Below are 115343 nucleotides of genomic sequence, written 5' to 3'. Positions count from 1 at the left end.
ATGCATCAAGGTTGACAGGGAGGAGCGGCCGGATGTCGACCAGATCTATATGAGCGCGGTGCAACTCATTAGCGGTCGTGGTGGCTGGCCTTTGAATTGTATCTGCCTGCCCGATCAGCGGCCTATTTATGCCGGTACCTATTTCAGAAAAAACGACTGGACAAGCCTGCTTTTTAACCTGGCAGACTACTACAAGCAAAAACCCGAAGAAGCCCTTGAATACGCCACACGCCTTACAGATGGTATCCGCAAATATGAGTCGATACCTTTTGTAACGTCGCAGCCGGGGTATAAAAAGGAAGATGTGGCGGCCATTGTCGGCAATTGGAAAAAATACTTCGACCGGACCGAAGGTGGTATGGGCACCGCCCCCAAATTCCCGATGCCCAATAACTGGCACTTCCTGATCAGGTATGCGCATTTAATGCAGGATGAGGAAATTGGCGGCTTAGCTAAACTTACCTTACAAAAAATGGCCGAGGGCGGTATCTATGACCATTTAGGTGGCGGCTTTGCACGATATGCTGTTGACGGCCTTTGGCATGTGCCGCACTTTGAAAAGATGCTGTATGACAATGGGCAGCTAGCTAGCCTTTATGCCGAGGCTTACACCTGGCAACCGAGTGCCTTGTATAAGCAAATAGTGGATGAAATTATTGGGTTTGCGGCTCGTGAACTGTTATCGCCCGAGGGCGGATTTTATTCGGCCCTGGATGCGGACAGCGAAGGCGTGGAGGGTAAGTTCTATACCTTCGACAAAGAAGAAATACAAAAGGTTCTGGGCATTGAAGCTGAATTGTTTTGTATCTACTACCACATTACCGACGAAGGCAACTGGGAAGAGGAGCAAACTAATATTTTGTTTAAACGAGGGCATGATAATGATCTGGCCGAGGCTATCGGAATTTCTGTCGATGAAATGTTGGAGAGCGTTACGGCATCCCGCAAAAAATTATTTGAGGCACGTACCAGGCGTACACCGCCGGGACTGGATAACAAGATCCTGGCTTCATGGAATGGGTTGATGTTAAAAGGTTTGTGCGATGCGTATCGAGCCTTTAATGAGCAAAAATATCTTGATCTGGCCTTAAAGAATGCCGGATTTATCGTCGACAACCTGTTGAACCGGGGGCGGATCATCCGGGTTTATAAAGATCCGGCTAATCTGGAGCAGGGCGGCAAAGAGGCTTTTCTGGATGATTATGCCAATGTTATTGATGCCTTTATTGCTTTGTACGAAGTGACTTTTGACGAGCAATGGCTCGGTCATGCTGTGCAACTGGCAGACAACGCTATTGATCATTATTTCGACGATGTGAGCGGTATGTTTTATTTTACCGCGGATGATGACGAACTGTTAATTGCCCGTAAATCTGAGATCATGGACGGCGTCATTCCGTCATCAAACTCTGTAATGGCGCGCAACCTGCATAAGCTGGGGTTGTTATTTGATAATCAACACTATACTGAAATTGCCGGACAGCAACTGCGCAATATTATGCCGCATATGGCTAAATATGGCTCGGCTTACTCAAACTGGTGCATGCTGTTACTCGATGAGGTTTTCGGTACAGCTGAGGTGGCAATAGTTGGAGATAATTCAGAGGTGCTACGCATCGAAATGGAAAAAAATTATATCCCGAATAAAATTATCTTGGGCGGTACAAAAGGAAGTTTACCTTTGTTACGCGATAAGTTTACCGGCAAAACGCAAATATTTGTATGCAAGGATAAAACTTGCGGATTACCTGCCGCGACTATTGCTGATGCCTTAAAACAAATTGAGGCCTGAAACCTTAAGAAATAAATAAACAAAGCACTCATGGGTGCAATTACTGACAAATAAATCCGAAAAATGAAAATTGAACCACAACATGTAGTGTCGCTTACTTATGATCTGTACGTTGACCAGGCCGATGGCACTGAATCTTTGGTAGAAAGCGCCACAGAAGAACAACCATTAACCTTTTTGTTTGGCGTGGGCCAGATGCTGCCGAAGTTTGAAGAAAACCTGAGCACACTGTCAACCAATGATACTTATGACTTTAAATTAACCGCCGAAGATGCATACGGCGAACACGATGAAGAAGCAGTAGCTAACCTGCCTATTGACATGTTCCAGGGTGAAGATTTGCCGCAGGTAGGTGCAATATTGCCATTGCAGGATAACCAGGGCAACCATTTTCAGGGTCAGGTGGTTTCAGTTGCTGAGGATTCAGTGATTGTTGACCTGAACCACCCAATGGCGGGGCAGCCTTTGCACTTTAAAGGCAAGATCATTAACGTTCGTCCGGCAACAGCCGAAGAACTGGCACACGGCCATGCACATGGTCCGGACGGCCATCATCACCACTAAGAAATAATCATCTTGATAAATCAAGCCCCTGCCATTTGCAGGGGCTTTGTTATTATGTGCCAATCCTGACAGTGGGAGAGATCTATTACGCGCTTTGTCAGCCTGTGTGTTGATTTCTACCCTGGGCCGAAACGACACATGGGTGTACAGTTTCATTTGATCCCTGCAATATTTATTTCGCCATCGTCATCTGGTTGGCAAAGCACCTCAACACGCGATGAAACCGGTTCGCCGTTAAAGCTTGCCGGTATAAAAATCTTGTCGCTTTCGGGCAATTCATCAGTATTGACCATATAAGTTGCCGATTGACCGGTGGACCTGGATAAAAGCTCAACTGTACAGTCGGCCATGCGGCCCATAGGACTAACTAATATTTTCAAAATAACTACATAATCGTTGGGATTAAGGCCGCGCAGGTCGTGGATTTTTCGCATCAGCTTCAGGTAGGCTAAATAGCCAAAAAACCGCCCGCCGAGTTTAATAGGTGGAGTAACCTTGTCCTTGCCGGTTATAACATAATCTACCCGGTAGCGGAAATTTACATGATCTGTTTCGGGGGCCTCAAAAAGCAACTTGCTATTGTCATAATCATATTGCTGCATCTCTTTACCCTCGCGGTTGTAAAAATACCAAATGCCTACTCGTTTGCCATTTTTGTACTGGCCATTGGCAATAGTTTTTTTGCCATTATAAGCTGTGTAGCTCCCATTCCTGATTTCTACATCGTTGCTGTCAATGCCAGCTTTATAACGTTCGTATACATCGTCAATGATATAGTTTTTCTTTTGGACGGTTTGTGCAAGGCAGGTATGTAAACAGAAAAAGCAGAGTATTAAGGTTAAGAGGTTCTTCACGGTTTATAAATTTAAGGCAATTTATATTTTAAGAAATATGCGCGCAAGTAAATGTTTTATATTGCAGTATAATTAAAAAACATGATTGATACCTCAGCTTTTAAACCCGTGAGTTTTTCTGAAACTACGATTACCGAATTAATGATCCCATCGTACTCAAATTTTGGCGGAAAGATACATGGAGGGATCCTGCTTTCGTTGATGGATAAGGTGGCCTACGTCTGTGCTGCCAAACACGCCGGAAACTATTGCGTAACTGCTTCTATTGATACGGTAGATTTTTTACAGCCGGTAGAGGTAGGCGAGTTGGTATCGCTGATGGCATCCGTTAATTATGTAGGTAATACTTCATTAGTAGTAGGCATCCGGGTGATATCTGAAAATGTAAAGACCAATGTTATCAAACATACCAACACCAGCTACTTTACTATGGTGGCTAAGGACGATGATAACAAGCCGGCCCAGATACCAGGCCTGATCCTTGAAAACGGGAACCAGGTGCGCCGTTTTATCGAAGCCAAGCGACGTAAAGAAATTAAACAAAACTATAAGAAAGAGGTGGATCATATTACAGTACCCGATGGAATTGCAGACTGTAAAGAATTATTAATTGGTGAACGTGTAATTTTAACTAAAAATTAACGTTAGTAATTTATATGTGTATTTGTATTAAATAAAAGTTCAGAACCGGGTTTTTGTTATATATTACACTGAAATTACAAACCTGATTAATTAATATCTTCAAAATTTTAAATGGCATTTTTAAACAATGTGCTGGAACCACCTGCTTACGGATGGACGGACAAAAATGGTGATCTGGCAAAGCCCACTAAAAAACAACTCTTCAACGAATTTTTTTCACGATTAAACGTATTTAAAGACAAAAAAAACTGGCTCTCTTTTATGAGCTGGATGATGATTGTGGTGCTTGCGCCAACACTGCTTATTTTCATTTTTAAATACTTCTCTATAAAGCTTCTCATCGTAGCTTTTGTATATAGTATGATTATTATGGGTACTCATGGTACTATCTGGCATCACAGGTATTGTACCCATGGCGCCTACAAATTCAGCAATGGCTTTTGGCGTTTTATAACGCAAAACCTGACATTGAAAATTATCCCGGAAGAGATTTACGCGGTTTCGCATCACGTTCACCATGCACTCTCTGATAAGCCCGGCGACCCATACAACGCCTCGGGCGGTTTCCTGTATTGTTTTCTGGCAGATGTAAATCATCAGCCTATAGCCCGCGACTTAAATGAAAAAGATTACAACAGATGCGTGAGGTTAATGCAGCACACCGGCGTTAAAACAAATACCTATACACAGTATCAAAAATGGGGTACATTGGCCAATCCGTTTTATGCCTTAACCGGCGTAGCTTTAAACTGGGGATTTTGGTTTTTAACTTGTTACCTGATCGGTGGTTTCGGGCTGGGCTGTGCGATATTTGGTGCTGCAGGTTTTTGGGCCGTAGGCGTGCGTACTTTTAACTATGAAGGCCATGGTAAAGGCGAAGATAAGCGCCGGGACGGTATTGACTTTAACCGCGAGGATATGTCTGTGAACCAGGTGTGGCCGGGCATAGTTGCCGGCGAATGGCACAATAATCACCATTTGTATCCAAATAGTGCACGCTCGGGTTTTAAACCCTGGCAGGTAGACGGCGCCTGGTATTACATTAAATTTATGAGCTTTATAGGTGGCGTGAGTTCATATCGCGATAACAAAGCAGAGTTTTATGCCGATTATTATGAGCCACACAAGGCAAGTAAAACTACCAGTCTGCATGAAGGGGTTATCGCTTTTGAAGCATTAGAAAAAGATTTGCTGCCGAAGGCGGTTTAACAGCTACTTTACAACCAACTAATTGGCCCGGCACATAAATGCCGGGCCAATTTAGTTTAAACAGTTTGGCAACGGCCTATTTGGTTTTATAGGAGGTAGCTTTTATGAAAATACAATCGATTGCGTAATATCTTTATAGCATTAGGATTTTTACCGATAAAGTTATTATGTTTGGTAAACCTGTGATAAGCGGCCCTATGTGCTGCTGTTTATAACGGCAACCATTAATACAAGACCAATAGATTAAACACTATAAACTAATAACCAATTTGTTAAGCAGCGGGCATTTATCCGGTGGGTAACAAATTAATATACCAACAGATTACAATGAAATTAAGATTAGGAATGATAGGCGGCGGGCAAGGTGCGTTCATCGGTGCCGTACACCGTATAGCAGCCCGTATTGACGGCGATTATGAACTGGTATGCGGCGCATTTAGCAGCAACGCCGAAAAATCAAAAGCCAGCGGGCTTGCGCTTGGTTTATCGCCCGAAAGATCATATGCTTCGTACGAAGAACTGATCGAAAAAGAAAAACAATTGCCAGAAGATCAGCGTGTACAGGTGATCAGCATCGTAACACCAAACCACATGCACTTTGGGCCAACCAAAATGGCTTTAGAAAACGGTTTTCACGTCGTGCTGGATAAGCCAATGACCTTTTCATTAGCCGAAGCCAAAGAGCTGGAAAAGGTAGTAAGATCAAGCGGAAAACTATTTTGTCTGACTCATACTTATACCGGCTACCCAATGGTAAAAGAAGCTAAACAATTAATCAAAGCCGGCAAGATTGGTAAAGTGCGTAAAGTGTATGTAGAGTATCCACAAGGCTGGTTAGCTACACCTTTAGAAAGTGAAGACAACAAGCAGGCCTCATGGCGCACAGACCCCGGTAAAAGCGGCATAGCCGGAGCTATGGGCGATATTGGTACCCACGCTTTCAACCTGATGGAATATGTTACAGGCTTGGAGGTTACCCAACTTTGCGCCGATATTAATATTGTTGTTGAAGGTCGTAAACTGGATGACGACGGCGGGGTATTGATCAAATTAAACAACGGGGCCAGTGCAGTTTTAACTGCTACCCAGATAGCCGCAGGCGAAGAAAATAATATCAAGATAAGAGTGTATGGCGAAACCGGCAGCCTGGAGTGGCAGCAATGGGATGCCAATACATTAATTGTTAAACCCATTAATAAACCATGGGAGATATGGCGTGCAGGATCGGGTTATTTAAGCTCATACGCAGCGCATAACAGCCGCACACCGGGCGGCCACCCCGAAGGTTATCTGGAAGCTTTCGCTAACCTGTATCACAACTTTGCACTTTGTGTTAAAGCGCAGATGGAAGGTACACAGCCAGGCCCTGAAGCCCAGGATTACCCTGGTATTGCAGATGGCGTGAGAGGTATGGCTTTCATTGAAAATGTAATTGAGTCTGGCAAATCGGACGTAAAGTGGACTAAATTCAACGTATAATATTATGAAAACAATTAAAGGCCCCGCTATATTTTTAGCGCAGTTTTTAGGCGACACAGCGCCGTTTAATACTTTGGATGCGATCTGTCAATGGTCGGCAGGCTTAGGCTTTAAAGGTATACAGATCCCAAGTTGGGCAACCAGTTATTTTGACTTACAAAAAGCAGCAGAAAGTAAAACTTATGCCGATGAGATAAAAGGCCTGGTTAACAGCCACGGGCTGGAAATCACCGAATTATCAACCCACCTGCAAGGCCAACTGGTTGCCGTTAACCCGGCTTATGACGAGCTTTTTGATGCTTTTGCCCCGGCCGAGGTACATAAAAACCCGAAAGCACGCCAGGAGTGGGCCGTACAGCAGTTAAAATATGCTGCAAAGGCGTCGCAAAACCTGGGTTTAAATGCGCACGCTACCTTTAGCGGTGCTTTGTTGTGGCCGATGGTATATCCGTGGCCTCAGCGCCCTGCAGGTGTTGTCGAAACCGGTTTTAAAGAATTGGCCAAACGCTGGTTGCCCATACTGGATACTTTCGATGAGAATGGTGTTGATGTTTGTTATGAGATTCACCCCGGCGAGGACCTGCATGATGGTATCAGCTACGAAATGTTCCTGAAAGAAGTAAATAATCACAAACGGGCTAATTTACTGTATGATCCGTCGCACTTTGTTTTACAGTGTTTAGATTATTTAGAGTATATTGATATTTACCACGAGCGTATCAAGGCTTTCCACGTTAAGGATGCCGAGTTTAATCCAACCGGTCGTCAGGGGGTTTATGGCGGCTACAAGAACTGGGTTGAGCGGGCGGGACGTTTCCGTTCATTGGGTGATGGTCAGGTAGATTTCAAATCCGTATTTAGTAAAATGGCGCAGTACGACTTCCCGGGATGGGCCGTAATGGAGTGGGAGTGCGCCCTGAAACATCCGGAAGACGGAGCCAAAGAAGGCGCTGTATTCATCAAAGATCATATCATCCGCGTAACCGAAAAAACCTTTGACGATTTTGCATCATCAGGATCAGATGAAGCGTTTAACCGAAAATTACTGGGTATCGACTGATGGTGAATAGGTTATTGGTTAAGTTTTGTTAATACCTTGTGTTGATAAAAATAAACCACTCACGCCTTCAACTTAATTAACCAAATACTATATTTAACCAAACCAATTATAAACTTAAACAAAAACATAATGCAAATTAATCGTGAACAACTATTCAGGGCAAGCTGCTTGTCGCTGTTAGTTACCTCATTATCATTTGGTATCCGCGCCGGTATATTAAACAAGCTGGGCGTTGACTTCCAACTGGACAAAGCACAACTGGGTTCTATCACCGCGACGGCGTTCTGGGGTTTCCCACTGGCAGTAGTTTTCGGCGGTTTTATTGTTGATGTCATTGGCATGAAACGCCTGTTAGTACTAGCCTTTTTGTTCCATTTGGCCGGTATCCTGTTAACCATTTTTGCTCAAGGTTTCTGGACACTTTATATTTCAACTTTACTGGTGGGTTTAGCTAATGGTACGGTTGAAGCAGCTTGTAACCCGCTGGTTACGTCGCTGTATACTGATAATAAAACTACTAAGCTGAATCACTTCCACTTATGGTTCCCTGGCGGTATCGTGATCGGTACATTAATTGTATTATTATTCAATAAAATTGGCCTGGGCTGGCAAGTTCAGGTGGGTGTTATGTTAATCCCTACCTTGATCTACGGCTACCTGTTCTCAAGACTGGATTTTCCGGTTACAGAGCGTGTTGCATCTGGTGTTAGCACCGGCGATATGTACAAAGCGATATTAAACCCGCTTTTCATCTTTATGTTCATCTGTATGTTCGGTACTGCTATTACCGAGCTATTCACCGGCCAATGGATAGACGTCTTGCTGAAAAACGTTACCGATAATGCACTCTTAATCCTGACCTTAGATACAGGTGTAATGGTTATTGGACGTGGGTTTGCTAAACCTGTATTAAAGAAAATCAGTCCTCAAGCCCTATTGCTGATATCAGCAATTTTAGGTGCTATAGGTATTTACCTGTTGGGTACACTGACTGGTAATGCAGTGTTCTTTGCGGCTATCATTTTCGGTATGGGTGTGTGTTTCTTTTGGCCAACCATGTTGGGCTTTGTAAATACCAATATGCCTGAAACCGGTGCATTGGGGTTAAACCTAATGGGTGGCGCAGGTATGTTTGCCGTATCTATTTACACCATGTTTATGGGTTCATACTATGATAGAGTTGTTGCCGAAGCTCATGGCAATGGCGCTTTTGCCGGTCAGCAAATATTACATACTACTTTGATTATACCTTGTGTGTTGGTAGTAGCCTTTATTGGCCTCAATATTTACATGAAAGGCAGAGCCAAAAAATCAGCTGCTGCTGTGCAGGTATAAGCCGATATTCAATTAAAATATTAAGCGATGGGTTTTAAACTCATCGCTTTTTTTGTGTCTGTAAGATAAATCATCAGCAGATATTGCTAATTTTAGCCAAACTAATTACAAACATTACAAATGACAACAAGAAGAGCGTTCTTAGCACAGGCAGGCCTGCTATCAGCAGCGGGTATCATCGCGCCAAAATTACTTTCGGCAAAGCCTGTTAAAAATGTGGGCCTGCAACTATACAGCCTGCGCGACCAATTACCAAAAGATGTAAAAGGCGTTATAGCTAAAGTTGCTGAAGCCGGATATAAAGAAGTTGAGCCTTTTGGCTACAGCAAAAGGGCCGGTTTTTGGGGGCTGGACCCAAAAGCATTCAACGACCTGTTGAAAACTAACGGACTGAGCACACCAAGCGGCCACTACGATATGAACCAGTTTTTTGGCTCGGGTAAAACAGAAAACCTGGAAAGCTATATCGAGGCTGCTCATGCTACCGGTCAAAGTCACATTATCGTACCATCAATAAACGGCGAGTTCATCAAAACGGTTGATGAGTTTAAAAAAGTTGCTGATCAGTTGAACAAAGCCGGCGAAATTTGCAAAAAAGAAGGATTAAAATTAGGCTACCATAATCATAATTTTGAGTGGAGACCCGTAGATGGTACAACTTTTTATGATACCATTATTGATAATACCGACCCTAAAGTAGTGACTATGGAAATGGATATCTACTGGGTAGTGCGCTCAGGTAAAGATCCGTTGGAATTATTCGCCAAGCATCCCGGTCGTTATGAGTTTGTACACATTAAGGATATGGACAAAACCCACAACAACCTGAATACCGAAATTGGTAGTGGTACCATTGATTTTGTGAAGATATTGGCAAAAGCTAAACAAGGCGGCGTAAAACACTTTATTGTTGAGCAGGAAAACTATATCAATATCGATCCTTATGTGAGCATAGCGCAAAGTGCAAAGTATATTAAGGATAAAGTAAGTATTTAACACTCACTTGTCATTGCGAGGAGTGAAACGACGTGGCAATCGCACGCTGCAAAGTTCGCGATTGCCACGCTACGCTCGCAATGACATTTTATGGCTACGCCATGATCCAGATCACCAATCTCCAGAAAACCTTTAACCGCGGCAAAGCCAACCAGGTAAATGCAGTTAACGGCATTGATCTGAACATTAACAGCGGAGAGTTTGTCGTTATCTTGGGATCAAACGGCTCGGGTAAAAGTACGCTGCTTAATTTGATATCAGGCAGCATTATTCCCTCGGCAGGTACCATTAACATTGACGGCCATGATGTGACCAAACTGGCCGACTATCGGCGCAGCAAATGGATTGCCCGTGTTTTCCAGAACCCCATGAGCGGTACAGCGTCCGAATTAAGTATTCTGGATAATTTCCGGTTGGCAGCCATCCGCACCAAAACTAAAGGACTAAACATTGGTGTCACCGAGGCTTTTAGGCGCAATGTGAAAGAAAAGATAGCCATGCTTGGCATGGGCCTCGAAAATAAAATAGAGCAGCCTATTGGCACTTTATCAGGCGGACAACGCCAGGCCTTGACATTGCTGATGAGTGTGATGGACGAATGTAAGATCCTGCTGCTCGACGAACCCACCGCAGCGCTCGATCCCAAATCGGCCGAAATTGTCATTAACATCGCAGATAAACTCACCACTGAGTTCAGGCTGACCACAATTCTAATCACCCATAACCTTAAGGATGCCTACAATTACGGAACCCGCGTTATCCAAATGGGCCAGGGGCAGATATTGAAAGATATTGACTTCGAACATAAAAAGAAACTGAAGCAGACCGATCTGTTTGAGTGGTTCGGGTAAGCTGGTTGGTTAGTTCACTTGTTCATGAGTTCATTGGTGTTTTCTTGACCGACTGTCAACCCGAACTTGTTTCGGCATTCATGTACCAGGTTTTGCAATAAGCCCTCCTGATGGGATCCTGAAACGAGTTCAGGACGATATTGAGGTGGCCCCCACATTTTTGGCAAACTTATTGCAAAGGGCTAAGTACTTATGAAAAACAACAATTTCCAGAATATATTTGATGCGTACCAACTGGTTTGTGGTGCAAAGATCAAAGGCAAACAGCAAGATGAAATTTTCGAGCTCGGCGAGTACGATGCAAATAAAAGAGGCTATACTATATATCCCATTGACAATGGCGTACGCTATGAAGATTTTGCTATGGTAGTAGCCGAAAAGGAACTTAAAAACAACTTTGTGATTGAAGTGGTGAAACAGAACACGGCCATTGCCGCATAACAAAACAGCCGCTTTGCATTTGGGCAAAGCGGCTGTTTTGTTATGCGGCTTACGCTGTTACTTTTTATAGCTGATTTTGTAAATGGTGCCTTTGTTATCATCAGTAACATAAACAGAACCGTCGGGGCCTTGAGCCAGGCCGCATGGCCGGTGTTGGGCTGCGCCCGATGCTTTCTGCTCGGCAGTACCCGCAAATCCATCTGCAAATACTTCCCATTTGCCGTCGGGCTTGCCGTTTTTAAACGGTTGGAAAACTACAAAATAACCGTTTTGTGGCAGTGGTGCACGGTTCCATGAGCCATGAAAGGCTATGAAAGCTCCGTTCTTATAGCGCGCAGGGAACTGGTCGCCGGTGTAAAATAATAAACCATCGGGTGCAAAGTGGCCGGGATACGCTGCAACCGGGTTGATATATTTTGGGTCGGCGGCTTTTTCTCCATCGCCGCCATATTCAGGGCCCATCATATTTTTATGTTTTTGCCAGTCATAGTATACATAAGGCCAGCCCGCATTGTCGCCCTTCTTTAAAGCAAACATACACTCGGCCGGTAGCTCGGCAGACTGTTGTGCGGTATATAGCTTAGGGTAAAGGTCATGCAAGGCATCGCGGCCGTGCTGCATTACAAATAGCTGATTGTCTTGTTGGTTCCAGGCCATGCCGACTACGTTTCGTAAACCCCAGGCGTAGTGCGCTTCTTTGCTGTAGGTTTGATTTGGTTTGTCGGCCCTAAATTGCCAGATGCCTGCTGTTGAATCAAGGATGGGACAACCTGTATGTTTTTTATCGTACTCCTCACAAATGTTGCTTGGAGCACCAATGTTTACATACACATTGCCATCATTATCTAAGGTAAGTGCTTTAGGTTGATGGTGGTTTATATCTACCAATCCGCGTACAATGGTTTCGGGTCTATTTGGGTCGGTAACCTGGTTATTAGCATCAAGCTTATAGCGGAAAACAGAATTTTTAGAAGAAGCATAAAGGTAGCCGTCTTTAATGGCAATGCCGGTACCGCCATAATCGCCGAAACTGGTTTTAACAGTGGCCTTATCATTCTCTTCGTGCAAAACAAGGATGCCTTTGCTTTTACGGGTGCTTGCCATATGTATATAGATGTCATGCTGCGGAGTTACCACCAGATGGCGTGCACTACCCAAATCATCGGCTATTATGGTAGCACTAAAACCGGCAGGTAGGGTAAGGCCGGCACCAGCAGGTTTCGGATCGTTTTTTAATGCATTGAGGGTTACAAAGCCACCAATTGCCGCCAGCGGCAGTAGCAGTGATAGTATTTTCTTGCTTTTCATAATCTGTATGGTTGTTTGTCAAATTTAGTACAATAAATTTTATGCCCGAAACCAAATAAAATAGTAGCTAAGGTTTTACAACACCTGAGTTTTTGTTAAGGCGAAATTATATATTGAATTAGATGTTTATTTCAAAATAAAATTCTTACTATTTGTTTGTATTCAAATTTAATAAATAGATGCGGATTAAACCTTGATGAGTTTCTATCGTCCTAATGGTATAAAATTTAATAAAATGAAAAAGATAGCTTTAGTATCAGCAATAGCATTAAGCGGTTTACTTTACACCAGCGCAAATGCACAAATATTACAAATAGGGTTAAACTTAGGTGGTCATCGCCCAATGGTGGAAGCTTCATTAGCCACCCCGAATGTAGCGGTAGCTTACAGCAATGCAGACGACTATTATTACCTCCCCGATGTGGATGCTTACTATAGTGTACCTGAAAAGGTTTACTATTACAACGACGGTGTCAACTGGGTTCCGGCCGCATACCTGCCTGGTGAATATCGTAGCTACGACTGGAGAAATGCCCGCCACTATGAAGTACGTGCACGTCGCCCGTTCTTAAATGCCGGTGTTTACCGCGAACGTTACAATGGCCGCGCTTACGACTGGAAACGTTATAACGATAGGTCTGATAACCGGTATAACGACCACAGGGATTTTAGCAATCGCAACAATAACCGAGCCGAAGAGCCTCGTTTTGTAAGACCATATAATCAGCCTCGTGGCGTTGAACATGCCGATAACCGTAACTGGAATAACCGGAACAGTAATAGAGGGAATGATAACAGTAACAGAGGTAATGATAACAGAAACGACAACCACAGTCGAAATAATAATCAACGGGGCGATCGCTTTGTCGATAACCACAATCAAGGTGGACAACGTGGATTTGGCAAATATTAACAATTATTTCTCCATCATATATTAATGAAAAAGCCACCTTTGGGTGGCTTTTTTTGTCTAAGTACCGGATGACGTGGGGAAATCAATACCTACTCGCCTCCGTCAACAAATCTGTTGCCGCCTGATCCAAGTTTAAACGTACAGCCGCAGTGATATCTTCCAATTGCTTTAATGATGTAGCACTGGCAATAGGAGCAGTTATGCCTTTATGCGCAATAACCCAGGCAATGGCAACAGCAGCTGGCGTCGTTTGGTATTTTGAGGCAACCTGCTCCAACGCATCGAGTATCTTGAAGCCACGGTCATTCAGATACTTTTTAACTCCGCCGCCGCGGGCACTTTTTGACAAGTCGGCCTCTGAACGGTATTTACCGGATAAGAACCCGCTGGCAAGCGAGTAGAAGGTGATCACGCCAAGATTATTATTTAAACATATCGACTCGTACTCGTTTTCATATTCTTGACGATCATAAAGATTATACTCAGGCTGTAAGGTTTCATAACGGGCAAAACCATTCGCTTGGCTTACTTTTAAAGCTTCCTGTAATCGTGCAGCGCTAAAGTTTGATGCCCCGATAGCGCGAACCTTTCCTTGTTTGATCAGGTCGGTAAAGGTTGACAACGTTTCTTCTAAGGATATGTTAGGGTCGTCTTCGTGCGATTGATATAAGTCGATGTAATCGGTTTTTAATCGCGTTAGCGAATCTTCGACAGCCTGGGTGATGTAGGCTTTTGACAATCCTTTTTTATTCTCGCCCATAGGTTTTCCAACTTTTGTTGCGATGATCACCCTGTCGCGTTTGCCAGATTGTTTTAACCAGTTACCGATGATTGTTTCAGACTCGCCGCCTTTGTTGCCCGGTTTCCATTTGGAATAAACGTCTGCCGTATCGATGAATTCCAGTCCTGAATCTACATAGGCATCCAGTATCCCGAATGACTGTTTTTCATCAACAGTCCATCCAAAAACATTGCCACCAAAACAAAATGGACTAACGTTGATGCCTGATTTTCCTAATGCTCTTTTTTCCATACGGTAGCTTAAAAATTAAGCGTGCAATTTCGGTATTTGTTCTACCATTTCATCTACCCAGCCAAAAAGATAGGGCTCTGTACCTGCTACTTTTTGCCAGGTACCATCCTGATCAAGTGCAATGATGAGGTGAAGTGTATCGTCTATCGAGTCGAACTGGTAAGCTTTTTCATAACCACCAAACGTGGTTGGTCTGATCATCCCGGTAACCGGCCCCTCTGTGCCTGTTAAGCTTGCTTTAAATTGTTGTTCCATGTTGATATAAACAGCCGAAGGCAGCGAGTGTTTTGTTATAGCCGGTTTAGGTTTAGAGAAATCAATGTTTATCTTTATCCGCAATGGAGCTTATCAAACCCGACTCAAAGATTCTTGTCGATATTGTACGTACACGCATGCCTTTTGGTAAATATAAAGGCACGCTGATAAGCGATCTGCCGGTATATTATCTGGAGTGGCTGAAAAACAAGGGTTTTCCGCCGGGCAAAATGGGTATGATGCTGTCCAGCGTTTATGAGATAAAGGCTAACGGATTGAACAGTATTCTCATCATGGTTAAGAACGCTTTAAATATGGGGCAAATTAAGGGCTAAATCATCAGCCTTTTACCAACTTAGGGCTTGACTTGCGTTTAATATTTTTTATCTTCATTCGGAATTAGTGACCGACACCTATCTTATCAATGAAGTATTTATTTAGCCTCATTCTTTTTTTCTTTCAGTTCGGCGCTTTTGCGCAAGCCACTTATACCATTGGCGGTACGGTTATTGAGGCTACCGGCGCAAAAATTCAGTCGGCTACCGTGTTTATCGCGGGCACTCAAAACATTACCGCTACCGACGAACAAGGGAATTTTGTTTTTAGAAATCTGTTGCCCGGCAACTATCAGCTGGTTGTTAATATGATGGGTTATAATTCTCATAAGCAGAGTGTTACTATAAAGAGTCGTTCAGAAACGCTCAATATTATAATCACTGGTAAAAAAAATGCTTTGAACGAGGTTGTTGTCGGTGCAAAAAAACAACTACCAAAAGATCTCAAAAGATTTACCAGATTTTTTCTGGGCTACATGCGCGACCCTCAATTATGTAGGATAGTTAACCCCGGATTGATTAATTTTAGTCATACAGATACTACGCTAACGGCGACAACCGATGATTTTCTGATCATTGAAAATGAAATTTTAGGATACCGCGTAAAATATCTTCTAAAAAGCTTCTTTTGCAAGCCAAACGGATTTTACTTTTTTGATGGTGATTATACATTTGAACCTTTGGTGGGGACTGCCAAACAACAGCGAATATGGAACAAAAACAGAAAAACAGCCTATGAAGGTTCGGCAATGCACTTTTTAAGAGCATTGTATGCAGGTACTACACGTAAAGAAGGCTTTTTAGTATATAGATCAACAACAGACGACGCCTTAATTTTAGAACGCAACCCTTCTGACCCGCAACAATTTGTGACACGTAAGGACAGTAATTCTATTAGTGTAAATATTAAGCCGATGGTACTTGTGGTTCAGAATAAAGAAAAGGCTGCACAATTGGATGTAATAAGTAACAAAGAACCCAAAAAATATATTATGGGGATTGGTCTGCCTCAAAGGTATACACTTTTTAAACTTAAAGCTGAAGTCGACAGTCGGGGTAGTATAACCGGCCGCGACACTTATTTAGATTTCGGTTATTGGGGAGTATTCGGCGTCGCCAATCTATTACCGTTTGAATATAAACCAGAATAAACATCAATCTGCTTTTATGAAAAATATCGTTGCCTTATTCGCATTTATATTAATCCACGTAAATATATATGCCCAAGCAACTTACACCATTAGTGGCACTGTAAAAAACAACAAGGGCGAGCTGCTGCAGGCGGCAACCGTGTTTATTGCAGGTTCTGAAAAAGCTGTGGCTACTGATACTGAAGGCTATTTTAAATTTGTTAACCTGGCACCCGGTACTTACCAGTTGGTGGTTAATATGCTGGGTTATGCCCCGGCAAAGCGAAATGTGATCTTAAAAGATGCCCCTGAAACAGTGATGTTGAGTTTAGCGCCAAAGGAGATCATGCTTAATGAGGTTAATATCGGCGATAAATCGCAGCGCAAAAAATATATTAAAACCTTTACCGATGCTTTTATGGGCGAGTCTTCCAACGTCAAATATTGCAAGATATTGAACCCGGAATTGCTGGAGTTTTCCACCGCCAGGGGTGTCTTGAAAGCTACCACGCCCGATTTCCTGGTCATTGAAAATGGTGCCCTTGGCTATCGTATCAAATATCTGCTCAAAACATTTTCATATGAGGCTGCCAGAAATATAACCTTGTATGACGGCGATTACAGCTTTGAGCAAATGAACGGAACAACCGAGCAACAGCAAAAATGGGAGAAGAAAAGGCTTGAAGCTTATGAGGGTTCGTTAATGCATTACCTGCGTTCGTTGTATGCAGGTACCACACGACAGGAGGGCTTTTTGCTTTATAAGATATTGAATGCTACCTTTCCGATGTATATCGAATCGATCCCCATCACTCCTGAGCAGATCATTGACAGGGCTGAAAAGGATCTGATCACCTTTAAATATAGTTATCGTTTTTATATTTTGTATGATAAAAAGAAGGCCTCCAAACCCGACCCGACCCACGCGAGCCAGGATAGGGTAAGCGATCTGGATAACAACGGTTCTATTTTTAAAACCGATGCCCGGGTAGACAGCCGCGGTAGTTTCACTAACTATGAAACTCTGCTGATACAGGGCTTCTGGGGGCGTAAACGTGTGGCCGACCAATTGCCCTGGGAGTACATGCCGCCAAAAGCGGCCGTCAATAAAAATTAATAAAAATTTCTTTCATGCTGAGAAACGAAGCATCTGCCAGTTATCTAAAAGCGCAGATCCTTCGCTACCGCTCAGGATGACAATAGTGACGATTGAGTGTGGTTGCCGGTTTAGCCGGTAGTTACGGTATTCAATGGTTTTATCAACCAATTTACAGCTTCGTAAACCAGCCCTTTTTCCAGAACACAATAACCTGTATAATACCTATCAGTACCATGCCGCCCAAAGTGTAAATATAACCATGTGGCGAGTAAAGCTCAGGCATATTGTCAGGCATTACTTTGTTAGTCGCCGGATCAATGCGTGCGAAGTTCATTCCGTAAATACCGGCCACAAACGTAAGCGGTATAAATATTACCGAGATAATGGTGAGCACTTTCATGATCTCGTTCATGCGGTTACTTACCATGGACAGGTACAAGTCAATAACACTGCCGGCAATTTCCTTGTAGTTTTCAATCAGGTCCATAACCTGTATGATATGGTCGTAAGCATCCTTCAGGAAAGTTTTAACCTCGGCCGTTATCAAGGGGTTCTCAGAGCGCAGAATATCATTTATCTTATCGCGCTCAGGCCACGTTATACGCCTCAGGATGATCAGCGTACGTTTAAGCTGCTGCGCGTCATACATAATGCTTTTATCGGCGTGGCTGTACAAGCGGTCTTCAATAGCATCTAACTCATCGCCAATATGGGCCAGCAAAACAAAATAGGTGTCTATAATGGTATCTGTGAGGGCATAACACAGATAGCCCGGTCCGGCAGTGCGTATAGCGCCTTTTCCGCCGGCCAGCCGCGCTTTCACCGCTTCAAAGTGCTCATCGTGTGTTTCTTCAAAACTGACGATGAGGCCTGGCTTCACAATGGCCGAGAACTGGTTGTTGCACAACTCATTGTCGGCATTGTAATAAACCTGCCGGATGACCGTAAAAAAATAACCGTCATACTCATCAAATTTGGGTCGCTGATGGGTATTCACAATATCCTCCAACACCAGCGGATTTATCTTTAAATAAGTACCGATATCCTCGATCAGTTTTTCGTCATTCAGCCCTCTTATCTGTATCCAGTGGGTGTGGTCTTTACATTTTTTAAACTGGTCAAGGATCACCTTCAGATCGTGTCCATCAGCACAAACCAGTTCTTTTTCATTATAAGAGTAAACGGTGATAATGGGTTTCAGTGCGTCATCAGCGATACTAATGGTGCCCGGGCGTTCGCCCACAATTTGGCGTCGCTTAGTTTTATACCGTACTCTTTTAATGTTACCCATTACAGATAGTTTATGGTTTGCGGCCCCTGGTTAAACAGCAGATCAACAATACTTAAATTTTTGATAAAACCATTACGCTCTTCAAAAACCTGAAAATAAGGTTTTTGTTGCATATCGTAGTCTTTTTTGGCGCTTATGGTGTCGCGCAAGTCCTTCCGTTTTGGATATTGGGCCTCGTAGGTTTCGGTATATTGTAGTTCAAGCGGCAGTTTAATGAACTTCAGGATCATCTGCAGCAAAGCTTCGTTATAGTCAAACAGGTAGGTGAAATGCTTTTGATAAAACGGCGCGAAATCGTCCTCATAATATTCAAAATAAGCTGAGCGGCGATAACAGGTTTCCAGGCTCATCCAATGCAAGCGCTGCCAGTTAAAGTCATAGCTTATTTTGACATCTTTTACCCTGGTGTGCATTTTTGATCCTTTAACCACAGGCACGGTTAATGATAACACGCCGTCCGGCGAATAGATATTGGCCCTGTTACGATAGGTTTGTTTAGGAAAATGCTCCTCGCGCTCGATCAGGATATCAGGCCTATGATGTTTAAACGCAGTGAAATATGCAACCGGCGGAAGATAAAATAGGGGCAATACAGCGCCTTTGTCAATCATATGATTATTTTTGTAGTATAAACAACCAAAAATAATGATAAATAAAGGGCTTTCAAGATTAGGAATAGTCTTTTTATACCTGATCTCGCTGTTGCCCTTCTGGCTGCTTTATATACTAGCCGATGTATTGTTTGTACTGCTTTATTACCTCGTGGGTTACCGGCGTAAAGTTACACAAGCGAATTTACGCAATGCCTTCCCCGAAAAAACAGACGTTGAACGCTCGGGCATCGAAAAGAAATACTATCGCTATTTGGCCGACCTTATCCTCGAGGCAATAAAAATGACTACGATATCGCAAAGCGAGTTACAGCGCCGGGTGGTTTGTACCAACCCCGAATTAGTGAAAAGTTATGAAGCCGCAGGTAAGAGTGTTACCGCCGTAGCCGGGCACTATTGTAACTGGGAATGGGCCGGGCTTGAATTTAGCATTCATACGCGTTTGTTTGTGATCTATAAAAGCTTAGCCAACAATATCTTCGACAAATTCTTTATCAAAACGCGAAGCCGGTTTGGTGCCGTCGTAGTACCGATGGCGCAGGCTCTGCGTTCATCCGTTGCTCATAAAAATGAATTTACGGTGTCGGTTTATGCGGGCGACCAAACACCTCCGCTTGCTACAGCGCAGTACTTTACAGATTTTTTAAATCAGCCTACAGCGGTATTTTTAGGGATTGAAAAAATTGCCCGGCTGATTGATTCCGTCGTAATATTTTATGATATGAAGCGGATAAAGCGCGGCTATTACACTTATACGGTAGTGCCACTTGTAGAAAATACAAAGGAATCTGCAGCTCATGAAATTACAGAAGCACACGTAAAATACCTGGAAATGATGATAAGACGCGAGCCGCAATACTGGATATGGTCGCACCGCAGATGGAAATTTAAGCCAGAAAACGTGAAATATAAAAAATGACCCAATATCCTAAAGTAGCTATAGTGATTTTAAACTGGAACGGTTTAACGCATCTGCGCCAGTTTTTGCCATCAGTACTTTCGTCGGTATGGCCCAACCTGGATATTATAGTGGGCGATAACGCTTCAACCGATGGCTCTGTCGAGTTTATCCGCGAAAATTATCCGACTATCCGCCTAATTCAAAATGATCAGAACTATGGCTTCACTGGTGGTTATAACCGGGTGCTGAAGCATGTCGAAGCTGATTATTATATCTTGCTAAACTCAGATGTCGAAGTGCATCCCGGCTGGATCGAGCCGGTAATAACGCTAATGGAAAGCGACCCGCTGATAGCTGTGGCTGCGCCCAAGATCAAAGCTTATAATCAAAAAAACAGCTTTGAACATGCAGGTGCTGCGGGTGGTTTTATTGATAGCTTTGGCTATCCGTTTTGCCGTGGCCGTATTGTTAACGAGATTGAAAGGGATAACGGCCAGTATGAAGAATCTGGCGAAGTATTCTGGGCGTCGGGCGCTTCCATGTTTATTAAAAAGAAATATTGGGACGAGGCCGAAGGTTTTGACGAACAGTTTTTTGCACATATGGAAGAGATCGACCTTTGCTGGCGCTTAAAAAACAGCGGGTACAAGGTAATGTACTGTGCACAGTCAGAGATCTTTCATGTGGGGGGTGGTACGCTTACCGCCGAAAATCCATTTAAAACCTACCTCAATTTCAGAAACAACTTGTTACTTATCAAAAAGAACCTGCCGTTCTGGAAAGGTCTTATTGTGATAACTGCACGGTTTTTCCTGGATTTTGCCGCACTATTGCGCTTTCTGACTGAAGGTAAACGTAAGGACGCCGGAGCAGTAAGCCGCGCACACCGTTATTTTGTTCGGCACTTGTTTGATAGTGGGAGCCATGCCTCAAGCACCCACCTGAAAAAGTATAATTCTAAATTAACCGGTATGTACCATGGCAGCATTATGTGGGCGTTCTTTATTAAGAAACTCAGAAAGTTTGCTGATCTGGAACGACGTCGGTTTTATTAATTGATGCTTTGTGTAACACGCTTTTAATTGCCGAGAAAGCCAAATTGTTTTTACTTAGCCGTCAAACTCTCAATAGCTAAGCGGTAACTATCCATGCCAAAACCGGCTATAACGCCTTTACAGCTGGCTGCCAGCATACTGTGATGCCTGAACTCCTCGCGCTTGTAAACGTTAGAGATATGTACCTCGACCACCGGGGTTTTTATAGCAGCAATAGCATCGGCAATAGCTACCGAAGTATGCGTATAGGCACCCGCGTTTAAAACAACGCCATCAAAGCCGAAACCAATTTCATGAAGTTTATTGATGATCTCGCCTTCTACATTGCTTTGATAATAAGCTATATTCAGTTCAGGGTATCGTGTTTTCAGCGTCTCCAGGTAACTTTCAAAGCTGCTGTCGCCATAAATAGATTTCTCTCTAACGCCCAGTAAGTTTAAATTTGGGCCGTTTATAATTTGTATATTCATTAGCTCAAACTTAAGTATAAAACATTAAATCTAAAATCAATTGAACTGGCCATCGGCAATAAAAGGGTTTCAGGCCTATTTAAAACTGGAGAGATCACTCTCGTCAAACTCTATCGAGGCCTATACCCGCGATATCCAGCGTCTATACGAGTTTACCGAGGTTCAGGAAGCCAAACTAAGCCCTGACAGCATTACCCTTGCCGACCTTCGCCGTTTTATTACCTGGGTAAATGAACTGGGTATGATCCCGTCATCACAAGCCCGGATTCTATCAGGGGTCAAGGCTTTTTATAAGTATATGCTGATGGAAGACTTGATCACGATCGATCCGTCAGAGCTGCTGGAATCGCCCAAAATTACGCGCAAATTGCCTGACACGCTAAGCTATGAAGATATCAATAAACTAATAGACGCTATCGATCTGTCCAAACCTGACGGCGCCCGCAATAAGGCCATTATGGAAACGCTATACGGCTGCGGCTTGCGTGTATCTGAATTAACTGAACTTAAACTTTCCAACCTGTATCTGGATATAGAATTTATTAAGGTACTGGGCAAAGGCAGCAAAGAGCGACTGGTGCCCATAGGTGGCTCTGCGATAAAAGCGCTGAAAATTTGGATAGAACAAGTGCGGGTGCATAACCCTATAAAAAAAGGGGAGGAGGATTACGTTTTTCTGAACCGCCGCGGTTCAAGGCTTAGCCGGGTTTACATTTTTATGCTGATCAAAAACCTGGCGGCACAAACCGGATTGAAAAAGACGATAAGTCCGCACACCTTTAGGCATTCTTTTGCCACTCATCTTGTTGAAGGCGGCGCAGACCTGCGCGCTGTACAGGAAATGCTGGGGCATGAAAGCATTACTACCACTGAGATTTATACGCATCTGGATAGAGAGTATTTGAAAGGCACGATTATACAGTATCATCCACGCAGTTGAATAATATCCACCCTTTGTGAATTTCCTGTCGTTGCGGGAAGGAGCGACGAAGCAACCGAGAACTATTAAAGCAAATTGTTATTTTGCAAAATGCCTAAATTTCATCTGTATTACGTTTATGTCTTAACCAATAAAGGTAATACCGTCATTTATGTTGGAGTAACCAATAATCTACAAGACCGCGTTTGACAGCATAAAAAGGGAGTCTACAACGGGTTTACAAAAACCTACGCCTGCAACAAATTGGTTTATTACGAAGAGTTTCAATTTATTCAGGATGCTATTGCACGAGAGAAGCAACTTAAAGCTGGTTCACGTCAAAAGAAAGTTGATTTAATACAATCTGAAAATCGTGATTGGTTAGATTTGACGGCGGGTTGGTATGAAGGATGGGAATAACACATATCGGCCGAGCCTCCTTGCGATTGCCGCGCTACGCTCGCAATGACAGTGATTTTCATTAATGCCTGGCAATTTTGTCATTGCGGGGAGGAACGACGAAGCAACCGCACGCGTTTAAGAAAGCAGACGAGCTTTTCTCCTTGCGATTGCCGCGCTACGCTCGCAATGACAGTGATTTTCATTAATGCCTGGCAATTTTGTCATTGCGAGGAGGAACGACGAAGCAATCGCACGCGTTTAAGAAAGCAGACGAGCTTTTCTCCTTGCGATTGCCGCGCTACGCTCGCAATGACAGTGATTTTCATTAATGGCTGGCAATTTTGTCATTGCGGGGAGGAACGACGAAGCAACCGCACGCGTTTAAGAAAGGATACGAGCTTTTCTCCTTGCGATTGCCGCGCTACGCTCGCAATGACAGTGACTTTCATTAATGCTGGCAATTTTGTCATTGCGAGGAGGAACGACGAAGCAACCGCACGCGTTTAAGAAAGCAGACGAGTTTTTCTCCTTGCGATTGCCGCGCTACGCTCGCAATGACAGTGATTTTCATTAATGCCTGGCAATTTTGTCATTGCGGGGAGGAACGACGAAGCAACCGCATGCGTTTAAGAAAGCAGACGAGTTTTTCTCCTTGCGATTGCCGCGCTACGCTCGCAATGACAAAGAGCTATCGTACCGATCTTATCATTCTATCCCTGCCGCTCAAATCCTTCCTTATTTCAACATCCTTAAATCCGCTGTCAGTTAACAGCTGTGCGGTTTCCTTACCAAAACTTTCATTGATCTCAAAAAATAATAAACCATCAGGTTCAAGCGAAGCTAATGCGAAATCAGCTATCGCTCTATAAAATAGCAACGGGTCGTCCTCAGGTACAAACAACGCCGAATGTGGCTCGAAATCTGTTACGTTACGGTGCATCCGTATTTTATCCTCAAGTGTAACGTAGGGTGGATTGGAAACGATAATGGAGTATTTTTTATCTGAAGTATAATTCAAAATATCAGCCTCAATAAAATTAACGTCTACTTCATTTAATACGGCGTTTTCTTTAGCGGTATTCAACGCGTCAACCGAAACATCCATAGCCGACACTTGTACGTTAGTTAAATTCTTTTTTAAGCTGATAGCAATACAACCGGTGCCCGTGCCGATATCCAATATGCTTGAGTTAGTATTTGGAGATGAATCTAATACCCACTGCACCAGCTCTTCGGTCTCCGGCCGGGGTATAAGGGTGGCTGGATTTACTTTGAATCTTAACCCATAAAACTCGGCGTACCCTAAAGTATATTGCAGTGGTTTACCGGTTTTTAATTGGGCAAGAATACCGTTAAGCTCATTTTGTTGGGCGAAGGTTAATTGCCTGTCACCAAACGCCTTAATATTGGCTTTGGATGTATTGATGATCTCGGTTAAAACCATTAAGCTGATAGAGGCGATCTCCCGGGTGTCATAGATGCCTGCAAGGCCCTGTTTAAACTGTGCAAAGGCGTCGTTAATGGTTTTCATCACTGCTAAGTTAGCCATTTGCCCCTTAATCTGATCGCTAATCAACTAATCGCTATCTTTACCCCATGTCGCATCATGAAAAATATATGCAGCGCTGTCTCGATCTGGCCATTTTAGGCGCAGGCAAGGTTAGCCCGAACCCAATGGTGGGCGCTGTTATTGTTCATGATGGTAAGATAATAGGTGAGGGCTATCACCAGCAATATGGACAGGCTCATGCCGAGGTGAATGCGGTAAACCAGGTGCTGGCAAACTTTGACGCCGCTGAAGAACTGTTACGCAATTCAACCATCTATGTATCGCTTGAGCCTTGTGCGCATTACGGCAAAACACCGCCCTGTGCCGATCTGATCATCAAACACCGCATTCGGCAGGTAGTGGTTGGTTGCCGCGATCCCTTTCCTGAAGTGGATGGTAAGGGGATTGAAAAGTTGAAAGCGGCAGGTATTGAGGTTACGTTGGGCGTTTTAGAAGATGAATGCCGGTTTTTAAATCGCCGCTTTTTTACTAAAGTGCTAAAGCACCGGCCGTATGTTATTTTAAAATGGGCCCAAACGCAGGATAGCTTCTTTGCTCCCGACGATAAAAGTCAGTTCTGGATAACCGGTGCAGAATCGCGAAAGCTGGTGCACCAATGGCGTGGAGAAGAAGATGCTGTTTTGGTAGGCAAAAATACCGCTGCCATTGACAATCCGCAGTTGAATGTAAGATATGGTGATGGAAGGTCGCCTAAACGTGTGGTGATTGATCGCCGGTTAGCATTGAGTCATGATTTGCACTTGTTCGACCAGTCGGTTGAGACTTTGGTTTTTAACGAAATTAAGACCGCTATTGACGGAAAGATCAAATTTATCGCTCTCGAAGATTTTGACCGCTATGTGCCACAATATATACTGTACCAGCTTTATTTGCAGGATATCCAGTCGGTGATTATTGAAGGCGGCGCACATACGCTTAATTCGTTCATCGAAGCCGGTGTCTGGGACGAGGCACGGGTATTTACCGGGCAGTCAACTTTAAAATCGGGTATAAAAGCTCCAAAAATTAACGGTATAATTGCCGGGGAGATTCCGTCAGGGACAGATCATCTGCAAATTATTTATAACCATAAGCAGCGCTAAATGCTATATATCTTATTAAGTATCTGTTGCAGCGTGGTGGTTTCCATTATGCTGAAATTAGCTAAACGCTACCATGTCGACGTGTTGCAGGCCATCACCTGGAATTATTCGACCGCTATTTTGCTAACCTGGCTTATTTTTAAACCGCATTGGATAAGCTTGCAAGTAGCACCGGTGACGACTTTGGCAGGCTTAGGGATATTGCTACCGGTGTTGTTTGTAGTGCTGGGTGCATCTGTCACTACAACTGGTATTGTACGTACCGACGTAGCGCAACGGCTGTCATTATTTATTCCGATACTGGCTTCATATTTTGTTTTTGGCGAGACATTACACGCGGTTAAAATTACGGGCATAGCTTTAGGCCTGGTTGCTATTGTATGCTCGATCCCCTGGGGAAAAAGCACTGGCGGGAAGGCAAGCAGGGGCGGCTGGTTTTACCTGCTGGTGGTGTTTATTGGTATGGGCGTAATCGATGTTTTATTTAAGCAGCTATCAGCTTTTAAAGCGGTGCCTTATACTTCGTTGCTGTTTATGGTTTTTATTCTGTCGTTTATTTGTGCACTCATTATGCTCATCATCAAAATATCGAGCGGAAAAACCAAATTCTCGTTTCCCCATATCCTGATTGGTTGGGCGTTGGGGATAGCCAACTTTGGAAATATCTTGTTTTATTTAAAAGCACATCAGGCGCTGGTAAACAAGCCCTCGACGGTGTTTACCGCCATGAACATAGGCGTTATTGTAATGGGTACGCTTGTGGGGCTGTTCATCTTTAAAGAGAAATTAAGTACGCTCAATAAAGTTGGTATCTTTCTGGCATTAATAGCTGTTATTGTGATCTTTAATTTTTAAACGGCCCCTTATGCTGTTTAATGATACATATAAAACTATAGATGCTGCGGCCGAAGCCATTTTTCGCGACCGGGGCAGTAAGTTCCTCGCCTTTGCGTATCCTATCCAGTCAGAAAATCAGGTTAAAGAGATCATAGCAAAGCTAAAAACAGCACATCCCAAAGCAAACCACCATTGCTGGGCTATGCGATTGACTCCCGATCGCTCAGTATTTAAACTTAATGACGACGGCGAACCATCGGGCACCGCGGGCAGGCCTATTTTAAATACTTTACTTTCCAGAGATCTTACCAATGTGCTGGTTGTCGTGGTGCGGTATTTTGGCGGTACCCTGTTAGGCGTACCGGGATTGATCAATGCTTACAAAGCCGCAACCGAAGAAGCGTTAGCCAACACACAGATCGTCGAAAAGACGGTGAATGATATTTATACCATCAGCTTTGATTACCTGCAGATGAATGACGTAATGCGCCTGATAAAGGAAGCCGATGTACAGATCATCGAACAGGAATTTGATAATGAATGTAACATCCAGGTCTCTATCCGCAAGATGCAGGTTAATATTGTGCTGGGCAAATTGGATAAACTGACCGGTGTAAAAGCTAAGTACCGCCATACCCTTTAATTTATATATACCTGTTAAAGCCGGCGGCTATAAATAATGCTCGTTTTTAAGCATTTTTTAAATAATATCTGACATCCAATTTTACTTCATAATTTACTATTGGATATTCATTATTCGATATTCAAAAAGAGGATTTTATTTTGCCGGTTTCCGGGCTTAAATACCTAATTTAGTCGGAGTATGCAATCTTTTGAAGTAGATAAAAGCGACTTCCTGCGCATTAAGGCCGCTCTCGAGGGTGATGATGCTGAATTAGAGTTAGTTCTGAAGGAGTATCATCCTTCTGAGATTGCTATTTTATTTGAAAAGCTGCAGCAGGAGGATAAAGAACGTATTATCAATATCCTGCCCGCCGACGTGGCATCGGATGTTATTGCCGAAATGGATGAGGAACATCGCCCCGGTGAACTCCTGATCAACCTCGACCCTGAGAAACGTTCGGAGATTGTAGAGGAGTTGGATTACGACGATGCGACAGACATCATTTCGCAGCTTGAAGAGCATGAGCAGCAGGAAATTCTTGAGGACTTAGACCACGAGGACGCTACCAACATCCGCGCCCTGTTAAATTACCACGAGAACACCGCAGGTGGTTTAATGAACCCCAAACTTCTGTGCGTAAACATCAACTCCAACAAAAAAGAGGCATTGGACGAGATCATCCGTCAATCAGAAGAAATGGAGGAGTTCTACACCATTTATGTGGTAGATAAAAATGATATTCTGAAGGGTGTAGTTTCTATCAAAGACATTATCAAAGCTCACGCCGATGTTAAGATCAAGAATATTTATAAAGACGCACCGATCTTCGTAAAAGCCGACCTCGACCAGGAGGAAGTAGCCAAGCTCATCTCTCAATACAACCTGACCGCCATACCGGTAGTCGACGATAACATGAAGTTACTGGGCCGCATTACGGTAGATGATATCATCGACGTAATGGAGCAGGAGAGCACCGAGGATATGTTGAAGATATCCGGTGTATCTGAGGACGAGGAACTGAGCGGTAACTGGCAGGAAGCGGTAAAGAGCCGTTTGCCCTGGTTGATTATTAACCTGGCCACCGGTTTTCTTGCCGCAGGTGTGGTAAGGCATTTCCCAAATGTGCAGGTGGCTATCCCGGCTATAGTGGCCTATATGACCATTATCAGCGGGATGGGGGGTAATGCGGCCACGCAGGCACTGGCGGTTACCGTGCGCCGTATCTCATTGAGCGATCTGACAGATAACCAGGCTTACCGTACCGTATTAAAAGAGTTTTCGGTAGGGATGATCAATGGTGCGGCTAATGGTTTGATAGTTGGAGCTTTTGCGTTTTTTTATGATGGCAGCCCGATGATGGGATTGGTTTTGTTTCTGGCGATGACTGGTAACCTGATCGTAGCCGGATTATCAGGCGCTGGTATCCCGCTGATATTAAAACGCTTGGGTATAGACCCGGCGGTGGCATCATCTATCATTATCACCACATTTACAGATTGCGCCGGGTTTTTTCTGCCGCTATGGCTGGCGACAAATCTTTTAATGCGACATTAGTGCTTATAGTAAGCTTTTATTATAAATTTGGACTTTTAAAATTGATCAAATTATGGCAGTAGTTAGACACGACTGGACTCAAGAAGAAATTTCTGAAATATATCATACCCCGCTGCTCGACCTGATTTACCGGGCGGCCAGCATTCACCGTGAGAATAAGGATTACGCAGAAGTACAGATCAGCTCACTGATCTCGATAAAAACGGGCGGCTGCCCTGAAGACTGTGCTTATTGCCCGCAGGCGGCCCGCTACAATACAGGGGTTGATGTGCATGCCATTATGCCTAAAGAAGAAGTGATTGCGGTAGCCGAAAGAGCCAAAGCTGGAGGTGCTTCACGCTTATGCATGGGCGCAGCCTGGCGCGAAGTACGCGATAACCGCGACTTTGACAAGGTGATTGATATGGTGAAAGCGGTTAACTCGCTGGATATGGAGGTTTGCTGTACTCTGGGTATGTTGACCGAGGCTCAGGCACAACGCTTAGCCGATGCCGGTTTGTATGCTTATAATCACAACCTGGATACTTCAGAGGACGACTATAAACGCATCATCACTACCCGCAGCTATGATGATCGCCTGAAAACTTTAGAGCATGTGCGCAAAGCAAAAATATCAGTTTGCAGCGGTGGTATCATCGGGTTGGGCGAAACTACTGCGGACAGGATATCGATGCTTAAAACACTTTCAAACTTGCCGCAGCACCCTGAATCAGTACCTATCAATGCGTTGGTTCCGGTTAAAGGCACGCCGTTGGCCGATCAGCCAAGAGTATCCATCTGGGATATGGTGCGCATGATTGCTACTACCCGCATCATTATGCCTAAAACAGTTGTGCGCCTATCTGCCGGCCGTACAGAAATGAGCACTGTTGAGCAGGCTTTCTGTTTCATGGCAGGTGCTAACTCCATCTTTGCAGGCGAGAAGCTGTTAACCACACCAAATCCATCATTTGATGAAGATATGGCCATGTTTGAGCTGTTGGGATTAACCCCGCGTAAAGCCTTCAAAAATGGCCGCCCTGAGATTAAAGAAATTAAAGAAATGAGTATCAATGAGGTGATATAGGCGGATCATTTATGAAACGGTTTAAGATAAATACTACCTGGGAGGAGGATGAAAAAGAGAGGAGGGAGTTTTTTGAGGGTCTTTCTTTTTCTGAACGGTTAAGGTGTTTTTATAAGCTGAAAGAGAAATTTAGCTTTGATAAGCAGGTATATCCAAAGGGGAAAATATTTAAAATCCATCATCTGACAGATGCCATTTGATATTTATGACGAGTTTATTGTTGCTTTTCTTACATCGATGCAAAAGCATCAAGTAAGATATATGCTAATAGGCGGGGTCGCGCTAAACTTTCATGGGGTAAACAGGAATACTCAAGATATGGATATTTGGTTAGCGCCAACTAATCAAAACCGGGATGTTTTTTACAAGGTTTTGTTAGATATTGGTTATACAGATGAAGAAATTCGCGATTTAAAAAGCGAAGATTTTACTAATGCTTTTAAATGCACCATTGGCGAAATGCCAGATACCATTGACTGTCTTACCGTTGTTCACCATAATATAAATTTTGATGAGGCCGAACATGTCATGATTAAACATGACATTGGCAACGGTGTTAATTTGAATGTAGTTAATATTGATTTTCTAAGACAAATGAAAGTCCTTACACATCGTCCTCAGGACTGGGCAGATGTTGTGCGTTTGGATGAGTTAAAGAAAAAATAAACCTCCCCGGCTGCCCCAAGCGCAATGTTATTAAGTTAAGAGATTTGTCATTTCGAAACGTAGTAGGAAATCTTAAACGCCTACTAATCCTAAACGCATGTACAAGATTTCTCACTCGTTCCTCGTATCGAAATGACAAGTTTTTTAGTTTATTTTCTTAACTTAATGACATTGGCCGCGAGCGTCCCGCTTGTGGCCCCACATGCCAGGTAACGGATAGACCATGTCAACGGTAGCTGCCTATCGCTTCAGAGAAGCGCCACGCTATCGCTCGCAATGACGCTTTGTTAGTTTTTTATACCTTCGCACCCAAAACCCTCCGCCAGGCAAACCTGGTCATAAAGTTAAATCCCTTCCAGCTGTTCACAAACTCAATGATGTCGTTTAGGCATCTATCGGCAAATTTTTGTTTGAAATTTTTAGACGCCAACTTATAAGCCTCATCAGGGTTTTCCAGGCCTATACGCTCGTAAATTTCACGCTTTACATACATAGTACGTACAAACAGGATATTGAATAGTATTACATAGCTGTACAATGTACGCTTGATGAAGCCCGCTTTCTCTGAATATTTCTTTAATAACGCTTTAGTATATAGAATATGCCGCCCCTCTTCAATATTATGCAGGTCGAACATCTTTTTCAGTACCGGGTAAATATCAGGTGCGCGGCGGGCATGATTTCCATAAACATCAGTTACCAATTCAACAGATACGCTGCCCATAAACAGATAATCGGCAGGCAGATATTTATTACTGAATTCGCCAAAAAACTTGTGCAGGCGGCTTTGCTTAATTGGCTTGCCGCCCAGTTTGGCAATAACCCGCGCAAACATTTCCTGATGGCGGAGTTCCTCGATCAGCTCGCGGATTAAAAACTGATGCTCGACATTGTCGGCAGACAAGGTGATCAAATGGCGCGTCATAAACACACAAAACAGGCACTCGCCCCAGGCGTATGAGGCTATTACCTGCACCAGCTCGTGCCGCCCAAGCTCAAGTTTTTGAGCAGGAGTAAGGGTTTCGTACAGATCAAGCCCTTGCAGCGATGTCAAAGCTTCGGGCAGAAAAATATCACCAGCTTCGGGCTCCAGTTGCCAGGGGATATAAGTCTCCGGCATCAAAGGGCGCTCGCGGCTGATCTTTATTAAACGCTCAATTTCCTTGATATCCATATTTAAAGATACGCGATATATCGGTTTTGCGTTGCTGCTGCTATAGTTAAACATAACCTTTTATACGGATAATGTTTAGATGTTCCATTCGCATCAATAAACCTGAAAGGAATAACTAAATTAAAAATGGATTACAAAATGCTAAAAATATTAGTATTTTTGATCTGTTATGAATGCAGACAGGATTACTGAGAAATTGAATATTTTGGCCGATGCCGCTAAGTATGATGTATCATGCGCGTCGAGCGGAAGCAAGCGTAAAAACGAGAATAAGGGCTTGGGCAATGCCAGCAATGGTATTTGTCATAGTTATACCGAGGATGGACGGTGCGTGTCTTTGCTGAAAATATTATTAACCAATTATTGTATTTATGATTGTGCCTATTGTGTGTCGCGAAAAAGCAATGATATACAACGTGCGGCTTTTACCGTGCAGGAGGTGGTCGACCTGACCATTAACTTCTATCGCCGCAATTATATCGAAGGCTTGTTCCTGAGCTCGGGTATTTTTAAGGATGCCGATTTTACCATGGAGCGACTGGTGCAGGTGGCTAAGAAACTGCGGACCGAGCATAAATTTAATGGGTATATTCATCTGAAATCCATCCCCGGTGCCAGTGACGAACTGATGCGTGAGGCCGGCTTGTATGCTGATCGCTTAAGCATTAACCTTGAAATGCCTACTGAGGCCGGACTGAAATTATTGGCTCCGGATAAGAATCGGCAGGACATGATAAATCCGATGCAGTTTTTGAAGGAAGAGATCAAGCTGCGAATGGATGAAAAGAAACTATTCAAAAAAGCACCCCTGTTTGCGCCGGCAGGGCAAAGCACCCAGGTTATCGTCGGTGCAACGCCCGAAACGGACGAGCAAGTGCTGCAATCGGCAAATTACTTTTATCAGACTTTTAATTTAAAGCGGGTATACTATTCGGGCTACGTGCCCGTACTGGCAGATAAGCGCCTGCCTGCCTTAAACAGCAGCGTCCCTATGGTACGCGAGAATCGTTTATATCAGGCCGACTGGCTGATGCGTTATTATGGCTTTGATGTAGGTGAGATCGTCAACCAGAACCAACCATTGCTAGATCTGGATATTGATCCGAAATTGAGCTGGGCTATTCGGAATATGAATGAATTTCCGATAGATATTAATAAGGCCGATTTAAAGTTGATCCTTCGTGTGCCGGGCATCGGTATGTTATCGGCACAAAAGATAGTAAGCGCGCGCAGGCACGGGCGGTTAAATTGGGATCAGCTGAAAAAAATAGGCGTTTCGGTAAACCGGGCCAGGTATTTTATTACCTGTAACAGTCCGCAGTTTGAGCGGCGCGATCTGACCGGCAATAACATCAAGCAATTTATCCTGGCCGAATCGCAAAGTAAATATCTCAAGAACAAACCTAACCAGTTAAACCTGTTTTAAAATGACTGCGCTATTTTACGACGGAACGTTTGAGGGGTTGCTTACGGCTATTTTCGAGATCTACGATCGCAAGCTATCATTGGTAAAGATATTTAAGGGCCAGCAGCAGACAGGCGAGATGTTTGGGGACACATTGAACGTAATTACCAATGAAGCTTATGCTACACGCGTTTTAAAAGGTCTGCGTAAAAAGTTATCGCCCAATGGCGTGCAGCGTTTGTATATAGCACACATGGCCGAAATGGATAATGAGGACAATAATCTGGTTGGTTATATAAGATATGCGTTCGACAGTTTGCAGAATATTGAGGATGATTATGGAAACCGTTATGTGATGCGGCTTTCTGAGATCATCCGGATGATGCGCCGCGAGAAGCACCGGATGGAAGCCTTTGTACGTTTCCGGAAACTGAAAGACGAGACTTATTACGCCGCCGTGGAGCCTGATTTTAATGTGCTGCCGCTCCTCATCAGACATTTTAGAAGCCGGTATACTGACCAAAAATGGATGATCTACGACCTGCGGCGTGATTATGGTATTTATTACGATAGGCATGATACACAGTTTATCACGCTTGACTTTGCCGCAGCAGGCAAGCCCGGCGATGTAATATCGGCCTATACCGAGGATGAAAGTATTTACCAGCATCTTTGGAAGAACTATTTCCATAGTGTAAATATCCCGGCACGCAAAAATACCAAACTACATGTGCGCCACATTCCCAAACGATATTGGAAACATTTAACCGAGAAAATTTAATCCGTATCATTTTACGCATTTTAGTTACCTGTTTATATGAAAAAATACCTGAAAATTGTGAATACATCCGATGTGGATAACATTGGTTATAACGCTGTATGTTACTGATATTTACAGCTTTAAATGTGTTGATAACTGCCATATTGATGTTAGTTACGCGTTAATAAAAACAATAAAGAAAATTTGCAAAATCTTCCTGGTATCCCGATATTGAAATCATCAAGAACGACGTACTTTGACAGCCTTACAGGAATAACAGAAATTGAATCGGGGGAGTTCTCGGACGAACTAAAGATCAAGGGAAAGCCTGAGTTATATGGAAACCGAAGCCGCGACAGCGACCGAAACAGAATATAACTAACAAGGTATTAAATGTTTGCCTGTTTTCTACGGAAAATGGTAATACTATTAATGACCTTGAAGCAATCGGTGTTAGCAAACAATGATCATATCTGTAAATCCTTTTAGAACGGAAACACGATGTATCTCGTTTGAGTTTAAAATAGATGAGTTGGAAGCCTGCAAAGGTTTGTTAATAAATCGAATGATAAGCGACATAACGATGTTAAGTCAGTATCCACAAAGAGGACGGGATTGAACAGCGTGAACATAACACGATGAGATCAGGTCGGTCACTATACACAAAACTTGATGCTTTATGCAGTACTACGGTGCAGCTTAAAGTTGAAAACGGGTAGTCAAATCGAAAGAGGCGGCACCCGTTTTTGTTTTTATCAGATTTTTGATTTGTTTAGTCGCTGCTGCCAAGACACGTCATTTCAGCATTTTGCATTAAGAACCCCTTCAATTTATTTAGCCTGGATGCCAATTTTACGCATTTGTGCGCCGCAACTTTTCTGAAAGTCGGTCTGTCATTGTTAAAAACCAACCTGTTAACAACCTTGTGCACAATAATAGTCTACAGAGCTAAAACACACTGTAATTATAATAAAACGTCTTTTTAAACCATAATTCAGTGTTGTAATCTGTTAATAACCAGTAAATTATTGTTCATAATGGGTTAATAAAAACTATATAAAATATTTGCAGGATTTCGGACACATCCTGATATTAGAATCATCAGGAACGAAGTACTTTGACAGCCTTACAGGAATAACAAAAATTGAATCGAAGGGAGGTTTTCGGACAAACTAAGATCAAGGGAAAGCCTGAGTTACATTAAACAGAAACGGCGCAAGCAACAGAAACGCAGTGTTAACTACAATAAGGCATTGACAGAAGCTGTTAATTTTTACGGAGATAGGCAGCACTGAATAATGACTTGACGCAACCACACCCGCAAGGGCACACGGCCAGGGCAAGCCGGTTAAAATACAGAAGCTTGATGCTTTATGAATAATTACGGTTACTCATAAGCATAAACGGGAGACCAGATCGAAAGACGAGGGCTCCCGTTTTTGTTTTATATGGTGTGCCAAATCACCTTCGGGTACAAATAATTTTTCGTTAGGCGTTAAATTGCATAATTTAGCATAGTATGCAAAATGACTACAAAAGGCCGGCAGCAGGGAAAAAGATATTTGTTTTAGATACTTCCGTGATCTTATATGATCACAATGCGTTCGAAAATTTCCAGGAGCACGATGTTGCTATCCCCATTCAGGTGCTGGAAGAACTGGACAATATGAAAAGCGGTAACGATACCCGCAATTTCGAGGCCCGTAGTTTTATCCGCCTCATCGACGACATCTCGCGCAAAAAGCTGATTAATAAATGGCATCCGTTAAATGGAAAGGACAAAGGCAGCTTTAAAGTAATAATTGACATCAAGAATACCGGCGTTGATGCCGAGGCGATCTTTGGATCGGATAAAGTCGATCATCGCATACTGAACGCAGCACTTGGCTTACAGGAAGAGAACCCGGATAAAAACGTGGTATTGGTATCGAAAGATATCTGCCTTCGTTTGAAAGCAAAATCGCTAAACATACATGCCGAGGATTACGAAACCGGCAAAGTTAAAAATGTTGATGAACTGTACAGTGGTGAAACTGTGGTAAGCGCCACCGACAAGCAGATCAACCAGCTCAACAAACAACGCACCTTACCAACCAACGGCTTGGAACTGAATAAGGAGACGGCAAACCATTTTTATATTCTCGAAGGAAAAAAGACAAGGGCGTCAGCCTTTTATAATAGCCAGACCGGCATATTGGAAAGGGTGAACGAGCAGCCCATATTCAATATCCAGCCCAGAAACATTGAGCAGGCTTTTGCTATACATGCACTGCTAAATCCAGACATTAAGCTGGTAACCATACAGGGTAATGCCGGCACGGGTAAAACGTTACTGGCCCTGGCTGGTGCTTTGGAGCAGCGCAAATATTACCGCCAGATATTTGTTACGCGGCCAATTGTCCCCCTTAGCAACAAAGATATTGGCTTCTTACCCGGCGATATCAAATCAAAGATAGACCCGTACATGGCGCCGATATGGGATAACCTCAAATTTATCAAAGACCAGTTTACCGATGACGAAAAGATGCAGGCTAAACTGGATGAACTCGTTGACAACGAAAAGATATCTATAGCTCCGCTGGCCTTCATTCGCGGGCGTACGCTGAGCAAGATATTTTTTATTGTAGACGAAGCCCAGAATCTTACCCCGCACGAGATCAAGACCATCATATCCCGCGCAGGCGAAAACAGTAAATTTGTTTTTACCGGCGATATTTACCAGATAGATACCCCATACCTTGATGCAGAAAGTAACGGCCTGTCTTACCTGATTGACCGTGCCAAAGGGCATCCGCTTTATGCGCACATAACCTTGCAAAAAGGGGAGCGCAGTGAGTTAGCTAATTTGGCTACCGAACTGTTATAAGGCGGCTACTTTAACACATCATCCGTAACCTTCGCAATATCTGTACTGATCTTATTAATAAAACCTAACTGTTCTTTCAGCAGATTTTCAATTACGGTGGGGGCGGTTATTTCGGCCAGTTCTGCTTTTTCTCCGGTAAATTCAACACGTGTACCACCCAGCTTTTTCGAGCTTTCGTTGAGTATGGCTATGCTTTTTTTGATCAGCTTCAGCGTTTCAGGCGTGGCTTTGTGCATGCCTTTAACCGTTATCTCTGAGGCTACCGTGGCGGTGTAAGATGAAAGGATATGATTCAGCACCACAAATTTGTGGATGTCTTTAATATTACGCTGCTTGCTTTTTGGCTCGGACGTCATGCGCTCAAACGCTGCCGACAGGTTGGCCGACTTCACAAAAACATCTTTTCGGGCCAGTTTGTATTCGGTGATGGTAATAGGATTGCCGGTTATGCTTTGGGCTATTTTGATCAGATAATTCCGGTTGCTGCATATCACATCCGCGAGGCTTTGTTTTATTTGCTCAAACTCCCAGGTCGGGAAGATGAGGTAGCTGGCAATAAAAGCAATGGTTGAGCCTATAATAGTATCCACCACGCGCTCTTCAACAATATTCAGGTGGCCGACACCAAGAAACTTAAATAAAATGAGGACATAAGGTGTGGTAAAGAGCACGCTTATCACGTAGTTTAATCGCTGAAAGCTGTAGGATCCTACCATAAATAATAGCATCAATATAAACTGCGCCTTATTATTAGGTATGAAAACTAATATCAGAATGCCGACGACACCGCCGACGATGGTGCCGGTTAAACGCTGATAATTACGCTGCTTAGACAAACTGAAGCCAGGTTTCAGAATTACGATGATAGTCAGCAATACCCAGTAACTATGATGCCCCAATGAAAAAGCTTTGGACACTGCAAAACCTATCAAACAAACTAAACTTACCCGCAGCGCATGCTTAAAAGCCGCCGAATCCAAAGTGAAATTGTCGAAGAATACATGAGGCGCAAAGTCCTGATGCGGCGCAAATTTAGAATACTCTACATCGTGGTTATTCTCAAGCAAGATTTTTGATGAGCTTGAATTATAATAATTGAAGATGTTTTCAATTTCCTTATTCAGATCACGCAAGTTGATCAGGATCTTTTTGAGTACCAGGTTGCTGGTTTCGTTAGCATCGCCTATCGCGTCTATCTTTTGTTTAAGCTTTTCCATGTCGCCGCTAAAATCAGCCAGGTTTTTGTAGCGCATATTCGAAAGTATCGCAAAACCGATATTTTCCAGCTCGTCGGCCATTTTATGGATCAGAAAGGCTATCTCGGGTAAAATACCTGTATCCTTAAACTTTTCATGGATCTGGGTATAGTCATAATGCGTGGCCATGATCTGTTCAAACATATCCACCAGGTCAACAAAAGTCAGCACCAAAATACGGCTGGCGTTGGTCGATTCGCGAGCCAATACACGGCTTTTAAACAGTAGTTCGCGCACTACATCCTGGTTCTGGCTCACATGTATTTGTTGCGATACCAGTTTATGGTAGTTCTCGTCGATATTGGTTTCAGGCAGATAGAAATCAGCTTTAATCCTCAAAAACTTTACAATGTCGGCCACATTCTCGCCCAATGCTTGCTGCGCTGCGCGATAGGGCCGGATACCAAAAAAAACCAGGCTAAACACCATGTACCAAACACCACCGGCTAAAATAGTAGCGCTATAGCTTAATACTTGCTCAGGTTTAATGGCTTGCTCCATTAATAATACCATTACCAGCAATGACCCCGTACCCACCGATGCCGCCCGGTTTCCATACACGGTAAACATCGAAAACAGGAACGAAAACAAAGTGATCTCTAATCCCAGGGTAAAGACATTTAGTCGCGCAAAGCCGGTAGTTAACGCCACAACAAATACACACAAATTGCCAATGGCCATGCCATTGCGTTTGTGTACAACAGGGCCGGGGCTGTCAGCTACGCAAACACAAAGTGCTCCTAAAGAGAGGGTCAGCCCCAGGTTAAACTCATTCAGTTGAAGGCACACTATGGTTGGAAGCAATATGCCCAGCGTTATACGCAAGCCGTCAGAAAAATACTGGCTGAAAAAGAAGGTTTTGATCTCTTTAGATTGAAGCATCGTCTAACAAATCTCGGAAAAAAAGCCTGATATATGAATTTACAAAAATTTTATCCGACACTTATTTTTGTAATCAATATTGCCGTCAATGTGTATTTTTTTTAAAAATTATATAATTTTTGACGATTTTTATTTAATTTACACCGATTTTGATCTATCCCATAGACCAAGCCACTTTTTTTACATCTTATAACATCTGATATGTCCTCTACGTTAAAACTCAGCCAAAGAGAAACCGCTTTTAATAATGAAGTTGTCACTCGCTTTGAGTTATATAACAGCTTATTTCAAACATTGCCATTTTACCAGGTAAAAGAAATAGGTATTTTGCTGCCCTTTTTTAGCTCGCATTGCGAAAAGGGAGCAATAAAGGAGGAGTCGCCGACAGAAATTATCGAGTCATTTTTTAAAAAATACGTACCGGATATTGATCATCGCGAGCAGTTGAACCGCATGTTCAGGTTTATTCAATACATTGAGCGCCAGGTTGTTTTGTTTGATGCTATTGAAGATTCATCATTCAGTAAAATAGGCCGTGCCGACGAGGTTGGCACGCTGACGGCTTTACTACAAAATGCTGCGTCAAGCGACCAGATGCGTCAAAATATCAGCGAGAAATTAAAAGATTTTTCGCTGCGCCTGGTGCTTACGGCACACCCAACCCAGTTTTATCCGGGTACGGTGCTGGGTATCATGAATGATCTGATAGAAGCGCTGAAAACCAACGATATCAATACCATCGACGTTTTATTACAACAACTGGGTAAAACGCCGTTCTTTAATAAAAAGGCGCCAACGCCGGTTGATGAAGCCGTGAGTTTGGTTTGGTTTCTGGAGAATACTTTTTACCATGCTGCCTCGGGCATACAAAGTAAACTGGAAGAAGAGTTTGGCATAGACGCTGACAGCAAACCGATATTGGAACTGGGTTTTTGGCCTGGTGGCGATCGTGACGGTAACCCTAACGTTACTACCAAGACTACTTACGATGTAGCCTGTTTGCTAAGACAGATCATCTTCCGCTGCTATTATCGCGATTTTAGGGTGTTAAAACGCCGTATCACTTTCAGAGGTATTGAAAATACCATGCAAACGCTGGAGGGGTTATTGTATGAAAATGCTTTCAACAAGCCTCAGCCCAACGCAAAAGACCTGCAGGGCGAATTGTTGGCGCTATTAGGCAGCATACACGAAACATTGATAACCAACCACAACAGCTTGTTTGTTGATATTGTTGACGACTTGATGCGCAAGGTGCGTTTATTTGGTTGTTTCTTCGCCACGCTGGATATTCGTCAGGACAGCCGCGTATTGCGTAATGTATTTAAGTATTGTGTAGATAAGGACATTGCTACAAAAATACCTGCCAATTACCAGGAGCTTGATGAGGATAATAAAATAAGCGCTATTACCTTTAATGAGCTTAACTTTGTGTGCCCTGATGACGCCGATGATCTTATTCGCGACACCATAAACACCATCAAGCTGATGAAAGACATTCAGTATACCAATGGCGAAAAAGGTTGTCAGCGTTTTATCATCAGTAACTGCCAGGAGGCTTCTGATATTCTGCAGTTGGTTGACCTGTTTTTGTGGAGTGGGTGGGAGGCTGAAAGCCTTACTGTCGACTTTATGCCATTATTTGAAATGGTGAACGACTTAAAAGTTGCGGCCGAAGTAATGGAAAAGCTATATACCCATCCTTTTTATAAAGAGCATCTGAAAAGGCGCGGCAACAGGCAAAGTATTATGCTGGGCTTCTCAGACAGCACTAAAGACGGTGGTTATTTAATGGCTAACTGGTCTATCTACAAAGCCAAAGTAGAATTGACCGCTATGGCTCGTAAATATGATATTGATCTGGCCTTCTTTGACGGCCGTGGCGGGCCACCGGCGCGTGGCGGCGGTAAAACTCATCGTTTCTATGCCTCAATGGGTAAAGAAATTGCTAATGAACATATTCAGCTAACCATACAGGGGCAAACCGTAAGCTCGCAGTATGGCTCTGTCGAGACCGCTCGTTTTAACATGGAGCAAATGATCAATGCAGGTATCACATCAGCATTAAACCCAAATAGCACCGATTCGTTGAACGATCAGCAAAAGCAACTTATTACCAGTATGGCCGATGTAAGCTATGACCTGTTTATGAACCTGCGTCAACAGCCGTTGTTTATGGAGTATCTGGAGAAATTCAGTCCGCTGAAACTATTGTCAAAGATCAACATCAGCAGCCGCCCGACTAAACGTAATGCCGATGCTCCATTAAAACTGGAAGATCTGCGTGCTATTAGCTTCGTGACCTCGTGGAGCCAGCTTAAACAAAGCATACCGGGCTTTTACGGCATGGGCACTGCCCTGGAGAAAATGAAAGAGGAGGGCCGTTGGGAAGAAGTAGTGCAGTTATATGCTACATCAGGTTTCTTTAGAACTATGGTAGATAACTGTATCATGTCTATGTCGAAGTCTGATTTCAGGGTAACTGCTTACCTGGAGAAAGACGAAAAATTCAGGTCGTTCTGGAAAAAGCTGAAAGACGAGTTTGAACTGACAAAAGAATTGTTGCTCGAACTAACCGGTACCAAAATGCTGATGGAAGATTCGCCGGTTGACCGCCGTTCTATCGGTATTCGCGAAAAGATTGTATTGCCGCTGGTTATCATGCAGCACTACGCGCTGAATCTGCGTAATCATACCACTGACAAAGAACTGTTAGAGGTTTATGATAAGCTGATTATCCGCACGGTTTACGGGATAGTAAACGCGGGACGAAATCTGGCATAACTGCCCTTATACCCCCTATATTTTAAAGCGATAGTCTTCAACCGGCTATCGCCTTTTTGTTATAGAAAACCCGCAAGTGTAGGCGCTTAACCGGGCGGTATCGTATGCCCCCTCCGTCACATCGCCTGTTCAAGCTTCCATGCTCGAATGCTCTGCTGCTCTTGTTGGTATTATCAGGCAACTATATACCGCTAGACCAGGAAAGGTGATCTATTAATTTCTGACTTTTAGATTTTATGTTGATATTGGGGGTAAACTGATATCACATGAAGAAGATAGTTTTATTATTAACCATTGCCTTGTTGTCTATTACATCCTTATTCGCCCAAGATGTAGATCCTTTTTCTAAATCCTCATGTTATGTAGAGATATATAACGGTAAAAACATACTAGGGAACGCAAGTGGATTTTTCTTTCACACAAAAACAAAGTATTACTTTATCACAAATAATCATGTTGTAGGCGGTGATTTTGCTAAGAACGAATATAAAGCCTTACATAAACACAACATTCCAGCTGATTCGGTAGCAAATCTGTTGAAAGTAAGGTTATACAACAGTAGCCTTAATTCTACTTTTTTCATAGAACTGCCCTTGCTTTCAAATAATAAAAACAATTATATGATATTCAATGATGGCAATGGTAATCCTATGGATATAGTAGCAATACCTATAATTACGGCGCTAAGCATACAGCTTAGTAATACCAGAGTTTTATCTACCAGATATATGAATTCAAATCTTTTCTTATTGCCAGCTACCGATTTATTTGTAGTAGGCTTTCCATATGATTGGGGTAAAACAAATGCTTATCCTGTCTGGAAAAAAGGAAGTATTGCAAGTGAGGCTGACAACAAAGGTTTTTGGATAGATGCCACGACACGATCTGGAATGTCGGGATCTCCTGTTTACTTTAGGTCAAATGCCTATATCGATAAGCTTGGAAATACAAAGGCTTTTAGCAGCTTGGATACTTTCTTGGTGGGGATATACAGCGCACAGAGTTATATTGCCGAGTTGGGAGTGGTTTGGAATTTATCTAGTGTGATTTCTCAACTGAATACATTAGATCAGTAAACCAATCTTTAGTTACCTATTATCACCAACAAGTACCGCCGGCTGATCATCGCTTTTTTTGGTCGGTATAAATGATTTTATAAAAAATTATACTAATAATTAATTGTTTTAAACTTGTTGATACTATATTTGTCTAAACCGATAAATAAGCCCTGATAATTTAAAATGAAAAAATTAATTGGTTGCCTGTCCGGAATAATGATTTTACTGGCGGCAGCGTCATGCGTTAACAATAAGCCGGCAAGAAATTTTAATAATATGGTAGATGAAAGTGCTGTTTCATTTGTCAAACAAGGCCTGGAGGTAAGCCAAACCGAGATTAACGCTTCGAAAATGGCTCAAACTACGTCAAAAAATGCACGGGTTATCAATTTTGCCCAAATGATGATAGCTGATCATGCCGGAGTTAATGATGATTTGCAAAAAATAGCTATAGCCAATAAAATTGCTGCAAGCGATTCTATAGGTGCTGCGCATCAGGCTGCCATAACGTCTATGGCTAATAACAGCGGTGTTAAATTTGATCAGGCCTATATACAGTTGATGATCAATGGCCATCAGGAGGCTATCAAAATATTTAATGTGGCAAAATCAGACCGTAACGAAGATGTGCAACGGTTTGCCCGGAAAACCTTGCCGGTGTTAATGATGCACCTGGATTCGGCAAATGCTATTGCGGCCTCTTTAAAATAATTTCAGTTGAAACGGCTTGGGCGGCTGCGCTTTACCAAATACCGTACGGCCGCCATATCGCCAGGAATTGTTTCTTTCCTCTTCAATTACCTTTTCAAAATTGGCATTGGGCGTAAAGTCCTGTTCAGCGCGTTGAGCTACCAGCGTCAGGCGTTTAATGGCTTCGTTTTTTTCGCCGTTACCTAATTTAGCTTTGTGAATGGCCGTTTGCAGTGTGCTTATGGTTTCGTCATAAATTTTAATAGGTACCGGGAAGGGATGCCCGTCCTTGCCTCCATGCGCAAAAGAAAACCGGGCAGGGTCTTTAAATCGCGAAGGCGTGCCATGTATTACCTCGCTTACCAAAGTAAGCGACTGTAAAGTGCGCGGGCCTAATCCCTTCAATAATAATAATTCCTCAAAATCTTGCGGGTGTTTTTCCTGCGCCAGCCACAGTACCGAGCCTAATCTTTTTAAATCTACATCCTCGGCTCTGACATCATGATGCGAAGGCATGCTTAAGTGCCTGATCTCGCGCAGCATCTTATCGGGATTTTCGGCAGCTATCTGCATCACCCCGGCACGCGAGGATGCAGCCCGGCTATCTGCCATATTTAAAATATAACCATGATTTTTTCCGTAGATGAATGTATGCGGATCATCAACAAAACTGATCAGGTTATCCGAGTGCCAGTGATAGCGGCGGGCTGTACGCGAAGTATCACTCATGCCTTGCTGCACAACGCTCCACTTACCGGTATCGCTTAAGATAAAATTGTGGGTATACAGCTGGAAACCGTCCTGTATGGCGGTATTATCAACTTTAGCGCTAAGCTTGCTGCATTTTACCAGATGATTGCCGTCGAGGCCTGTACGTTCGCTTATCCGTAGTAATTCATCAGGCGTTTGTTTAGAATACTTGCCTTTGCCTCCGCAGATAAAAATACCCAGGTCTTTGCTATGTGGATTTATAGCCCGTTTTAAAGCACCCATGACCGAGGTAGTAATGCCCGATGAATGCCAGTCCATCCCCATTACCGCACCCAGGCTCTGAAACCAAAACGGGTCGCTGATACGGCGTAATACTTCGTCCTTGCCATAGTCCATCACTATGGTCTCCACCACGGCCAATCCCAGCTTAGCCATCCGCTCTGCCAGCCATTGCGGCACATAGCCGTAATGTAAAGGCAGATCTGCACTTCCCGAACGTTTCATGCTAACAAATTTAGCAAAATTAATCAATTACAAGTGATCCAAAAAATGACAAATAAGTCATTTTTAGTGATCCAAACTGATCCATAAATTCACGACTAAAATTATAATACGCTAATGATCAACAACTTATTATTTCAGGTGATCCAACTGATCCAAATTGATACACATCTTCAGTGGATCACTTGCAACGTATTTGAATTACTTTGTCATTCTTGAGCATGGCTAAGAATCTGTGGCTTGTTAATAGCGCCGTTTGCGAAGCGCCGGATGGCAAATAGATTAGCAACCTATCACAAAAACAACTACATTAGCTAAACCAATATAACCCTTATGAATAAATTGTTACTTACTGCCTTGCTATGCGGCATTGGCGTAACTGGTTTTAGTCAATCGGCCCCCAGGCCTTATGGACCGCTGCCCAGCCCCCGCCAGTTAAAATGGCAGGAAACGGAGATGTATTGTCTGATCCATTTTGGGCCGGATACGTATACTGATAAAGAATGGGGTAATGGTGACGAAGATCCGTCGATTGTGAATCCGACCAAATTCAGCGCTATGCAGATTGTAGGAGCGGCTAAAGCCGGAGGTTTTAAGGGCATCATCGTAGTAGCCAAACACCACGATGGCTTTTGTTTATGGCCAACAAAGAGTACCGAGCACAACATTTCTAAAAGCCCATATAAAAACGGCAAAGGGGATATCCTGCGCGAATATCGCGAAGCCTGCGATAAGCTGGGCATGAAAATGGGCGTATACTGCTCGCCATGGGACCGCAATAGCGCCTTATACGGCAAACCGGAATATGTAACAGAGGTTTATCGTAAACAGTTAAAGGAATTATACAGCAACTACGGCCCGCTGTTTGAGGTTTGGCATGACGGCGCTAACGGAGGCGATGGCTACTATGGCGGCGCTAACGAAAAACGCACCATAGACCGTTCAACTTACTATGGTTGGGACGAAACCTGGGGCATAGCCCGTAAATTGCAGCCGGGCGCTATGATTTTTGGTGATGTGGGTCCGGATGTCCGCTGGGTAGGTAATGAAAGAGGCGTAGCCGGCGAGACTTGCTGGGCCACTTATACGCCGCACTCGCCCGAGCCGGGAAAAGCGCCGGGTAACGGTTTCGTGCTTGATAAAGAAGGTACCGAAGGGCATCGGGATGGTAAGTACTGGATGCCTGCCGAATGTGATGTAGCGCTGCGTCCGGGATGGTTTTATCATGCTTCGCAGGATGATAAGGTGAAATCACCGGCAACATTGTTGGATCTGTATTACAAAAGCGTAGGCAGAGGAGCCGGTTGGGATCTGGGCTTGTCGCCTAATCAACTAGGCTTATTGGCCGACAATGATGTAAAATCGCTTACCGCATTTGGCAACATATTAAAAGAAACTTTCAAAACTAACCTGGCTAAAGGCGCGACACTGACTGCCAGTAACGTCCGTGGTAAAAACAAACAAAGGTTTGGTCCGGCCAATTTGATAGATAATGACCGGTATACATATTGGGCTACTGATAATAAGGTGACAACGCCTGAGTTGGTCGTGAATCTGCATCGGCCTAAAACCTTTAATGTGGTACGCCTGCGCGAGAATATCAAGCTGGGCCAACGGATAGATGCTGTTGCTGTAGATGCGTGGGTTGATAATGCCTGGCAGGAAGTAGGTACTGCTACCAGTATAGGCGGTAATCGGCTGATCCGTTTAAAGGATGATGTGACTACGGCCAAAGTTAGACTAAGAATAACCGCCGCAGCCGCCAGCCCTGCTTTAAGCGATTTTGGGTTATTTAAAGAAGCTGCGATTAATAATTAATAAAATTGATAAAATGACATCTATAAAAAAAGCCATAGCATTAACCGCATTTACCATAACCGCCATGACTGCATTTGCCCAACATACTTTGTTTGATACCTTGTCAAAACCCAAACTGATAGCTGATCAATTTGCTTTTACCGAGGGATGTTCTGTTGATAAGAATGGGGATGTATTTTTTACTGATCAGCCCAATGATAAGATTTGGAAGTACGAGATGGAAACGGGTAAGCTTTCGGTGTTTATGGAGAAATCTGGTCGCTCAAACGGTACTTATTTTGACAAAAAGGGTAATCTGATTACTTGTGCCGATGATAAAGGCGAGCTGTGGTCAATAAGCCCGAAAGGTAAGGTTAAGGTACTCATGACCAACCTGGAAGGTAAACAACTTAATGGCCCTAATGACGTATGGCTGGACAGCAAGGGTGGTATTTATATGACCGACCCATACTACCAGCGCGACTACTGGACCCGCAAACATTCAGCGCTGGACGGTGAGCATGTGTATTATCTGCCCAAAGGGAGTAAAAGCCCAATAAAAGTAATTGGCGATATGCGTCAACCTAATGGTATCGTAGGTACACCGGATGGCAAATACCTGTATGTGTCAGATCTGGGGGCCCAAAAAACCTATCGCTATACCATCAATAAAGACGCTACTTTAAGTGATAAAACCTTGTTGTTTAACGTAGGTTCGGACGGTATGACGCTGGATGAGCTAGGCAATATCTATATCACCGGTCGAGGCGTTACGATATTTAGCCCTGATGGTAAAAAGATAGCCAACATACCTAATACCGATAAATGGACAGGCAATGTTTGCTTTGCAGGCAAGAACCGCGATATTCTGTTTATTACGGCTTCTAAAAGTATCTATACTTTAAAAATGAATGTGAGAGGAGTGGAGTGATATTTTGTTTCACTCCGTTCAGGATGACAATTGGTGTTTAAATTCATAACCCAAATACTTCTCCACATTCATACTTGACACGACCTTCCAATCAGTTATCTCTTCAATAAACTGTGGGGAAAGCAGCCCCCTGACATTGGCAGCTCCAACATAGAACTCTGCCTTAGTAGGATGCGATGGCGACACGGCATTATAGGTATACCCAAATGCCTGTTTATCTAATATGGCGCAGCTGATACCTATGCAGTCGGTTAGATGGATCAGATTTACTGGTGCTTCGCCGTTGGGGATGTTGGCCTTGCCGGCAAAAAATACACCCGGATCACGGCCAGGGCCAATCAGTCCGCCGAAGCGAATGATGGTGGTAGTAAAGGCGGATTCTGCTTTCAGTAGTCCCTCGGCCGCTAAAAGTATCCTGCCCGATTCAGCGTCCGGATTAGGAGCATCTAATTCTGTCACTTCCGCATTATGGTTGCCATATACACCGGTCGAACTGATGAGTACCACTTGTTTTATATGATGCGATTTAATGTAAGGTATAAGTCTTTCCAGATTCTGCAAATAAGCTTCACCATTCCCTGTTCGGGCACGTGGGGGGATGGCGATCCAAAGTACATCGCAATCAAAGAATTCGGTATCAATAGGTTCGTCAGTTGATAAGTTGATAAGATAAGGTTCGATACCTTGTTGCGAGAGCAGTTCCAGTTTCCCGGCCGAAGTAGTGGAGCCCTTCACTTTTGTCCATTTATTTACCAGTGCCTTAGCCAGTTCTAAACCATACCATCCGCAGCCTAAAATACTTACCGTCATACCTCAAATATCCGTCTTTTTATTTAACGGCAGAAACTTTTGGGTATTGCCGATGGTTATTTAAATATGAAGAACAAGAGAGAGATCATTACCGGAACCGCTGCTTTTGGGCTGACCAGTATTGCCGCCTTAGCGTTATATTCCAAAAATAAACCTTTGTCAACTGTACAGTATGTAGAACTGGATAAATATTTGGGCAAATGGTATGAGATAGCCGCTTTTCCGCAGCGTTTTGAACGTGGATGCAGCCATACCACCGCCGAATATACGCTTAACAACGACGGCTCTATAGCGGTTACGAATACCTGTGTTAAGGATGGCAAAATAAAAGTGGCCAAAGGCAAAGCGACGGTTACCGACACCCATACCAACGCCAAATTGGCGGTGCAGTTTCGCTGGCCGTTTACGGGTAAATACTGGATCATCGGACTGGCACATGACTACTCTTATGCGTTGGTAGGCCACCCAAACCGCAAGTATTTATGGATTTTGGGCCGGAAGCCTGATATGGATACGCAGACTTATAACTACCTGGTAACCCTGGCAGTTAACAAGGGCTTTGATGCGAGGGAATTAGTGAAAACTGAGCAGGGGTAGGCGTATTGTACTGTTTCACTAAAAAGTGAAACACTTTGAAACACTTGAAACACTTTTTGGGATTAATTCCCTGTAAATAAGGTTTTTATGAAAAACGAGTGAAACACTTTGAAACAGTAGTAAAGGTTTAGTTAAATGGACATAAGATATTGTATGACACGTATTTATGTGTTTTTTTGATGTTTTTTGAATTTTGATCTGAAACACTTTAGTGAAACGCTTTTTTCTATGATCACACGGCCACTTTGGCCGACAATTATTAATGAATTATAGTTACGTATCCGGTTACTTTGCGCGTATTACTACTTAGCCGAATAATATAGTAGTAAACGCCTGCAGGCAGTATTTTCTCCTTATAACGACCGTTCCAGGATTGTTTGTAGCCTATGCTTTGGTATATTGTCAGGCCATATCTGTCAAAAACCTGCACTTGTGCGTAGGGGTCATCGGCTAATCCTGCTATCTCCCATTTATCATTAATGCCATCGTTATTTGGAGTGAATGAATTAGGGACTATAATATCTTTAATCAGCACTTTAACCGTAACCGGCATACTGGTTTGCATACAGCCGCTTGCGTTGGTTACCACGAGTGTGTATGTTGTAGTTTGGTTGGGATGTCCAACAGGATGGGCTATATCAGTTTTGTCAAGGCCTGTAGCCGGCGACCACTGATAGGTTAACCCGGTGCCGGTCGCAGCAGCCCCCAGTGTAACACTTTCGCCCTTGTAAATTTCGTACACCGATTTCGCTAAAGTGATCTGTGGCAGATCTGTCACCACAACTGTAACCGGATTTGATTCTATCGGGGGGGCGCAATTGCCGCTTGCAGATGCCCGGCAAGCAACAATATCACCATTTTTTAAATCAGTTTTAACTAAAGTATTTCCGGTGTCTGTAACGGTTTGGCCGTTTACCAGCCATTGATAGCTGATCCCTGTAGTTTGGCCTGCAGTTGCAGTAAATGTTACTGTCGTGCCCTGGCATATGGTGTCAGGCGCTGCAATGACGGTTACAGCTGTTGGGGACGACGAAACTTGCATAATGATGTCTTTTGTCTGGATTGGTGCAGAGCATGCCGTACTGGTAAGCACCAGGCAATTGACAACATCGCCGTTATTGACCTGAGGAGCGACAAAGGTGGAGCTGTTTGACCCTACCGGCTTGCCGTTTATTTGCCACTGATAGGACGCGCCCGGTATTTGATCAGCCTTAAAAGTAACAGGTGTGTTTGGACATGTAGTTGTAACTGACGCAGCGATATTTACTGACGGAGCATCGATAATCTTCATCAAAATTTCGTCTGAGGATACCGGGGTGCTACAAGTTGAACTGCCTACCATGCACGTGACGATATTGCCATTTTTAAGATTTGTACTAACAAAAGTTGAACCGGTTGAAGGCGCGTCTACGCCATTAACCTGCCATTGGTAAGTTATACCTGTAGTTTGATTGGTGCTTACGGTAAATGTAACCGGCGTACCGGCACATACATTATTGGCCGATGCAGTAACTGTGATGGCAGGTGCGACACCGCTTACATGCATAGTAATAGGGGGGGATATAGCCGGGGCAGCACATGATAAATTGCTGATGAGTGTACACGTAACGGCATCTCCGTCCTTAAGATTCCGGGTTATGTAGCGGTTGGCATTGTTGTTTACAGAGACGCCATTAACTTGCCAGTCATAAATTGGTGTGCCCTGGCCAACGCCGGAAGCAAATGAAGTGAATAGTACCTGCTCTCCTGTGCAAATATTGGTTTTAGCTGTTATTATGTTGATAACAGGTTGTGGCGCAGGCGTTATATTAATGCTTACCGGTGCAGATATTACCCTACACCCTGGCGATTGTAAATTCCCGTCATTAGCCACCAGCAAACGATATTGATAAGCACCTGCCGAAGTTGCATTAACCGTATAAGTTATACCATTAGCAGTATTAATGTCTGCCCACGCCGGTGAAATAACGTCTAATCTGTAAACTTGCCACAGGTATGTTGTGGTGGGAAAGCAGGTGCCGACATTGGCAGCAATAGTAAGCGCCGGAGAACCCTGGCAAACCGTTGTAGCACTACCGCTTACACCCTGAATACTAACAGTAATAGGTGGCCCCATGGGCCTGAATGTAATATCATCCAAAGCAAGGCCACTACCCAAGCCCCCGGGAGCATTGTTATGCAAGCGGATAACAACACTGCTTACACCCGTGGGCAATGCAAATGTAAAACCATACTGCTGCCAGGCGGGGGTGGCGGTCTTAGGGATGTTTGAATTAAAACTGCTGATCAAGGTCCCGTCTGTTTTTTCGATGATGAAAGTAACATTTGGGTCGGCAGCCGTTGTTTTGACCATATTTAACATCCAGGCCGAAAACTGGTAGGTTGTGCCCGCACAAAGCCCGTCGATCTGTTGTACATAAAAATCACGGTTCAGCGTTGAGGCATTAACCAGCATAAATAGCCCATTGGGGTCGCCGGTATGATCTTGGGTTACAGTGTGCCAGTCGCTATAACAACCGTTAGTATTATTTACAAGGGCATAAGCTCCATCGCCGGGACAGTTGAGTGCGTAAGTGAAACCCGTAGTGCTGTTGCTTAACGGGAGCCCTGTACCGATACCACTGCCAAATGTGATGTTAACAATAGGGGCGCCCGGGCTGCCCGTGCAGGTTTGTGCCGTAACCGTGTTACTGCATAATACTACCAGCAGCACCATAGCAAGACAAAATATGCTTAATTGACGGCAATTGGTTACCATTAGTTTAAATACAGTAGGGCTGTATAATCAAATGTAATTTATAAGGGCCTAAGCGTCAAATAAAAAAGGTAAAAAAATGATTTGATTGAGCAATTGCTGCTTAGCATCCATTACCGGTTAGTCGCAAAGAAGTCATGAGTATTTTGAACTCTGGCTATTGCTGCATACTTGGGCCAGAATGACGTTTTGCGTTAGCGATGGCAGCGGATACAGGCCCTGAGCTTAAGGCCTCGCAGGCGTATGAGCGTATAGCGCGGCCCGGAGGGAACGCCGTTGATATTATCGGCGGCCAGATGACCAGAAGGCAGGAGACGCAAATATGCGTCTCTACATCAGTTTCAAATTGATATTACAAAATTCAAATGTCCATATTACCCCTCCCTCAATCCCTTAACTTACCAAGGGAAGCCCCGCTTAATAGACCATTTTTAACCGGTACATTTTCGGGAAATCCTTGCTATAAAGAATCTCCAGGGTGTCGCCTACTTTATAGGTGTTTTTAGGATCGCTTTCGTAAAAGGTTTCAAAACGGTGATTGTTAGCTGTGAAGGTACATTTTATGCGCCAGTTGATTTTATTTTGTATTCTTGATATGGTGAATTTTTCATCGGTTACAACGGCTTTTCCCCAAACCCCGTTTGCTGCGAGTTCGTTTGATTGAGCTTCATAGTGTATCGTAGCCGATACGATCATTGCCCCGATATAGACTAAAAAGCCATATAGGATAAAATAGGCCTTAAAAACCCCCTTATTTAATTTAATGATAATAACTACCAACGACGGTGCAATGAAAAGATTAATAAGACCCGGGATAACGCGGACAAAGCGACTGTCCGCATATTCAATAAAACGGGGCGTAAAGAAGGAAAATGCCAGAAGCAAAATTAACATGCACAACAGGCCCTCCTTCAAATGTCTGGATGATATTTTTCGTGGTTTAGGTTCCATATTATAAAGGTAATGTTACCAGGTATAAAAAAATTTAACAGTGTTAAATTTCATGACAAACTGATGGCAAATAATAAAAAAAGTGGATATACATTTGTACCGTTTAACGGTGTTAAATAATTTAGCGTCATAAAACATGGCAAGTAAAGATAGAATATTACGGTTAAAGGAAGAGACCCGGTGCAACATACTGGATGCTTCTCTGAAAATTGTAAAAGAGGGGGGATGGGACGCTTTAAGTATGCGTAAGATAGCTGACGAGATAGAATATACCGCGCCTATCATTTACGAGTACTTTGCTAACAAAGATGCCATTTTAATGGAGCTTACCCGTAAAGGCTTTTTATTATTGGCTAAAAAACTGGAAGAGGCGCGCAACCGGCACCGTGCACCGGCTAAACAGTTGGAAGCCATGTGGCTGGCCTATTGGGACTTTGCCTTTGCTGAACGCGAATTATACCAGGTAATGTATGGCGTTAGGGTTAGCTGTTGCGAGATGGCTAAAATATTACCTGAATCTGAAAGACCGATGGACCTGATCTGGGACGTCATAGTGGAGCTGATGCTGCCCCATGTTGGCACCGAGGAAGAGGTTTGTATTAAATACTATACCTTTTGGTCGGTTATCCATGGTTTGATCTCCATTAACATGGTAAACCGCGGTAATACTGACGAAACTAACCAGGAAGTTCTTAAAACAGCTATCACCGGCATTATCCGTTCAATAAAAGGGTAGAAAATTTTTTCACTATTAAATAACAATGTTAAAAAATCTAACACTGTTAAATTAAAATTATCAAAACGTAAAATCTACTAACAAATAAAACATCATGACAACTCAATCACATGCTTATCAATTTAACACTGTTAAAAAAATTAACAGCGTTGTTGCAATTTTGATCGCGTTGGCAGCGCTGTTATTAATCAGCAGTTGCTCAAACGCTCCGGCAGCCCAGACGGCGCCACCACCACCGGCTTTACCGGTACAAACCGTAGAAACGTCTTCAGTAACTACCTACCAGGAATATCCGGCCTCGATAGAAGGCGCGGTAAATGTTGAAATCCGTCCGCAGGTAAGCGGGGCGCTGGACCGTGTTTTTGTTGACGAAGGTGCAGCAGTATCTGCAGGCCAGCCATTATTTAAGATCAATGACCAGCCTTATCGCGCAGCTTTAAATAATGCCTTAGCCACGCTGCATGCCGCCCAAGCAGCCCTGGTTAACGCGCAATTAGAGATCGATAAACTTACGCCGCTGGTGCAAAACAAAGTAGTGTCCGACTACCAGTTGAAAACAGCAGTAGCAGCTAGCCAGATAGCAAAAGCCAATATTGAACAGGCCAAAGCAAACGTCGCGGCAGCGAAAATTAATTTAGGTTATACAACTATTACGGCTCCTGTTTCAGGATACATTGGCCGGCTGCTTAAAAAACAGGGTAGCCTGGTTTCTCCGCAGGATGCTGAAGCTTTGACGCAGCTTTCTGATGTGCATAATGTTCACGTTTATTTCTCATTGGGCGAAAAAGATTTTGTTGGCTTTAAAGAAGAATATGCAGGAGCAACCTTGAAAGACAAGTTAAATCATTTACCGGCAGTTTCTCTTTTATTGGCCGATAACAGCGAATATGCGCTTAAAGGCAAGATCGATATGATTGACGGCCAGTTTGATAAAACCACCGGGGCAATAGCAGTGCGCGCAAGCTTCGCTAATGCACAAGGTCTGCTGCGTTCTGGTAATACCGGTAAAATTCGCCTGAGCCTGAATCATACTAACGCGTTAACAGTGCCCGAATCAGCCACCGTTGAGATGCAGGACAAAATATTTGTATATGCTTTGGCCGACAGCAATAAAGTCAAGAAGGTAGCCATCACCATCGATGGTAAAAACGGCGAAAACTACATTGTAAAGGACGGCCTTAAAGCCGGCGATCAGATAGTACTGAGCGGTATGGATCACCTGCAGGAAGGCGCTAAGATCGTCCCTCAAAAAGCTGCTGAAAAAGTGGCCAAAAACTAATTTTTAAAAGAGTCAGGAATTTAGGATCAAGAATAAAGATGGGTGTCGACAGCGATTTTGTCTAAACTCTTTAGCTAAGTCCTTGATTCACTCAAAACACAACAATCATGTTCAAAATATTCATCAAAAGGCCGGTACTGGCAACTGTTATCTCCATATTATTGGTGATAGTAGGTGTACTTGGCTTAACCAAATTGCCCTTAGAACGATTTCCTGATATAGCCCCGCCGGCGGTATTGGTATCAGCTACCTATCCGGGCGCAAATGCCGAAACCATTTTACGTTCTGTAACGCCCTCGCTAGAGGAGGCCATTAACGGTGTGGAAGGCATGACCTACATGACATCAACGGCCAGTAACGATGGTACGCTGGGCATTACGGTTTACTTTAAACAAGGCACCAACCCCGACCAGGCAGCAGTGAATGTTCAAAACCGTGTATCGCAAGCATCGAGCCAGCTACCTGCCGAGGTGCTTCAATACGGTATCACTACCACCAAACAACAAAACAGCTTCATTGGTGCTATCGCGATCTATACAGAAGATCCAAAAAAATACGACCAAACCTTTGTTGCCAACTATGCGCAGATCAATATTATCCCTGAAATTAAACGTATCCCGGGCGTAGGTTCGGCCAGTATATTTGGTGGTATTAAAGATTACTCTATGCGCGTTTGGCTTAACCCAAGCCAAATGGCAGTCCACAAAATCACGCCGGCCGAAGTAATGGCCGCTATTCAGGATAAAAACCTGGAAGCTGCTCCGGGTAAACTGGGTGTGCAAAGTAAAGAAGCTTTTGAGTACGTAATTAAATACAAGGGTAAGCTTACCAAACCAGAGGACTATCAAAACATCGCAATCCGCGCCAATGCCGATGGTTCTGTATTGCACTTAAAAGATGTGGCACGTGTGGAACTGGGCACTTATTCGTATACCAGCGCCAGCCACCTTAACGGGCACGATGGTGTGATCATTGGCGTGATACAGCTGTCAGGTTCAAACGCCAACGAGATCCAGATAGCCATTGATAAGCTGTTGGAAAAAGCTTCAAAAGATTTTCCTGCCGGCATCAAATACAACCAATTCTATCGTACTAAAACCGATTTGGATGAGTCAATCAAACAGGTTGAACACACGCTGATCGAGGCATTTGTACTGGTATTTATTGTGGTATTTATCTTCCTGCAAGATTTTAGGTCAACCCTGATTCCGGCTATTGCTGTTCCGGTGGCTATTATAGGTACGTTCTTCTTTATGAACCTGTTTGGGTTCTCGGTTAACCTGTTAACACTCTTTGCGTTGGTGTTGGCGATAGGTATTGTGGTGGATGACGCCATCGTCGTCGTCGAGGCTGTGCATGCTAAGATGGAGCATAACCCCGGCCTTGGGCCGAAAGCTGCAACAACGCAGGCTATGCACGAAATTACAGGTGCTATTATTTCTATCACTTTGGTTATGGCGGCCGTATTCTTACCGGTTAGTTTCATGACTGGCTCTACCGGTATTTTCTACCGTCAGTTTGCATTAACCATGGCTATAGCCATCCTGATATCGGCTGTTAACGCATTAACGCTGAGCCCCGCATTAGCAGCTTTGTTTTTGAAGAATAAGCATGGTGACGGTCAACAAGCAACTAAGCAAAATTTTGTTGAAAAATTTTACGCGGGCTTTAACGGCGGCTTTAATTACATGACCGATAAATACATTGGCGGAGTAAGATCGCTGATCAAAAATAAATGGGTCGCTGTTTCTGGTCTGGCTGTAGTGATTGCCGTTACTGTTTTCCTGGTGCGCACAACCAAATCGGGCTTTATCCCCACAGAGGATCAGGGCTTTGTAGCCATAGCTGTGTCTACACCTTCAGGTACATCATTGGATGGTACCAACAAAGTATTTAAACAAGCCGAAGACCAGTTAAAACAAATGCCATCGGCAAGGTTTGTTACTGCGTTGTCGGGTTTTAACTTCCTTACGCAGTCAAGCAGTCCGTCAGCCGGTGTGATCTTTTTACTATTAAAGCCCGACGAGGATAGGGGCGCTGTCAAAAACATCGACGATATACAGAATATCGTAAGGGGTAAATTAGCCGGTATTCCGGGTGGCACCTTCTTCGTATTCAGTTTCCCAACCGTACCCGGCTTTAGTAACGTAGAGGCGCTTGATGTAATGCTGCAGGATAAAACAAACGGCAGCCTGGCTAAGTTTAGCGGTATTGCTAATGGCTTTATCGGTAAATTGATGCAACGTAAGGAAATTGCTTTCGCATTCACATCTTACAAAGCTGATTATCCGCAATTACAATTAGAGGTTGATGATGAAAAAGCCAGCCAATTGGGAGTAAATGTGAAAGATATACTTTCAACCATGCAGGCTTATTTTGGTACTGCGCAGGCGTCAGACTTTAACCGCTTTGGTAAATACTACCGTGTAATTGTTCAGGCTGACATTACCGACCGTACCGACCCATCGGCTATTGACCGTGTGTTTGTAAAAAACAGCAAAGGTGAGATGGTACCGATCAATACCCTGGTAAAACTGAGCCGCGTTTACGGTTCAGAAACCGCTTCACGTTATAACCTGTTCAATTCTATCGAGATCAACGCTATTCCGAAACCTGGCTTTAGCTCGGGCGATGCTATACGCGCTATACAGGAAACAGCTCAGCAAGAATTACCGCAAGGCTTTGCCTACGAGTTCTCAGGCCAAACCCGTGAGGAGATCGCTTCAGGCGGGCAATCCACTGTCGTATTCCTGATGTGTCTTATTTTTGTTTACTTCCTGCTGTCAGCACAGTATGAAAGCTACATCCTGCCATTGGCTGTGATTCTTTCTATCCCTACAGGTATCCTGGGCACGTTTGTGGTATTGGGGCTGACAGGGATCGAAAACAACATCTACGTACAGGTAGCTTTGATCATGCTCATTGGTTTGCTGGCAAAAAATGCCATTCTGATCGTTGAGTTCGCAGTACAGCGACGCAGGGCGGGTAAAACTTTAGTTGCTGCTGCCATCGAAGCCGCAAGAGCAAGGCTGCGCCCAATCATCATGACCTCGCTGGCCTTTGTATTTGGTTTGTTCCCGATGAGTATCGCAACCGGTCCGTCGGCGCAGGGTAACCATTCTATCAGTATCGGTGCGGCCGGCGGTATGGTTTCGGGGGTGATTTTGGGCTTGTTTATTATCCCGGTATTGTTCGTGATCTTCCAGAATATACAAGAGAAAATTACAGGTGTGCCTTTCGCTATCAATGAAGAAAACGAAAACGATTATCATCACAAAAATGACGTGCCGGTAGCTACCCGTGAAACTGAACTGGCTTAATTTAATACTTACAACAATGAAAAATATCAATAAATATCTTTTGTTACTTACGCTGGCACTGAGTGCCTGCGGGGTATCGAAGGATATCAAAACACCACAGGCTGCCTTGCCTGAAAACTTTAGAAATGCTGCTACCACAGACACAACCAGCATTGCTGATATCCCCTGGAAGGATTTCTTTACCGATGCCGAATTGCAAAAACTAATTGACAGCGCTATCATTAAAAATTATGATATGCAGCTGGCGGTTAAAAATATCGAAGCATCGCAGTTACTTGTAAAACAGGTTAAATGGAACTATGTCCCTGCAGTTGGGCTGAATGTTACCGCGAGCACCAGCCGCCCGTCAGACAATAGCCTGAATGGATTAAGCCTGAGTAATGCCGGTATCAGCACCAAACATATTGAAGATTACTCAGCCAATCTTTCACTGTCGTGGGAGGCCGATATCTGGGGTAAGATACATAATCAAAACAGAGCGACTTTAGCAGCTTATCTGCAAACGGCAGAAGCCAGAAAAGCTATACAAACTAATATAGTTGCATCAGTAGCTCAAGGCTATTATAACCTGCTGATGCTGGATGCACAGCTGCAAACCGCCCAAAGCAACGTAAGGCTGAATGACAGTACGCTTAATATTATTAAGCTGCAATATAATGCCGGTCAGGTTACTTTGCTGGCGGTGCAGCAGGCACAAGCCCAACAACAAGCTGCTGCCGCCTTGATCCCTCAGTTTGAACAAAATATAGCTTTGCAGGAAAACGCCTTACGTATCTTAACCGGTGAACTACCAGCCGCTATAGAGCGCACTAAAAAACTGAACGATATAAGGTTTGCCGAGAATTTACCATCGGGCCTACCTTCAGCGCTGGTGGGCCGTCGCCCTGATGTAAAAAGCAGCGAGTTGGCCCTGGCTGTTGCTAATGCTAATGTGGGCATCAATCAGGCTGAAATGTACCCGGCTTTACGTATAACTGCGCAAGGGGGTGTTAACTCTTTTAAAGCAAGTAACTGGTTTAATGTTCCGGCTTCGTTATTCGGCGTCGTATCAGGCAGTTTGATCACGCCATTGCTGGATCACAAAGTATTAAAGACTAATTATGAGGTGGCTAAGGTAAATAGAGAGAAAACGGTGATCGAGTTTAGGCAAACCGTGTTAAATGCGGTAGGCGAGGTATCTGATGCCTTAGTAAAAATTGACAAATTAAAAGAGCAACAGGACATTGCGGCAGCCAGAGTAAATACCTTACAGCAGGCTACATCAAATGCCAACCAGCTATTTAAAAACGGCTTGGCTAATTATCTGGAGGTGATCACCGCTCAAGGTAATGTGCTGCAAAGCGAGTTAGAGCTGGCCAGTATTAAAACCGAGCATTTGAAAGCGGTAGCTGAATTATACCGTTCGCTTGGTGGCGGCTGGAGATAATATCGCGTTGGCGAAAAAGTTATTAAACAATAGCGATGGGTTTCAAACCCATCGCTATTTGTCATTTTGACCACAGAAGAAATCCTATACACGAGCAATCACTTACCTGTGTATGGACCTCTTCTTACGTTGACATGACATCTGATTAATTATAACATGTAAAGAATAAGTTACGTGCAATCGATTGCTTTTTTTAAAAAAGTTTGAGGTTTTGTTTGGATTTTGAATACTTTTAGCGGTTATAATATCGTAAAGTCAAAACCAAACAATATAAACCCTTACTAATCGATGAAATTTAAGTTATTTAGTTTTTTGGGCCTTAGTTTACTGGCCGTTTTCACGACGGTAAACTTTGCCAATGCACAGGTTAAATCAAAACCGCGTATCCTGGTGTTCAAAAAAACAGCAGGCTTTCACCACGGCTCAATTCCACTGGCTGCACAAGCCATTATGAAAATGGGGCAGGAGAACGGTTTTTTAGTTGATACCACAACCGATGCCAGTAAAATTGCAGAAAGCAATCTTAAAAAGTATGCAGCGCTTGTTTTTGCCAGTACAACAGGCGATATCCTGAATCAGGCCCAACAAGCCGACCTGGAACGCTACATGCAGGCGGGCGGTAGCTTTGTTGGTATCCACGCTGCTGCAGACGCCGAGTATAACTGGCCCTGGTATGGCCGTATGGTGGGTGCCTGGTTTGCGCATCACCCGGCACAGCAAATGGCAACGTTAACCGTTGTAGACAAAAACTTCATCGCCACTAAAATGTTGCCTGCCGAGTGGAAACGCAAAGATGAGTGGTATCATTATAAAAATGTATCCCCGGATATCCATGTACTGATAAACCTGGAAGAATCGTCACTTAAGTACAATAAAAATGGCAGTGATGATGCTTTTAAAATGGGCCCGAATCACCCGATTGCCTGGTATCATACTTTTGAAAATGGTCGTGTATTCTATACCGGTTTAGGCCATACCGATGAATCATACAGCGAACCTTTGTTTTTGCAGCATTTGCTGGGCGGTATCAAATATGCTATCGGCAATAATGCGCCTTTGAATTATGCTAAGGCAAAAACTCCCCGCGTACCGGAAGAGAATCGTTTTAGCAAAGCCCAATTGGTTCAGGGCGCTTTTGACGAACCGACGGAAATGACCATTCTGCCAAACCTCGACATCTTAGTTGTACAGCGTAAAGGCGAGTTTATGTTGTATAACCACCTTACACATAAAGTAACTCAGGTGGGTAAATTAAATGTTTACTCGCACACACTTACCGAAAAAGGTAAAGGCGTTAATGCCGAAGAAGGTTTATTAGGTGTGCAGGCCGATCCCGATTTTAAAACTAACCACTTTATCTATGCTTATTACAGCCCGCTGGATACGGTTGTAAATCGTTTATCGCGCTTTGCTTTTGTGAACGGAAAAATCAATCTTAAGAGCGAAAAGATCATTCTGCAAGTAAAAACAACCCGAGAGATATGCTGCCACACCGGTGGTTCAATTGCATTTGGTAAAGATCATATCCTGTTTGTTTCGCAAGGCGATAACACAACGCCGTTTGATGAGCCAAATGCGGGCCGCGGTAAAAATCCGCCAAATTCTTATTCATATTCTCCGCTTGACGATCGTCCGGGTTTTGAGCAGTATGACGACAGAAGAGGTTCAGGTAATACTAATGACCTGCGCGGTAAGATCATGCGTTTAAAAATTCATCCTGACGGGAGCTATACTATCCCCGAAGGAAACCTGTTCCCTAAAGGGACACCAAAAACCCGCCCCGAAATTTATGTGATGGGTAACCGTAACCCTTACCGTATCTCTGTCGATAAAAAGAACGGCTTTTTGTACTGGGGCGAGGTTGGTCCGGATGCCAGCAACGATAGCCTGGCAACACATGGTCCGCGCGGTTATGACGAGGTTAACCAGGCCCGTAAAGCAGGCAACTTTGGCTACCCGTATTTTGTAGGTGATAACTATCCTTACCGCAATTATGATTACGCCACAGGTAAGGTTGGCGAGCCTTTTGATCCTAATCATGTGGTTAATACTTCGCGTAACAACACCGGTTTAACAGACCTGCCTAACGCGCAGCCTGCGTTTATCTGGTACCCGTATGCGGTATCGCCACAGTTCCCGGAGTTAGGATCTGGCGGTCGTACTGCGATGGCTGGCCCGGTTTATCATTCAGAGTATTATAAAGCTGCCGGTAAGTTGCCATCATACTATAACGATAAATTGTTTATTTACGACTTTATCCGTAACTGGATCAAGGTGGTGACCATGGACGCTGCGGGTAACCTGGTATCCATTGAGCCGTTCATGAACAGTACCAAATTCAACTCAATGATAGACATGGAGATGGGCCCTGACGGTAAACTGTATATCCTTGAATATGGTAACAGCGACGGCTGGTTCAAAAAGAACAAAGATTCTGGCATAGCCCGTGTAGATTATAACGCCGGTAACCGCGCACCGGAGATCGCCGATATTTCGGTAGATAAATCATACGGTGTTTTACCACTAAAAGTAACGCTGAAGGTTAAAGCGTCAGATCCTGAAAACGATAGGATGACTTACACCTGGAACTTTGGCAACGGCATTAAAAAAGTTACCGCTGCGCCTTGGGTAGCCTACACTTACCCAAAAGCGGGCAACTTCAAAGCATCGGTTACGGTTAAAGATTCTAAATTAAAATCGACAACCAGTAAACAGGTCGTTATCGCCGCAGGCAGTACAGACGAGCCGATCGATCCGTCATCAAAATTTGCCGCCGGTCAGACATTGGTAATGTCAATGGACTGCAAATCATGCCATAAAGCACATGAGCATGTTATTGGCCCTGCGTTTGCAGATGTGGCTAACAAGTACAAAGCTAACAGAGCTACTTACCGTCAGCTTACTGAAAAGATAAAAAATGGCGGTAACGGTGTATGGGGCGATGTGATGATGCCGGCGCACCCTGATTTAAAACCAGAAGAAGCTAAACAAATTTTGGATTGGGTATTTTCTTTAAAGAAACAATAGCTGTTTTTATCAGCGCTAAAGCCGGAGCATGATTGCTTCGGCTTTTTTGTTTTAGGATGGCAACCTCTACTTGTTAGCTTTGTTAGCTTATCGCTTTGCAACCGCTCATAGCCGCGGGGGCCTAGTTACTTTTCCTTAGATGAAAAGTAACCAAAAATCAAGTAAGGACAACCGCTTCCACCTCGCGAGGGCCATACTCCCGGCCGCGCGCCCTGACAGGCCTTTACCCGCTTTGCAGGGTAAGGCCCATGAGCGCAAAGAAGCATTTCGGATGACTTGATTTTTGGTTCTTTGTATCAAGATAAAGAACAAAGCCTTAGCGGCAATTGAGCGCTATACGAGCGATTTGGAATCGAACCATTTTCCGTATATTTTGTTATACTATAAACCAATTGTATGGAACGATTTCCGGAGTTAGAAAGCCCTCAAGTCGCGCTAATTAGTGCGGATGTTAATTCAGGTCAGGTGCTCAACGTCGATCTGGTTCCTGACCAGCAGAATGGAAGGGGAGTTTATAAGGTATTTAACAATATACAGGACGCGGTAGCTTATGCAAAAGCTGTCATTGCCGAAAAGAAAACCATTGAATGCGTCATTCAGGGTCCAGACCAGGAAACCATTCATTATATCACGCCCGAAAACGTTAAAAACTTTGGTTGATCAAGGCTAACGGTGCGTCATCGAAACTTTTCGCTAAAACCATTTTTTCTTTCCCGCTGTTAAATAACAATTAAGTACGTTGTTATGAGTCTGGAAAAATATGTAGAGAAGCGCGATTTTACCAAAACTGCCGAACCCAAAGCCGGCCGAAGCAAGGATAAAGATCATTTGATGTTTGTGATACAAAAGCACGACGCCTCGCGCTTGCATTATGATTTCAGGTTGGAGATGGACGGCGTACTTAAAAGCTGGGCCGTACCTAAAGGCCCCTCCCTTGATCCGAAGGTAAAACGCCTGGCTATGATGGTAGAAGATCACCCGTTTGACTATGCTAATTTTGAAGGCATTATTCCAAAAGGCGAGTATGGCGGGGGGACAGTGATTGTTTGGGATGAAGGTACTTATGAACCTATCGAAGAGATAAAAGGCAAAAAGGCCCAGGAAAAACATTTGCTGCAGCAGCTTGAATCAGGATCAGTAAAGATCAAGCTGCACGGCGAGAAACTCGAAGGTGAGTTTGCGCTGGTAAAGACCCATGGCATGGGAGAAAATGGCTGGCTGCTTATTAAACATAATGACGAGTTTGCGTCGACTAAAGACATCACCAAGAAAGATAAGTCTATACTGTCCGGCAAAACCATTGAAAGCATGGAAAAAACCAGCGAAAAGGTTTGGCAGCATGGGCACGAGGAGAACCTGAAAAAAGAGAAGGCGAAAAAAGAAGCCTCGTCGCCTCAGGATGGAACAGCCGATAACCTGGGTGAAGAGCAGGATGTTACTAAAGACATTGATGTAGCGGCATTGCTTAAATCGGCGCCTAAATCACCCATTCCAAAAAACATAAAACCCATGAAAGCCACTTTGGTGAACGCGCCTTTTGACGACCCCGATTGGGTTTATGAAGTGAAGTGGGACGGCTACCGCGCCGTAGCGGTGATTGACAAAAAAGGGGCTGAGCTGATATCACGAAACAATATTCCTTTCGATAAATATTATCCCATTAACCAAATTTTAAAAGACTGGCAGGTCAATGCCGTAATTGACGGCGAAATATTGGTACTGAATGACAAAGGCCTGTCGGACTTTGGTGCGCTGCAAAACTGGCGAAGCGAAGCCGATGGTAACCTGGTGTATTATGTATTCGATATTCTTTGGTATGAAGGTAAAAACCTGATGCATTTGCCGCTCGTCCAACGTCAGGCAATATTAAAAGAAGTACTGCCGGCAAATGATGACCGTGTGCGCCAAAGCAAAGTTTTCCCGGTTAAAGGGATCGAGTTTTTTGAAGCGGCCGAAAAAATTGGCTTAGAGGGCATTATCGCTAAAAAAGCCAGCAGTGTTTATACTTCAGACCTGCGCTCAAAAGAGTGGCTCAAAATTAAGGTGCAGCGCCGCCAGGAAGTGATCATTGCCGGGTTTACGCGAAATGAAGGAACCGCCAAAGCCTTTAGTGCCTTGGTTTTAGCTGTTTACAATGGTAAGAAGCTGCATTATGTAGGCAAAGTTGGTACCGGCTTTTCAGATAAATTACAAAAGGAGATGATGGCTAAATTTAAGCCGTTAATTACGGATAAGAGTCCTTTTGACGTTGAGCCTGATGTGGACAAGCCGTCGAGGTTCCGCCCACAGCGATTAGGTGCCAAGCCAACCTGGTTAAAACCCGAATTGGTTGGCGAGGTGGCTTTTGCCGAAGTCACCAGCGATGGTATTTTTCGCCAGGCATCTTTTAAAGGCTTACGCGAAGATAAAGATGCAACCGCTGTGATTTTAGAGGTGCCGAAAGATACCCAAGAAACGGTGGACGAAGCCGAAAAAGCGTCGCCCCAGGAAACAACTCATGAGGCCATTGAACCTCCGAAAGATACAGACCGCAAAACACTGCTCAATCCTAAAGACGAAACACAAGTACGCAAAATTTGTGGTCACGAGCTCAAGTTTACCCATTTAAGTAAAGTTTACTGGCCGGAGGACGGGGTAACCAAGCGCGATATGTTTAATTACTATTATCGCATAGCTGATTATATTTTGCCTTACCTGAAAGACCGGCCGATGTCGCTTAACCGTTTCCCGAATGGTATACATGGCTCGAGCTTTTATCAAAAAGATGTGAAAGGTAAAGCTCCCGACTGGGTGACTAAAACCTTCCCATACACTACCAGCGATGGCGAGCATAAAGAGTATCTGGTTGGATCAGACGAATCATACTTGTTGTGGATGGCATCTCTGGGTTGTATTGAAATGAACCCCTGGTTTAGTCGTTATAAATCGCCGGACAACCCTGATTATTGCGTGATCGACCTTGATCCTGATAAAAACACTTTTGATCAGGTAATTGAAGCAGCGCAGGAGGTGCGGAAGGTATTGGATGCGCTGGATGTTCCTTCTTATCCGAAAACATCCGGCTCGACGGGTATGCACATTTATATTCCCTTAGGGGCTAAGTACGATTATGATCAATCGCAGATGTTTGCCAGGATCATTGTCTCGCTGGTACACAAGCAAATTCCGGACTATACCAGCCTTGAGCGCATGATAGCTAAACGCGAGGGAAAAATGTATCTCGACTTTTTGCAAAATCGCCCCGGAGCTACCATTGCCGGGCCTTATTCATTACGCCCTAAGGTAGGTGCTACCGTGTCCATGCCGCTTACCTGGGACGAAGTAAAACCAGGCCTTACTATGAAGGACTTTACCATTTTTAATGCCTTTGACCGATTAAAAGAAACAGGCGATTTATTTAAAGGGGTGTTAGAAAAGGGTATAGATCTTGAGCAAACCATTAAAAAAGCTAAAAGCGTATTTGGCAGTTAGCGCGACTAGGCAGGTAACTTAAACATTTTTAGATAGTTAAATAGTGTACAATTTTTAATAAATTATTGTCGTCCAAGTTTCGTTCAGTTTGTTCACTTTAAACACCAGGGTTGTAGGAACGGAACGATTATATATTTTTAAGCTTGCGTCTATACGGGCTTTTTGCGATGTTTCCTCATCCTTACATCGCAAACTGCCAGATGCTTTATAATCATCTGACACCTAATCTATTTTTTGTGCTTAACCAGGACATTGATCGTAGTGTATTAAGTCATAGTTTTGACGAAAAGCTTTTTCGCTTATTGGTAGCGAGTATAAGCGACTATGCCATATTTATGGTTGACCCTAACGGCTATATCATGAGTTGGAACCAGGGCGCACAAAATATCCATGGCTATACCGAAGATGAGATTATAGGCCAACATTTGTCTGCCTTTTATACCAGCATTGATAACAAGACTAATGAGTGGAGTAAAAATTTAAGTATTGCGCTTAAAAATAATGTTTGCAATACACAAGGCTGGCGTGTGCGCAAAGATGGTTCGGTGTTTTGGGCCAGCGGCACTTTTACAACGATTTATAACGATACCGGGCACCTGGTAGGTTTTGCCAAAATAACCCGTGATATCACCACGCAAAAACAAAAGGACGAACAAAAAGAAGAACGTCACGCCGAGCTCGAAAAGAAGCTTGAAGAGAATACTGAACAGATCATAGCTAACGAGATCAGATTCAGAAAACTGATAGAGAACAGCCATGACGGTATTGTCCTTTTAGATAGAAATCTCAATATTAATTTCAGAAGTAAATCTGCCGCGCGGATTAATGGCTGGAGTGATGGCGAACGCGCCGGACGCGAGTTGGATGATACGGTGCATCCGCAGGATGTATTGAAAGTCAAAAAGCTTTTTAGCCAAGTACTGGCAAGCCCTGGAAAACCCATTATATCCATCTATCGTACCAAACACAAAAAAGGCCATTACATTTGGATCGAGTCGCAATTTATTAACTGGTTGAATGATGTCAATATCCAGGCAATAGTATGCAATTTCAGAGATATAACCGCCCGGATTAAAAGCGAAGAAGAGGTTAAGATTAAAAATGATCAGATTGAAAACATACTAAACAGTATTGCCGATGGATTTATAGCGCTGGACAAAAATTTTTGCTATACGTACGCCAATAAACGCATAGGCGAGATCATGCGCCGCGACCCGAAGCAGCTGATAGGCAAATATATCTGGACAGAGTTTCCAGATGTCATAGACTCAGATACCTACAGGGCTTTTAACAAGGCCGTGTCACAGAAAGAATATGTTTGTAATGAAGACTACTATGCCCCGCTAAATCTGTGGCAGGAAAACCATATTTACCCTATGCCAGATGGCGGACTAACCGTTTTTGTACGCGATATATCTGCCCGAAAAACGGCAGAGATCGAAATAAAACAGCTTAATGAGAATCTGGAAAAAAAAGTAGCCGAACGTACCGTCCAATTGGAGGCCGCCAACCAGGAACTGGAGTCATTTTCATACTCGGTATCGCACGATTTACGGGCACCATTACGTGCCATTAATGGCTATGCCATGATGCTGAAGGAAGACTTTGAGGACAAACTTAGCGCCGAAGGTAACCGGGTTATTAATACCATAATCACTAATGCCAGGCTGATGGGGCAATTGATTGATGATCTTTTAGCCTTTTCGCGTATGAGCCGCAAGGAAATGGTGGCTATGAAAGTAGATATGGATGCCCTGGTTAGGGTTTGTGCCCGCGAGGCAATTCAGCATCAGTCATCTTTACCTGAAATTATTATCCATAAACTACCCCCATGCCATGGCGATTTTAATTTGTTGCGGCAAGTACTGCTTAACCTTCTCGGCAACGCGGTAAAGTACAGTTCAAAAGCAGAGCATCCCGTCATAGAAATAGGTAGTATTAAAGATTCAGAAAAAAGAATTTATTATGTCAGGGACAATGGTGTGGGTTTCGATATGAAGTACACTAAGAAGTTGTTCGGCGTATTTCAGCGCCTGCATAGTGCGCAGGAGTTTGAGGGCACCGGCGTTGGCCTGGCCTTGGCAAAACGTATTATTACTAAACACGATGGCCACATCTGGGCCGAATCGGCACCGGGAGCTGGTGCCATATTTTATTTTAGCATACCCATCAAATTGAACAGAAATGAGTAATAACGAAATAGAAATATTACTGGTTGAGGATAATATAAATGATGCCGAACTAACTATTCGCTCGCTTAAAAAAGTTAACCTTGCCAATAACCTGGTTCATGTACAGGATGGCGAAGAAGCGCTGGATTTCATTTTCTGTGAGGGTAAATTTGCAGGTCGCAATAAACAACAACACCCAAAAGTTATCCTGCTGGATATAAAAATGCCAAAGGTAGACGGCATAGAAGTTTTACGCCAGATCAAGACCAATGAAGCAACTAAGTCAATCCCTGTTGTGGTCATGACTTCGTCGCGCGAAGAGCAGGACATCATCACCAGCTACCAATTGGGTGTAAACAGCTATGTTGTAAAACCGGTAAACTTTGAAACATTTGCGAAAGCGGTTTCTGATTTAGGGTTATACTGGTTAATTACTAACCAAGCCCCCATATAACCTTAAAAATATACCGTGGCGGACAACAAACTAAAAATATTGCACCTTGAGGATATGCCGACCGACGCCGAGTTGGTTGATATGACGCTGAAAAGGTCTGAGTTGATATTTGAAAAGATTGTGGTTGATAATAAAATAGATTTCATCACGGCTATCAATGAATATAAGCCCGATATTGTGTTGTCTGATCACTCTTTGCCCTCCTTTGATTCAATCGAAGCTTTTGAGATATTAAAGCAAAGCAAGCTGAATATTCCTTTTATACTCATTACGGCCACCATATCGGAAGAGTTTGCGGTTGAGATTATGAGAAACGGCGCAGCCGACTATGTGTTAAAAGACCGTATGCAGCGCCTGCCCAAAGCCATTGAGAATGCATTGGATAAAAACAGGTTAGATGCCGAGCGGAAAAAATATATGAACGAGGTGATAGCCAACGAGTCGCTTTTGCGCGAGGCGGAGGATATTGCTAACATAGGAAGTTTGGATATCGATATCAAAACCCAGGTGGCACAGTGGTCGCCGGGTTTGTACCATATTTTAGGGGTCAGGATTGGCGAGATCCAACCATCTTTTAGTAGTTTTTTTAACCAGGTACATGCGGATGATGCCATACGTATAAAACGGGAGATGGACGAGGCTATAGCCAATGCAGGTTATGTTAATCTTAATTTTAAGTTAAAAACATATAAGGATGACGAGATTAAACATCTGCACGCCAAACTGCTGATTGAAAGGGACAGTAAAGGTGCAGCAGTGCATATAAAAGGCTTCGCTCAGGATATCACCGAACAAAAGCTGGCTGAAGAAAAAATACAGGAAGCTTCTGAAATGCAGACAGCTATCTTAAACGCGCTACCACCAAACATCGTACTCATTAACGAAAAGGGAAAGATCATTGCCGTTAATGAATCATGGAAAAAACTGGCTTTGTTTAATAACCTGGGGATACCTAACTATGGTTTGGGCTATAGTTATCTGGCGATATCTGAAACCGCTACTGGTATAGATAAAGCTACCAGCGCTAAAATTGAAGCAGGTATCCGCGATATTATCCGGGGCAATAAAAAGGAATTTGTAATGGAATATGCGTCGCTGGGTGGCAAAGAATGGTACATGATGGTGGTAACACCCCTGGCCGACCATATGCAAAAAGGCGCTGTTGTGTTGCATACTAATATTACCGATAGAAAAGTAGCCGAAGAACTACTGCAAAAGTCGGAAGCCAACCTGCGTACGGTGTTTGAAAATCTTGATCTGGCCATCATATTGTTTGATACCGATCTGAAGGTGATATCATGTAATAGCAATGCGAGTGAAGCCATGATGCGGCATTTTAGCAAGCCTTTAAAAATTGGCAAACCCATCATCAATTATCTGCCCAAAGAGAGGCGTCGGTATGTACGCAAGGCTATTGACAAAGTAAAAGCACATAAAGTGGTTGCTTATGAATCTAATTTTGAGCTGCCCGACGGAGAGCGTGAATGGTATGATGTTAAATGGGTAGGTGTAACCGATAAGCAGAACGAAATCGTAGGCGTTATCCTGACCTTTAAAAATATAACAGAAAAGAAAAACCGCGAATCTGAGCGCGAAAGTATGACGGCCGATTTGGCACAACGTAATAAGGATTTGGAGCAGTTTACCTATATCATATCACACAACTTACGCGCGCCGGTGGCTAATATACAAGGTTTGGCATCCCTTTTAGGAGATACGGAACCCGGCAGGGCCGAAAGTAATGAAACATTGGAAGCTTTGGCGGTATCGGTAAATAATCTGGATAAAGTCATCCTTGATTTAAACCAGATATTGCAGCTTCGCAGTCAGATTAATGATCAAATAGAACTGGTTTCGCTGACTGCATTAGTTAATGAGATTAAGGAAGGTATAAGCCAAATGATAGCCAAAAACGAAGTAGTCGTCAACAGTAACTTTAACGCTATTGACGAATTGTATATCCTGAAAAGTTACTTGTACAGCATATTGCAAAACCTTGTTGTAAATAGCATTAAATATCGTAGAGATGAAGTTACCCCGGTAATAAACATTAACAGCAAAGTATCAGGCGATAAAATAATTGTATCAGTTAAAGACAATGGCAAAGGGATCGATCTGAATAAATATGGCGCGCACTTGTTTGGCCTGTATAAGCGCTTTGACTGGAGCGTAGAAGGTAAAGGGGTAGGGTTGTTTATGGTAAAGATGCAAATTGAGAGTCTCGGCGGCTCTATCAGCGTAAACAGTAAACTGAACGTTGGTACCGAATTTACTCTTGAATTCCCAAGGGTTGTGCAATCTCCAAATTAATATTTTTTATTTACGATAAATTCGTAATATGTTAAAATATGTTAATTATCTACGAATATATCGTAGATAATTAACATAATTGATTAGCTTTGTATTTACTTTATAATATACCGATCTTAAAACAAAGGCTGCCGGATTAATGGCAGCCTTTGTTTTAAGATCGGTATCGATGTAATTTATACGCCCAGATCTTTAATGATATTGTCAATCTTAGCATCTAACCCGGCATCGGTTTGTTTGTAGGCTTCTTTGCTGGCCAACTGGCCATTTACGCTACAATAAAACTTGATCTTAGGCTCAGTACCTGATGGGCGCGCAGAGATAATGCTGCCATCCTCTGTAACAAACTGCAACACGTCAGACACCGGCAGCTCGATAGGCGAGGCGGTATTCGATGTAAGATCTGTTTCAACTTGTCGCTCGTAGTCTTTTACCTTCACCACCTTTGAGCCACCCAAAGTTGCCGGCGGGTTGGTGCGGAACTTTTCCATCATCGCCTTTATCTCTTCGGCACCGGCCTTGCCTTTTTTAGTAATAGATATCAGTTTTTCTTTGTAGAAACCGTACTGCACATACATATCTATCATCGCCTCAAACAGGCTGCTGCCTTTATCTTTATAAAAAGCGGTCATTTCGGCAATAAAGGCGGCTGATACTACAGCATCTTTGTCGCGTACTAACTCACCAACAAGGTAACCATAGCTTTCTTCGCCACCGCCAATAAAGGTTTGCTTACCTTCAAATTTGGTCATCAGTTCGCCAATGTATTTAAAGCCGGTAAGGGTGTTGTAGTAAGTTACGTTTTTAGCTTTCGCGATAGCTTCTATCAGATTGCTGGTAACAATGGTTTTAACAATGTATTCTTTACCGGTAAGCTTTCCTTTTTCTTCCCAGGCAGTGAGCAGGTAATTGATCAGCAAACTGCCGGTCTGATTGCCGTTAAGCAGGATAAACTCGTTATTGTTGTTTTTCACGGCGATGCCTACGCGGTCAGCATCCGGGTCTGTTGCCAATACCAGGTCGGCGTCAATCTCAGCGGCTTGTTTAAGTGCCAGGGTTAAGGCTTCTTTTTCTTCGGGGTTTGGGTAAACCACCGTAGGGAAGTTTCCATCAGGGGTTTCTTGTTCTTTAACAACCGTTACATTTCTGAAGCCAAAGCGATATAAGGCTTGAGGCACCAAGGTAATGCCCGTACCGTGGATAGGTGAGTAAACGATGCTTAGATTTTCCTGACGTTTAATAGCATCAGGAGATACAGATAGCTCGGTGATCTTATCCAGATATTCGTGATCTATTTCTTCGCCGATTATTTCAATATTTTCTTTTACACGTTCAAATTGGATATCGTCCACACTTGATATAGCCGCTACCTCGTCCATCACTGCTTTATCATAAGGCGATACAAACTGGCCGCCATCGGCACCGTAAGCTTTGTAGCCGTTGTACTCTTTAGGGTTGTGTGATGCAGTCAGCATTACACCGCTTTTGCATTTTAAACGACGAACTGCGTAGGATAACTCCGGAGTAGGACGCAGGGCATGGAAAAAGTAAACCTGTATACCATTGGCCGAGAAAACATCAGCAGTAATATTGGCAAACACGTCAGAGTTATTGCGGCTGTCGTGTGCTATGGCAACGCTTACCTTTTCGCCCGGATAAGTTTTCTTTAAAAAGTTAGCCAAACCCTGAGTGGCCGCACCAATGGTATATCTGTTCATGCGGTTAGAGCCAACGCCCATAATGCCCCTTAAACCGCCGGTGCCAAATTCCAGATCGCGGTAAAATGAGTCGGTTAATTCGGTAGTAGCATTGGTGTCTATAAGGCGCTGTACTTCGGCTTTAGTATCTGCATCATAATTTCCGTTAATCCATGATTGTGCCTTTTTCAGAACGTTGGGATCTAATTCCTGCATATAATTGAGGTGTTGTGTGTTTAATAATTATGATAAAAATAAATGTAATGCGTTTTTGTTTTGCTTAAGATATTTTAATACACTCCGGCGTTTTAAGCAACCAAATATAGAGGTTTAATTGCAACCAAATCAACCTAAATAATAACCGAATATACTTACTGCTCTGGGTTAAATAAATGCTTGTGCTATATTTGGCCCAACCAATTAATACCTAATAATCATTTCCATGAGATCAATTATCATAGCGCTATGCCTGTGCCTGACATTTTCTGCAATAGCGCAAACCATACAACCTTTTAAACAAGGCGACAGGGTGGTGTTTGTAGGCAACAGCATAACCGACGGCGGGCGTTACCATGCCTATATCTGGCTGTATTACATGACGCATTATCCAACACGCCGCATTACTTGTTTTAATGCCGGTATTGGCGGCGATGTAATAGAGCAGATGGCCGACAGGTTCGATTACGATGTGCTTTCAAAAAAACCTACTGTGCTAACGCTTACCTGGGGCATGAACGATAGTGGTTATTTTGAATGGTACCGAAAAGACGCGCAGGAATTTATGGATAAGCGGCTGGTAAATACTTATGAGACTTATACCAAGCTGGAAAACCGTTTAAAATCGATGCCGAAGATCAGAACAATTCTGATTGGTGGCTCGCCTTACGACGAGACGACGAAGTTCTCATCAAAAAATTATTACCCGGGTAAAAGCGCCCAGTTAGCCAAAATTGTTTCTCATCAGGAAGAATCGGCTAAAAACAATCATTGGGGATTTGTTAATTTTTACCGCCCGATGGACGCCATTAATAAACGTGAACAAGCACGCGACACAGCCTTTAGTCTGACACCGAATGATAGAATCCATCCAGATAATAATGGTCACCTGGTGATGGCTTACTTTTTTTTAAAGGCGCAAGGTTTAGCAAATGATGTAGTAGCCGATGTAAGCGTTAATGCTGCTGATAAGAAAGTTGAAAAGGCAGTTAATAGTACCGTTAGTAATATTGCCTTAACTCATAATGGCATCAGCTTTACCTACCTGGCTAAATCTTTACCATACCCTCTCGACACTTTGCCCCGAGGCTGGGGTAGCCGTTTTCCGCAATCAGATGCTTTGAAGGTGGTGCCTTTTATGAAAGAGTTTAACCAGGAACTGCTGACCGTTAAAAATTTAAAGGACGGTAGGTATGATCTGGTAATTGACGGAGAACGTATGAAAAGTTTTACAGCCGCGCAGTTGTCGTCAGGCATCAATATGGCCGATATCGCTAACGCTCCACAATATCAGCAGGCCATTCAAATCCGTGAATTAAACGAAGAACGTTGGGACATTGAGCGTCGTATACGTATGTATGTTTGGGTAGAGTACGATTTTTTGAAGGGAAAAAAACTGTTACACAATGACAGCAACGCCGCATTGGACTCGGTGAAGAAATATTCAGCCAAAGATATCTTCCTGAATGCTAACAAAGATGTTTACACCCGCGCGCGCTATGTTGCGCTGCGCGATGCCTGGCAAAAAGAAATGGATGTGCTGATCAATAAAATTTATGCTATTAACAAACCTGTTGTACACAAAATCGAGCTTATACCGGTTATTGATTAGAAGCTAAAACTTAAGTTAAAGCCACCTTGGGTAAACCGAATATTTTGTGAGGATATAGGGTTAAAAGGTATTTTGATAAACGGGCCAAAACTAAATTGGCTTTTACCAAAAGTCTGCTTTTTACCTGTCGAAAAAGTATAAAAACCAATATAGCTGGCTAATTGCTCTTTGCTTTGTTCGGTGCTTTTGGCACTGGCCAGTTGAATAGCCTGGTGTGGGCTGCCTTTGCCGTCAAACTGGGTAATTGTTTGGGTTGTTGGTGTAAAGTAATGATAAGCCAGTTGATTGTTCAAAACTGCCACCGCCGATATCCCGGCGTTCACATAAAATCCGCCGCTTAGCTGATATTTAAAGTTAATTGGCAATTCAATGCCGTTAATGTCGAGGTTACTGCCTTGCAACTGTATGATAGCGTTGCCTCCGGAATTTTCGGTTTCTGCATGTAATGATGCAAAACCTAAGCCGCTACCCAGAGACAGATGATCACTGACAGGATAAAAAACTTCCAGACCCGCACCAAAACTCATTTTTTTATTGCCGACTGACGGATTGATGGCAAGCGCATATGTCAGGTTGTGGTTTGATTTCTTTTTGTCATCGGTAACACGGTTAGTCAGGCTATCATATAGACTATGGCTGCCAGGCGGAACTTTTTTAACCGGCGCATTTGCTATTAACGTTTTGGATGTGTTGTTTCTTGAGATGGCGGTAGCTGTAGAGTCAAGACTAGTCTGCGTTTGAAGCCGGTTATTGCTTCCAGAGCCGGGGTTACCATAAGTATCTGTTGTTACCAGTTCATTGTTCGCGGCTGCATTCAACTGATGTACTACATGCGCGTTAATTGTTTTTTTTGACTTAACCAATTGACGCCGAACAGAACTCATTGGCGCACGATTTTTACCGGCCGGTCGAAACACATTTTCCACGATTGCGTCTTTAGTCGGCTCGGCATCAGAAGGCTTTTGCGACACGTTAAGCTGGTTTGGATTTGTATTAACCCTGCTTACCTGTTTATGGGTACTATTGATTTCCCGTTGATTGGTATACCATACTCCGCCCAGAAATAATAATAAAAATACTGCGGCAACACCTGCATAGCGCCAAAAGACAACTATGCCACGTTTGCGCTTGCGATTACGACGGAAATCTTCCCAGGCACCTTGTTCATAAGGCTCTTGCCATTCATGTGCCGCATCCCTGATCTCGCTGAATAAATCTTTATCTTCCATAGCTGGTTTCCATTAGATGCCGATAGCAAGCCATTAATTTAATTTTTGATCGGCTAAGATATACGCGACTGCTGGATGCAGACATATTTAGCCGTTTGGCAATCTCACTATGTGAGAAGCCTTCAATTTCATATAAATTGAAAATCAGTTGTTGAATAGGCGGCAGGCAATCCAGCAAAGCAATTATATCGTTATAGGCCAACCTGTCAGGCATTTCAATAGCGATATCTTTAAATTGTTCCTTGCTCATGTCCTCTATATACAATAAGGTTTTGCGGCTTCGCAGACGATCGATGACTACGTTTGCCATAATCTTACCAATCCATCCTTTAAAAGCCTTTTCAAGTTCTTCAGGCGGTCCATCGAAAGCAAAACGATCAATCTTTTTAAAAATACGCAGGAAAGCCTCATTGACAAGCTCACGGATAACATCGCGTTCTCTGATATAACGATACGCTACGCCTGCCAGATAGCCATAAAAACACTTGTACAGTAATTCTTCGCACTTTCTGTCACTCAGTACGCATCCTTCAACAAGCTGATTTAACGGTAGTTCCTGTTTTCCCACTGGCGGTTAATTAGGTAGCATGGCCTATTCCGCCATGCTACGCTGTTGATTAATTATTGCTGTGCAGGATATGTAACTTCTGTTTTGGCAGAAGTGTCAACAATGGAAGCAGGCCTGGCAAAAGCATTTGCATGCTATATAATCTAAATCTCATGTATAGGCTCTATTTTTAATAATTTTCCATGATTTTACCGCCCGGACCTGTTGTAGTATCACTTGCAGTGTATATGCCTTTTGCCCAAATTGTATAAATATGACCTGCTTTTAGTGTAGCTGCAGTCAGCGTTGCTTTTGCCTGCGTTGCACCATGTTCTCTGATTACAAATTTGTAAGCTTTATTTCCGTCTACCGCTATAAAGCCGCTGTTTTGTTTGTAATTGCGGCCGCTAACCAAAGTAGTACCATTATCCAAACCAAGATCAAGCGACGGCGCGCCCACACTCATATTCAAAAAACGGATATTTGCCTTGCCGGTTTCCGGTTTAGCCAGGCTGTCCTCAAGAAGTACAAATTCGGCATTTTGCCATCTTCCGGTGAGAAAAAGCGAATAAAATTTACCTTGTTTCAATGTAATATCGGCAGAAACTTTTTTAGTTAAACCCTGATATGCAGATACCTGACGGTTACCTGAGTAAGCGTTCAGATAGTCGCTTTGAGCAGAATAACGCACAGAGTCATAATTCACACGATTCTGATCAACAAAAAGTGTCACCCCCGGCGCATCAGGAGAAGCAGCAATAAAAGCAAGCCCTGATATAATAGGGGCCGGCTCTTCATGTGTTTTAGTACAACTGGCGGCGGTAATTAAAACCAAGCCGGCAAATAAAATGTGTTGTAAGCGTTTAAAGTGTTTCATCGTTTTCGATTTTTTTATAATGCGGCTGGCCAGCGCGCTTTTGTTGATGAAACGATAACAAAGCTAATAACGCTACAGGTACTTTGAAATTTTTAAATGATTGTTTATTCTTATGAATTTCACTACCAATCCTGGGTCAGAGAGGTCGCCTTTTGTTTTAGCGGATAGGCCAACCATTCTGATCACGTCGCCAGGTAAAGTAATTCTGTTATTTTGGACGATGATTTTTTTGGTGATATCTATAGGTGTTTCGCCGGCGAGGTCTTGACCCCAGATTTTGTAGTCATCGGCTTTGATATTCTGGGGCAAGACTAATGTCAATGATGCATAGTCGCCAAAAATACCAATAGGGTGGTTTATGTCAGGAATGTGTTGCTCGATGGTAATTTTCTCGGTAACATATTCATGGTTAAGCCCGCGGCCGATGGTAGCTATAGCAATAGCCCCGTTAGCATAGCGCGATGACAGTACAAAAGGCCTTGCAGCATCAGTTGCTGAAACCAGTGGTAACGGTAACCCGCGACTAACCCGCGCAGGTGCAGATGCTTTCAAAGTATCGCCAACTTTAGCCGATCCCCAGGTATCGCGGTAGCCTACCGTCCATTTATCCTTTAAAAGCTGATTGTCGATTTGATAATTGTCAGAACCAATACCAAAAGGTTCGGCAATACGGTGCCAGCGTACGCCGCGTACTACTTCATCCAGGCGCAGCTTAAGATTTCGGCCAACCGGCGGAAAAACAAAATCGATAGTGCCATTTGGTAAATTACCCACAAATGGATGCCGCATAACACCGATTGCGCAACCGAGGCCTGCAGCGATATAAGGCTCATCTTCGCAGTTAATAATGCTTTTGGCATCTCCCGTTGGTTTATATTTTAAAACATGGGCAATGCGGGCAATGGTAGTGGGCTGCGCAATGATGTTTTCGACGTCATATGTCCGGTAGGCATCGCCAATACTGATAAAATGTTCGTCGGTGGCATGCTCAATAACCAGATTTGGGGCATATTGACGGCCCAGTTGAGTAAGCATTTTACGCCAGTCAGCGTTGCGGCTTTGTTTGCCCCAATCAACTTTCCAATAAGCAAAGCCTGATTCGTTGGCAGTATTCAGGCGTTCGGTCCAGTAAGTTTTAGGGTCGACGGTACCGGCTACCGGCGCTTCCTGCGCGCATATCCAGCCGCCTAAACCTTTCCAGCCCGCGGCTTTTACCGCCTGCACCAGTTTCTTCATCCGCCCGGCCGGTGTTCCTGTAAATAGCGGAAATCGAGTCGCATTAACTTCAACCATTCCAAGATATTGGTTGTCGCGCGAGTCTTCATTAACCGGAATATCCCATGAATCATCCATCACAAAGGTCATATCCTTACGGATCTTGGGATAAAAGCTAACCCAGTTTTGGAATTTGCCGTGGCCAAACATGTTTGCTCCGGTCATTTCAGCGCGCTGCGCCGGGCTTGAGAGGTAACTGCTTAAGTACCCCTGAATATTCCAGGTGCAAAAGTAGTCGCCCGCTCTTGAGGGTGTTGATGGAATAAGTGACTTCTGTTTTTGCGGGTAGACGAGAGTGTTTAAGGCTAAAAGTATAGTAACAAAAAAATATTTCATGGGATTAATGATGGTATATAGCGTTGGTGTAAGTTACAAAATGCATTATATGGTTTTACGTATCCGGATACAATACAACATATAAAATATTTGTTATACAAGCCAGTTAGTTAGGCAGTGTGCCCAATACTTATCGTCACAATTGCTTTCCTGATTTATATGTAATTAAGTTACGTGAAGTACGGGTATTAATAAAGCGACCATCCATCCGCAAACCAAATTCATATATAATTGTACTGGTTAACACTATGGAAAGATTTCAGCAAAAAGCAGTATTAGTAACAGGTAGCAGTCAGGGTATAGGTGCTGCTTGTGCCATTAAACTCGCTCAACAGGGTGCAGATCTGGTCTTGCACGGCCTTGCGCGCGACGAACGCGCCGAGGATACTTTAAAACAAATAGAAGCATTAGGGCGCCGGGTAGTTTTTTTTGAGGCCGATTTATGTCAGCCTGCTAATGCCATTAAACTCGTAAATGATGCAATTTCGGCATATGGAAAATTAGATATACTGGTGAATAATGCCGGTATGGAAAAGCGGCATAACTTCGTCGACATAACTGAAAAAGATTATGACCAGGTAATGAATACCAATTTAAAAAGTGTGTTTTTGGGTACCCAGGCATTTGTTAAACACTGTCAGCAAGCTAATAAGCCAGGTGTGGTTATCAATATGAGTTCAGTTCATGAAGAAATTGCATTTCCGCATTTTACGGTATACTGCATGAGCAAAGGTGGTTTAAGAATGCTTACCCGAAACTTAGCCACTGAGTTGGCACCATACAATATCCGCATAAACAATATTGCACCCGGTGCTATTGCTACGCCCATTAATAAAAGTTTACTCGAGAACAAGGAACAGCTTAACGAGGTATTGCAAAACATTCCTTTAAAAAAGCTCGGCAAGCCAGAAGACGTGGCCAATCTGGTAGCTTTTCTGGCCAGCGATGACGCAAGTTATATTACCGGTGCTACTTATTTGATTGATGGTGGGCTTACTCATCATTACAAAGAGCAATAGCAAATATTACCTGAAATGTGCTGTATAAATACGTGATTAAAATATGATGAATTAATAATTTTAGCTGTAAATAACTTATAACCAGTTATTTGAAATTTGCTTTTGTTGATAATGTGCGAACGGGGGATAACGAGGTAAGGTTTATTCATTACACACTCACGCTATGAAGGCACATACAGTTAAAGCATGTGCCTTCATAGGATTTAATCGCAGGCTCCGTATTTATACGGCTGCGGATACCTTATTTCTGTTACAACAACTGTAATTGTACGTATATCTAACAATCATTACAATCTGCTAAACCATCACCGTTTGTTTCTGTTATAGCTCTAGTCTGACCGGCGGGTTGCCGGTGATGAACATATATCTATAAAATTATGAAACAAATTATATATCCCGGCGAGGCGTTTCCGCTTGGTGCAACCTGGGACGGCAAAGGGGTGAACTTTGCGCTTTATGCAGAAAACGCTACCGGCGTGGAGCTTTGCTTATTTAAAGGTATTAATGACGAAACTGAATATGTCAAAATTCCGGTTACTGAACGATCCAACCTTATTTGGCATGTGTATTTACCGGATATAAAACCTGGTCAATTATATGGATATCGGGTTCATGGCCCTTATGAACCGGAGAATGGTCATCGTTTTAACCCCAATAAGCTATTAATTGACCCCTATGCCAAAGCAATCTCAGGTACTGTGGAATGGAATGATGCGCTTTTTGGTTATGAGGTGGGCCACCCCGACGCTGATTTAAGTTTTAGTAACCTGGATAGTGCTCCTTTTATTCCCAAGTCAGTTGTCATTGATCCACGTTTTGACTGGGGCGACGATAAACGCCCAAAAATACCTTATTACAATACCATAATCTATGAAACCCATGTTAAAGGATTTACTAAACTGCATTCTGATATACCGGAAAATTTACGTGGCACTTATGCCGGTTTGGCGCATCCCGCCACTATCGATTACTTAACGAAACTTGGCATTACGGCCGTCGAACTGATGCCGGTGCACTATTTTTTAAGTGACAGGCACTTGCGCGATGACGGCCGTACCAATTATTGGGGTTATAACACCATTGGCTTTTTTGCGCCTGATGCACGCTACGCCGCAGGCGACAAGATAAATGACCAGGTTACTGAATTTAAAAACATGGTTAAAGAACTTCACAAGGCAGGTATAGAAGTGATTCTCGATGTAGTTTATAATCATACCGGCGAAGGCAGTGAACTTGGACCTACACTTTCTTTCAGAGGAATTGACAATACATCTTATTACCGGTTGACTGACGATAACAAGCGTTATTATAATGACTATACCGGAACCGGCAATACACTAAATGCTAATTTACCCAATGTATTGCGCTTGATGATGGATAGTCTGCGCTATTGGATATTAGAAATGCATGTTGACGGGTTCAGATTTGATTTGGCAGCTACGCTTGCGCGCGAGCTGCATGAAGTTAACCGCTTAAGTGCCTTCTTTGATATCATACACCAGGATCCTGTTATATCGCAGGTTAAACTCATTGCCGAACCCTGGGATATAGGCGAAGGTGGCTATCAGGTAGGCAAGTTCCCGCCGGGATGGGCGGAATGGAATGGGAAATTCCGCGATGATATCCGTGACTATTGGAACGGCTCTGAAAATATGCTTGCCGATTTTGCAGGTCGTATTACAGGCAGCTCTGATCTGTACGAAGAATACCGTCGCCCGACAGCAAGTATTAATTTTGTAACTGCGCATGATGGGTTTACGCTGAATGATTTGGTGTCTTATAATGAAAAACATAATGAAGCTAATGGGGAAGATAATAACGATGGCGAAAGCCATAACCGCTCGTGGAACTGCGGTGCAGAAGGCCCTACTGATGACGCTGCAATCAACGCGCTGCGTGCCAGACAGAAACGCAACTTTTTAGCTACGCTGTTCTTATCTCAAGGTGTGCCTATGCTGGTAGCGGGTGATGAGATGGGGCGTACTCAGCAAGGCAATAATAACGCTTACTGCCAGGATAATGAAATTTCATGGCTTGATTGGGAACATCAGGATGCTGAATTACAGGAGTTCACGCGTCAGCTCATTCATTTAAGGCGTGAGCATGCGGCATTCTCCAGGAAAAGCTGGTTTAAAGGCGAGCCGGTTAAAGGTGACGGTATAGAAGACATCGCCTGGTTTTTGCCGGACGGTTCGCAAATGAATGAAGAACATTGGCATCAGAATTTTGCAAAGTCGGTTGCCGTTTTTCTGAATGGTCAGGGTTTACATGCAGTAAACTCAGAGGGAAACAAGGTTATTGATGATAATTTCTATATCATCTTCAATGCACATGACGCGCCTTTAGATTATAAACTTCCTGCAAAAAAATATTCTGCGGATTGGAAAGTGCTTATTGACACCAGCAAACCTGTTTTTAACCCAACAGATAAAATATATCAGGCCGGAGAAGTAGTACACGTTGATGGACGGTCAGTTACTTTATTACAGCATCAGTTAATAAAAAATGATACGGGCAAACATTTATAAGCGATCTATCGGCGTTAATTTTGATGATGACGGCGGTTCTGAAGTGCTGGTATGGGCGCCATTGGCCAGGTCGGTTGAGTTAAGTGTAAAAAATGGTAAAGTATTGCCCTTGAAAAAAGAGAAGCACGGATACTGGAGCCTTTTTACAGACGAATTACAACCCGGAAATTCTTATGGGTTCAGCCTGGATGGTAAGAATGCATTGCCTGATCCGGCTTCTGTTTTTCAACAAGAGGGTGTGCATGGTCTGTCTGTTGCTACTGATGTCAAAAAATTTGACTGGACGGACGGCAATTGGCAAAATCCGAATTTAAGCGACTATATAATCTACGAGCTGCACACCGGCACTTTTACCACTGACGGCACCTTTGCTGCTATTGAAAGTAAGCTGGATTACCTGGTCGAACTCGGAATAAGCGCTATTGAGCTAATGCCTGTTGCCCAGTTTCCCGGCGAACGTAACTGGGGGTATGACGGGGTCTTTCCATTTGCAGTACATAATAGCTATGGTGGCCCGGCTGCATTGAAAAAACTAGTGGATGTCTGTCATCAAAAAGGTTTGGCAGTGATATTAGATGTGGTTTATAACCATATGGGACCCGAAGGGAATTACCTGGGGCAGTATGGACCATATTTTACTGAGAAATACAAAACGCCCTGGGGAGGTGCCATTAATTTTGATGACGCCTGGTGCGATGGTGTTCGTGCTTATTTCATCGAAAACGTATTGATGTGGTTTAGAGATTTTCATATAGACGCCTTGCGCATGGATGCCGTGCACGCCATAAAAGATTTTAGCCCTAAACATATTTTACAGGAGATCAAAGAGTATGTCGATCAGTTGATGCAGGCCACAGGTCGAAGCCATTATTTGATCATAGAGTGCGACTTAAATGATAACCGGTTCATCAAACCAATAGCTGGGGGAGGATTTGGCATAGATGCACAATGGTCTGACGAGTTCCATCATGCCCTGCGTGTTACTGCCGGACAAAAGCAGGATGGTTATTATGCTGATTTTAAGGGTATAGGACATCTGACCAAAGCTTATAGTGATGCCTATGTATATGACGGCCGGTATTCTGAAGAACGCCATAGGTTTTTCGGTTCAAAAACTACCGGATTGGCAGGACAACAATTTGTGGTTTTCTCGCAAAACCATGACCAGGTAGGTAACCGTATGCTGGGTGAGCGTACAAGTGCGCTGGTGAGTTTTGAAATGCAAAAGCTTATGGCTTCGGCTGTGATGCTAAGCCCCTATTTGCCACTTCTATTTATGGGCGAGGAATATAGTGAGCGCAATCCGTTCTTGTATTTTGTTAGCCATACCGACCCCGAGTTGGTTGAGGCCGTGCGTAAGGGCAGGAGAGAAGAGTTTAAAGGTTTTATGACCGATGCTGAAGCACCCGACCCTCAGGCTATTGAAACTTTTGAGCATTCGAAATTGCAGTGGGGGTTGATCAATCAGCCATTTCACCGAGCTATGCTCAGCTATTATAAGGCATTGATCAAGCTTCGAAAAACGCATCCGGTGCTGAAAAGTTGCAACCGCGAGAATGTTGAAGTCACAGTCAATGAACCGCAAAAGGTTTTAATATTAAGACGATGGGATACAGATCAACAACTGCTTTGCCTGCTTAATTTTTCTGATCAGAAAGAAATCATCACTGTAAATCAATTAAGCGGCCGTTGGCAGAAAATATTTGATTCTGCTGCCCGCCAATGGGACGGCCCCGGCGAGCTTTCTGATATTAACTCCGATAGCACCATAACGCTGCAACCCGAATCAGTAACTATTTATAATAGTAACAATGTTTAATCCTATCTCTACATACCGCATTCAGTTTCATAAGGACTTCACTTTTAAACATCTAAAGGAAATAATTCCTTATCTGCATGGTTTGGGTATAAAAACGCTGTATGCCTCCCCAATTTTTGAAGCAACGCCTGGTAGTATGCATGGTTATGATGTGGTTAATCCATTAAATATTAATCCGGAAGTTGGAACACTTGATGAACTGCGTGATATAAGTCGAAGCCTGAAGAAATTAGATATCAACTGGCTGCAGGATATCGTACCAAACCACATGGCGTATCACCCTAATAATCCCTGGTTAATGGATGTGCTCGAGAAGGGTAGGAACTCGACTTATGCTTCGTTTTTTGATATCGAGTGGGAGAGCGAAATTTACGACGGCCGTATTATGGTGCCTTTTCTGGGTTTGCCGTTTGATGAGGCTATCGACCAAAAACAAATCCAACTCGAAAAAAAAGACAGCAAGCTTTGGTTCATTTACTTTGATCAGCGATATCCGGTTAAGGTGGAGTCGCTTGAAAAGTTTACATCAGCGTACATTAAAAAAGTGAATAATGATACGCGGTTACTAAAAGATATTGCCATCAGTCAAGCCTATCAACTATGCCACTGGCAAGAAACCGACAGGCAGATCAATTTTCGTCGTTTCTTTACGGTGAATGGACTTATCTGCCTTAATATGCAAGATGAAGAGGTATTTAAACAATATCATCAACTTATCAGGCAACTGCTGGACGAGGGTGTTTTTCAGGGCTTACGTGTCGATCATATCGATGGGTTGTATGACCCGCAAGGTTATCTAAAACGCCTGCATGAATTAGCCGGTCCGGAAACTTATATCACCGTTGAAAAAATCCTGGAAGCAGGCGAGGCTTTTCCACAAGATTGGGCGGTACAAGGCAACACCGGGTATGATTTTTTAGCGATAGCGAACAATTTATTTACGCAGCCCAAAAGCGAGCGAATATTTACGGCTCAATATCAGTTGTTAACCGATAAAAAAGAGAATATTCGACGAAGCACACTCGAAAAGAAAGCTTATATATTAAAGCAGCACATGGCCGGCGAGTTGGAGAATTTATACCAGCTTTTTAAAGGTTTAAACCTGGCCGACCTTAAGGAGTTGGAGAATGTTGATGATCAATTAAAAGAAGCCATAGCCCAAGTGCTTATTTATTGCCCCGTTTATCGTTTCTATGGCAATCAACTGCCCTTAAATAATGCAGAGGCTAAAGAGATAAAAGCACTGTTTGATACAGTAAGTAAGGCGCGTGCTCCGATTAATAATGCTTTACAGTTGTTAAGAGAGGTATTATTGGAACGCACCAAAAAAGGGAACACAGATTATAATCAACGTGCCTTGCATTTTTACCAGCGCTGCATGCAGTTTACCGGTCCGCTGATGGCGAAGGGTGTAGAAGACACGTTGATGTATACTTTCAATCGCTTTATCGGCCATAATGAGGTGGGCGACTCACCGATTTTATTTGGGTTTTTGCCCGATGATTTTCACCGGGTGATGATCGATCGGCAGCGTACCTGGCCATTGTCTGTTAACGCCACCTCGACCCACGACACCAAGCGCGGCGAAGATGTGCGCGCCCGTTTAAATGTGCTTACTGATATTCCTGACGAATGGTTTGATCAGCTTAAATTATGGGGTATGCCGCCTGAGATTGACAAGAACGACGCTTACTTTATTTATCAGTCGCTTGTAGGTGCGCATCCTATGCCACAAAACAATGACGGCGATTTTACGCAACGCCTGCAGGAGTATCTGGTCAAAGCACTGCGCGAGGGTAAACAAAGTTCAGACTGGGCAAAACCTAACGAGGCATATGAGGAAGCAGTTAAGAAATTTATTGCTGATTTGTTGAACAAAAAGGGTAAATTCACAAAAAGCTTTGCCGCCTTCCATCAACGTGTTTCAGATTTCGGTATCGTTAACTCATTGTCGCAGGTATTACTGAAATTTACTTGTCCCGGCGTACCTGACATGTACCAGGGTTGTGAGTTATGGGACTTAAGTTTGGTTGATCCTGATAATCGTCGCCCTGTTGATTATCGGCAACGAAATACCTATTTAAAACATGAACAACTATATGACGAAAGCTTTTGGCAGCAACTTTGGGAAAGCCGTTACAATGGGCAAATCAAACTTTGCTTAACTCAACGTTTACTGGCTCTGCGCGCTGCTGACGCGGAAGCATTTGCGCAAGGCGATTATCTGCCACTAAATATAACCGGGAAATATAAAAACAATATCATAGCCTTTGCCCGGCAGTTTGGCGGTAATTGGTATGTAATAGTTGTGCCGCTGCATCCGGCTGCTATAGGTGTCGATGGGGCAGAACCATTGGCGTTTGATTGGGAGGACACCGCTGTTGTTTTACCTGAGGCTGCACCACGCAGTTGGCAGAATTTGCTTTCAACTGCTAAAGGGTATACTGTAACTGATGCTTTAACTATAAAAGAGCTAATAAAGGGCTTACCTGTTGCGCTTATTAAATTAGAGCAGTCGAACGATCGGGGGGCGGGCATATTAATGCACATTACTTCATTACCTTCGGCTTTTGGTGCGGGCGATATAGGCCCGCAGGCGTACAGATTTATTGATCTTCTTTTTGAAAGCGGACAACGTTACTGGCAAATGCTGCCTGTAAATCCTGTCGATAAGGGCGCAGGTTATTCACCTTACAGTGCAAGTTCAAGCATGGCTGGGAATACCATGCTGATTAGTCCTGAACTATTAGTTAATGATGGCTGGCTTAATGATGATGATGTCCAAGTTAACTTACCATCAACACATCGCGCTGAATTTGATAAGGTGGTGGCTGTAAAAGCCGAATTGTTTGCTAAGGGCTATCAACGTTTTACTGAAACCGTGGATGTGCAAGACAAGTTTGAGCAATTTAAATCCTCAGAAGCATATTGGCTGGACGATTTTGCTTTATACCAGGTACTTAAGCAGATTAATAAAAACAAGCCATGGTATGAATGGCCTCAGAATCTTAAAAAACGCGATATCGCAGCAATAAAAAAGATCAAGGAGCAACATGCCGAAGCTATTGATCAGGAAAAATGGTTGCAATATGTTTTTAACAGCCAATGGCGTGCCCTTAAAGCTTATGCAAAAAAAAAGGGTGTGACCTTGTTTGGCGATATGCCTTTTTATATCAGTTATGATTCAGTTGACGTATGGGCCAATCCCGAATTTTTTAAGTTAGATAAGCAGGGCAAAATAACAGGCATTGCCGGAGTACCGCCTGATTATTTCTCGGCCGAGGGGCAGCTTTGGGGCATGCCGGTTTATAATTGGGAAGTTTTAAAAAAGGACAACTATAACTGGTGGCTGCAGCGTATCTGCAAAAATCTGGAATACTTTGACCTAATACGGCTTGATCACTTTAGGGCATTTTCGTCGTATTGGGAGGTGCCGGGTGGCGAGCGAACCGCAATCAACGGTAAATGGATGCCGGGCCCCGGTGCTGATCTGTTCAACAAAATAAAAGATGAATTAGGTCGATTACCTTTTGTGGCCGAGGACCTGGGTGATATTGATGAGGCTGTGTACAAGTTACGCGACCAATTCGGCCTGCCGGGCATGAAAGTGCTGCAATTTGCTTTTGGTAATGATATGCCGCAATCTGACCATATCCCGCATAATTATACTGCGAATAGTTTTGCTTATACAGGTACGCACGATAATAACACGTTAAAAGGTTGGTACACTCAGGATATCATGGCACAAGGCAGGGAATCGATAAACCGGTATGCCGGACAAAAACTTTCAGAAAAGAATATTTGTACCGTTTTTGCCCGCTTATGCTACGGCTCAGTTGCCGGGGTTGCCATATTGCCGGTACAGGATGTCTTGGAACTCGACGGGGAGCATCGCATGAATATGCCTGCATCTGCCGAAGGAAACTGGACATGGCGCGCGACCGAAAATCAGCTTGACAAAAAACTGACTAAACGGCTCGGGGAATTAACATTGTTATATAACCGATAGATTTTTGAAAATCCTCGTAAACAAAATATTTAATTATTGGTTTATTTTATATGAAATTATAACCTACGAGAAGAAATTTTATGAAAAGCGTATTGATCATAAGTGATGACCAGGATCTGGCTACTGGGTTAAAGACAGCGTTGTGGAGCAATGAATTCAATTTTAACATTTTACCCAGTCATGATCATGTTGTAGAGGAACTTATTCGAATTAAGCCCGATTTAATATTGATCGATTTCTTGCTGAATAACGCCAATGGCGGCTCATTGTGCCATGAAATACGGGGCCACCGCGATTTGCACCAGCTACCCCTGATCTTACTTACTAATTATCCCATTGAACGCTTTACCGCTAAGTTCGGCTGCAACGCTATCGTCCGCAAGCCTGTTATGATGAACGATCTTATTGACACGCTTAGCATGATGCTTGAAGATACGGCTGTGGTACCGCATGTTTTGGAGCGGGCTTCCTGAATTTTTTTGTAACAAATTGGCTTAAACGTTGTTGGTTTAGATAAAATTAACAACTTAAAAATGGCTAAACACACCTACCAAACAGGCATTATTGGCAACTGCAATTTTTTAGCACATGTAAACCTCAACACTAATATTGATTGGATGTGTTGGCCCAGGTTTGACAGTCCGTTCGTTTTTGGCGGGATGTTGGATAAAGAAAAAGGCGGTGAGTTTTCTATCCTGCCAGTGGGTGATTATACATCTACCCAGGTATATGCCGAAAATACCAACGTACTCAGAACAGATATCACCTGCAAAAATGGAAAATATCGCGTAACCGACTTTGCTCCCCGTTTCCGGAAGTTTGATCAATTTTATAAGCCACTGATGCTCATTCGTAAAATAGAGCCGTTAGAGGGCGAACCCCGTATAAGCGTGAAATGCAAACCAGTATGCAACTATGGGCGCGATTTTCAGGACATGCTGCATGGCAGCGATCATATAAAATTTACAGGTTGCGGCGAAGTGATGGGCTTGTCTACCAATATACCCATAACGTATTTAATTGACGAGGAATGTTTTTCATTAAATGAAACCAAATACTTGTTGTTAAATTATGGCGATGTTTGGGAGGGGTCATTGTCAAGCACCTGTGAGCAATACCTGCGCGAAACCATAGAATACTGGCGGCTTTGGATCAAACATTCGTCTATTGCGCTGTTTTATCAGCCTTATGTGATACGCTCGGCTCTGGCGCTTAAGATACATCAATATGAAGATACCGGCGCTATCATTGCAGCAAGTACTACCAGCCTGCCCGAATCGCCGGGCAGCGGGCGCAATTGGGACTACCGGTATTGCTGGCTGCGCGACACTTACTACGTGCTCACCTCGCTTAATCACATCGGACATTTTGAAGAAATGGAGCGCTACTTCAACTATGTAACTGATATCTCTTTTTCTGAAAATGATAGTTTCAGGTACCAACCTTTATACGGCATCACCGGTAAAAAGAACCTGACTGAGGAAATAGCCGAGCATCTGGACGGTTATATGGGTAATAAACCCGTCCGCATCGGTAATCAGGCTGCCGAACATATTCAGAATGATATTTACGGACAGGTATCTATATCTCTTTTGCCACTATATACTGATAATCGTTTTATTTATAGCGAGCGTAAGGACTCAGACAAATGGATCAGCTCTTTACTCAATAAAATTGAACGGACCATTGATGAGCATGATGCGGGGATATGGGAATTTCGCAACATAGCCTTGGTGCATTGTTATAGTAATTTGTTCCAGTGGGCCGGCTGTAATGCTGCCGAAAAAATGGCCAAAACTATCGGCAATAAAGAATTGGAAACACGAGCCATTAGCCTGAGAGCGCGCGCCGCCAAGCATATCGAAGCTTGTTATGACCCGGTCAGGAAAGTTTACACGCATGCAGTCGGCAGTCATTTCCTTGATGCGAGTACCCTGCAACTCATTATGATGAATTATATCGATCCGGCGTCACAAAAAGCCAAAGATCACCTGGCAGCACTTGAAAAAGAATTAAAAACCGAGAATGGTTTATTTTATCGTTATATACACACTGACGACTTCGGTAAGCCAAAAACAACCTTCCTGATCTGTGCATTTTGGTACGTCGAAGCGTTGGCTTGTGTAGGCCGGCTGGACGAGGCGGTGCAAGAATTTGAAAAATTACTAAAATATTGTAATCACTTATTATTGTTTAGTGAGGACGTTGATGGTAAAGATGGTAGCCAATGGGGCAATTTTCCGCAGGCTTACAGCCATGTGGGTTTAATGAACGCGGCTTATCGTATAGCCGTAAAATTGGACCGGCCTGTGTTTTTATAATCAATGGAAAAGCAGTTGAACATATGGTCAAAGATGGTGCCTGTTTGGCTTTGGAATTTGGGCCTGATTGCTGCTGCATTGTTCTTAGGGTTTTTGGTAAAGTTGGTCATTACTGCACTGCTGCATTATTATAAAAACACCGAAGATTATTCACTTTTTAAATCGATACTTACACACCTCAGCGCCCCTCTGAACTATTTTGTGCCGCTGTTGACGCTTAATACCCTGCTTCCCTTTTTAATGTATGAGGGAGCTTATATCAGTTTTTTTAAGCAGTTGCTTGAGATATTGCTGATAGTTTCTTTTTCTAATGTTTTAATTAACTCGGTCAAAATTTTCGAGGACTACCTTTATCATACCTATGATCTTACCAAAGCAGATAACCTCAAAGAACGAAAGGTACAAACGCAGTTAAGATTCATTCGTAAGGTCATCATAACATTCATTGTCCTTATTACCATAGCCATAGTTCTGCTCACTTTTGATAATGTCCGGAAAATTGGTGCCGGTTTATTAACAGGTGTAGGTGTCGGTGGTATTATAATCGGTATTGCCGCACAAAAGCCCTTGGGTAACTTGCTTGCGGGCTTTCAGATAGCGTTTACGCAGCCGCTACGTATTGACGATGTATTGGTGGTTGAAGGCGAATGGGGAAAGGTTGAAGATATAACGCTTACTTACGTAGTGTTGAATATCTGGGATCAGCGCCGGTTGATATTACCTATTACCTATTTTATTGAAAAGCCGTTTGAAAACTGGACACGTACTACTGCTCAGTTAATAGGCACTGTCTTTCTTTATGTAGACTATACCTGCCCGGTTGATGATGTACGGAAAGAACTTAATCGCCTTTTAAGCATTACTGATCTTTGGGATAAGCGCCTGGGTATTTTGCAAGTAACCGATTCAAAGGAGAGAACCATGGAATTAAGAATATTACTTAGCGCTAAAGATTCATCTAAAGCCTTTGAACTACGTTGCTATGTGCGCGAAAATCTGATAAAATATATACGGGAAAATTATGGTGATACGCTACCTAAAATCAGATTGGTGTCAGATAATCAGCATATTGAAAGACCTGTTTAACCTAAACCTTATTAAAGACATATTATCTCAATAGTTAATCGAAGATTAATTATTTATATTAAAACTTAATCCGGCCATTGTTGTTAATATTAACTCCGGCTTATCATTCAGGCCAGCGAACAATCAATTTATGGACGAAATATTATTTTTAACAAATGATGTGAATAATGCGCAATCGCTGAAGTTTGCTCATCAATTTGCTAACCAAAATCGCAAAGATCTGGTAGTGGCTCAAATTGGCAAATTTGAACCTATCCGTTTATTAACCACCGAACCGGTTATGAATCATCATAGCCTGCAGCGAAAACAGCTTAACCATAAGACCGGCCTATCTGCGGATATTTCTCCACGTTATAACAATGAACTGCCCTTAAAAACAATTGATGCATCGTGTTTAACTGAAAATACACTGGCGGCCCATATTCGCCAGAAAAGTTATGCTATGATTATCAGTCAACCCGGAATTGGCGGGTTAAATTTGCAAACGGTTTTGAATCAAATTAACTGCCCTTTAATGTTACTACCCTATAACCTGGCTATTGTAGAAATAAAGCGGATGGTTTATTTGACTGACCTTAGATTTTGCCAGCAACAGGTGCTGAATTATTTAGATAAGTTTAAACGCTCCAGTATGTTATTGGCTCATATTTGTGAGCCGGGATTACCTGATCTGGTTCCTTCTTACGGAAATGAACTTTTTGCGGATACTGTAGGACGCCATGCGTCTGGTCCTGAATTGTTTTTTAGCCACATTAGGGAAAGTAATCTTGAAAAAATGATTGATACGCTGATCAGTACCATGCGCACCGACATGCTCGTTTGTTTGAATCGCCGGTCTCATTTTCAACGTATCTTAGGTGAACACATTCCTAAACGCCTTCCGGATTGTATTTCTGTACCGCTACTTGTTTTTCCTTGTTAGATGCGCCAGACCCACTCATTTAGTATGTTTGTTCTTAGAGACTTTTAATAGCCAACTGCGAAAGCAGGCTGAGGATAATTGCTGGTTTGATTTATTTATAAAGCCTGAAAACATATTTAATATGGCCGGTATCTACTCCGTTGTATATTGTCGGAAGTTGTTTGCTGAATATAAATAGTTTATTGCTAAAGTATAATATCTGACATGCCTCGTTGATCCTGCCCGGACTTGCTTTAGGGTATATTAAAGTGAATGTACTATCAGAAGTAAGCCAATATGTGCCCTCGCTCACCATGCCTTCATTACGTAATGAATCAGGAACAGAAGACAATGATTCTACCCAACTGCTATCAGTATTAAATAGAAAATAATAATCTCCAAAATAAGGGTAGGCGTGATTACCGGAGTTGCGTAATCCAGTAGCATCGTAAAATAAAGTAGTAACGGTATCGATATACCATTTTCCGGCAATACTGCCGGTATGACCAATATTAATTACAGGAGGTTTTTCAGTTGATGTTGATCGTTGGGATGGGTCAACCTGGTTTTTATGGCATCCAATTAAACCAACCAACAATAGCATAAATGTGCCCGCCGGTATCTTTTTCATTTACTCCGATTTTTCTTGTGATGTCTCTAATACGTTTGGTTGCCACAGGCGGTTGCCACGTAATTATTAAATCGCCACAGTCGGTGGCTGTCGCACGGTCCAATAGCCTAATGCTGAACAGATACAGTTATGTTCCGCGTCATACGGATTTTAGGGTTTCGAAATATCTGATTATTGCGAAGCAAGGATGGCTATTTTTAAGCCTTCATAGGCATCTTCAATGCTAATTGTAAGTTTGGTCTTTATTTTCTATTTTATGGATGAGGTCGGTTAAAATCGACACACCAGGTTGTATAACGGATGGTTTTAACTGAAGGGTAAAAAAAATGCTATTTGACGTTAATGTACTAAGGCGTCTGAAAAATACATGTATGAAGGGATATATCCATATTAAGCCATAGCCATCGGCGTACTAAGGTTGCAACGGCAAACTGAAATAGAATGTAGAGCCTTTGCCGCTTTTGCTGTCCACCCAAATCTCTCCGTCGTGCCGCTGGATAATTTCGGCACTGAGATAAAGCCCGATCCCGAAGCCGGAAATGTGACGGGTTCGGCTACTTTCTACCCTATAATAACGGTCAAAAATATGGTCGCGATCCTCCGGCCTGATGCCCAGACCTTCGTCGCTTACGCTGACTAAGACTTTGCCGTCCTGTTGATTGCAATTGATTAATACGTTAGAACCTTTGGGTGAATACTTAACAGCATTGCTGAGTAGGTTGGTCAGCACGGAAAATATTTTTTCGCGGTCGGCATGTATCACTACATTGTCGCAGCTTTGTAGTTCAATAATATGTGCTACCCCGGTGAGGCTGATCTCCGCAATAACCTCCTTAATCAAATCGCCGATGATAAATGCCTGCTTATCGATCTGGATCTTGCCAGATTCGAGGCGCGAGATATTTAGGAAACCGTTGATCATTGTACTCATTTTTTTTACCTGCTGGTTAGCACGGTTCAAAGCTTCAGGTACAAAGCCATCTTTGCTTCGTTTTAATTTGGTATTTAAAACCTGCAAAATTGCGCTCAGAGACGTCAGCGGTGTTTTCAGCTCATGGCTTACCATGCCAATAAAGTCGTTCTTGCGGGCCTCATCCTGTTTCCGTTCAGAGATATCCCTGGCGATATTAGATACCCCGATAATATTACCCTTATTGTCGTTTATAGGTGAAATGGTGAGTGAAACGTCGATCAGGCGCCCGTCCTTTGCTTGCCTTTTTGTTTCAAAGTGCTCTACCCGTTCGCCGCGTTTCAACCTGGAGAGGATCATCGGCTCTTCTTCCTGCCGGTCGGTCGGAATTAGTTTGTACATAGTTTCACCGATCATTTCATCAGCAGTATAGCCAAACATGCGCTGCGCGGCATCATTCCAGCTCATAATTACGCTTTCAAGGGTTTTACTGATAATAGCGTCATCCGAAGAAGTGATGATTGCCGCTAGCCTGGCGCTTTGTTCTTCCACTTGCTTTAGCCCGGTGATATCTAAAACCGTGCCCAGAAAACGCATCGGTACTTCATTTTCGAACTCGACAGTTCCCTGTGCTTTGACCCAGCGGACTTCACCATTGTTCAGGCGAATGATGCGGTGGCTCAGTTCGTAGCCACCCTCAATACCGGGCTTAAGGCAGGTATTGATGTGGGCTGTCACCCAATCATGATCTTCTGGATGTATCTGTCGGTTATAAGTGCCAAAATCAAGCGGCTGATATCGCTCTATGCCAAAGATGTCACGGCATTCCTTTGACCAGTAAAGTTCTCCTGTATCCGGTACATACTCCCAGGTACCCAAGCCGGTTGATTCTACTGCCAGTCGCAGCCGCGACGCGCTGGCGGCCAATTCGCGGTTGGTTTGCTCTAAATGCTCCTGAATTTCTGTCAACTCTTCATTGGTTGCCACCATCTCTTCATTCACCGCAGCTTGCTCTTCGTTTGCCTGCGCAAGTTCCCGCGTGCGTATCGCAACTCGCTGCTCCAGTTGTCCATTCAATAAACTGAGCTGTTGCTGCGCTTCCCTAAGTTGAATATTGGTCGCTATCAATTCATTGTTTAAATCTTTGATCTGCTCAGTTGTTTCCGCTTGCTCACGGTGGCTTTTGAGCAGCGCCTGCTCTGCCCTGATCTTGTCGGTAACGTTCGTCGCCAACTGGATAATATAGGAGATATTGCCTTCGTCATCCAGTACAGGGGTGTGGCTGGGGTCCCAGTAACGCTGAATAAATTTGCCGGGATTATTCCTGTCGGGTACATCGTACCGCTGCACCGGCATGTAATGGATCTTTTTTGTTCGCAGTACGGTTTGAAGAGAGGTGTTTATATTCTGAACACCGTCTGCATCTGGCAGTTCAGGATTATCTGGGAAAGCTTCAAAAATATGTTTGCCTTTGATGACTTCACGAGTTGATTCGATGGCTTCCAAATATAGGTCGCTGGCGGTCAGGATGTATAGATCAGGAGACAGCACCAGGTACATATTGGGCGCTGTTTCCAGCGCTTTAAGCGTTTCGGCGGAGGGTCCTTTAGTCGCAGGCATAGTGTATGGGGCTTATAGCATTTATTTTTCTTTTTTTTCGTTTAAATTCAATTCTTGTGCCGAAATGTGCTGATTCGTCGATATTATCGTATCATAACCAAACTCCCGACAAATTGTTTAAGAACAGTTTTATAATAGTAAAATAGATCGGCCCATCCTGCCGGAGATATTGCAGAATTACGGCAGTTGGACAAGAACGGGGGGACGATCATAACGATTAGGACATGCCGATAGAGGAGGGATGCCCAAAGGTAATTGCATGATGCTAAATATTTGGTTGAATTATTTCCTTTTGGTAGCAGGCAATGAAAAATAAAAGATCGAACCCTTGGTGCTTTCACTTTCCACCCAGATATCGCCGCCATGCCGTTTAATGATTTCTGCGCTGAGATATAAGCCAATGCCAAAGCCGGAGATATGGCGTGTAACACTGGTTTCTATGCGGTAGTACCGCTCAAAGATGTGGCCGATATCCTCGGATTTAATACCCATGCCATCATCTTTAACGCTGACTATTACCGTTTCTTTGTTGATTTTGCAGCGGATATCGATCGACGAGCCTTTGGGTGAATACTTTACTGCGTTGCTGATTAGGTTTGAAATGACGGAACTAATCTTATCCCGGTCGGCATTAACCGCGATATGGTCGCATTCCTCCAGGCTGAAGCTGTGAGTTGTCACGGTCAGCCGGGTTTCCTCCAGAATTTCACGCAGCAGTTGATCGAGATCGAAAGGCTGTTTCTCTATTAATAATTTACCGGCTTCAAGGCGCGAGACATTGAGAAAACCATTGATCATAGTGGCCATTCGGCGCGCCTGGTAATTGGCTTTTTCCATTGCGCCTGAAAGGAAGGGGTCCTCATTGTGTCGAAGTTTACTGTGAGCAGCCTGTATGATTGCTGTAAGCGAGGTTAGCGGTGTTTTCAGCTCATGGCTTACCATGCCAATAAAATCATTTTTACGCTGTTCTTCCTGTTTCTTCTCAGTTATATCCCGGGCAATTTTGGAGACCCCGATGATATTTCCTTGTTTATCCTTAATGGGAGAAATGGTTAAGGAAAGATCCAGAAGCCTTCCGTCTTTAGTGCGCCTTTTGGTTTCAAAGTGATCAACCCGGTCACCACTTTTTAAGCGCGAAATGATATGGGGTTCCTCATCCTGCCGGTCTTCGGGGATGATCTTGTAAATGCTCTCGCCGATCATTTCTTCCGCTGTATAACCGAACATACGCTGGGCCGAGGTATTCCAACTTGTAATGACACTCTCCAACGTCTTGCTGATGATGGCATCATCCGAGGTCTCTACGATGGCCGCCAGCTTGGCGCTTTTTTCCTCTGCCTGTTTTATCTCAGTAATATCCAGCGCAATGATTAGCCCTGATTCTACCACGCCGTTCTCATTTTTCAACGGTACAAAATGAACCAGGTAAAACTCACCGGTTTCTGCCTTGCGTTCTACCGAAAACTTTTCTCCGGACATTACCCTTTCATACAAAGGCCGCGAAGCCTCATAACGTTCGGGCGAGATATCCGCCGGATGCTTGCCTTCATAGTCGCGCCGGTCATAACCCATCTTTTCCATGATATCACCTTCAATGGCAACATACCTGTGGTCTTGATCAATCACGATGATGAGTGACCCCGGAATATTCAGTGCAATGGAGCGGAACAGCTTTTCGCTTCGCCGCAGACTGTCCTGGGTTTCAACCAGTTCTTCATTGGTGGTAACCAATTCCTCATTAAGAGCCGCATATTCCTCGTTTGTTGCCGCCAGTTCTTCATTGATCGCAGCTAATTCTTCATTAAGAGCCTCTCCGCTGTTTTCCAAAATCCATACTGCTATTTGACTGACTTTGCCTTTCCCGGATCTTACCGGGCAATAAACAAAGGTGGCCGGAGTGACCTCTTTTTTTCCATTAAGAACCCTTATAATCGTTCCCTTATAATCGTGTGACGATTGGCCTGTTCCGGCCATATTGAGGGCTGTCTCGTTATCTGGTTTTGCAACCTCGAATATCTCCTTATAAGATTTTCCCAACAGGTTTTCTCTTTCCTTATTGATGAGTTTTAGTAAATGGGTATTAATCAGTTCGATATTCAGTGTATCTGCATTCAGGATGCAAACTCCTGCAGGCGCATGGCCTATGATATAGCGTAGATCTTCTTCTTTGGTGATATGCATAGAAAATATAAAAATTTTGCCTATGACTAAACATATGCAAAACCGTCGTATGGAAACAACATGATAACTATGATAAGTTATCTTTTGTTTTGATTTGGGTGACTGATGTATGCGTTAACTGTACAGTTATTTTAATGTTGCAGGTTTTCTGCTCAGCTACAGGTATCTCCTGACGATATTAAGACCAAAACTAAACTGCAGTTATTTTCTAATTGAGTGCTTCAAACGCGGTACTTTTAAGCATGCATCACGAACAACACGTTAGCAGCTCAGAAACGATCCGCGATATTGTGATCGGCATGTCCGATGGTTTAACCGTGCCGTTTGCACTAGCTGCCGGATTGAGCGGAGCGGTCAACGCTTCCGGCATTGTAGTAACTGCGGGCATGGCTGAAATAGTAGCCGGGTCGATAGCTATGGGGCTTGGAGGCTTCTTAGCCGGCAAGACAGATGCCGATCATTATAATGCCGAACTTAAACGGGAATATGAAGAGGTTGAACGTGTACCCGATCAGGAAAAAGAAGAAGTTAAACAGGTTTTTGCTGATTTTGGCCTGTCCGGAACCTTGCAGCAGCAGATTGCCGATGAAATGGCCAAGGATAAAGATAAGTGGGTTGATTTCATGATGAAATATGAGCTCGGTTTAGAACAGCCTAATCCTAACAGGGCTAAAAAAAGTGCATTAACTATTGGCATCTCCTATATCGTTGGCGGCATTATTCCGCTTTCGCCTTATATATTCATTGATAATTCGGTACAGGCTTTGTATTATTCCTGCGCTATCACTTTAATAGCGTTGTTTATTTTTGGTTATTTCAAGAGTAAACTGACTGGTCAACCTCCGGTGATGGGTGCTATAAAAGTCGTTGTTATAGGCGCAATAGCTGCCGCTGCGGCCTTTATATTGGCCAGGGCAATTAATAAGTAATTAGGTCATCTCAGATTACTCGCCGAATTACATACATTACGTTTGCCTAAATTAATTGTAATCCTAAACAAATTCATAGTTAGAAAAAGGTCCTGTTAAGTAATATTTTGGTTATTAGACTCTAATTAGTAGTATGTTCAGTAATTACTTATAAATTTATGGAACGGGTTATTTAAATATCACTTTTATGGCTACATACAAAATCTCCGTCAACGACAAACTACTTACGGTTGACGCCGATCCTGATACTCCAATGCTTTGGGTGTTGCGCGATCATTTAAACCTGGTGGGTACCAAATTTGGTTGCGGTATAGCACAATGCGGGGCCTGTACAATCCATTTTAATGGGTTTGCCATGCGTTCCTGTCAATTGCCGGTATCAGCGGTCAAAGACTCTAAAATAACCACCATTGAGGGTTTAAGTAAGGATGGAACACACCCGGTTCAAAAAGCCTGGAGCGAAATAGATGTACCGCAGTGTGGATATTGCCAGTCAGGTCAGATCATGGCGGCATCGGCGTTGCTGAAACAAAACCCGCATCCAAGCGATGCGGATATAGATTTAGCGATGAATAATATTTGCCGTTGCGGGACACATTACCGCATTCGGAAAGCTATTCATCTGGCGGCAGAGAAAGGAGTAACATCGAAATGAGCGATCAGGAAGTTTCAAGGCGACACTTTTTAAAAGTGAGCGCAATAGCCGGTGGCGGCGTAATGTTTGGATTTCATTTATTAGCTGATGCAAGTCCTGCACAGCATTTAACAGATACTGTTTTTTCGCCTAATGCTTACGTGTCCATTGATTCAAAAGGCTTGGTAACTCTGATGTCGCCAAACCCTGAAATTGGTCAGGGTGTGAAGACGGCTTTGCCAATGATACTGGCCGAAGAACTGGATGTGCCCTGGGATAAGGTCGTTATAGAAATGGCTCCGCTGGATCAAAGCAAGTTTGGTGCACAGGTAGCCGGAGGCAGCGGTGCGATCAGAGGGCGTTTCATGCCAATACGTAACGCCGGTGCAACTGCCCGTCAAATGCTGATAACCGCCGCTGCACAGCAATGGGGGGTAAGTGAGAGCGACTGTTATGCAGAAAATGCTTTCGTTATACACAAGCCGACAGGAAGAAAGTTGGGCTATGGCCAATTAGCTGCAAAAGCGGCAGTATTGCCTGTGCCAACTAGTATAGTTTTAAAGGACCCTAAAGATTTTAAGATCATTGGTACACGTGTACATAATATCGATAATCATAAAATTATAACCGGCCAGCCCTTATATGGTATTGATACCCGCAGAGACGGTATGCTGTTCGCAATAGTAGCGCGGTCGCCTGCTTTTGGGAAAACCTTAAAATCATTTGATGATACTGAAACGCGTAAAGTAAATGGGGTTAAAAATGTTGTGCAAGCGCATAATGTTGTCGCCGTACTGGCCACATCAACCTGGGCTGCAAAAAAAGGTCGTGATGTGTTAAAAGTAGTTTGGGAAGACACTGGTAAGCTGGAAAGTAGTACTGATCATATTGCCTCGTTTACAGAATTATTAAATAATAAAAGCGATAAGCCTGGTCGTAACGACGGCGATGTAGACGGTGCTTTAGCTAACAAAGATTATAAAATAGTGGAAGCCGTTTACGAGGTGCCGGTACTACCGCATGCCAATATGGAACCGCTTAACTTTTTTGCTGACGTAAAAGGCGACAAGGTTGAACTTTACGGACCAACTCAGGTGCCCGGTAATTTACGCGGCGCTGTAGCTAAAGCGCTGAACGTTCCCTTAGAAAATATTACCCTGGGCATGCCGCGGCAAGGCGGGGGTTTTGGCCGCAAACTGCAGACAGATTATGGGGTAGAAGCCGCACTGATCTCGCAAGCCGCAAAAGTGCCTGTGCAATTGTTATGGATGCGTGAAGACGATATGCAAGGCGACTTTTATCGCCCGGCAAGTATGTTTAAATATCGCGCTGCTTTGAACCCGACCACGCAAGAAATAGCCGCGTGGCATTTCAATGGAGCTGTTTTAGCCGGAGGCTCTGCCGGTAAACCAGATGGGTTTCCGGCAGCCAGCATCGCTAACTACCGGGCCGATAATCATGGTTTAAAAACGAACATTCAAACTGGTCCGTGGCGTGCGCCGACATCAAACTCAGTTGCGTTTGCCGATGAATCTTTCCTGGACGAGCTGGCACACGACATGAAAAAAGATCCTGTTGCTTTGAGACTGGAACTGATAGAGAAAGCGAAAAGCCAGCCGGTTGGTAAAGGAGCAAGTTATGACCCTGAAAAATATAAAAGCGTTATAGACCTGGTTACAGCAATGAGCGGCTGGGGTAAAGCAAAGAGGCCAAATGTATACCAGGGATTTGCAGCTCATTTTTCGTTCAACACTTATGTCGCCCATGTTGCTGAAGTGACTAAAATGAAGAACGGGAAACTAAGGGTTACAAAGGTGTATAGTGCTGTTAATTGCGGCAGGGTAGTAAACCAAAGTGGTGCCGAAACGCAAGTAGAGGGGGCTATTATTGACGGCCTGGGCCATGCATTATTCAGTAAAGTTACTTTTAACAAAGGCGCGGTTGAGCAAACCAACTTTCATACTTACAAATTCTTGAGGATGAAGGATGCGCCTATTGAAGTGGTGGTAAAATTCGTAAAATCGGACGATGCGCCAACAGGGCTTGGCGAACCGGGTTTGCCGCCCATTGCTCCGGCTGTTGGTAACGCTGTTTTCGCAGCAACGGGCATCCGCTACCGTAAGCTTCCTTTCGAGTTCGACAAAGTTTAGAAACAATATTTAATTGCTTAAAGCCTGTAAATTTATTTACGGGTTTTTTTGTTTTGACATAGTATTATTTCACTATCAGCAACCTATTGCTCCAGACGGAAACTCTAATTTAAGATTTTTTTAGCAAGGCCTGGTAATCATTTAGTGTGTCGATATCAATGGCCCCTTTTTCAAAAGATACAGCGACGACATCATCGGGATGATTATTGATGATTTTTTTTGCACCTTCTTTGCCTTGTAACATAAGTAACTCAGTAAAAAAAGACTTATTAAATAATACCGGTACGCCAAGCGTATCATTATATGCGCAGGCGACGATCTTTTTACCGGTTTCCTGCTGTTTGTATAACATACTATCTATTAAAGCGCGGTTGACGAAAGGCTGGTCGCACAGCATGATAACTACGTTTTCAGTATCAGGATTTTCTTTTAAAACTTCAATACCAGCTTTTATAGATGATGCCATCCCATCGGCCCAGTTATTATTTTGAATAATGTTGACTGGATAATGCTTAATACCAGTTTCAATGCTATCAACATTGGCGCCTAAAACTATGGTAACAGATTGACATTTGGATTTTAATCCAACCTCGATAGCATGTTCTATCAGCGTTTTGCCTTTGTATAAAAGTGTTTGCTTAGGAAAGCCTAAACGATTTGATGCGCCTGCGGCCAGAATGAGTAAAGCCGTCATTTATTGGGCGCTTGCGTGGATCGCCACGGGTTTATACTTTAATGATAAGCCATTCCTTGACGATAATACCGCCTTTATTTCAGCTACGATTGCCAGGGCTATTTCTTCAGAACTTTCAGAACCGATATCTAAACCAACCGGGCCGTAGAGATTATTAAGCTGTTCTCCGGTAATTTTCATGCCGTTCTCTTCCAGGTCGGTCAATATATGCTCCATTTTCTTTTTGGGGCCAAGTAAGCCAATATAGGATAGGTGCAAGGGTAATAATTCCTGGAGTAACGACAACTCATAATTGTAATTGTGTGTCATCAATACAAAGGCAGTCCACTCATTTAACTCAACCTGCGATAGCAACTGATCTGGCTTAGCAATGATAACTTTTTTGGCTAATGGAAAGCGCTCAGGTAACGCGTAATTATTACGTCCATCAATAACAGTAATGTTCCAACCTAAAACGGCAGCTATTTTGGTTAAAGGGACAGCATCATTGCCCGCGCCTACAATGATTAACGAAATCACAGGCTTAATATGTTCTACAAACGCAGTGTAAGCCACCTCGCCAGTATAAATATTAATTTCAGATAGTTGAGTTGAAAGCACTTTATTGGCGTCATTGATCAAGTTCTGGCGATAGCCTGACTTATTAAGCTTACGCTCTATGACATTGCGTTGTGTTAAGCAAAGACAGGTACCTGGTTGCAAAGCTTTACGGTTTTCTATGGAAAATAAGGTAACCAGCACTGCGTTACTGCCGTTGTCAACAACTGTCTTTAATAAAGTAATTGGATTATCCAGCTCATCAGTAATAGGCTCTATCAATATATGGATAATACCATTACAACCAAGCCCAACGCCCAATTTTGCATCATCGTCATCCATAGTGTCGTAAGTAACCAACATGGCTTCCTGTTGTAGTATAACCAGTCTGGCCTTGCGCAATGCGTCGCCTTCTAAACAACCACCGCTGATAGCACCTGTTAAATTTCCGTCTTCAGTAATTAGCATACGCGCGCCAGCCCGACGATAGGCAGAGCCTTCCACCATTACGACGGTCGCTAAAGCGGTTTTCTTGCCTTGTTTGGTAGCTTGATCAAAAGCTGTGACAATATCAATTATCTCTTTCACTATATGGCAAATGATTATTCAATATAGCAAACTTAAATATACTTTAAAAGCCTGCTTGTTTTGCAAGTGACAAACATCAGAAGAAATTTTAAAGATTTAAGAACAGTTAGTCTATGTGTATTAATTGAAATTGTACTTATATAAAAAAAGCCAATCAATTGATCTCAATTGATTGGCTTTTTTACTTGCGGCGGGTTACATGCCCTCTTACCAGCACGTTGTTTGATATAAGTATATAAATTGCTGTAGACTGAAAATAGTACTGAAAATAAGAACCAGAGACCTTACACCGTGTGACTCGTTGCTCATGCGCTTTGGTATCGCCAATCTACTGGTTTCTTGTTTCGATGTCTTTTTTTTTAGACCACATCGGTATAATTATTACAAATTTGGTACCAACACTGGCTTTTGGGTCAATATTCATCTTTCCGTTTAACAATTTGATTTTGCTTTTAATAGATGCCAAACCTATACCGGGTGTGTGTGCTTTCTGGGGATCCATACCATTGCCATTATCGCTTACCCGAATAGTTATCTGTTGCTGCTCAATGCTAATATCAACTGTGGCTACACTGGCGTTTGCGTGTTTTACTACATTAGTCATTAATTCTTGAATAATCCGGTAAATGGCAAGTTCCAGATATTTGTCTAAACGTCCCGTCGGGCCTGTTAGGTTAAAAGTAAAACTTACGCCATCAGACAACTGCTCGCAAATATCACGTATCGCATTTTTTAGTCCTGACTCTTCCAATCTGGTGGGCATTAGTCCATGCGAAATTCGACGTACCTCTACAATGGCATCAGTCAGCAGTTTATTGGTGTAACCTATTGCTGCTTCAAACTCATCGACATCTGCAAATGGTTGGATATTAGCCAAACTGAGCTTTATGCTGTAGAGTATTTGACCAATACTGCTATGCAGACTCTCAGCTACCCGGCGCCGTTCTTCTTCCAGTGCACTAAACAAAACGCGGATTACCTCCTGCTTTTGTCTAGCTTTAATTTTGACGATTTTTTCTTCATAGCCAGTGTCCCTATTCTCATAAATCACCGCAACTTTATGTTCAAATGCTTGCCCAACTTTAAAGGCGTAAAAGCGGCGATAACTTGCTGATAGATCAGCAGACACTTCATGAGTTTCAGCATTCCCCGTTTTGGCAATCCTGCCAAATACTTCATACCAATACTGTTTGAAGTCTGGATAAAGCTGGCCGGCAGTTTTACCTGCAAGCTCGATGCCGGTTATGCGGTTCGCGGCTTCGTTTGCCTCTATATAGTAAATATCTGTCGGCTCATCTCTCTCATTAAATAACACATCTAGCAGTATATAACTTTGCTCCATCCTGTTAAAGAGATCTTTGTAATAATTTTTATTTTGGGTTAAGTTTGAGGAGTATTCCATAGTAAGCAGGATTAATCTTTTATTAGTGTCTTATACGAATTGTGGACAATTATTGAATAAAAGCCGGACTCATTTTGCCTGACAGTGGCCGGAAGCTACTGTCAGTTAATATATGATAGTAAGGAAACCTTTATATAGTCGATTGTTTTTGACTGTTTTAATAACATAATAATAAACGCCGACAGGTAATTTTTTATCGCCATCTGTCCCATTCCATGGTTGGTACGACCCCGAGCGATGATATATAACTATCCCGTATCGGTTAAAAACATCGACAGTTACTATTTCATTGCTGATACCTGTAATATTCCAGTTGTCATTAATGCCGTCGTTATTTGGTGTAAACGTGTTAGGAATATAAAGGGTGGGTCTTTTGATTAAATTAATTGTTTTGGATACTTCAGTGGTTCCGCAACTGTTAGTCACATCAAGTATGATCGTATATCTGCCCTGATCGCGGTAGTATACTGAATCTGGCCCAGGTAATGACGATGTCGTAATGCTGGCTCCGGCGAAAGTCCATTTATATTCGGGAGGGGTGGTTTGAAAGCAATTTTTAATGATGGCTTCAGGGCTTAATTGTTGGTCTGTATAGATGTAGTCAGGCAGGTTGAGTGTTACTAAAGGTTTAGATCTGATTATTATTTGTCTGGTAAATGCGGTTGAGGAGCAGCCTGATTTGGGAAATGAATTAATCAAAGATAGCGTGTACCGGCCCGGCCCTGAAAAGACGAATTGCGGCTCGGCCGAGGTTGCTGTTGTGCCATTGGTAAACGACATGTTTTCGGAAAATTCTGTACAACCCATATTGTCATAAGTTATTGCCCATTGATATTGAGCACTGTCGCATAGTGGCAAATTTGATGTGTTTTTAATCGTCACTACTTGCGAATTACATCCATTGTCGGTATTCATTTCGAATGCAGCCTCCGGAAAAGCGTTAACGCATAATTTCCGGCTGTCAGAATCTATCCCGCACTGTTCACTACCTGTTAGTAGCGTCAGTTTATATTCGCCTGCTTTAGTGAAAACGACATTGAGATTTTTAGTTCCAGAGGTCCATTTCGAAACGTATTTCGACCCGCTATCACTGCCCATACTTGAATCAGATAAGCGGAAACCGGTATCGGGTGTGATTTTCCAGACCCATTTATTAGGCCTGCTTATACCTTCGGTGATCGAATATGCTGCGCCGCCATTATTTTTAAAACGTATCTTACTATTGACACAAACGATATCATAACCAATGTTAATTAATTTGGCGGCCGGGAAGTCGGAAACGTAAATAGGGGCCAAAGTATCAGAAGCGATTCCGCATGGATTAATTGCACTGATGATCAAAGAGTAGGCGTTGATATAAGTTCTATGATTTGTGTTGACAACCTGCGATATAGAGTTGGTTTTAAACGTATGCATTAATGTATCTGGAAGGGTAGTATACATATTTACGGTACCATCACTAAATGTAGCTGTATAGATTGTCCCTTGCGAGCTTGTTATATTGTTATTGATATTTATAGAAACCGGCATACCGGTGCAAGCCGTTAATTTTACTTTAGGCTGAAAAGGAACCGTGGGGCTGGAGCCAACAAAAATGCGGTATTTCTGTACTTTGCTACAACCATTTGATCCGTAAACTGTGTAAAACATAATAAAAGAACCTATCCTGTAAATATGTTTAATACTAGTTAGGTCTTTAACAAAAGTTTGTGGTGAGCCATCGCCCCAAAAAATGTTGTATCCCGTGTTGTTTGTTTTTGAACGGTTAATGAAGGTAAACTCTGTAGGTAAATTACTACAACTTACAAAGTAGGCTTGATTGTTGAATGTTTGCTCTGCCGGACCGCCAAGGTCAGTATCTGGTGTTTGCAACAGTGTAATCTTTTGGCTATAGGTGGCACTGCATCCCCCGGCATTGGTAACAGTTAAGGTAACTACAAATGTTTGTGACCCGTTTCCCGCGGAACCAATGAATTGATGAGACGGGTCTTTGACCGTCGAAACATTTTGTTTGTGAGCATTTGGGTCACCGAAATTCCATAAATAGGTTAGTTCTTTACCTTGCGAAGCGTCATTAAATTGAACGGGAGCAGAAGCACAATTGCCTTGTGTTAAAAAAGTAAAACCAGCTATCGGATTGTTTACGGCTGTGACGGTTAGCGAAGGGTAGGTATGCATAATGCCGTTTGATAGTATAGTTGCAAAATATATTCCTGCGGTACTGACCTCATAATTTGGTAAATAGCCGACAGGACGGAGCGATGCTGCGTTAAACCATTTTACAGCAGCATTGGTTGGCAAATTAGCCAGCGTCAATAATAATTTACCGCCGGGGCATATAACAGGCTTACCCTGGTAAGCAATGGTGTCGCCAAAATTTATACCTGCCTGCTGAATATGAGCCGAGACAACTCCATTAAATAGTTGGAGCAAGAAGCAAACGGTGGTTGCTTTTAAAACCGGTGCGAAATGCCGAATAACAAAGCGACGACTCATAGTTTAAAATCAATTACAGATAATTAAAATTAAATATTGGCCGGCTCATCAATCATACTGCAAAGCAGTATGTATACCAACTTGTGAAAGACTTTGTGCAGCTGCCCGATTTATTTCACAGGTTTAAATACTTAAATTATGGTATATGTCTTATTAACCAGCTTAGCCTTCCCACTTATCACATTTTTTTCACAGATTTTGAAAAGATGCTTTTCAGAACATGATGAGTCTTACTTTTATGTAAGTGTATAAACTAACAATGGTATGTATAATGCAATTTATTTAGGATCATCAGCTGAAGCGTGCGATTATATTCATTGCCATGACAATTTTAATGTTATCGCCGTCGTATGTGAGAAAAAAATGGTGAATAGTGACTTACTTACTTGTTGTTTCCTACGAGGTATACCGCTGGTTGAAATTGAAGTATATGAAGATCTGCTACAAGCCTTTGAAGAAAGAAAAGGCTCTTTTGAGCTTGCTATAATGTACATATTTGGCATCATCATGCGGCAAAGTATACTTCAAAACCATAAAATTTACAATATACACATGGGCTACCTGCCTCATTACAAAGGACGCAACAGTACTTTTTTTGCGACAATAAAGGGGGAAAAATCAATAGGAATCAGTTTGCATGAAGTGATTCCAAAAATAGACGAAGGGCGGATCATTGCCAGGAGAAAAGTGCCCTATTATTTTTGGATGGGTGAAACTGAACTACGAGGAAGGTTAATCTGTGAAATTTTGCCACTACTGGATCAATTGAGTCTTTTTTTATGCGACCCGGATTTTAAGTATATTGAAAATAACCACGCGCATTATTATGCGCCAATTACTGATGACATGATCAATATTAGTGTTGATATGCCTGTAAATATGATATTAAATATTATCAGGACCCAGCAGGCTTATCGGGGCGCGCGGTTTATTCATGAGAGCCAATCATTCTTTGTAAATAGTGCTAAGGTTGAGCGGTGGGATAATATAGGTGCTCAATATATAAAAGAAGAAACGGGCGTTGTGTTAAGCGCCGGCAAAATAACCGGGATAGCTATAAATGAACAATATTGCCTGCTATTCACGGATATTCACTGTTAGCTGATCTGCATTTTTACGTTGTTGTCTGAATTTTTTAAAGGCCGAATAAAATGCTGCCGGATTTGAAAATTCAAGCATAGCGGCCATTTCTTTTTTCGAGCATTTATAAGATTTCATATAGTTTTCTGCATAGATCATTTTCAGATCATGAAAAAATGCATAAGGTGACATGTTATAAAATTGCTTGAAATCGCGCTTAAGTTTAGATACAGAAATAAAGTGTTGGTCGGCAAGTTTATTAAGCCCGGGAAATTTTCCTAAGATATTTTGCTTTAAGGTTTCTGCAACCTCGAACATCTTTTTGTCGATTTTTGAGTCGCCATCATTTTCAGTCATCTTTTGGTGGTCAACCATCACTTGCACCTCATATATGGCTTTTTCCACCCGTAAACTAGAGGCGTCGGTTACATCTACAACGTATATAAAAAAGCCTTCAATTATCCCGTTGCCACAATCAGGATAATAGGCAACTAAAACCTTTCTTCGTGCTCCATGAGCATTACGCAGCATGCGCTCGAAGGTTTGTATATCGCAAATCTGGGTGCTCCCATTGAGATGCTGGTTTAATTGGTACGCCCATCCCAACAACTCCTGAATGTTGAGCTTATTGATTATTTGCCCAGGTGAATAGCCAAACCAATCCAGGTAAGCCTGGTTGGCAAACCGGCAAACCAGATTCTTATCCCAGTACGCCATCAGCGGAGCAAGCCTCTCTTCTGTGACCATAAGTTATTTATAGGGGTAATTGAGCAGCTGTTATTAACAATACCGGGCTCAAAGTGAAAATATTACGTTATTTAAGTTTAAAATATTGACGAGTCATATGGTATTAATAATTTATGTAAATAAATCAAATATACAGAAATAATAGAAGTCACATTTTCGTTAAAATATAATAAGAGTATCAGGCCTGAAAAAGTGCTTCTAACACAATTAGCGAAATATCCGGGTCATTCAACAGTAACAGATTTAGCCAGATTACGGGGCTGATCAACATCGCAATTGCGCAGCAACGCGGAGTAGTAGGCAAGCAACTGCAATGGTATTGTGCTTATTATAGGCATCATCAGGTCATTAACTTGCGGTACCTCCACAATAAAATCGGCCATCTTCTTTATTTCCGTATCATCCTCAGCTACTATGGCAATCACCATCCCTTTCCGAGCCTTAACTTCCTGAATGTTATTAATTATCTTTTCATAAGAATCATTGTTTGCAGCTATAAATATGACGGGCATTTTATCATCTATTAAGGCTATCGGGCCATGTTTCATTTCGGCCGCCGGGTAGCCTTCAGCATGGATATACGATATTTCTTTAAGTTTCAGGGCACCCTCTAATGCAACCGGAAAAGCCACACCTCTGCCTAAAAACAGACAGTTGTAAAAATTATGAAGCTCGGTAGCAATAAATTGCATTGTGTCGGCGCATTGCAGAGTTTTTCGTATCACGGAAGGAAGCTTGCTTAGCTCTGTAAGCAGCCCCGCAGCCGTTTGTGGCTGAATTTTTTCTTTAATTTGGCCTATATAAAGCGAAAGCAGTGCCAGTACAGTAACTTGCGATGAAAATGCTTTTGTTGACGCTACGCCTATTTCAATCCCGGCGTTGGTGTACATGGTTGCATGACTGGCTCTTGGTATAGAAGCGCCAACAACATTGCAGATACATAAAACAAGGGCGCCCTCTGCTTTTGCCAGTTCGGTAGCAGCGAGCGTATCGGCGGTTTCGCCGGATTGCGATATCGCTAAGACAATATCCCCTCTGTTAATAATCGGACTTCGATATCTAAATTCGGATGCATACTCAACTTCAACTGATAATTCTCCATATTTTTCGATGAAATACTCGCCGATTAAACCGGCATGCCACGAAGTTCCACACGAGACTATAATAATTCTTCTTGCATTGATAATTTCAGTTTTATAATCTTCAAGTTCATCGAATGTTACTAATGCCCGCTCAGTATCCAATCTGCATTGCATGCAATTCTTGATTGACTGAGGCTGCTCAAAAATTTCTTTAAACATAAAATGTTCGTATCCGGATTTTTCTATAAAGTCAAGCTCGATTTCCAACTCGCAGATATGGGGCTTTTGTTCATGATTATCTATATCAACTACATGCAATGAATCATAAGTAATACGAGCAATTTGATGGTCATCAAGGTAAATGATATTTTTAGCAAATTCCACAATAGCAGTGGCATCTGAGGCAATGAAATATTCTTGCTCGCCTACGCCTATAGCAAGGGGGCTGCTTTTGCGCGCGGCAATCAGTTCGCCCGGGTTTTCTTCATTAATGATAACTATTGCATAGGTGCCCATAACTTGCCGCAAAGCAAGCCTGACAGCTTCCTGAAGCGGGACGTGCAACAGGCGTTTGACATCTTCTATAAGGTGAATGATAACTTCTGTATCAGTTTCGCTTTCAAATATGTGTCCTTTTTTGATTAACCCTTCCCGGATAACCAGGTAGTTTTCAAAAATGCCGTTATGCACTATAGCTAATTTCCCGCTTCCCGAACAATGGGGATGAGAGTTGACGTCGTTTGGCGCGCCATGGGTAGCCCATCGGGTATGTCCAATTCCTATCGTGCTATTTAAGGATGCCTCTCCGCAAACAAGTTCCAGGTTAGCAACTTTGCCACATTTTTTATAAACGGCTAATTGCCGGTTTATTACTGCTATACCTGCACTGTCATAGCCGCGGTATTCCAAACGCTTTAGGCCTTTTAATAACACAGGTATAGCTTCTCTGAAGCCAATGTAGCCAACTATTCCACACATAATGTTTATTTTTTAATTTACCGCAGACACACCGGACTACGCACCCTTTTGGAAAAGATGTTGTTTAAATGATAATGAACTTGAAAAGTAATGGTGTATCGACGTTACTTCTTAAATTACCGTCAGTGGTGATACAAACATCCGTTATTTGAATGTGAGGGTAGTCTAGTAAGCAGTGCTTACAACCTCCTGATGTTGATGTATATCGACAGTTTGTAACAATTCATTGTATTTTTCAAGAATGTCAATATATTTTGTCATCCAGAAATGAACTGAATTTGTTGAATCAATGGATACTTTGTTGCCAGCCGCAATCAGGTTTTCCATTATAGCGAATCCCTGTCTGGCAAAATCATCTGGCAAATCTTGTGAAAAATCATGACCGATAACATAACCGATTTCGCAAACCATCTCAATTTTCAGATGTCGCTGCTGGAACCAGTTATAAATGGACCTTCTGTTTACATGCATCCTTCTTGATAATTCGCTAATGCTGACCCCTTTTCTGCGTACGGCCATCTCAACTATTTCGCCAATGTGTAATTGCATAGTAGTAAGTTTAGTGAACAAGGTTGGTGTTATGGTTAATTATTTAACACTTTGATTTTAACCGGTTTAAGTAATACTAATTTAAGTATACTGAGCTTAAACAACAACCTGCATCAGCCCAAAAAAATACGCTTAACGACCAAATAATAGGTTAGGCTAAGCTATTTTTCCATTACTTTATCAAGATCAAGTTGTTCAAATTCAGAATTCTTGCTGATAAACTCAGGAACAATTTTTTTCATCAATCTTACCAACTCAAAGTCATTATTACAGCTATTTTGTATTAATAGATCTGCGATAACCTGTTCTACATATGAGAAAGGGTAAACAATAATTTTTGCTACTTTTATTTTATGATGATATGTAGGAATTGTTTCTTCGGCTTGGTTTAGCAATTCCTCGTATAATTTCTCGCCTGGTCTAAGTCCTGTGAAAATAATTTTAATGTCTTGATCTGGCACCATACCGGCAAGTTGTATCATTCTTTTGGCAAGGTCCGTTATTTTTATGGGGTTGCCCATGTCAAAAATAAATATCTCGCCGCCTTTACCCATAGATGCCGCTTCCATTACCAGATCAACGGCTTCGGGAATGGTCATAAAAAACCGTGTTATTCGCGGGTCGGTAACAGTTACGGGGCCTCCATATTGGATCTGTTGTTTAAATCTTGGAACAACAGACCCATTTGAACCTAACACGTTTCCAAACCGCGTGGTTACAAAACGCGTGGCCTGTTGTGCAGGGGCAGAGTTATTTATTTCATCAGCCGATGTTTTTAGGTGATTGTCTAACGATTGTATATAGATCTCAGCAATCCTTTTGGAGGCTCCCATGATATTTGTAGGGTTAACGGCTTTATCGGTGGAGATCATAACGAATTTTTCGACTTCGTATTCAACAGAAATATCTGCCAGATTCTTCGTTCCGTAAACATTGGTTAAAATAGCTTCTACCACATTACATTCCATTAGCGGTACATGTTTGTAGGCAGCAGCATGAAAAACAACTTGCGGGCGGTATTTATTAAACAGTGTATTTAGCCTGTTTTGGTTTTGAATGTCGGCAACAAATACAGCAATAGGTGGCTTACCGAAATTATCTGTGATCTCCATTTGCAGATCATGTAATGGAGATTCGGCCCTGTCACACATAATAACAAGCTCTGGCGAATATCTTAAAACCTGTCTGACAATTTCTGAACCTATTGAACCGGCCGCACCAGTTACCAAAATACGCTTACCCGCTAATTCTTTTGAGATAGTATCTTTATTTAAAATTATGGGGTCACGCTGTAACAGGTTATTTATCTGGAGATCCTGAATTTGGTTAAAATTGAGTTTGCCGCATAGCCATTGGCTGGTTGGGGGGATGTTTGATATCCTTATCCCCGATTCGATACAACGTTCGATGATAGTCTTTTTTGCGGGCAGCAAATCTCCTGTAATAACTAATTTATTAACATTGTATTTGCCCTTCAAAAAGGGAATATCAGATGTTGAATAGATTTTAACTTGTTGGATGTGCTTGTTGGCGGTATTAACATTGTCGTCAAGAAACCCGATAACCTGAAACCGATTGTCGGCCTGAACTTCCAGTGCTTCCTTGATCAGAACAGACGATTGGCCGCAGCCATAAACAAGCACTTTTTCGGCAGGCGACGTATTCGAGTGTTTTATAGCCCGAAAAATAGTTCTGACATATATACGCATGCATATTAATAACGAGCTTGAGACAAAAAAATTAAGTAATACACTAAGGCCAAACCTGCGCCATTCTGCATGCAAATAATTGTCAATGATAATATTAAGTGCAAGCCAATAAATGATGCTACTTAGTAATACTGCAGAAAATATACGGTGAACATCTTTCATATTTGAGTATCTGACAATACCCGCGTGAATATGCAGTTTAATAAACACCGCCGCTGTAACTGACAGATAAACAGCCAAATAAATCAAATAATAATTACCAAACAGCTCGTTAAAATGCGACTGTAAAACAACAAAAACCGAGATGGTTAGTGAGCAGGCGATAATAACCTGATCTATCAAAAAGATAAACCATCGGGAAAGTATTCTGCCTTTATGTAATTGATCCAACATGATTTAGTTTTTGAAATGATAGGATTATTAAATGTCATAAAAGACCTTGATCCGTTTCACAACCCGGCTTAACTCATAATCCGTAAGGTTCGAGCCGGAAGGAAGACATAATCCGTTGTTAAACAATTGCTCGCTTACTCCATTTTCGTACATGGGGTATTTCGAAAACACCGGTTGCATATGCATAGGCTTCCAGACCCGGCGTGCCTCGATATTGTACTTAGTTAAAAACTGCCTCAGCTTTTCGCTATTGATCTCCTGTCCGAACGGCTCAACCTGTATCACGCTTAACCAGCGATTAGAAAAGAAATCTATATCCATTTCTTCCTGAAAGCTTATACCAGGTAAATCAGAAAGCATATGTTTATACTTATCAAAGTTTTTTCTGCGCTGGTATATTCTTAAACTCAATACTTCCATCTGGCCGCGGCCAATTCCTGCACAAATATTACTCATGCGATAATTGTAGCCAACTTCCTCATGTTGATAATAAGGAGCGCTTTCTCTTGCCTGAGAAGCCAGAGATCTTGCCTTTACAATAAAGTCGTCATTGACCGAAACTAAAGCCCCTCCACCCGATGTGGTGATTATTTTGTTTCCGTTAAAAGAAAATATCCCAAACAAACCCAATGTGCCAAGTTTCCGCTTTTTAAAGTTCGATCCCAGCGCTTCGGCGGCATCTTCAATAACCGGTATACCGTACCTGCCTGCAATTTCAAGAATTTCATCCATTCGGGCAGGCATGCCGTAAAGATGTACTACAATAATTGCTTTTGGTAAATTTCCCTTAACAACACGGTCTGCAATTGCAGCTTCTAATAAAGTCGGCGACATGTTCCAGGTTTGATCTTCGCTATCCACAAATACCGGGGTGGCTTTCAGATACATGATCGGATTGGCTGATGCCACGAATGTCAGGCTTTGACAAATGACTTCGTCACCTGCCTTAACATTCAAAAGTATGAGCGCAAGGTGTATGGCTGCCGTTCCCGAGTTTAATGCACCAGCTGATACTTGTCCACCCAGAAATTTTTTGAGATCTTCTTCGAAACCGTTTACGTGCGGACCCACTGGTGCAATCCAATTGGTCTCATATGCGTTTTTCATATAAGACCATTCAGACCCGCCCATATGCGGGGAAGATAATAATATTGTTTTATTCATGACTAAATAGGAATGTCCAGTGACCGTCGTATAGGCGGTTTAGCTTTGAGGTACCAGCTTTTTGCTTGAGGTGCTGCGATATAGTGGAAAGAAATCTGTATTCGGTACTTGATCTAATTGATTGGCTTCTATCAATTCATTATATACCTTAGGGTTATGTATGTAGCGCCAGGTATTAAAATTTAGATGCCAGTCTGAAAAACCTGCTTTCCATGCAAATAGTGAGTCGTTTTTTCCGCCAAACCCGCCGCCAAGGTGCAGGTAACGCATGTTGCGTTTTCGCGCTATCTGGCTTATCTCATCAATGAGCATTTTAGTCGGCGAGTAGCGCAGATATTCTGTGGCCGTAGATAGCAAGTGTACCTGCACGATATCGCGGGTAAAAGAAAAGATCCCGCCCGCAACAGCAACGTCTTCGTAATAAACAAGTAAAAGATAAACAGAAAACTCTTTGGCAGAAAGGAGGTTGTTAAAGTAGGTCTCGTCAAAAAAATATGTTTCAGAGGCATTTACTCTTCGCATATTTTCGTGGTAAATGGGCACAAATGTTTCGACGCCAGATGAGGTTGACTCATTTTTAATATAAAATCCTTTTTCGTGTAAGATTTTAATGGCGCGGCTATGATCTCTGCGATATACCTTGCGTTGCTCATCGATAGGTAAATCGAGGTCAATGGCCACTGTTTGTCCGTTACAATATGAGCCGCCTATTTTATTGATAATCTGATCTTGATTAATGATTGGATGAAGCCTGGAAAATAAACTAACAATTCGTTCATGATCCATGAACTCTAAAAATGCTTCTCTCATATTATCAAGAAAGGCACTATCGCCATCATTAAATGTTCTGTTGGAAATTGGTCCCACGTAGCCATATGCCGACGTAAGATCAAAGTAACACGAATCCTCTATTGCCCTCTTGATTAAGGG

General features: G+C 43.0%; 90 protein-coding genes (2 of these 90 cut by a window edge). 58 read left to right on the top strand and 32 right to left on the bottom strand.

Annotated features, from left to right (window positions below; genetic code table 11):
- Window positions 1–1792, top strand: the 3' portion of a protein-coding gene (locus ABD772_RS03045) for a thioredoxin domain-containing protein (protein ID WP_345100959.1). The gene continues 221 nt to the left of window position 1, outside the view; the window shows 1792 of its 2013 coding nt (coding positions 222–2013); its start codon lies beyond the left edge, outside the window; its stop codon occupies window positions 1790–1792.
- A gap of 63 nt (window positions 1793–1855) precedes the next feature.
- Entirely contained in the window at window positions 1856–2356 is a 501-nt protein-coding gene (locus ABD772_RS03040) for an FKBP-type peptidyl-prolyl cis-trans isomerase (RefSeq protein WP_345100958.1), read from the top strand.
- A gap of 152 nt (window positions 2357–2508) precedes the next feature.
- On the opposite strand, the gene ABD772_RS03035 is transcribed toward ABD772_RS03040, so the two are convergent.
- On the bottom strand, window positions 2509–3210 hold the full coding sequence (locus ABD772_RS03035; RefSeq protein WP_345100957.1) for a toxin-antitoxin system YwqK family antitoxin: 702 nt from the start codon (window positions 3208–3210) through the stop codon (window positions 2509–2511).
- 81 nt (window positions 3211–3291) lie between these two features.
- Between ABD772_RS03035 and ABD772_RS03030 the strand changes: the two genes are divergently transcribed.
- The 8 genes from ABD772_RS03030 to ABD772_RS02995 all read left to right on the top strand — a co-directional run bounded on the left by ABD772_RS03030 (window position 3292) and on the right by ABD772_RS02995 (window position 11223).
- A complete protein-coding gene (locus ABD772_RS03030; RefSeq protein WP_345100956.1) occupies window positions 3292–3852 on the top strand; it encodes an acyl-CoA thioesterase in 561 nt (186 codons plus the stop codon).
- 111 nt (window positions 3853–3963) lie between these two features.
- Window positions 3964–5061: a fatty acid desaturase gene (locus ABD772_RS03025; RefSeq protein WP_345100955.1), complete on the top strand. Its 1098-nt coding sequence runs from the start codon at window positions 3964–3966 to the stop codon at window positions 5059–5061.
- A 321-nt stretch (window positions 5062–5382) separates the two neighbouring features.
- Window positions 5383–6540: a Gfo/Idh/MocA family protein gene (locus tag ABD772_RS03020; protein WP_345101196.1), complete on the top strand. Its 1158-nt coding sequence runs from the start codon at window positions 5383–5385 to the stop codon at window positions 6538–6540.
- A 4-nt stretch (window positions 6541–6544) separates the two neighbouring features.
- Window positions 6545–7600 carry a sugar phosphate isomerase/epimerase family protein gene (locus tag ABD772_RS03015; protein ID WP_345100954.1) on the top strand — a complete coding sequence of 352 codons (1056 nt, stop codon included), beginning with the start codon at window positions 6545–6547 and terminating at the stop codon, window positions 7598–7600.
- Between the two features lie 129 nt (window positions 7601–7729).
- The gene (locus tag ABD772_RS03010) at window positions 7730–8935 is read left to right on the top strand and encodes an MFS transporter (RefSeq protein WP_345100953.1); all 1206 of its coding nucleotides are present in this window, start codon (window positions 7730–7732) and stop codon (window positions 8933–8935) included.
- Window positions 8936–9055: 120 nt separating this feature from the next.
- Window positions 9056–9931 carry a sugar phosphate isomerase/epimerase family protein gene (locus ABD772_RS03005; protein ID WP_345100952.1) on the top strand — a complete coding sequence of 292 codons (876 nt, stop codon included), beginning with the start codon at window positions 9056–9058 and terminating at the stop codon, window positions 9929–9931.
- A 32-nt stretch (window positions 9932–9963) separates the two neighbouring features.
- Complete coding sequence (locus tag ABD772_RS03000) at window positions 9964–10782, top strand: ABC transporter ATP-binding protein (RefSeq protein ID WP_345100951.1); 819 nt, start codon at window positions 9964–9966, stop codon at window positions 10780–10782.
- A 192-nt stretch (window positions 10783–10974) separates the two neighbouring features.
- Entirely contained in the window at window positions 10975–11223 is a 249-nt protein-coding gene (locus ABD772_RS02995; protein WP_345100949.1) for a hypothetical protein, read from the top strand.
- A gap of 57 nt (window positions 11224–11280) precedes the next feature.
- On the opposite strand, the gene ABD772_RS02990 is transcribed toward ABD772_RS02995, so the two are convergent.
- Window positions 11281–12531: a PQQ-dependent sugar dehydrogenase gene (locus ABD772_RS02990; protein ID WP_345100948.1), complete on the bottom strand. Its 1251-nt coding sequence runs from the start codon at window positions 12529–12531 to the stop codon at window positions 11281–11283.
- 235 nt (window positions 12532–12766) lie between these two features.
- On the opposite strand from ABD772_RS02990, the gene ABD772_RS02985 reads away from it, so the two are divergent.
- The gene (locus ABD772_RS02985) at window positions 12767–13444 is read left to right on the top strand and encodes a hypothetical protein (RefSeq protein WP_345100947.1); all 678 of its coding nucleotides are present in this window, start codon (window positions 12767–12769) and stop codon (window positions 13442–13444) included.
- Between the two features lie 82 nt (window positions 13445–13526).
- Here ABD772_RS02985 and ABD772_RS02980 read toward each other — a convergent pair whose 3' ends face one another.
- Window positions 13527–14477: an aldo/keto reductase gene (locus tag ABD772_RS02980; RefSeq protein WP_345100946.1), complete on the bottom strand. Its 951-nt coding sequence runs from the start codon at window positions 14475–14477 to the stop codon at window positions 13527–13529.
- A 15-nt stretch (window positions 14478–14492) separates the two neighbouring features.
- Window positions 14493–14732 (bottom strand): hypothetical protein, encoded by a 240-nt coding sequence (locus ABD772_RS02975; RefSeq protein ID WP_345100945.1) that lies wholly within the window; start codon window positions 14730–14732, stop codon window positions 14493–14495.
- A gap of 83 nt (window positions 14733–14815) precedes the next feature.
- Between ABD772_RS02975 and ABD772_RS02970 the strand changes: the two genes are divergently transcribed.
- The 3 genes from ABD772_RS02970 to ABD772_RS02960 all read left to right on the top strand — a co-directional run bounded on the left by ABD772_RS02970 (window position 14816) and on the right by ABD772_RS02960 (window position 17314).
- Window positions 14816–15067, top strand: coding sequence for a DUF3820 family protein (locus tag ABD772_RS02970; RefSeq protein WP_345100944.1), 252 nt, complete (start codon window positions 14816–14818; stop codon window positions 15065–15067).
- An 89-nt stretch (window positions 15068–15156) separates the two neighbouring features.
- A complete protein-coding gene (locus ABD772_RS02965; RefSeq protein WP_345100943.1) occupies window positions 15157–16218 on the top strand; it encodes a carboxypeptidase-like regulatory domain-containing protein in 1062 nt (353 codons plus the stop codon).
- Between the two features lie 16 nt (window positions 16219–16234).
- Entirely contained in the window at window positions 16235–17314 is a 1080-nt protein-coding gene (locus ABD772_RS02960) for a carboxypeptidase-like regulatory domain-containing protein (RefSeq protein ID WP_345100942.1), read from the top strand.
- Between the two features lie 151 nt (window positions 17315–17465).
- On the opposite strand, the gene corA is transcribed toward ABD772_RS02960, so the two are convergent.
- Both corA and ABD772_RS02950 read right to left on the bottom strand, forming a co-directional pair.
- Window positions 17466–18587, bottom strand: coding sequence for a magnesium/cobalt transporter CorA (gene corA, locus ABD772_RS02955; RefSeq protein ID WP_345100941.1), 1122 nt, complete (start codon window positions 18585–18587; stop codon window positions 17466–17468).
- Window positions 18587–19198, bottom strand: coding sequence for a WbqC family protein (locus ABD772_RS02950; RefSeq protein WP_345100940.1), 612 nt, complete (start codon window positions 19196–19198; stop codon window positions 18587–18589). Before ABD772_RS02950 ends, corA begins: the two co-directional genes overlap by 1 nt.
- A 34-nt stretch (window positions 19199–19232) precedes the next feature.
- On the opposite strand from ABD772_RS02950, the gene ABD772_RS02945 reads away from it, so the two are divergent.
- Both ABD772_RS02945 and ABD772_RS02940 read left to right on the top strand, forming a co-directional pair.
- Entirely contained in the window at window positions 19233–20117 is an 885-nt protein-coding gene (locus ABD772_RS02945) for a lysophospholipid acyltransferase family protein (RefSeq protein ID WP_345100939.1), read from the top strand.
- Window positions 20114–21154, top strand: coding sequence for a glycosyltransferase family 2 protein (locus tag ABD772_RS02940; RefSeq protein ID WP_345100938.1), 1041 nt, complete (start codon window positions 20114–20116; stop codon window positions 21152–21154). The genes ABD772_RS02945 and ABD772_RS02940 overlap by 4 nt, the downstream gene beginning before the upstream one ends.
- A 50-nt stretch (window positions 21155–21204) precedes the next feature.
- Here the strand turns inward: ABD772_RS02940 and aroQ are convergent, their stop codons facing one another.
- The gene (gene aroQ / locus ABD772_RS02935) at window positions 21205–21624 is read right to left on the bottom strand and encodes a type II 3-dehydroquinate dehydratase (RefSeq protein ID WP_345100937.1); all 420 of its coding nucleotides are present in this window, start codon (window positions 21622–21624) and stop codon (window positions 21205–21207) included.
- Window positions 21625–21664: 40 nt separating this feature from the next.
- Between aroQ and xerD the strand changes: the two genes are divergently transcribed.
- The 3 genes from xerD to ABD772_RS02925 all read left to right on the top strand — a co-directional run bounded on the left by xerD (window position 21665) and on the right by ABD772_RS02925 (window position 22963).
- Complete coding sequence (gene xerD / locus ABD772_RS02930) at window positions 21665–22564, top strand: site-specific tyrosine recombinase XerD (protein ID WP_345100936.1); 900 nt, start codon at window positions 21665–21667, stop codon at window positions 22562–22564.
- A gap of 90 nt (window positions 22565–22654) precedes the next feature.
- The gene (locus ABD772_RS17545) at window positions 22655–22753 is read left to right on the top strand and encodes a GIY-YIG nuclease family protein (RefSeq protein ID WP_425562811.1); all 99 of its coding nucleotides are present in this window, start codon (window positions 22655–22657) and stop codon (window positions 22751–22753) included.
- Window positions 22754–22807: 54 nt separating this feature from the next.
- A complete protein-coding gene (locus ABD772_RS02925; protein WP_345100935.1) occupies window positions 22808–22963 on the top strand; it encodes a GIY-YIG nuclease family protein in 156 nt (51 codons plus the stop codon).
- A 670-nt stretch (window positions 22964–23633) separates the two neighbouring features.
- On the opposite strand, the gene prmC is transcribed toward ABD772_RS02925, so the two are convergent.
- Complete coding sequence (prmC, locus tag ABD772_RS02920) at window positions 23634–24494, bottom strand: peptide chain release factor N(5)-glutamine methyltransferase (RefSeq protein ID WP_345100934.1); 861 nt, start codon at window positions 24492–24494, stop codon at window positions 23634–23636.
- A 47-nt stretch (window positions 24495–24541) separates the two neighbouring features.
- Between prmC and ribD the strand changes: the two genes are divergently transcribed.
- The 7 genes from ribD to ABD772_RS02885 all read left to right on the top strand — a co-directional run bounded on the left by ribD (window position 24542) and on the right by ABD772_RS02885 (window position 30345).
- The gene (gene ribD, locus ABD772_RS02915) at window positions 24542–25597 is read left to right on the top strand and encodes a bifunctional diaminohydroxyphosphoribosylaminopyrimidine deaminase/5-amino-6-(5-phosphoribosylamino)uracil reductase RibD (RefSeq protein ID WP_345100933.1); all 1056 of its coding nucleotides are present in this window, start codon (window positions 24542–24544) and stop codon (window positions 25595–25597) included.
- Complete coding sequence (locus ABD772_RS02910; RefSeq protein ID WP_345100932.1) at window positions 25598–26452, top strand: EamA family transporter; 855 nt, start codon at window positions 25598–25600, stop codon at window positions 26450–26452. It begins immediately after the preceding gene.
- A gap of 10 nt (window positions 26453–26462) precedes the next feature.
- On the top strand, window positions 26463–27077 hold the full coding sequence (locus ABD772_RS02905; protein WP_345100931.1) for a YigZ family protein: 615 nt from the start codon (window positions 26463–26465) through the stop codon (window positions 27075–27077).
- Between the two features lie 180 nt (window positions 27078–27257).
- Complete coding sequence (gene mgtE / locus ABD772_RS02900; protein ID WP_345100930.1) at window positions 27258–28613, top strand: magnesium transporter; 1356 nt, start codon at window positions 27258–27260, stop codon at window positions 28611–28613.
- A gap of 52 nt (window positions 28614–28665) precedes the next feature.
- Window positions 28666–29679, top strand: coding sequence for a biotin synthase BioB (bioB, locus tag ABD772_RS02895; protein ID WP_345100929.1), 1014 nt, complete (start codon window positions 28666–28668; stop codon window positions 29677–29679).
- A gap of 11 nt (window positions 29680–29690) precedes the next feature.
- A complete protein-coding gene (locus tag ABD772_RS02890; RefSeq protein ID WP_345100928.1) occupies window positions 29691–29879 on the top strand; it encodes a hypothetical protein in 189 nt (62 codons plus the stop codon).
- Window positions 29869–30345 (top strand): hypothetical protein, encoded by a 477-nt coding sequence (locus ABD772_RS02885; protein WP_345100927.1) that lies wholly within the window; start codon window positions 29869–29871, stop codon window positions 30343–30345. The genes ABD772_RS02890 and ABD772_RS02885 overlap by 11 nt, the downstream gene beginning before the upstream one ends.
- A 295-nt stretch (window positions 30346–30640) precedes the next feature.
- Here ABD772_RS02885 and ABD772_RS02880 read toward each other — a convergent pair whose 3' ends face one another.
- The gene (locus ABD772_RS02880) at window positions 30641–31519 is read right to left on the bottom strand and encodes a diiron oxygenase (protein WP_345100926.1); all 879 of its coding nucleotides are present in this window, start codon (window positions 31517–31519) and stop codon (window positions 30641–30643) included.
- A gap of 169 nt (window positions 31520–31688) precedes the next feature.
- Here ABD772_RS02880 and ABD772_RS02875 point away from each other — a divergent pair, with 169 nt between their 5' ends.
- The 3 genes from ABD772_RS02875 to ABD772_RS02865 all read left to right on the top strand — a co-directional run bounded on the left by ABD772_RS02875 (window position 31689) and on the right by ABD772_RS02865 (window position 36550).
- Window positions 31689–32945: a putative DNA modification/repair radical SAM protein gene (locus ABD772_RS02875; protein ID WP_345100924.1), complete on the top strand. Its 1257-nt coding sequence runs from the start codon at window positions 31689–31691 to the stop codon at window positions 32943–32945.
- Window position 32946: 1 nt separating this feature from the next.
- Window positions 32947–33705, top strand: coding sequence for a TIGR03915 family putative DNA repair protein (locus tag ABD772_RS02870; RefSeq protein WP_345100923.1), 759 nt, complete (start codon window positions 32947–32949; stop codon window positions 33703–33705).
- Window positions 33706–35203: 1498 nt separating this feature from the next.
- On the top strand, window positions 35204–36550 hold the full coding sequence (locus ABD772_RS02865) for a PhoH family protein (RefSeq protein ID WP_345100922.1): 1347 nt from the start codon (window positions 35204–35206) through the stop codon (window positions 36548–36550).
- A 5-nt stretch (window positions 36551–36555) separates the two neighbouring features.
- Here ABD772_RS02865 and ABD772_RS02860 read toward each other — a convergent pair whose 3' ends face one another.
- Window positions 36556–38688, bottom strand: coding sequence for an FUSC family protein (locus ABD772_RS02860; RefSeq protein WP_345100921.1), 2133 nt, complete (start codon window positions 38686–38688; stop codon window positions 36556–36558).
- A gap of 201 nt (window positions 38689–38889) precedes the next feature.
- On the opposite strand from ABD772_RS02860, the gene ABD772_RS02855 reads away from it, so the two are divergent.
- From ABD772_RS02855 to ABD772_RS02845, 3 genes are all read left to right on the top strand, one after another.
- Window positions 38890–41472, top strand: a complete 2583-nt coding sequence (locus tag ABD772_RS02855; RefSeq protein WP_345100920.1) for a phosphoenolpyruvate carboxylase — start codon at window positions 38890–38892, stop codon at window positions 41470–41472.
- Between the two features lie 266 nt (window positions 41473–41738).
- Complete coding sequence (locus tag ABD772_RS02850; protein ID WP_345100919.1) at window positions 41739–42548, top strand: trypsin-like peptidase domain-containing protein; 810 nt, start codon at window positions 41739–41741, stop codon at window positions 42546–42548.
- Between the two features lie 165 nt (window positions 42549–42713).
- Window positions 42714–43241 carry a DUF4142 domain-containing protein gene (locus ABD772_RS02845; protein WP_345100918.1) on the top strand — a complete coding sequence of 176 codons (528 nt, stop codon included), beginning with the start codon at window positions 42714–42716 and terminating at the stop codon, window positions 43239–43241.
- Here ABD772_RS02845 and ABD772_RS02840 read toward each other — a convergent pair.
- Window positions 43233–44435 (bottom strand): DUF763 domain-containing protein, encoded by a 1203-nt coding sequence (locus ABD772_RS02840; protein ID WP_345100917.1) that lies wholly within the window; start codon window positions 44433–44435, stop codon window positions 43233–43235. The two genes, ABD772_RS02845 and ABD772_RS02840, sit on opposite strands and share 9 nt — an antisense overlap.
- A 330-nt stretch (window positions 44436–44765) precedes the next feature.
- On the opposite strand from ABD772_RS02840, the gene ABD772_RS02835 reads away from it, so the two are divergent.
- Together ABD772_RS02835 and ABD772_RS02830 are read left to right on the top strand one after the other, a co-directional pair.
- Window positions 44766–46250: an alpha-L-fucosidase gene (locus tag ABD772_RS02835; RefSeq protein WP_345100916.1), complete on the top strand. Its 1485-nt coding sequence runs from the start codon at window positions 44766–44768 to the stop codon at window positions 46248–46250.
- Window positions 46251–46263: 13 nt separating this feature from the next.
- Window positions 46264–47160 carry an SMP-30/gluconolactonase/LRE family protein gene (locus ABD772_RS02830; protein WP_345100915.1) on the top strand — a complete coding sequence of 299 codons (897 nt, stop codon included), beginning with the start codon at window positions 46264–46266 and terminating at the stop codon, window positions 47158–47160.
- A gap of 18 nt (window positions 47161–47178) precedes the next feature.
- Here the strand turns inward: ABD772_RS02830 and ABD772_RS02825 are convergent, their stop codons facing one another.
- Window positions 47179–47970: an SDR family oxidoreductase gene (locus ABD772_RS02825; RefSeq protein ID WP_345100914.1), complete on the bottom strand. Its 792-nt coding sequence runs from the start codon at window positions 47968–47970 to the stop codon at window positions 47179–47181.
- A gap of 66 nt (window positions 47971–48036) precedes the next feature.
- Between ABD772_RS02825 and ABD772_RS02820 the strand changes: the two genes are divergently transcribed.
- Entirely contained in the window at window positions 48037–48567 is a 531-nt protein-coding gene (locus ABD772_RS02820; RefSeq protein ID WP_345100913.1) for a lipocalin family protein, read from the top strand.
- 259 nt (window positions 48568–48826) lie between these two features.
- Here the strand turns inward: ABD772_RS02820 and ABD772_RS02815 are convergent, their stop codons facing one another.
- Both ABD772_RS02815 and ABD772_RS02810 read right to left on the bottom strand, forming a co-directional pair.
- Window positions 48827–51325, bottom strand: coding sequence for a gliding motility-associated C-terminal domain-containing protein (locus ABD772_RS02815; protein WP_345100912.1), 2499 nt, complete (start codon window positions 51323–51325; stop codon window positions 48827–48829).
- Between the two features lie 414 nt (window positions 51326–51739).
- Window positions 51740–52273, bottom strand: a complete 534-nt coding sequence (locus ABD772_RS02810; protein ID WP_345100911.1) for a hypothetical protein — start codon at window positions 52271–52273, stop codon at window positions 51740–51742.
- A gap of 136 nt (window positions 52274–52409) precedes the next feature.
- Between ABD772_RS02810 and ABD772_RS02805 the strand changes: the two genes are divergently transcribed.
- From ABD772_RS02805 to ABD772_RS02760, 10 genes are all read left to right on the top strand, one after another.
- Complete coding sequence (locus ABD772_RS02805) at window positions 52410–53009, top strand: TetR/AcrR family transcriptional regulator (protein WP_345100910.1); 600 nt, start codon at window positions 52410–52412, stop codon at window positions 53007–53009.
- Between the two features lie 94 nt (window positions 53010–53103).
- On the top strand, window positions 53104–54288 hold the full coding sequence (locus tag ABD772_RS02800; RefSeq protein ID WP_345100909.1) for an efflux RND transporter periplasmic adaptor subunit: 1185 nt from the start codon (window positions 53104–53106) through the stop codon (window positions 54286–54288).
- Window positions 54289–54395: 107 nt separating this feature from the next.
- Window positions 54396–57608 (top strand): efflux RND transporter permease subunit, encoded by a 3213-nt coding sequence (locus ABD772_RS02795; RefSeq protein WP_345100908.1) that lies wholly within the window; start codon window positions 54396–54398, stop codon window positions 57606–57608.
- A gap of 16 nt (window positions 57609–57624) precedes the next feature.
- Window positions 57625–59034 carry an efflux transporter outer membrane subunit gene (locus tag ABD772_RS02790; protein ID WP_345100907.1) on the top strand — a complete coding sequence of 470 codons (1410 nt, stop codon included), beginning with the start codon at window positions 57625–57627 and terminating at the stop codon, window positions 59032–59034.
- 288 nt (window positions 59035–59322) lie between these two features.
- On the top strand, window positions 59323–62061 hold the full coding sequence (locus tag ABD772_RS02785) for a ThuA domain-containing protein (protein WP_345100906.1): 2739 nt from the start codon (window positions 59323–59325) through the stop codon (window positions 62059–62061).
- Between the two features lie 396 nt (window positions 62062–62457).
- A complete protein-coding gene (locus tag ABD772_RS02780; protein ID WP_345100905.1) occupies window positions 62458–62721 on the top strand; it encodes a hypothetical protein in 264 nt (87 codons plus the stop codon).
- A gap of 84 nt (window positions 62722–62805) precedes the next feature.
- Entirely contained in the window at window positions 62806–65532 is a 2727-nt protein-coding gene (gene ligD, locus ABD772_RS02775) for a DNA ligase D (protein WP_345100904.1), read from the top strand.
- A 200-nt stretch (window positions 65533–65732) separates the two neighbouring features.
- A complete protein-coding gene (locus tag ABD772_RS02770; protein ID WP_345100903.1) occupies window positions 65733–67724 on the top strand; it encodes a PAS domain-containing sensor histidine kinase in 1992 nt (663 codons plus the stop codon).
- Window positions 67717–68157, top strand: coding sequence for a response regulator (locus ABD772_RS02765; protein WP_345100902.1), 441 nt, complete (start codon window positions 67717–67719; stop codon window positions 68155–68157). The genes ABD772_RS02770 and ABD772_RS02765 overlap by 8 nt, the downstream gene beginning before the upstream one ends.
- A gap of 15 nt (window positions 68158–68172) precedes the next feature.
- Window positions 68173–70467, top strand: a complete 2295-nt coding sequence (locus ABD772_RS02760) for a PAS domain S-box protein (RefSeq protein WP_345100901.1) — start codon at window positions 68173–68175, stop codon at window positions 70465–70467.
- Between the two features lie 176 nt (window positions 70468–70643).
- Here ABD772_RS02760 and ABD772_RS02755 read toward each other — a convergent pair whose 3' ends face one another.
- Entirely contained in the window at window positions 70644–72380 is a 1737-nt protein-coding gene (locus tag ABD772_RS02755) for a phospho-sugar mutase (protein WP_345100900.1), read from the bottom strand.
- Between the two features lie 226 nt (window positions 72381–72606).
- Here ABD772_RS02755 and ABD772_RS02750 point away from each other — a divergent pair, with 226 nt between their 5' ends.
- A complete protein-coding gene (locus tag ABD772_RS02750; protein WP_345100899.1) occupies window positions 72607–73992 on the top strand; it encodes an SGNH/GDSL hydrolase family protein in 1386 nt (461 codons plus the stop codon).
- On the opposite strand, the gene ABD772_RS02745 is transcribed toward ABD772_RS02750, so the two are convergent.
- The 4 genes from ABD772_RS02745 to ABD772_RS02730 form a co-directional block, all read right to left on the bottom strand.
- The gene (locus ABD772_RS02745; RefSeq protein WP_345100898.1) at window positions 73989–75221 is read right to left on the bottom strand and encodes a hypothetical protein; all 1233 of its coding nucleotides are present in this window, start codon (window positions 75219–75221) and stop codon (window positions 73989–73991) included. The two genes, ABD772_RS02750 and ABD772_RS02745, sit on opposite strands and share 4 nt — an antisense overlap.
- Window positions 75211–75789, bottom strand: coding sequence for an RNA polymerase sigma factor (locus tag ABD772_RS02740; RefSeq protein ID WP_345100897.1), 579 nt, complete (start codon window positions 75787–75789; stop codon window positions 75211–75213). The genes ABD772_RS02745 and ABD772_RS02740 overlap by 11 nt, the downstream gene beginning before the upstream one ends.
- Window positions 75790–75958: 169 nt before the next feature.
- A complete protein-coding gene (locus ABD772_RS02735; RefSeq protein WP_345100896.1) occupies window positions 75959–76645 on the bottom strand; it encodes a DUF4397 domain-containing protein in 687 nt (228 codons plus the stop codon).
- A gap of 72 nt (window positions 76646–76717) precedes the next feature.
- Window positions 76718–78256 (bottom strand): hypothetical protein, encoded by a 1539-nt coding sequence (locus tag ABD772_RS02730; protein WP_345100895.1) that lies wholly within the window; start codon window positions 78254–78256, stop codon window positions 76718–76720.
- A 248-nt stretch (window positions 78257–78504) separates the two neighbouring features.
- On the opposite strand from ABD772_RS02730, the gene ABD772_RS02725 reads away from it, so the two are divergent.
- The 8 genes from ABD772_RS02725 (at window position 78505) to ABD772_RS02690 (ending at window position 91960) form a co-directional block, all read left to right on the top strand.
- Window positions 78505–79275 (top strand): SDR family NAD(P)-dependent oxidoreductase, encoded by a 771-nt coding sequence (locus ABD772_RS02725; RefSeq protein WP_345100894.1) that lies wholly within the window; start codon window positions 78505–78507, stop codon window positions 79273–79275.
- A 377-nt stretch (window positions 79276–79652) separates the two neighbouring features.
- Complete coding sequence (gene glgX, locus ABD772_RS02720) at window positions 79653–81803, top strand: glycogen debranching protein GlgX (protein ID WP_345100893.1); 2151 nt, start codon at window positions 79653–79655, stop codon at window positions 81801–81803.
- A complete protein-coding gene (gene treZ / locus ABD772_RS02715) occupies window positions 81781–83622 on the top strand; it encodes a malto-oligosyltrehalose trehalohydrolase (protein ID WP_345100892.1) in 1842 nt (613 codons plus the stop codon). Before glgX ends, treZ begins: the two co-directional genes overlap by 23 nt.
- Window positions 83615–87631, top strand: a complete 4017-nt coding sequence (gene treY, locus ABD772_RS02710) for a malto-oligosyltrehalose synthase (protein ID WP_345100891.1) — start codon at window positions 83615–83617, stop codon at window positions 87629–87631. The genes treZ and treY overlap by 8 nt, the downstream gene beginning before the upstream one ends.
- Window positions 87632–87711: 80 nt before the next feature.
- Window positions 87712–88104, top strand: coding sequence for a response regulator (locus tag ABD772_RS02705; RefSeq protein WP_345100890.1), 393 nt, complete (start codon window positions 87712–87714; stop codon window positions 88102–88104).
- A gap of 60 nt (window positions 88105–88164) precedes the next feature.
- The gene (locus ABD772_RS02700; protein WP_345100889.1) at window positions 88165–89952 is read left to right on the top strand and encodes a glycoside hydrolase family 15 protein; all 1788 of its coding nucleotides are present in this window, start codon (window positions 88165–88167) and stop codon (window positions 89950–89952) included.
- A 3-nt stretch (window positions 89953–89955) separates the two neighbouring features.
- Window positions 89956–91038 carry a mechanosensitive ion channel family protein gene (locus ABD772_RS02695; RefSeq protein WP_345100888.1) on the top strand — a complete coding sequence of 361 codons (1083 nt, stop codon included), beginning with the start codon at window positions 89956–89958 and terminating at the stop codon, window positions 91036–91038.
- Window positions 91039–91168: 130 nt separating this feature from the next.
- Window positions 91169–91960 carry a hypothetical protein gene (locus tag ABD772_RS02690; RefSeq protein WP_345100887.1) on the top strand — a complete coding sequence of 264 codons (792 nt, stop codon included), beginning with the start codon at window positions 91169–91171 and terminating at the stop codon, window positions 91958–91960.
- A gap of 91 nt (window positions 91961–92051) precedes the next feature.
- On the opposite strand, the gene ABD772_RS02685 is transcribed toward ABD772_RS02690, so the two are convergent.
- From ABD772_RS02685 to ABD772_RS02675, 3 genes are all read right to left on the bottom strand, one after another.
- On the bottom strand, window positions 92052–92570 hold the full coding sequence (locus tag ABD772_RS02685; RefSeq protein WP_345100886.1) for a hypothetical protein: 519 nt from the start codon (window positions 92568–92570) through the stop codon (window positions 92052–92054).
- 412 nt (window positions 92571–92982) lie between these two features.
- Window positions 92983–95040 (bottom strand): PAS domain S-box protein, encoded by a 2058-nt coding sequence (locus ABD772_RS02680; protein WP_425562814.1) that lies wholly within the window; start codon window positions 95038–95040, stop codon window positions 92983–92985.
- Window positions 95041–95382: 342 nt separating this feature from the next.
- Window positions 95383–97281, bottom strand: coding sequence for a PAS domain-containing sensor histidine kinase (locus ABD772_RS02675; protein ID WP_345100884.1), 1899 nt, complete (start codon window positions 97279–97281; stop codon window positions 95383–95385).
- Between the two features lie 242 nt (window positions 97282–97523).
- Here ABD772_RS02675 and ABD772_RS02670 point away from each other — a divergent pair, with 242 nt between their 5' ends.
- From ABD772_RS02670 to ABD772_RS02660, 3 genes are all read left to right on the top strand, one after another.
- Window positions 97524–98210 carry a VIT1/CCC1 transporter family protein gene (locus tag ABD772_RS02670; RefSeq protein WP_345100883.1) on the top strand — a complete coding sequence of 229 codons (687 nt, stop codon included), beginning with the start codon at window positions 97524–97526 and terminating at the stop codon, window positions 98208–98210.
- Window positions 98211–98397: 187 nt separating this feature from the next.
- Window positions 98398–98865, top strand: a complete 468-nt coding sequence (locus ABD772_RS02665; protein WP_345100882.1) for a (2Fe-2S)-binding protein — start codon at window positions 98398–98400, stop codon at window positions 98863–98865.
- Window positions 98862–100994: a xanthine dehydrogenase family protein molybdopterin-binding subunit gene (locus tag ABD772_RS02660; protein WP_345100881.1), complete on the top strand. Its 2133-nt coding sequence runs from the start codon at window positions 98862–98864 to the stop codon at window positions 100992–100994. The genes ABD772_RS02665 and ABD772_RS02660 overlap by 4 nt, the downstream gene beginning before the upstream one ends.
- A 109-nt stretch (window positions 100995–101103) precedes the next feature.
- Here the strand turns inward: ABD772_RS02660 and ABD772_RS02655 are convergent, their stop codons facing one another.
- From ABD772_RS02655 to ABD772_RS02640, 4 genes are all read right to left on the bottom strand, one after another.
- Window positions 101104–101688, bottom strand: coding sequence for a nucleotidyltransferase family protein (locus tag ABD772_RS02655; protein ID WP_345100880.1), 585 nt, complete (start codon window positions 101686–101688; stop codon window positions 101104–101106).
- Complete coding sequence (locus ABD772_RS02650; RefSeq protein WP_345100879.1) at window positions 101689–102813, bottom strand: XdhC family protein; 1125 nt, start codon at window positions 102811–102813, stop codon at window positions 101689–101691.
- Window positions 102814–103141: 328 nt separating this feature from the next.
- Complete coding sequence (locus ABD772_RS02645) at window positions 103142–104155, bottom strand: sensor histidine kinase (RefSeq protein ID WP_345100878.1); 1014 nt, start codon at window positions 104153–104155, stop codon at window positions 103142–103144.
- 165 nt (window positions 104156–104320) lie between these two features.
- Window positions 104321–106711, bottom strand: a complete 2391-nt coding sequence (locus ABD772_RS02640; protein WP_345100877.1) for a PKD domain-containing protein — start codon at window positions 106709–106711, stop codon at window positions 104321–104323.
- A gap of 264 nt (window positions 106712–106975) precedes the next feature.
- Here ABD772_RS02640 and ABD772_RS02635 point away from each other — a divergent pair, with 264 nt between their 5' ends.
- Window positions 106976–107812 (top strand): formyltransferase family protein, encoded by an 837-nt coding sequence (locus ABD772_RS02635; RefSeq protein ID WP_345100876.1) that lies wholly within the window; start codon window positions 106976–106978, stop codon window positions 107810–107812.
- Here the strand turns inward: ABD772_RS02635 and ABD772_RS02630 are convergent.
- From ABD772_RS02630 to ABD772_RS02605, 6 genes are all read right to left on the bottom strand, one after another.
- Window positions 107789–108538 carry a helix-turn-helix domain-containing protein gene (locus ABD772_RS02630; protein ID WP_345100875.1) on the bottom strand — a complete coding sequence of 250 codons (750 nt, stop codon included), beginning with the start codon at window positions 108536–108538 and terminating at the stop codon, window positions 107789–107791. The genes ABD772_RS02635 and ABD772_RS02630 overlap by 24 nt on opposite strands.
- A 224-nt stretch (window positions 108539–108762) precedes the next feature.
- Window positions 108763–110598, bottom strand: a complete 1836-nt coding sequence (gene glmS / locus ABD772_RS02625) for a glutamine--fructose-6-phosphate transaminase (isomerizing) (protein ID WP_345100874.1) — start codon at window positions 110596–110598, stop codon at window positions 108763–108765.
- Between the two features lie 165 nt (window positions 110599–110763).
- Window positions 110764–111147 carry a helix-turn-helix domain-containing protein gene (locus ABD772_RS02620; protein ID WP_345100873.1) on the bottom strand — a complete coding sequence of 128 codons (384 nt, stop codon included), beginning with the start codon at window positions 111145–111147 and terminating at the stop codon, window positions 110764–110766.
- A 161-nt stretch (window positions 111148–111308) separates the two neighbouring features.
- Window positions 111309–113249 carry a polysaccharide biosynthesis protein gene (locus ABD772_RS02615; RefSeq protein ID WP_345100872.1) on the bottom strand — a complete coding sequence of 647 codons (1941 nt, stop codon included), beginning with the start codon at window positions 113247–113249 and terminating at the stop codon, window positions 111309–111311.
- Between the two features lie 27 nt (window positions 113250–113276).
- A complete protein-coding gene (locus tag ABD772_RS02610) occupies window positions 113277–114356 on the bottom strand; it encodes a DegT/DnrJ/EryC1/StrS family aminotransferase (protein ID WP_345100871.1) in 1080 nt (359 codons plus the stop codon).
- Between the two features lie 96 nt (window positions 114357–114452).
- A protein-coding gene (locus tag ABD772_RS02605) for a GNAT family N-acetyltransferase (protein WP_345100870.1) crosses the window boundary here: on the bottom strand, window positions 114453–115343 show its 3' portion. Its footprint extends 165 nt past the window's final position; 891 of the gene's 1056 nt are visible here — the last part of the coding sequence; its start codon lies off the right edge, out of view; the stop codon is at window positions 114453–114455.

The sequence above is a fragment of the Mucilaginibacter panaciglaebae genome (assembly GCF_039539265.1).
In the GTDB taxonomy this organism is placed as follows: Bacteria; Bacteroidota; Bacteroidia; order Sphingobacteriales; family Sphingobacteriaceae; genus Mucilaginibacter; species Mucilaginibacter panaciglaebae.
The sequence above is the reverse complement of the archived record's forward strand: the minus strand, read 5'-3'. Positions and strand labels throughout refer to the sequence as shown.

Coding starts and splice junctions, on each gene's coding strand:
- ABD772_RS03040 (WP_345100958.1), top strand. CDS start 1,856: ATGAAAATTGAACCACAACATGTAGTGTCGCTTACTTATGATCTGTAC.
- ABD772_RS03030 (WP_345100956.1), top strand. CDS start 3,292: ATGATTGATACCTCAGCTTTTAAACCCGTGAGTTTTTCTGAAACTACG.
- ABD772_RS03025 (WP_345100955.1), top strand. CDS start 3,964: ATGGCATTTTTAAACAATGTGCTGGAACCACCTGCTTACGGATGGACG.
- ABD772_RS03015 (WP_345100954.1), top strand. CDS start 6,545: ATGAAAACAATTAAAGGCCCCGCTATATTTTTAGCGCAGTTTTTAGGC.
- ABD772_RS03010 (WP_345100953.1), top strand. CDS start 7,730: ATGCAAATTAATCGTGAACAACTATTCAGGGCAAGCTGCTTGTCGCTG.
- ABD772_RS03005 (WP_345100952.1), top strand. CDS start 9,056: ATGACAACAAGAAGAGCGTTCTTAGCACAGGCAGGCCTGCTATCAGCA.
- ABD772_RS02995 (WP_345100949.1), top strand. CDS start 10,975: ATGAAAAACAACAATTTCCAGAATATATTTGATGCGTACCAACTGGTT.
- ABD772_RS02990 (WP_345100948.1), bottom strand. CDS start 12,531: ATGAAAAGCAAGAAAATACTATCACTGCTACTGCCGCTGGCGGCAATT.
- ABD772_RS02985 (WP_345100947.1), top strand. CDS start 12,767: ATGAAAAAGATAGCTTTAGTATCAGCAATAGCATTAAGCGGTTTACTT.
- ABD772_RS02980 (WP_345100946.1), bottom strand. CDS start 14,477: ATGGAAAAAAGAGCATTAGGAAAATCAGGCATCAACGTTAGTCCATTT.
- ABD772_RS02975 (WP_345100945.1), bottom strand. CDS start 14,732: ATGGAACAACAATTTAAAGCAAGCTTAACAGGCACAGAGGGGCCGGTT.
- ABD772_RS02970 (WP_345100944.1), top strand. CDS start 14,816: ATGGAGCTTATCAAACCCGACTCAAAGATTCTTGTCGATATTGTACGT.
- ABD772_RS02965 (WP_345100943.1), top strand. CDS start 15,157: ATGAAGTATTTATTTAGCCTCATTCTTTTTTTCTTTCAGTTCGGCGCT.
- ABD772_RS02960 (WP_345100942.1), top strand. CDS start 16,235: ATGAAAAATATCGTTGCCTTATTCGCATTTATATTAATCCACGTAAAT.
- corA (WP_345100941.1), bottom strand. CDS start 18,587: ATGGGTAACATTAAAAGAGTACGGTATAAAACTAAGCGACGCCAAATT.
- ABD772_RS02950 (WP_345100940.1), bottom strand. CDS start 19,198: ATGATTGACAAAGGCGCTGTATTGCCCCTATTTTATCTTCCGCCGGTT.
- ABD772_RS02945 (WP_345100939.1), top strand. CDS start 19,233: ATGATAAATAAAGGGCTTTCAAGATTAGGAATAGTCTTTTTATACCTG.
- ABD772_RS02940 (WP_345100938.1), top strand. CDS start 20,114: ATGACCCAATATCCTAAAGTAGCTATAGTGATTTTAAACTGGAACGGT.
- aroQ (WP_345100937.1), bottom strand. CDS start 21,624: ATGAATATACAAATTATAAACGGCCCAAATTTAAACTTACTGGGCGTT.
- ABD772_RS17545 (WP_425562811.1), top strand. CDS start 22,655: ATGCCTAAATTTCATCTGTATTACGTTTATGTCTTAACCAATAAAGGT.
- prmC (WP_345100934.1), bottom strand. CDS start 24,494: ATGGCTAACTTAGCAGTGATGAAAACCATTAACGACGCCTTTGCACAG.
- ribD (WP_345100933.1), top strand. CDS start 24,542: ATGTCGCATCATGAAAAATATATGCAGCGCTGTCTCGATCTGGCCATT.
- ABD772_RS02910 (WP_345100932.1), top strand. CDS start 25,598: ATGCTATATATCTTATTAAGTATCTGTTGCAGCGTGGTGGTTTCCATT.
- ABD772_RS02905 (WP_345100931.1), top strand. CDS start 26,463: ATGCTGTTTAATGATACATATAAAACTATAGATGCTGCGGCCGAAGCC.
- mgtE (WP_345100930.1), top strand. CDS start 27,258: ATGCAATCTTTTGAAGTAGATAAAAGCGACTTCCTGCGCATTAAGGCC.
- bioB (WP_345100929.1), top strand. CDS start 28,666: ATGGCAGTAGTTAGACACGACTGGACTCAAGAAGAAATTTCTGAAATA.
- ABD772_RS02890 (WP_345100928.1), top strand. CDS start 29,691: ATGAAACGGTTTAAGATAAATACTACCTGGGAGGAGGATGAAAAAGAG.
- ABD772_RS02885 (WP_345100927.1), top strand. CDS start 29,869: ATGCCATTTGATATTTATGACGAGTTTATTGTTGCTTTTCTTACATCG.
- ABD772_RS02880 (WP_345100926.1), bottom strand. CDS start 31,519: ATGGATATCAAGGAAATTGAGCGTTTAATAAAGATCAGCCGCGAGCGC.
- ABD772_RS02875 (WP_345100924.1), top strand. CDS start 31,689: ATGAATGCAGACAGGATTACTGAGAAATTGAATATTTTGGCCGATGCC.
- ABD772_RS02870 (WP_345100923.1), top strand. CDS start 32,947: ATGACTGCGCTATTTTACGACGGAACGTTTGAGGGGTTGCTTACGGCT.
- ABD772_RS02865 (WP_345100922.1), top strand. CDS start 35,204: ATGCAAAATGACTACAAAAGGCCGGCAGCAGGGAAAAAGATATTTGTT.
- ABD772_RS02860 (WP_345100921.1), bottom strand. CDS start 38,688: ATGCTTCAATCTAAAGAGATCAAAACCTTCTTTTTCAGCCAGTATTTT.
- ABD772_RS02855 (WP_345100920.1), top strand. CDS start 38,890: ATGTCCTCTACGTTAAAACTCAGCCAAAGAGAAACCGCTTTTAATAAT.
- ABD772_RS02850 (WP_345100919.1), top strand. CDS start 41,739: ATGAAGAAGATAGTTTTATTATTAACCATTGCCTTGTTGTCTATTACA.
- ABD772_RS02845 (WP_345100918.1), top strand. CDS start 42,714: ATGAAAAAATTAATTGGTTGCCTGTCCGGAATAATGATTTTACTGGCG.
- ABD772_RS02840 (WP_345100917.1), bottom strand. CDS start 44,435: ATGAAACGTTCGGGAAGTGCAGATCTGCCTTTACATTACGGCTATGTG.
- ABD772_RS02835 (WP_345100916.1), top strand. CDS start 44,766: ATGAATAAATTGTTACTTACTGCCTTGCTATGCGGCATTGGCGTAACT.
- ABD772_RS02830 (WP_345100915.1), top strand. CDS start 46,264: ATGACATCTATAAAAAAAGCCATAGCATTAACCGCATTTACCATAACC.
- ABD772_RS02825 (WP_345100914.1), bottom strand. CDS start 47,970: ATGACGGTAAGTATTTTAGGCTGCGGATGGTATGGTTTAGAACTGGCT.
- ABD772_RS02820 (WP_345100913.1), top strand. CDS start 48,037: ATGAAGAACAAGAGAGAGATCATTACCGGAACCGCTGCTTTTGGGCTG.
- ABD772_RS02815 (WP_345100912.1), bottom strand. CDS start 51,325: ATGGTAACCAATTGCCGTCAATTAAGCATATTTTGTCTTGCTATGGTG.
- ABD772_RS02810 (WP_345100911.1), bottom strand. CDS start 52,273: ATGGAACCTAAACCACGAAAAATATCATCCAGACATTTGAAGGAGGGC.
- ABD772_RS02805 (WP_345100910.1), top strand. CDS start 52,410: ATGGCAAGTAAAGATAGAATATTACGGTTAAAGGAAGAGACCCGGTGC.
- ABD772_RS02800 (WP_345100909.1), top strand. CDS start 53,104: ATGACAACTCAATCACATGCTTATCAATTTAACACTGTTAAAAAAATT.
- ABD772_RS02795 (WP_345100908.1), top strand. CDS start 54,396: ATGTTCAAAATATTCATCAAAAGGCCGGTACTGGCAACTGTTATCTCC.
- ABD772_RS02790 (WP_345100907.1), top strand. CDS start 57,625: ATGAAAAATATCAATAAATATCTTTTGTTACTTACGCTGGCACTGAGT.
- ABD772_RS02785 (WP_345100906.1), top strand. CDS start 59,323: ATGAAATTTAAGTTATTTAGTTTTTTGGGCCTTAGTTTACTGGCCGTT.
- ABD772_RS02780 (WP_345100905.1), top strand. CDS start 62,458: ATGGAACGATTTCCGGAGTTAGAAAGCCCTCAAGTCGCGCTAATTAGT.
- ligD (WP_345100904.1), top strand. CDS start 62,806: ATGAGTCTGGAAAAATATGTAGAGAAGCGCGATTTTACCAAAACTGCC.
- ABD772_RS02770 (WP_345100903.1), top strand. CDS start 65,733: ATGCTTTATAATCATCTGACACCTAATCTATTTTTTGTGCTTAACCAG.
- ABD772_RS02765 (WP_345100902.1), top strand. CDS start 67,717: ATGAGTAATAACGAAATAGAAATATTACTGGTTGAGGATAATATAAAT.
- ABD772_RS02755 (WP_345100900.1), bottom strand. CDS start 72,380: ATGCAGGAATTAGATCCCAACGTTCTGAAAAAGGCACAATCATGGATT.
- ABD772_RS02750 (WP_345100899.1), top strand. CDS start 72,607: ATGAGATCAATTATCATAGCGCTATGCCTGTGCCTGACATTTTCTGCA.
- ABD772_RS02745 (WP_345100898.1), bottom strand. CDS start 75,221: ATGGAAGATAAAGATTTATTCAGCGAGATCAGGGATGCGGCACATGAA.
- ABD772_RS02735 (WP_345100896.1), bottom strand. CDS start 76,645: ATGAAACACTTTAAACGCTTACAACACATTTTATTTGCCGGCTTGGTT.
- ABD772_RS02730 (WP_345100895.1), bottom strand. CDS start 78,256: ATGAAATATTTTTTTGTTACTATACTTTTAGCCTTAAACACTCTCGTC.
- ABD772_RS02725 (WP_345100894.1), top strand. CDS start 78,505: ATGGAAAGATTTCAGCAAAAAGCAGTATTAGTAACAGGTAGCAGTCAG.
- glgX (WP_345100893.1), top strand. CDS start 79,653: ATGAAACAAATTATATATCCCGGCGAGGCGTTTCCGCTTGGTGCAACC.
- treZ (WP_345100892.1), top strand. CDS start 81,781: ATGATACGGGCAAACATTTATAAGCGATCTATCGGCGTTAATTTTGAT.
- treY (WP_345100891.1), top strand. CDS start 83,615: ATGTTTAATCCTATCTCTACATACCGCATTCAGTTTCATAAGGACTTC.
- ABD772_RS02705 (WP_345100890.1), top strand. CDS start 87,712: ATGAAAAGCGTATTGATCATAAGTGATGACCAGGATCTGGCTACTGGG.
- ABD772_RS02700 (WP_345100889.1), top strand. CDS start 88,165: ATGGCTAAACACACCTACCAAACAGGCATTATTGGCAACTGCAATTTT.
- ABD772_RS02695 (WP_345100888.1), top strand. CDS start 89,956: ATGGAAAAGCAGTTGAACATATGGTCAAAGATGGTGCCTGTTTGGCTT.
- ABD772_RS02690 (WP_345100887.1), top strand. CDS start 91,169: ATGGACGAAATATTATTTTTAACAAATGATGTGAATAATGCGCAATCG.
- ABD772_RS02685 (WP_345100886.1), bottom strand. CDS start 92,570: ATGAAAAAGATACCGGCGGGCACATTTATGCTATTGTTGGTTGGTTTA.
- ABD772_RS02680 (WP_425562814.1), bottom strand. CDS start 95,040: ATGTACCTGGTGCTGTCTCCTGATCTATACATCCTGACCGCCAGCGAC.
- ABD772_RS02675 (WP_345100884.1), bottom strand. CDS start 97,281: ATGCATATCACCAAAGAAGAAGATCTACGCTATATCATAGGCCATGCG.
- ABD772_RS02670 (WP_345100883.1), top strand. CDS start 97,524: ATGCATCACGAACAACACGTTAGCAGCTCAGAAACGATCCGCGATATT.
- ABD772_RS02665 (WP_345100882.1), top strand. CDS start 98,398: ATGGCTACATACAAAATCTCCGTCAACGACAAACTACTTACGGTTGAC.
- ABD772_RS02660 (WP_345100881.1), top strand. CDS start 98,862: ATGAGCGATCAGGAAGTTTCAAGGCGACACTTTTTAAAAGTGAGCGCA.
- ABD772_RS02655 (WP_345100880.1), bottom strand. CDS start 101,688: ATGACGGCTTTACTCATTCTGGCCGCAGGCGCATCAAATCGTTTAGGC.
- ABD772_RS02645 (WP_345100878.1), bottom strand. CDS start 104,155: ATGGAGCAAAGTTATATACTGCTAGATGTGTTATTTAATGAGAGAGAT.
- ABD772_RS02640 (WP_345100877.1), bottom strand. CDS start 106,711: ATGAGTCGTCGCTTTGTTATTCGGCATTTCGCACCGGTTTTAAAAGCA.
- ABD772_RS02635 (WP_345100876.1), top strand. CDS start 106,976: ATGTATAATGCAATTTATTTAGGATCATCAGCTGAAGCGTGCGATTAT.
- ABD772_RS02630 (WP_345100875.1), bottom strand. CDS start 108,538: ATGGTCACAGAAGAGAGGCTTGCTCCGCTGATGGCGTACTGGGATAAG.
- glmS (WP_345100874.1), bottom strand. CDS start 110,598: ATGTGTGGAATAGTTGGCTACATTGGCTTCAGAGAAGCTATACCTGTG.
- ABD772_RS02620 (WP_345100873.1), bottom strand. CDS start 111,147: ATGCAATTACACATTGGCGAAATAGTTGAGATGGCCGTACGCAGAAAA.
- ABD772_RS02615 (WP_345100872.1), bottom strand. CDS start 113,249: ATGTTGGATCAATTACATAAAGGCAGAATACTTTCCCGATGGTTTATC.
- ABD772_RS02610 (WP_345100871.1), bottom strand. CDS start 114,356: ATGAAAAACGCATATGAGACCAATTGGATTGCACCAGTGGGTCCGCAC.